The organism is Pseudomonas sp. FSL W7-0098 (assembly GCF_005930585.1).
In the GTDB taxonomy this organism is placed as follows: Bacteria; Pseudomonadota; Gammaproteobacteria; order Pseudomonadales; family Pseudomonadaceae; genus Aquipseudomonas; species Aquipseudomonas bubulae.
Genome location: NZ_RXHW01000003.1, coordinates 1 through 114,335, shown reverse-complemented (window position 1 = coordinate 114,335; position 114,335 = coordinate 1). Strand labels below are relative to the sequence as shown.

109 protein-coding genes and 1 pseudogene (1 of these 110 running past the window's edge) are annotated in these 114,335 nt (G+C 58.4%); 45 read left to right on the top strand and 65 right to left on the bottom strand.

Translation table 11 applies throughout. The annotated features are described in order from the left end of the window. The 12 genes from FHL07_RS06080 to FHL07_RS06020 all read right to left on the bottom strand — a co-directional run. Positions 1-115, bottom strand: partial view of a flagellar protein FliT gene (locus FHL07_RS06080; protein WP_095002618.1) — the beginning only. The gene continues 179 nt to the left of window position 1, outside the view; 115 of the gene's 294 nt are visible here — the first part of the coding sequence; the start codon lies at positions 113-115; its stop codon lies beyond the left edge, outside the window. Between the two features lie 16 nt (positions 116-131). Then, a complete protein-coding gene (gene fliS / locus FHL07_RS06075; RefSeq protein WP_016781581.1) occupies positions 132-521 on the bottom strand; it encodes a flagellar export chaperone FliS in 390 nt (129 codons plus the stop codon). A 96-nt stretch (positions 522-617) separates the two neighbouring features. Then, positions 618-1,979 (bottom strand): flagellar filament capping protein FliD, encoded by a 1,362-nt coding sequence (gene fliD, locus FHL07_RS06070; protein WP_095032011.1) that lies wholly within the window; start codon positions 1,977-1,979, stop codon positions 618-620. Positions 1,980-2,134: 155 nt separating this feature from the next. Then, positions 2,135-3,805, bottom strand: a complete 1,671-nt coding sequence (locus FHL07_RS06065) for a flagellin N-terminal helical domain-containing protein (protein WP_138738207.1) — start codon at positions 3,803-3,805, stop codon at positions 2,135-2,137. A 359-nt stretch (positions 3,806-4,164) separates the two neighbouring features. Then, positions 4,165-5,091, bottom strand: coding sequence for a ketoacyl-ACP synthase III (locus FHL07_RS06055; protein ID WP_138738206.1), 927 nt, complete (start codon positions 5,089-5,091; stop codon positions 4,165-4,167). 334 nt (positions 5,092-5,425) lie between these two features. After that, positions 5,426-7,006 carry a flagellar hook-associated protein 3 gene (locus tag FHL07_RS06050; protein WP_138738205.1) on the bottom strand — a complete coding sequence of 527 codons (1,581 nt, stop codon included), beginning with the start codon at positions 7,004-7,006 and terminating at the stop codon, positions 5,426-5,428. Between the two features lie 14 nt (positions 7,007-7,020). Continuing rightward, positions 7,021-9,045 (bottom strand): flagellar hook-associated protein FlgK, encoded by a 2,025-nt coding sequence (flgK, locus tag FHL07_RS06045; RefSeq protein WP_095002624.1) that lies wholly within the window; start codon positions 9,043-9,045, stop codon positions 7,021-7,023. Between the two features lie 10 nt (positions 9,046-9,055). After that, the gene (gene flgJ, locus FHL07_RS06040) at positions 9,056-10,318 is read right to left on the bottom strand and encodes a flagellar assembly peptidoglycan hydrolase FlgJ (protein ID WP_138738204.1); all 1,263 of its coding nucleotides are present in this window, start codon (positions 10,316-10,318) and stop codon (positions 9,056-9,058) included. A 10-nt stretch (positions 10,319-10,328) separates the two neighbouring features. Then, positions 10,329-11,438, bottom strand: coding sequence for a flagellar basal body P-ring protein FlgI (locus FHL07_RS06035; RefSeq protein ID WP_095002626.1), 1,110 nt, complete (start codon positions 11,436-11,438; stop codon positions 10,329-10,331). A 14-nt stretch (positions 11,439-11,452) separates the two neighbouring features. Then, positions 11,453-12,148, bottom strand: coding sequence for a flagellar basal body L-ring protein FlgH (flgH, locus tag FHL07_RS06030; RefSeq protein WP_095002627.1), 696 nt, complete (start codon positions 12,146-12,148; stop codon positions 11,453-11,455). A 24-nt stretch (positions 12,149-12,172) separates the two neighbouring features. After that, complete coding sequence (flgG, locus tag FHL07_RS06025; protein WP_138738203.1) at positions 12,173-12,958, bottom strand: flagellar basal-body rod protein FlgG; 786 nt, start codon at positions 12,956-12,958, stop codon at positions 12,173-12,175. A 45-nt stretch (positions 12,959-13,003) separates the two neighbouring features. Continuing rightward, on the bottom strand, positions 13,004-13,744 hold the full coding sequence (locus tag FHL07_RS06020; protein WP_095002629.1) for a flagellar basal body rod protein FlgF: 741 nt from the start codon (positions 13,742-13,744) through the stop codon (positions 13,004-13,006). A gap of 342 nt (positions 13,745-14,086) precedes the next feature. Between FHL07_RS06020 and FHL07_RS06015 the strand changes: the two genes are divergently transcribed. Beyond that, positions 14,087-14,290 (top strand): hypothetical protein, encoded by a 204-nt coding sequence (locus tag FHL07_RS06015; protein WP_095024145.1) that lies wholly within the window; start codon positions 14,087-14,089, stop codon positions 14,288-14,290. Positions 14,291-14,303: 13 nt separating this feature from the next. Here FHL07_RS06015 and FHL07_RS06010 read toward each other — a convergent pair whose 3' ends face one another. The 3 genes from FHL07_RS06010 to FHL07_RS06000 all read right to left on the bottom strand — a co-directional run bounded on the left by FHL07_RS06010 (position 14,304) and on the right by FHL07_RS06000 (position 18,148). Further along, on the bottom strand, positions 14,304-14,576 hold the full coding sequence (locus FHL07_RS06010; protein WP_095021118.1) for a colicin immunity domain-containing protein: 273 nt from the start codon (positions 14,574-14,576) through the stop codon (positions 14,304-14,306). Beyond that, positions 14,573-16,186 (bottom strand): S-type pyocin domain-containing protein, encoded by a 1,614-nt coding sequence (locus FHL07_RS06005; protein WP_178084370.1) that lies wholly within the window; start codon positions 16,184-16,186, stop codon positions 14,573-14,575. The genes FHL07_RS06010 and FHL07_RS06005 overlap by 4 nt, the downstream gene beginning before the upstream one ends. A 399-nt stretch (positions 16,187-16,585) precedes the next feature. Next, complete coding sequence (locus FHL07_RS06000; RefSeq protein WP_095018923.1) at positions 16,586-18,148, bottom strand: sigma-54-dependent transcriptional regulator; 1,563 nt, start codon at positions 18,146-18,148, stop codon at positions 16,586-16,588. Positions 18,149-18,483: 335 nt separating this feature from the next. Between FHL07_RS06000 and phhA the strand changes: the two genes are divergently transcribed. The 6 genes from phhA to FHL07_RS05980 all read left to right on the top strand — a co-directional run bounded on the left by phhA (position 18,484) and on the right by FHL07_RS05980 (position 22,670). Continuing rightward, positions 18,484-19,275 (top strand): phenylalanine 4-monooxygenase, encoded by a 792-nt coding sequence (gene phhA, locus FHL07_RS05995; protein ID WP_095002631.1) that lies wholly within the window; start codon positions 18,484-18,486, stop codon positions 19,273-19,275. Between the two features lie 42 nt (positions 19,276-19,317). After that, positions 19,318-19,674, top strand: coding sequence for a 4a-hydroxytetrahydrobiopterin dehydratase (locus FHL07_RS05990; protein WP_016781595.1), 357 nt, complete (start codon positions 19,318-19,320; stop codon positions 19,672-19,674). Next, positions 19,674-20,870 carry an amino acid aminotransferase gene (locus tag FHL07_RS05985; protein WP_138738202.1) on the top strand — a complete coding sequence of 399 codons (1,197 nt, stop codon included), beginning with the start codon at positions 19,674-19,676 and terminating at the stop codon, positions 20,868-20,870. Before FHL07_RS05990 ends, FHL07_RS05985 begins: the two co-directional genes overlap by 1 nt. Positions 20,871-21,057: 187 nt before the next feature. Continuing rightward, complete coding sequence (locus FHL07_RS23910; protein ID WP_254925257.1) at positions 21,058-21,189, top strand: hypothetical protein; 132 nt, start codon at positions 21,058-21,060, stop codon at positions 21,187-21,189. 80 nt (positions 21,190-21,269) lie between these two features. Further along, positions 21,270-21,446, top strand: a complete 177-nt coding sequence (locus FHL07_RS23600; RefSeq protein ID WP_095002633.1) for a hypothetical protein — start codon at positions 21,270-21,272, stop codon at positions 21,444-21,446. A gap of 36 nt (positions 21,447-21,482) precedes the next feature. Next, a complete protein-coding gene (locus tag FHL07_RS05980) occupies positions 21,483-22,670 on the top strand; it encodes an MFS transporter (protein ID WP_138738201.1) in 1,188 nt (395 codons plus the stop codon). A gap of 126 nt (positions 22,671-22,796) precedes the next feature. Here FHL07_RS05980 and arfB read toward each other — a convergent pair whose 3' ends face one another. The 8 genes from arfB to FHL07_RS05930 form a co-directional block, all read right to left on the bottom strand. Further along, positions 22,797-23,210, bottom strand: a complete 414-nt coding sequence (gene arfB / locus FHL07_RS05970; RefSeq protein WP_086799653.1) for an alternative ribosome rescue aminoacyl-tRNA hydrolase ArfB — start codon at positions 23,208-23,210, stop codon at positions 22,797-22,799. A 90-nt stretch (positions 23,211-23,300) separates the two neighbouring features. Next, positions 23,301-24,719 (bottom strand): amino acid permease, encoded by a 1,419-nt coding sequence (locus FHL07_RS05965; RefSeq protein ID WP_095002635.1) that lies wholly within the window; start codon positions 24,717-24,719, stop codon positions 23,301-23,303. A 732-nt stretch (positions 24,720-25,451) separates the two neighbouring features. Further along, positions 25,452-26,648, bottom strand: a complete 1,197-nt coding sequence (gene rluB / locus FHL07_RS05960) for a 23S rRNA pseudouridine(2605) synthase RluB (protein ID WP_088377744.1) — start codon at positions 26,646-26,648, stop codon at positions 25,452-25,454. A gap of 144 nt (positions 26,649-26,792) precedes the next feature. Then, positions 26,793-26,984, bottom strand: coding sequence for a DUF1289 domain-containing protein (locus tag FHL07_RS05955; protein WP_095002636.1), 192 nt, complete (start codon positions 26,982-26,984; stop codon positions 26,793-26,795). Between the two features lie 161 nt (positions 26,985-27,145). After that, positions 27,146-28,084: an SMC-Scp complex subunit ScpB gene (scpB, locus tag FHL07_RS05945; RefSeq protein ID WP_095025655.1), complete on the bottom strand. Its 939-nt coding sequence runs from the start codon at positions 28,082-28,084 to the stop codon at positions 27,146-27,148. A 12-nt stretch (positions 28,085-28,096) separates the two neighbouring features. After that, positions 28,097-28,795 (bottom strand): segregation and condensation protein A, encoded by a 699-nt coding sequence (locus FHL07_RS05940; RefSeq protein WP_170943745.1) that lies wholly within the window; start codon positions 28,793-28,795, stop codon positions 28,097-28,099. A 119-nt stretch (positions 28,796-28,914) separates the two neighbouring features. Continuing rightward, complete coding sequence (locus FHL07_RS05935) at positions 28,915-29,547, bottom strand: L-threonylcarbamoyladenylate synthase (RefSeq protein ID WP_095002639.1); 633 nt, start codon at positions 29,545-29,547, stop codon at positions 28,915-28,917. 13 nt (positions 29,548-29,560) lie between these two features. Further along, positions 29,561-30,424, bottom strand: a complete 864-nt coding sequence (locus FHL07_RS05930) for a PHP domain-containing protein (protein ID WP_095002640.1) — start codon at positions 30,422-30,424, stop codon at positions 29,561-29,563. Positions 30,425-30,508: 84 nt separating this feature from the next. Between FHL07_RS05930 and FHL07_RS05925 the strand changes: the two genes are divergently transcribed. From FHL07_RS05925 to FHL07_RS05905, 5 genes are all read left to right on the top strand, one after another. Beyond that, positions 30,509-31,111 (top strand): septation protein A, encoded by a 603-nt coding sequence (locus tag FHL07_RS05925; RefSeq protein WP_095002641.1) that lies wholly within the window; start codon positions 30,509-30,511, stop codon positions 31,109-31,111. 1 nt (position 31,112) lies between these two features. Then, positions 31,113-31,412, top strand: a complete 300-nt coding sequence (locus tag FHL07_RS05920; RefSeq protein ID WP_095002642.1) for a YciI family protein — start codon at positions 31,113-31,115, stop codon at positions 31,410-31,412. Positions 31,413-31,472: 60 nt separating this feature from the next. Next, positions 31,473-32,150 (top strand): response regulator transcription factor, encoded by a 678-nt coding sequence (locus tag FHL07_RS05915; protein WP_095002643.1) that lies wholly within the window; start codon positions 31,473-31,475, stop codon positions 32,148-32,150. 142 nt (positions 32,151-32,292) lie between these two features. Further along, positions 32,293-32,724 (top strand): Spy/CpxP family protein refolding chaperone, encoded by a 432-nt coding sequence (locus tag FHL07_RS05910; protein ID WP_095002644.1) that lies wholly within the window; start codon positions 32,293-32,295, stop codon positions 32,722-32,724. A 77-nt stretch (positions 32,725-32,801) separates the two neighbouring features. Next, a complete protein-coding gene (locus tag FHL07_RS05905) occupies positions 32,802-34,136 on the top strand; it encodes a sensor histidine kinase (RefSeq protein ID WP_095018929.1) in 1,335 nt (444 codons plus the stop codon). Positions 34,137-34,320: 184 nt separating this feature from the next. Here FHL07_RS05905 and FHL07_RS05900 read toward each other — a convergent pair whose 3' ends face one another. Further along, the gene (locus FHL07_RS05900; RefSeq protein WP_095002646.1) at positions 34,321-34,884 is read right to left on the bottom strand and encodes a nitroreductase family protein; all 564 of its coding nucleotides are present in this window, start codon (positions 34,882-34,884) and stop codon (positions 34,321-34,323) included. Positions 34,885-35,003: 119 nt separating this feature from the next. Here FHL07_RS05900 and FHL07_RS05895 point away from each other — a divergent pair, with 119 nt between their 5' ends. The 3 genes from FHL07_RS05895 (at position 35,004) to FHL07_RS05885 (ending at position 38,207) form a co-directional block, all read left to right on the top strand. Then, the gene (locus FHL07_RS05895; RefSeq protein ID WP_095002647.1) at positions 35,004-36,458 is read left to right on the top strand and encodes a TrkH family potassium uptake protein; all 1,455 of its coding nucleotides are present in this window, start codon (positions 35,004-35,006) and stop codon (positions 36,456-36,458) included. A 19-nt stretch (positions 36,459-36,477) separates the two neighbouring features. Next, the gene (locus tag FHL07_RS05890) at positions 36,478-37,236 is read left to right on the top strand and encodes an AraC family transcriptional regulator (protein ID WP_095021120.1); all 759 of its coding nucleotides are present in this window, start codon (positions 36,478-36,480) and stop codon (positions 37,234-37,236) included. 77 nt (positions 37,237-37,313) lie between these two features. Then, positions 37,314-38,207, top strand: coding sequence for a DMT family transporter (locus FHL07_RS05885; protein ID WP_095002649.1), 894 nt, complete (start codon positions 37,314-37,316; stop codon positions 38,205-38,207). Here the strand turns inward: FHL07_RS05885 and FHL07_RS05880 are convergent. Next, positions 38,201-38,488, bottom strand: a complete 288-nt coding sequence (locus tag FHL07_RS05880) for a SelT/SelW/SelH family protein (RefSeq protein ID WP_095002712.1) — start codon at positions 38,486-38,488, stop codon at positions 38,201-38,203. The genes FHL07_RS05885 and FHL07_RS05880 overlap by 7 nt on opposite strands. Positions 38,489-38,558: 70 nt before the next feature. On the opposite strand from FHL07_RS05880, the gene FHL07_RS05875 reads away from it, so the two are divergent. After that, positions 38,559-40,742, top strand: coding sequence for a patatin-like phospholipase family protein (locus FHL07_RS05875; RefSeq protein WP_095018931.1), 2,184 nt, complete (start codon positions 38,559-38,561; stop codon positions 40,740-40,742). A 121-nt stretch (positions 40,743-40,863) separates the two neighbouring features. Here FHL07_RS05875 and FHL07_RS05870 read toward each other — a convergent pair whose 3' ends face one another. Together FHL07_RS05870 and recQ are read right to left on the bottom strand one after the other, a co-directional pair. Further along, entirely contained in the window at positions 40,864-41,298 is a 435-nt protein-coding gene (locus tag FHL07_RS05870) for a MarR family transcriptional regulator (RefSeq protein WP_095002651.1), read from the bottom strand. Positions 41,299-41,417: 119 nt separating this feature from the next. After that, the gene (gene recQ, locus FHL07_RS05865) at positions 41,418-43,547 is read right to left on the bottom strand and encodes a DNA helicase RecQ (protein ID WP_095002652.1); all 2,130 of its coding nucleotides are present in this window, start codon (positions 43,545-43,547) and stop codon (positions 41,418-41,420) included. A 269-nt stretch (positions 43,548-43,816) separates the two neighbouring features. On the opposite strand from recQ, the gene FHL07_RS05860 reads away from it, so the two are divergent. Then, on the top strand, positions 43,817-44,404 hold the full coding sequence (locus FHL07_RS05860) for a UPF0149 family protein (protein WP_095025660.1): 588 nt from the start codon (positions 43,817-43,819) through the stop codon (positions 44,402-44,404). Between the two features lie 7 nt (positions 44,405-44,411). After that, complete coding sequence (locus FHL07_RS05855; RefSeq protein ID WP_169916488.1) at positions 44,412-44,810, top strand: YbaN family protein; 399 nt, start codon at positions 44,412-44,414, stop codon at positions 44,808-44,810. Between the two features lie 94 nt (positions 44,811-44,904). On the opposite strand, the gene FHL07_RS05850 is transcribed toward FHL07_RS05855, so the two are convergent. Beyond that, positions 44,905-45,510 (bottom strand): tRNA-uridine aminocarboxypropyltransferase, encoded by a 606-nt coding sequence (locus tag FHL07_RS05850; RefSeq protein ID WP_095002654.1) that lies wholly within the window; start codon positions 45,508-45,510, stop codon positions 44,905-44,907. A gap of 17 nt (positions 45,511-45,527) precedes the next feature. Continuing rightward, positions 45,528-46,421, bottom strand: a complete 894-nt coding sequence (locus FHL07_RS05845; protein WP_095002655.1) for a LysR family transcriptional regulator — start codon at positions 46,419-46,421, stop codon at positions 45,528-45,530. Positions 46,422-46,665: 244 nt separating this feature from the next. Between FHL07_RS05845 and speB the strand changes: the two genes are divergently transcribed. From speB to FHL07_RS05830, 3 genes are all read left to right on the top strand, one after another. After that, positions 46,666-47,616 (top strand): agmatinase, encoded by a 951-nt coding sequence (speB, locus tag FHL07_RS05840; RefSeq protein ID WP_095002656.1) that lies wholly within the window; start codon positions 46,666-46,668, stop codon positions 47,614-47,616. A gap of 96 nt (positions 47,617-47,712) precedes the next feature. After that, positions 47,713-49,092 carry a sodium:solute symporter gene (locus FHL07_RS05835; RefSeq protein ID WP_095002657.1) on the top strand — a complete coding sequence of 460 codons (1,380 nt, stop codon included), beginning with the start codon at positions 47,713-47,715 and terminating at the stop codon, positions 49,090-49,092. A 212-nt stretch (positions 49,093-49,304) separates the two neighbouring features. After that, positions 49,305-49,787 carry a hypothetical protein gene (locus FHL07_RS05830; RefSeq protein WP_095002658.1) on the top strand — a complete coding sequence of 161 codons (483 nt, stop codon included), beginning with the start codon at positions 49,305-49,307 and terminating at the stop codon, positions 49,785-49,787. Positions 49,788-49,900: 113 nt separating this feature from the next. Here FHL07_RS05830 and FHL07_RS23905 read toward each other — a convergent pair whose 3' ends face one another. Continuing rightward, positions 49,901-50,026: a PA1414 family protein gene (locus FHL07_RS23905; protein WP_254924894.1), complete on the bottom strand. Its 126-nt coding sequence runs from the start codon at positions 50,024-50,026 to the stop codon at positions 49,901-49,903. Positions 50,027-50,182: 156 nt separating this feature from the next. Beyond that, complete coding sequence (ptrR, locus tag FHL07_RS05825) at positions 50,183-51,058, bottom strand: putrescine utilization regulator PtrR (RefSeq protein ID WP_095002659.1); 876 nt, start codon at positions 51,056-51,058, stop codon at positions 50,183-50,185. 103 nt (positions 51,059-51,161) lie between these two features. Here ptrR and FHL07_RS05820 point away from each other — a divergent pair, with 103 nt between their 5' ends. Next, positions 51,162-52,343, top strand: coding sequence for an MFS transporter (locus FHL07_RS05820; RefSeq protein WP_138738199.1), 1,182 nt, complete (start codon positions 51,162-51,164; stop codon positions 52,341-52,343). Here the strand turns inward: FHL07_RS05820 and FHL07_RS05815 are convergent. From FHL07_RS05815 to FHL07_RS05805, 3 genes are read right to left on the bottom strand one after another with little or no spacing between them, the layout of a single operon-like run. Continuing rightward, on the bottom strand, positions 52,291-53,220 hold the full coding sequence (locus FHL07_RS05815) for a DMT family transporter (protein WP_095002661.1): 930 nt from the start codon (positions 53,218-53,220) through the stop codon (positions 52,291-52,293). The genes FHL07_RS05820 and FHL07_RS05815 overlap by 53 nt on opposite strands. 41 nt (positions 53,221-53,261) lie before the next feature. Further along, the gene (locus FHL07_RS05810; protein WP_095002662.1) at positions 53,262-53,666 is read right to left on the bottom strand and encodes a DUF2177 family protein; all 405 of its coding nucleotides are present in this window, start codon (positions 53,664-53,666) and stop codon (positions 53,262-53,264) included. A 22-nt stretch (positions 53,667-53,688) separates the two neighbouring features. Then, complete coding sequence (locus FHL07_RS05805) at positions 53,689-54,525, bottom strand: CvfB family protein (RefSeq protein ID WP_095002663.1); 837 nt, start codon at positions 54,523-54,525, stop codon at positions 53,689-53,691. Between the two features lie 358 nt (positions 54,526-54,883). Between FHL07_RS05805 and FHL07_RS05800 the strand changes: the two genes are divergently transcribed. Then, positions 54,884-55,063, top strand: a complete 180-nt coding sequence (locus FHL07_RS05800; RefSeq protein WP_016781632.1) for a hypothetical protein — start codon at positions 54,884-54,886, stop codon at positions 55,061-55,063. A 194-nt stretch (positions 55,064-55,257) separates the two neighbouring features. Continuing rightward, positions 55,258-55,980, top strand: coding sequence for a TorF family putative porin (locus tag FHL07_RS05795; RefSeq protein WP_095002664.1), 723 nt, complete (start codon positions 55,258-55,260; stop codon positions 55,978-55,980). Positions 55,981-56,168: 188 nt separating this feature from the next. On the opposite strand, the gene FHL07_RS05790 is transcribed toward FHL07_RS05795, so the two are convergent. Further along, positions 56,169-57,515 carry a DEAD/DEAH box helicase gene (locus tag FHL07_RS05790; protein ID WP_095002665.1) on the bottom strand — a complete coding sequence of 449 codons (1,347 nt, stop codon included), beginning with the start codon at positions 57,513-57,515 and terminating at the stop codon, positions 56,169-56,171. 191 nt (positions 57,516-57,706) lie between these two features. Here FHL07_RS05790 and FHL07_RS05785 point away from each other — a divergent pair, with 191 nt between their 5' ends. Continuing rightward, on the top strand, positions 57,707-58,975 hold the full coding sequence (locus FHL07_RS05785; protein WP_095002666.1) for a mechanosensitive ion channel family protein: 1,269 nt from the start codon (positions 57,707-57,709) through the stop codon (positions 58,973-58,975). 92 nt (positions 58,976-59,067) lie between these two features. Here the strand turns inward: FHL07_RS05785 and FHL07_RS05780 are convergent, their stop codons facing one another. The 4 genes from FHL07_RS05780 to FHL07_RS05765 all read right to left on the bottom strand — a co-directional run bounded on the left by FHL07_RS05780 (position 59,068) and on the right by FHL07_RS05765 (position 67,417). After that, positions 59,068-59,628, bottom strand: coding sequence for an RBBP9/YdeN family alpha/beta hydrolase (locus FHL07_RS05780; RefSeq protein ID WP_095002667.1), 561 nt, complete (start codon positions 59,626-59,628; stop codon positions 59,068-59,070). A gap of 41 nt (positions 59,629-59,669) precedes the next feature. Then, positions 59,670-60,530, bottom strand: a complete 861-nt coding sequence (locus FHL07_RS05775; protein WP_095002668.1) for a carboxylate/amino acid/amine transporter — start codon at positions 60,528-60,530, stop codon at positions 59,670-59,672. A gap of 153 nt (positions 60,531-60,683) precedes the next feature. Then, entirely contained in the window at positions 60,684-66,518 is a 5,835-nt protein-coding gene (locus FHL07_RS05770) for a hypothetical protein (RefSeq protein ID WP_138738198.1), read from the bottom strand. Between the two features lie 299 nt (positions 66,519-66,817). Continuing rightward, on the bottom strand, positions 66,818-67,417 hold the full coding sequence (locus tag FHL07_RS05765; protein ID WP_095002670.1) for an FMN-dependent NADH-azoreductase: 600 nt from the start codon (positions 67,415-67,417) through the stop codon (positions 66,818-66,820). A gap of 154 nt (positions 67,418-67,571) precedes the next feature. On the opposite strand from FHL07_RS05765, the gene FHL07_RS05760 reads away from it, so the two are divergent. From FHL07_RS05760 to aqpZ, 4 genes are all read left to right on the top strand, one after another. Beyond that, a complete protein-coding gene (locus FHL07_RS05760; RefSeq protein ID WP_095002671.1) occupies positions 67,572-68,495 on the top strand; it encodes a LysR family transcriptional regulator in 924 nt (307 codons plus the stop codon). 163 nt (positions 68,496-68,658) lie between these two features. Continuing rightward, positions 68,659-69,222: a peptidylprolyl isomerase gene (locus tag FHL07_RS05755; RefSeq protein WP_095002672.1), complete on the top strand. Its 564-nt coding sequence runs from the start codon at positions 68,659-68,661 to the stop codon at positions 69,220-69,222. 150 nt (positions 69,223-69,372) lie between these two features. After that, a complete protein-coding gene (locus FHL07_RS05750) occupies positions 69,373-71,205 on the top strand; it encodes an ABC transporter ATP-binding protein (RefSeq protein WP_095002673.1) in 1,833 nt (610 codons plus the stop codon). A gap of 201 nt (positions 71,206-71,406) precedes the next feature. Then, the gene (aqpZ, locus tag FHL07_RS05745) at positions 71,407-72,108 is read left to right on the top strand and encodes an aquaporin Z (protein WP_095002674.1); all 702 of its coding nucleotides are present in this window, start codon (positions 71,407-71,409) and stop codon (positions 72,106-72,108) included. Between the two features lie 17 nt (positions 72,109-72,125). Here the strand turns inward: aqpZ and FHL07_RS05740 are convergent, their stop codons facing one another. Beyond that, positions 72,126-73,250, bottom strand: coding sequence for a GNAT family N-acetyltransferase (locus FHL07_RS05740; protein ID WP_095026948.1), 1,125 nt, complete (start codon positions 73,248-73,250; stop codon positions 72,126-72,128). Positions 73,251-73,508: 258 nt separating this feature from the next. Between FHL07_RS05740 and FHL07_RS05735 the strand changes: the two genes are divergently transcribed. After that, complete coding sequence (locus tag FHL07_RS05735) at positions 73,509-74,801, top strand: putative porin (protein ID WP_165446539.1); 1,293 nt, start codon at positions 73,509-73,511, stop codon at positions 74,799-74,801. Between the two features lie 124 nt (positions 74,802-74,925). Here FHL07_RS05735 and FHL07_RS05730 read toward each other — a convergent pair whose 3' ends face one another. From FHL07_RS05730 to hrpA, 4 genes are all read right to left on the bottom strand, one after another. Then, positions 74,926-75,153, bottom strand: a complete 228-nt coding sequence (locus FHL07_RS05730) for an anti-sigma factor family protein (RefSeq protein ID WP_095002677.1) — start codon at positions 75,151-75,153, stop codon at positions 74,926-74,928. Beyond that, on the bottom strand, positions 75,147-75,758 hold the full coding sequence (locus tag FHL07_RS05725; RefSeq protein WP_138738197.1) for an RNA polymerase sigma factor: 612 nt from the start codon (positions 75,756-75,758) through the stop codon (positions 75,147-75,149). Before FHL07_RS05725 ends, FHL07_RS05730 begins: the two co-directional genes overlap by 7 nt. 137 nt (positions 75,759-75,895) lie before the next feature. Next, on the bottom strand, positions 75,896-77,017 hold the full coding sequence (locus FHL07_RS05715) for a beta-ketoacyl-ACP synthase III (protein WP_095002679.1): 1,122 nt from the start codon (positions 77,015-77,017) through the stop codon (positions 75,896-75,898). Positions 77,018-77,234: 217 nt separating this feature from the next. After that, positions 77,235-81,146 (bottom strand): ATP-dependent RNA helicase HrpA, encoded by a 3,912-nt coding sequence (gene hrpA, locus FHL07_RS05710; RefSeq protein WP_095018956.1) that lies wholly within the window; start codon positions 81,144-81,146, stop codon positions 77,235-77,237. A 143-nt stretch (positions 81,147-81,289) separates the two neighbouring features. Here hrpA and FHL07_RS05705 point away from each other — a divergent pair, with 143 nt between their 5' ends. Further along, positions 81,290-82,186, top strand: coding sequence for a DMT family transporter (locus FHL07_RS05705; RefSeq protein WP_095002680.1), 897 nt, complete (start codon positions 81,290-81,292; stop codon positions 82,184-82,186). A gap of 94 nt (positions 82,187-82,280) precedes the next feature. On the opposite strand, the gene FHL07_RS05700 is transcribed toward FHL07_RS05705, so the two are convergent. After that, complete coding sequence (locus FHL07_RS05700; RefSeq protein ID WP_088377780.1) at positions 82,281-83,219, bottom strand: aspartyl/asparaginyl beta-hydroxylase domain-containing protein; 939 nt, start codon at positions 83,217-83,219, stop codon at positions 82,281-82,283. A 221-nt stretch (positions 83,220-83,440) separates the two neighbouring features. Continuing rightward, positions 83,441-84,415 carry a cysteine synthase A gene (gene cysK, locus FHL07_RS05695; protein ID WP_095002681.1) on the bottom strand — a complete coding sequence of 325 codons (975 nt, stop codon included), beginning with the start codon at positions 84,413-84,415 and terminating at the stop codon, positions 83,441-83,443. A 206-nt stretch (positions 84,416-84,621) separates the two neighbouring features. Between cysK and FHL07_RS05690 the strand changes: the two genes are divergently transcribed. Together FHL07_RS05690 and FHL07_RS05685 are read left to right on the top strand one after the other, a co-directional pair. Continuing rightward, positions 84,622-85,467: an AAA family ATPase gene (locus tag FHL07_RS05690; protein ID WP_095021285.1), complete on the top strand. Its 846-nt coding sequence runs from the start codon at positions 84,622-84,624 to the stop codon at positions 85,465-85,467. A 20-nt stretch (positions 85,468-85,487) separates the two neighbouring features. Further along, complete coding sequence (locus FHL07_RS05685; RefSeq protein WP_138738196.1) at positions 85,488-86,666, top strand: vWA domain-containing protein; 1,179 nt, start codon at positions 85,488-85,490, stop codon at positions 86,664-86,666. Between the two features lie 109 nt (positions 86,667-86,775). Here FHL07_RS05685 and FHL07_RS05680 read toward each other — a convergent pair whose 3' ends face one another. The 6 genes from FHL07_RS05680 to FHL07_RS05655 form a co-directional block, all read right to left on the bottom strand. Continuing rightward, a complete protein-coding gene (locus FHL07_RS05680) occupies positions 86,776-87,696 on the bottom strand; it encodes a 5-oxoprolinase subunit C family protein (protein ID WP_138738195.1) in 921 nt (306 codons plus the stop codon). Next, complete coding sequence (locus tag FHL07_RS05675; RefSeq protein WP_095002685.1) at positions 87,693-88,397, bottom strand: 5-oxoprolinase subunit B family protein; 705 nt, start codon at positions 88,395-88,397, stop codon at positions 87,693-87,695. Before FHL07_RS05675 ends, FHL07_RS05680 begins: the two co-directional genes overlap by 4 nt. Continuing rightward, positions 88,394-89,146, bottom strand: a complete 753-nt coding sequence (locus tag FHL07_RS05670) for a 5-oxoprolinase subunit PxpA (protein WP_095026952.1) — start codon at positions 89,144-89,146, stop codon at positions 88,394-88,396. The genes FHL07_RS05675 and FHL07_RS05670 overlap by 4 nt, the downstream gene beginning before the upstream one ends. A 148-nt stretch (positions 89,147-89,294) precedes the next feature. Further along, the gene (locus FHL07_RS05665; RefSeq protein ID WP_095002687.1) at positions 89,295-89,828 is read right to left on the bottom strand and encodes a DUF2937 family protein; all 534 of its coding nucleotides are present in this window, start codon (positions 89,826-89,828) and stop codon (positions 89,295-89,297) included. A 12-nt stretch (positions 89,829-89,840) separates the two neighbouring features. Continuing rightward, on the bottom strand, positions 89,841-90,617 hold the full coding sequence (locus tag FHL07_RS05660) for a class II glutamine amidotransferase (RefSeq protein ID WP_095002688.1): 777 nt from the start codon (positions 90,615-90,617) through the stop codon (positions 89,841-89,843). A 36-nt stretch (positions 90,618-90,653) separates the two neighbouring features. Beyond that, positions 90,654-91,148 (bottom strand): MFS transporter, encoded by a 495-nt coding sequence (locus FHL07_RS05655; RefSeq protein ID WP_095002714.1) that lies wholly within the window; start codon positions 91,146-91,148, stop codon positions 90,654-90,656. Positions 91,149-91,249: 101 nt separating this feature from the next. On the opposite strand from FHL07_RS05655, the gene FHL07_RS05650 reads away from it, so the two are divergent. Next, entirely contained in the window at positions 91,250-93,295 is a 2,046-nt protein-coding gene (locus tag FHL07_RS05650) for a S9 family peptidase (protein WP_138738194.1), read from the top strand. A gap of 131 nt (positions 93,296-93,426) precedes the next feature. Here the strand turns inward: FHL07_RS05650 and FHL07_RS05645 are convergent, their stop codons facing one another. Next, positions 93,427-93,720 (bottom strand): hypothetical protein, encoded by a 294-nt coding sequence (locus FHL07_RS05645; protein ID WP_095026953.1) that lies wholly within the window; start codon positions 93,718-93,720, stop codon positions 93,427-93,429. 82 nt (positions 93,721-93,802) lie between these two features. Here FHL07_RS05645 and FHL07_RS05640 point away from each other — a divergent pair, with 82 nt between their 5' ends. The 3 genes from FHL07_RS05640 (at position 93,803) to FHL07_RS05630 (ending at position 95,582) form a co-directional block, all read left to right on the top strand. Then, positions 93,803-94,489: a spermidine synthase gene (locus FHL07_RS05640; RefSeq protein ID WP_095002691.1), complete on the top strand. Its 687-nt coding sequence runs from the start codon at positions 93,803-93,805 to the stop codon at positions 94,487-94,489. A 52-nt stretch (positions 94,490-94,541) separates the two neighbouring features. After that, entirely contained in the window at positions 94,542-94,916 is a 375-nt protein-coding gene (locus tag FHL07_RS05635; protein ID WP_016781673.1) for a YajD family HNH nuclease, read from the top strand. 195 nt (positions 94,917-95,111) lie between these two features. Next, positions 95,112-95,582 carry an RNA methyltransferase gene (locus tag FHL07_RS05630; protein WP_016781674.1) on the top strand — a complete coding sequence of 157 codons (471 nt, stop codon included), beginning with the start codon at positions 95,112-95,114 and terminating at the stop codon, positions 95,580-95,582. Between the two features lies 1 nt (position 95,583). Here the strand turns inward: FHL07_RS05630 and FHL07_RS05625 are convergent, their stop codons facing one another. From FHL07_RS05625 to FHL07_RS05590, 8 genes are all read right to left on the bottom strand, one after another. After that, on the bottom strand, positions 95,584-96,633 hold the full coding sequence (locus FHL07_RS05625) for an AI-2E family transporter (RefSeq protein WP_095002692.1): 1,050 nt from the start codon (positions 96,631-96,633) through the stop codon (positions 95,584-95,586). A gap of 74 nt (positions 96,634-96,707) precedes the next feature. Continuing rightward, entirely contained in the window at positions 96,708-97,526 is an 819-nt protein-coding gene (locus tag FHL07_RS05620) for a DUF4892 domain-containing protein (protein ID WP_138738193.1), read from the bottom strand. A 145-nt stretch (positions 97,527-97,671) separates the two neighbouring features. Beyond that, a complete protein-coding gene (locus FHL07_RS05615; protein WP_095018948.1) occupies positions 97,672-98,526 on the bottom strand; it encodes an alpha/beta fold hydrolase in 855 nt (284 codons plus the stop codon). Positions 98,527-98,538: 12 nt separating this feature from the next. Then, a complete protein-coding gene (locus FHL07_RS05610) occupies positions 98,539-99,339 on the bottom strand; it encodes an alpha/beta fold hydrolase (protein ID WP_095002695.1) in 801 nt (266 codons plus the stop codon). A 112-nt stretch (positions 99,340-99,451) separates the two neighbouring features. Next, on the bottom strand, positions 99,452-99,895 hold the full coding sequence (locus FHL07_RS05605; RefSeq protein ID WP_095002696.1) for a hotdog fold thioesterase: 444 nt from the start codon (positions 99,893-99,895) through the stop codon (positions 99,452-99,454). Between the two features lie 125 nt (positions 99,896-100,020). After that, entirely contained in the window at positions 100,021-100,470 is a 450-nt protein-coding gene (sixA, locus tag FHL07_RS05600) for a phosphohistidine phosphatase SixA (protein WP_095002697.1), read from the bottom strand. Then, positions 100,467-100,799: a DUF4389 domain-containing protein gene (locus tag FHL07_RS05595; protein WP_095002698.1), complete on the bottom strand. Its 333-nt coding sequence runs from the start codon at positions 100,797-100,799 to the stop codon at positions 100,467-100,469. Before FHL07_RS05595 ends, sixA begins: the two co-directional genes overlap by 4 nt. A gap of 18 nt (positions 100,800-100,817) precedes the next feature. Then, a complete protein-coding gene (locus FHL07_RS05590) occupies positions 100,818-101,843 on the bottom strand; it encodes an NAD(P)H-dependent glycerol-3-phosphate dehydrogenase (RefSeq protein WP_095002699.1) in 1,026 nt (341 codons plus the stop codon). Positions 101,844-102,094: 251 nt separating this feature from the next. On the opposite strand from FHL07_RS05590, the gene FHL07_RS05585 reads away from it, so the two are divergent. The 5 genes from FHL07_RS05585 to FHL07_RS05565 all read left to right on the top strand — a co-directional run bounded on the left by FHL07_RS05585 (position 102,095) and on the right by FHL07_RS05565 (position 107,457). Next, positions 102,095-103,993: a response regulator gene (locus FHL07_RS05585; protein ID WP_095002715.1), complete on the top strand. Its 1,899-nt coding sequence runs from the start codon at positions 102,095-102,097 to the stop codon at positions 103,991-103,993. 248 nt (positions 103,994-104,241) lie between these two features. Further along, positions 104,242-104,757 carry a 3-hydroxyacyl-[acyl-carrier-protein] dehydratase FabA gene (gene fabA, locus FHL07_RS05580; protein ID WP_003210552.1) on the top strand — a complete coding sequence of 172 codons (516 nt, stop codon included), beginning with the start codon at positions 104,242-104,244 and terminating at the stop codon, positions 104,755-104,757. 11 nt (positions 104,758-104,768) lie between these two features. Next, positions 104,769-105,989, top strand: coding sequence for a beta-ketoacyl-ACP synthase I (fabB, locus tag FHL07_RS05575; RefSeq protein WP_095002700.1), 1,221 nt, complete (start codon positions 104,769-104,771; stop codon positions 105,987-105,989). A 127-nt stretch (positions 105,990-106,116) separates the two neighbouring features. Beyond that, entirely contained in the window at positions 106,117-106,533 is a 417-nt protein-coding gene (locus FHL07_RS05570; protein WP_138738192.1) for an OsmC family protein, read from the top strand. A 63-nt stretch (positions 106,534-106,596) separates the two neighbouring features. After that, complete coding sequence (locus FHL07_RS05565; protein ID WP_138738191.1) at positions 106,597-107,457, top strand: pirin family protein; 861 nt, start codon at positions 106,597-106,599, stop codon at positions 107,455-107,457. 10 nt (positions 107,458-107,467) lie between these two features. On the opposite strand, the gene FHL07_RS05560 is transcribed toward FHL07_RS05565, so the two are convergent. Further along, on the bottom strand, positions 107,468-108,787 hold the full coding sequence (locus tag FHL07_RS05560) for a Na+/H+ antiporter family protein (protein ID WP_138738345.1): 1,320 nt from the start codon (positions 108,785-108,787) through the stop codon (positions 107,468-107,470). Between the two features lie 320 nt (positions 108,788-109,107). Between FHL07_RS05560 and FHL07_RS23980 the strand changes: the two are divergent. Both FHL07_RS23980 and FHL07_RS23975 read left to right on the top strand, forming a co-directional pair. Beyond that, positions 109,108-110,397 (top strand): annotated as a pseudogene (locus FHL07_RS23980) (HAMP domain-containing protein); the annotation flags it as partial. Between the two features lie 102 nt (positions 110,398-110,499). Further along, positions 110,500-111,255: a methyl-accepting chemotaxis protein gene (locus FHL07_RS23975; protein WP_370688632.1), complete on the top strand. Its 756-nt coding sequence runs from the start codon at positions 110,500-110,502 to the stop codon at positions 111,253-111,255. A 19-nt stretch (positions 111,256-111,274) separates the two neighbouring features. On the opposite strand, the gene FHL07_RS05550 is transcribed toward FHL07_RS23975, so the two are convergent. From FHL07_RS05550 to FHL07_RS05540, 3 genes are read right to left on the bottom strand one after another with little or no spacing between them, the layout of a single operon-like run. Next, entirely contained in the window at positions 111,275-112,609 is a 1,335-nt protein-coding gene (locus FHL07_RS05550; RefSeq protein ID WP_095021292.1) for an ATP-binding protein, read from the bottom strand. Beyond that, positions 112,606-113,274, bottom strand: coding sequence for a response regulator transcription factor (locus tag FHL07_RS05545; protein ID WP_095002705.1), 669 nt, complete (start codon positions 113,272-113,274; stop codon positions 112,606-112,608). The genes FHL07_RS05550 and FHL07_RS05545 overlap by 4 nt, the downstream gene beginning before the upstream one ends. Beyond that, on the bottom strand, positions 113,274-113,588 hold the full coding sequence (locus tag FHL07_RS05540) for a PepSY domain-containing protein (protein WP_095002706.1): 315 nt from the start codon (positions 113,586-113,588) through the stop codon (positions 113,274-113,276). Before FHL07_RS05540 ends, FHL07_RS05545 begins: the two co-directional genes overlap by 1 nt. Before the next feature lie 203 nt (positions 113,589-113,791). Between FHL07_RS05540 and queD the strand changes: the two genes are divergently transcribed. Beyond that, positions 113,792-114,148, top strand: a complete 357-nt coding sequence (gene queD / locus FHL07_RS05535) for a 6-carboxytetrahydropterin synthase QueD (RefSeq protein WP_019410510.1) — start codon at positions 113,792-113,794, stop codon at positions 114,146-114,148. The last annotated feature ends 187 nt before the right edge of the window (positions 114,149-114,335 follow it).

The following is a 114,335-nucleotide window of genomic DNA, read 5'->3' as shown; positions in this document are numbered from 1 at the left end:
TCTCGACACACACCCGACAGGCCGAATCCAGCTCGCCGATGGCATCCCAGTTGCGCTCGGCCAGGGCATCAATCAGCGCTTCGCGGGTTTCCTGAATACGTTGCAGTTGGCTCATGACGCACTCCTCTGGCTTATTGCGGGGCGATGGCATCCCAACCACTTTTTACAGTGATCAGCAGGCGCGCCACTTCATCGATGATTTCCGGGTCGTTCTTGGCATTGGCCAGGGTCAGGCGCACGGCCATGTACTCGTACAGGCTGTCCAGTTGCTCCAGCGCGGCCTTGTCATCGGTCTTTTCTTCATCCAGGCCCTGACGCAGGCCGGTGATGATATCGATGGCCTTGGTAATCAGCATGGCCTTCTGCGGGATATCACCACGGCTCATCGCGCCCTTGGCCTGGGCCATACGGTCCAGGCCGCCTTCCATGAGCATCTGAATCAGACGATGGGGGCTGGCTTCGGAGATTTGAGCGTGGGAATTAACCTTCTGATACTGACGAAGGGCGCGCATCGGGTTCATGTTTCTACCTCATTACGGTGTCAGGCAAAAATGCTTGGTTCTTGATCTTTTTATCGACTGCAGCGCCCAAAGCTTTAGCGGCCAGGGCGCGGCAAATCAGTCGGATTTAGGGTTATTCAAGGAATTGAGCGTGGTCATGATGCTGGAACTGCTGGCGTTGATCTTGGCGATCAGGGTATCCATTGCGGTGTACTTGGAAGTCAGCGACGTCTTCAGACTGTCCATGCGTCGATCCAGATCCGCTTGCTGAGTGGTCAGGCCCGTGAGCTTGGTATTCAAGTCAGTCACGCGACTGGCCAGCAGCCCGGTCGTACCCACATAGCTATCGGTCGCCTTGGTCATGCGCGCCACCAGGCCGTTATCACCGCTAAACACCTTGGCAATTTCAGTTGCGCCATTGGGCTTGGCGACTGCAGCGTCCCACTGCTTGTCATCCAATGTCAGCAACCCGGTTTTTTGATCGGTACTGATCCCCATCTGGGACAAGCTGCCCATGCTCGACGAGGCAGAGTTTTGCAGCAGCTCGTTGCGAATGCCGCTGACCAGTTGACGCATCGACGCATCGCCAGTCAGAGCGCCCGAGGTAGTGGTTGCCGCATCACCGGTGGCCGTAACCTTGGTCTGGGTATTGATACTGGTCAACAGCGCGTTGTAGGCACTGACAAACGACTGTACCGAGGTTTTCAGCGTTGCGGTATTGGAAGCCACCGTGATAGTGGACGCCTTGGTATCAATCAGCTCCAGGGTCACGCCACTAATGGCCGACGTGACCTTGTTGCTCGACGACTCCATGGCGATGCCATCGATGGTGTATTCCGCATTCACCGGCGGTTTACCGGCGTCATAGCCCGTCGACAGGTCTGAATCACCGCTGATGGTGATATCGGTGCCCTTGCCGGTGGTCTGCGAGCCGATCACCAGCCGCGAGCCGTTGGCGTCGGTCAAGACGTTGGCGCTGATGCCTTTGGATTGCAGTTGTGTGTTAATCGCCTCACGGGTCTGCTGCAGGGTTGCGCCTGCGGGGATCGACACATTGTAGTCAGAGCCGGACTGCGAAATGGTCAGGGTCGCAGGCTCAGTGCCTGAGTTTACGACCGAGGAAGTACCACCCTCAAACACCTTACTGGTGATTTTTGACGAGGTCGCCAACTTGCTCACGTCCAGCGCATAGGTGCCGGTGGAGGCTTTGTCATCAATGGTGACTTTGGAAATTTTTTCGTCTGACGACGTAGCGGCCAGACCATTGAAACTGGAGACGCTGTTGAGCTTGGCAATGGCTGCACGATAGGTTTCGAGCGACGCTTTTACTGTGCCCACAGCGGACAACTGAATGGTGGTGTCTTTTTGTTGCGCGGTAATCTGGCTTTGCTTGGGCGCTTTTTCAGCATCAACCAAGGCTTTCACAATCCCGATAGTGTCAAAGCCCGAGCCGACACCGGTAATCGTAGAACTGGCCATCTGTATTCTCCTTATCCGGTGGCTATCGCTTTATTGACGAAGCTAGTGCCAAGGCAGCAGACAGCTTCACAATTCGTGCCACCTTCAAGTACCAAATGCTGAAAAAACAAAAGGGCACGTAAACGCGCCCTTTTGCTCTCAACCAAACGCCGAAATTACTGAAGCAGTTTCATTACAGCGGATGGCAGCTGGTTAGCCTGGGACAGAATCGCGGTAGCGGCCTGTTGCAGGGTTTGTTGCTTGGTCAGCTCGGCAGCTTCCGATGCGAAGTCAGTGTCCTGAACACGACCACGTGCAGCAGTCGAGTTCTCGGAGATGCTTTGCAGGTTGGAAACGGTGCTGTCGAAACGGTTTTGTACAGCACCCAGTGCGGAACGCTGAGTGTCGATCTGCTGGATGGCGCCGGTCAAGGCCTGGATGGTTTGTTGAGCGCCTTCGGCAGTCAACACGCTCAGGTCAGAGACGGTGGTTTCGACGGTGTTGGCGTTGGTGGTTTTAGCTGTAGTTGCCAGCCCCAAGGAGGCAAGACCAGTGCCTGCGCTACCGTCAGCAATGGTGATATCTTTGGTGGAGAACAGCTTCAGCGTGTTGTCAGCATTTTTGCTGGCAGTTACACCTGTGCTAGCGCTGTTGATCGAAGAAACAATGGTATCGATCGAATCGCCTTTCTTAAATTTCACCTCAACGCCATTAAAAGATGCAGAGGTATCAGCAGTTAATTTGGCTTCAGTACTACCCGCCGTAAGGCCTAGCTTGGAAAGTGAACCTGGACCGGTAGCGCCCACTCCATCAGCCAAGTCAATTGACTGACCTTTCGCCGAAGTCAGCTCCAGACGCCCATCACTAACTGTAGCAGTTACTCCCGTCTTATCTTTCAAAGTAGTAATAGCCGCTGCAGTTTCTACTAAAGACTTTTCAGCTGTTATATCAACCTTTATACCGTTGATCCGGATTTCACCGGCTTCCGCGCCTGCTTTAGGAGCCGCGGCTGTAGCGAAACCCGCTGTCGAGGCTGCAGAACCTGCGGCTGTAAAAGTAATGGCCGAGGACAAGTTTATTTTTTTGCCTGCGGAATCAACGGACGCCGACACACCAGTCTTGGAAGTCTGCTTGTTGATTTCGGCGATGGCGTCTTCGATTTTTGAACCTTTAGCAATCGAAACATCTGCACCATTGATAGTCAGGGTTTCATCAGCCGTGGGCACAACAAAATCAGTGCCAGGGGCCTTGAACTTGGCAACATCGTTTACGCCACCAACAATCTTAGCTGACAATGCACTTGCAGCGCCCGAAGCACTTGCTTCCCCATAAGAACCCTTCAAACCAGTAGCACTGATATCGCTCATACCGAACGAGATGGTCTGGTTGGCATCAGCACCGACCTGGAAAGCCTGGTTCTGGAACGAGCCGTCCAGCAGGTTACGACCACCGAAAGTAGTGGTAGACGAAATACGGGTCAGTTCACCGACTTTCGCTGTGAATTCTTGTTGCAGAGAAGCACGGTCATCAGCGCTTTTATCACCGTTCGCAGACTGCAGGGCCAGCTCACGCAAACGTTGCAGAATGTTGGTCGATTCTTGCATCGCGCCTTCAGCAGTCTGCGCGATCGAGGAGCCGTTGTTGGCGTTGGCAATGGCAACGGTCATGCCTTTAACCTGGGAGGTCAGACGGTTGGCGATCTGCATGCCGGCAGCGTCGTCTTTGGCGCTGTTGATTTTCAGGCCGGAGGACAGACGGGTCATCGAGGTGCTCAACGAGTCGCCGGCTTTGTTCAGGTTCTTCTGAACGGTCTGGGACGTGACGTTAGTGTTTACTGATAAAGCCATGACGAAATCCTCATTGGATGAATACTGCGGCTTCCGGCCCTGGCAACCGCCGGGTGTGGCCTAGAGAACCTTCGTAATGGTTATCGTCGTAAACGCAGGTTGCTTGAGGTTTATTTTGATTTTTTTTGCAGGCAAGGGGGCCATGCCTTGTAATTCAGGGGGTTAGCGGGGCGATGAGCTGCCGGGCACCCCCCAGTGTGGGAGCGGGCTTGCTCGCGATTCGGGCGGCGCGGTGCTTCAGGCAAACCAGGGTGATGCCATCGCGAGCAAGCCCGCTCCCACAGTTTCAATCAGCCCTGCCAGAAAGCAAAACGCCCATGGCTTTAGGGCCACGGGCGTTTTGTGTTTCAACGTAATGCTTACGGGCGATAGATAATCGCCGAGCCCCACGACAGGCCCACGCCAAAACCGCTCAGCGCCACCCGCTTCCAGGTGGCATCCATCACGTGTTTTTCCAGCAGCAGCGGAATGCTCGACGACACGGTGTTGCCGGTCTCGACCATATCCTTGATAAATTTCTCCGGCTCGCCTTCAAAGCGACGGGCCACGGCGTCAACGATGGCCGCACTGCCCTGGTGGATGCAGAATGCGTCAATGTCCTTGGAGGTCAGCTCGGACTCTTCCAGCAACTCGTTCAAGTGCGCAGGCACTTTGAGCAGCGCGAAGTTGAACACCTGGCGGCCATTCATAAAGAACACACCATCACTGACTTTCAGATGCGGCGCACCGGAACCGTCGGTGCCGAACTTGGCCTTGCCCAGCTGCCAGGGAGCGTCTTCGCCCATCCAGGTAGCGGTGGCGGCGTCGCCGAACAGCATGGTGGTGTTGCGGTCTTCCGGGTCAACGATTTTCGAGTACGGGTCGGCCGTCACCAGCAGACCGTTCTTCAGGCCCGCGGCTTCCATAAAGCCTTTCATCGCGTAGATGCCGTAGACATAACCCGAGCAGCCCAGGGAGATGTCAAAGGCGGCAACGCGGGTCGGCAGACCGAGCTTGTCCTGGACAATGGCCGCGGTGTGCGGCAGGCCTTCGGCGTCGCCGTTCTGGGTAACGACGATCAACGCGTCGATGGATTCGCGTTTAAGCTGAGGATTGTTGATAAACAGTGCGTTGACTGCTTCAACACACAGGTCGGAGGTTTCCTGGTCAGCGTCTTTGCGCGGCAGAAACGCCGAACCGATCTTGCCCAGAATGAATTCTTCGTCTTTGGAGAACTTCGCGCCCTGCGCGTAGTTGTCTACACCGCTTGCTGGCACGTAACTGGCGATGCTTTTAATGCCAATCATTGTGGCTTCCCAATACTAAATAGCTGGAGATCACCCGCTCACATAATCGAGGGGCGCTGACAATAAAAGGGCTTGTGTGGGTGCGTAAAAATAAACAAAACAGCCCGAAAAAGGCCCGGCACCCGCCCGTACGTTTCACACGATACAGTGAAGATGCCCGTTATGACTCATAGGTCACGCTATTTTGTGCGGTTTTATACAAAACATTACAGCCAGAAAGGCGATTTTGTGGGAGCGGGCTTGCCCGCGATGGCAGCAACACGGTATTACCGGCATACCGTGTCGCCTGCATCGCGGGCAAGCCCGCTCCCACATCCCCCCCCTGCACCGCTGTTTAGAGCTGGTTGAACAGGCTCAACTGGGAGATTTTCACGAACGCCAGTTGCGAGGCTTCAAGCATGGCTTTCTGGAACGCCAGTTCGATGGACGCCCCCGCCATGTCGGTGTTGCCGATCGCCGCCGTGGTGGAGTCGTTGGCCAGGCCCAGGCTGATATTTTCATCCGCCTGAATATCCACCGCTTTCAGGCGCGCACCAATCGAGCCGCGGGCGCTGTCGACGCCGGCACTGGCGTTTTTCAGGTTGCCGATCGCGGAGTTGATCGCGTCCTTTTGCGTTTGCTGGGCCAGCGGGTCTTTGTCGCTGGGGATCTCCAGCGCCTTGCGTAACTGGCTGATGGTATCCAGCGCGTTCTGGCTCTGGTGGTTGTTGCGGTTGACGACAAACTGGTCGCCCGACTGCGGCGCACCAGCAAAGTCGAACTTGATCCCGAGCGCACCACCGTCAACGGTACCCTGGGCAATTGACTTGCTGTCGGCCGTCAGCGGCTGGGCATAGACTTCGTATTCAGTGGCGCTGGTGAATTTGATCACCGCGCCATTGCTCGGAAAGCTGTCGCCATAGGCCTGGGCGTCGGTCACCGTGGAATTGGTAATCTGTGCCGTCGAACCATTGCTCGGCGTGCGCGAGGTGTTGATCGTGTCTGCCTTGGCCTCCAGGGTAAAGGTACGCCCCGCCACTGCCGCATCGCGATCCGCCGCCGGGATGTCCTTGAGATTGGGGGTGATATCAAAGGATACGCCGCGCAGGCTGATGCTCTGCGAACCGTCCTTGGTCGGGTCGAACACGCCATTGCCCGCCACCTGCGAGGTCAGGTCGTTGCCGTCACGGTCAGTCAGGGTGTACTGGGTGCTGCTGCTGAATTTCAGCGTATAGGGCTGACCTTCGGCAAAACTCTTGTTGAACACCGCGCTTGACGTGACCAGACCGGCAGACACCGAGAGCTTGCCGTCATTGACGGTCGGCTCGCCATTGGCATCCACGCCGGGCACAAAAGTCGCCTGGGTACGGCCGGTATTGGTCGCGCCTTCCATGATGCTTCTGGCCGTGTCGCTGCTGGCCAGGGTCAGGGTGTCGGAAACCTTCAGGTTGAGCTGGGTATCGTCGCCCTGATAGCTGTAGGTGCCATCATTGTTGCGGGTGTAAGGCGGGGTGTCGGTTTTTGAACCCGAGAACATGTAGTTGCCCGCGGCGTCCTTGCTGTTGAGCAGGCTGAACACCTGCTCTTCAATACTGCCCAGTTCGTTGGCAATGGCCAGGCGATCGGCATCGCTTTTACCGCTGCCTGCGCCCAGAGCCAGTTCACTGGCTTTTTGCAATGAGTTATTGATGCTGTCGAGCACCGCTTCCTGGGCACCCAGCGACGACTTGATGCTGTTCATATTGGTGCTGTACTGCGCCAGCATGTCTTTTTGCTGCTGCAATTGCAGCAGGCGCGCCGCACCTACCGGGTCATCGGCAGCGGTCTGGATGCGCACGCCGGAGTCGATCTGGCTCTGGGTCTTGATCACCGACGAGAAGTTGTTCTGGTAGGTGGCACTGGTCGATTCAAAAAACTGCGAAGTTGAAATACGCATCGTCGCGGGCTCCCTTAAAGACTGTTGATCAGCGTGCTGAAGGTTGCTTGCGCCGCTTTGATGATCTGCGACGAGGCGGTGTAGTACTGCTGGAACTTGACCAGGTTGGAGGCTTCTTCGTCCAGATTGACCTGGGATACCGAGTTGCGCACCTCTTTGGCGTAGGCCAAAGCCGCGCCATTGGCGGTGCCGTCGACCGCCGCCTGGCTGGCTTTACCGCCCACCTTGGATACCAACTGACTGTAGGAAGTAGCCATGCTGACGCCGCCAGTGCCGTCCTTGCCTACGCCCACTGTGGCCTTGGTTTGCAGGCCCAGCAGTTCGTTGGCGTTGCGGTTGTCGGCCTTGCCGTCCTTGTTGAACTTGATATCGAAGCTGTCACCCTTGCCCGGCGAACCGCTGATCACCGTGTCGAACCCCACGTTTGTGGTGGTGCCGTCCGCGTTGGTCACGGGCACATTGATCGTGACCTTGTTGTCCTGGCCCGGCACGATGCTGCCCTTGCCGATTTCCTTGCCGGCCTCGTTCAGTACCCGGTAGCTCTGGGTGCCATCCGCGCTGGCTTCGTCAAAGGCAATGCGCACCGGCATGGCGCCTTCAATATCGCTTTGCGCTTTGCCCAGATTGACGCCGCCGTAGATATCCAGCGCTGACGACAGATTGAGGCTACCCACTGCACCCGTACCGGTATTGGAGCTGCCCGGGCCAGCCACCAGCGGCCCGGCAAATGCCAATTTATTGGCATCGCTCATTTGCACGCCGATATTGCCTGCACCACTGCGGGTGGGGCTGACCTTGAACGCGTCGCCAGCGGTCATCGGGCCGCCCTTGAGATCCAGGGTGAAGCCGTCAATGACCTTGGCCGGGGTGTCCGTGGTAGCGAATGCGCCCATATCGGTGCCGTCGGAACGCTTGACCGAGTACTCGGTGGCGCTGGTGAACGTGACCTGGTAGTCGTAGGCGGTCAGCGCGCCGCTGTCAGCGATGCTGACATTGAAGTTGCCTGCGCCAATATTTCCGGTCGCCGCCTGGCTGCGCTGGCTGATGGCCGTGGCACTGTTGATACTGTTGAACAACGACGAGCCGAACTCGCCATTGGCATCCAGGCCCTGGCCCAGCTGCTGGTTGATCGCATCGGCGACCACAATGGCTGTACGGCCCAAATCGTTCATCGCCGGTGCCAGCACATCGTCGCGGTAACGCAGCAGGCCGCCGATCTTGCCGCCACTGATCACCGAGGTCACATCCGAACTCGATTGCTGGAAGTTGACCTGGATGCTGTATTGGCTTTTATCGACCTTGCCTGGCACCGCCGAAATCGTGTTCGAGGTGCTGCCCTGCACCAGCGATTGGCCGGTGCCCAGGGTAATGTCGTAGACGTTGTCGTGCTCCTGAACCGTCACCCCGACCAGCTCGTTGAGGCTGCGCACGGCTTCGTTACGCGCATCCAGCAGGTTGTTCGGCGTATTGCCAGCCGTGGTGGCCTGGGCGATCTGCTTGTTCAGCGAAGCAATGGTGGCTGTGTGCTGGTTGACCATCGAGGTGAGGGTGTCCAGCTGGCTGTTGATGCCCTCGTTCTGCTGGTTGAGCTGGGTCGAAATCGAGTTGAAGCGGTTGCTTAGGGTTTGCGCACTGGTCAGCAACAACTGCCGCGCGGACACATCACCGGGCGCCGCGGCGGCGGTTTGCAACGAGCTGAAAAAGCTGCTCAGGGCTGCCGATACGCCCGTGTTTTTATCCGACAGCAGTTTGTCGACCGTGCCGATCTGGTCGAGATAAGCCTGGGCATCGCCATTGAGCGAGGTGGTGGTTTGCAACTGGGCGTCGAGGTAGGAGTTGTACACGCGGCGCACGTCGGCCAGGGTGGTGCCGGTGCCGATAAACACCCCGCCCACCTGTTGCGACGCGGCGCTGCCCTGGACGATCTGCTGACGCGAATAGCCCGAGGTATTGGCGTTGGCAATGTTGTTGCCGACTGTCGCCAATGCGCCCTGACTGGCATTGAGCCCCGACATCCCGATGTTGATCAAACTCGCCATGGTTCAAACCTTATAAATTCGTGAGAGAACCCGTCGAGGCGTAGCTCTGGTAGGTTTTCATTTGCTTGGCTATCTGCGAAATCTTGCTCGCGTACTCAGGGTCGGTTGCGTAACCGGCCTTCTGCAATTCGCGTACAAACTGCTCCGGTTTATCGGCCGCATTGAGCACTTCTTTATAACGATTGTTGCTCTGCAACAGCGTCACCAGATCATGGAAGCTGTCCTGATAGGAATCGTAGGAACGGAATTCCGCTGTCTCCTTGACCATCTGCCCGCCCCTGAACTCGCTGGTGATGGCCCGCGCCTGGGCGCCCTGCCAACTGCCGGTGGCCTTGATGCCGAACAGGTTGTGGCTGCTGCTGCCATCTTGCTGGCGCATCACCGACTTGCCCCAGCCGGTTTCCAGTGCGGCTTGCGCCACCAGGTACAGCGGATCGACGCCGATGCGGTCGGCGGCCTGTTGCGCCATCGGCAACATGGTGGCGACAAACGCATCCGGCGACTCGAAGGCCTGTTTGGCCGGGGCCAGCGGCGGCTGCGCCACGGCACGACCGTAAACCTGCATGCGCCCGTGCACGCCACTGGCACTGGCACTGAGCATCGGCTGGCGGCTGCCCTTGAGCACGGCATCCAGCCCCGGCGAAGTGCGCCCCGGCACGGCGGCGGTATTGAGCGTGGAACGCACCGGATCGGCCGATGGCACGATCCCGGCCAGCAAGCGGTCAGTCAGCTTGCTCGGCAACGCCAAACGGCGCTGATTGAGCAGGGCCATGTCATTCTGATGGCCGCCGCCGGCTGCCTGCGGCGTAATGGCGACCCGCGAAGCCCACAATGGACGCTGACCACTGGAGCGCACAAAAGGGCTGTCGACGGTGGTGGCGGCCGGGGCTTTGGCTTCGGCAGTCAGCGCCGTGGTCGCCGCAGCCTCCCCCGGCACCGCAGCTTTGTTTTTCGACATCTGGCGCATCAACACATCGGCCAGGCCGATACCACCGCCCTGCCGGGACAGGGTCACGGACAATTGCTGGTCGTACATTTCCTGATACTGCTTGGCCGCCGGGGTGTTGAGCGGGTTGTCCTTGCCCAGCACTTCGTTGGCCGAGCGCATCGACTTGAGCATTTCGTTGAGAAACAGCGACTCGAATTCCTGCGCAACTTTGCGCATATTGCCGTCGCTTTCGCGGTCGCCGACTTTCAGATTGTTCAGCCGATTCAGGTCGGTGAACGCCCCGGAATCGCTGCCACTGACTACTCCACTCTTACGCATATCCATGACGTCGGCCTCAGATCACGATCAGGTCGGCTTGCAGCGCGCCGGCCTGTTTCAGCGCTTCGAGAATCGCCATCAAGTCCCCTGGCGCTGCGCCGACCTGGTTTACCGCCCGCACGATTTCGTCGAGGGTGGTGCCCGGGCCGAACTTGAACATCGGCTTGGCTTCCTGCTGGGCATTCAGTCGCGAACGCGGCACCACGGCGGTCTCGCCGTTGGACAGCGGGCCGGGCTGGCTGACAATCGGGTCTTCGGTGATGGTCACGGTCAGGCTGCCGTGGGTCACTGCGGCGGGCGAAACCTTGACGTTCTGGCCAATCACGATGGTGCCGGTACGCGAGTTGATGATGACTTTGGCCACCGCCTGCCCCGGATCGACTTCGAGGTTTTCCAGGATCGACAGATAGTCGACCCGCTGGCTCGGGTCCAGCGGCGCCGTAACCCGAACCGAGCCGCCATCGATGGCCTGCGCCACACCGGGGCCGAGCAGGTCATTGATCTTGTCGACGATACGCTTGGCGGTGGTGAAGTCCGAGCGGTTGAGGTTCAGGGTCAGGCTGTTGCCCTGGTTGAAACCGCTGGGTACGGCCCGCTCAACCGATGCGCCACCCGGAATACGCCCGGCCGACGGCACGTTGACGGTGATTTTCGAGCCGTCGCGGCCTTCGGCATCGAAACCGCCGACCACCAGATTGCCCTGGGCCACCGCATACACATTGCCATCGATGCCTTTAAGCGGTGTCAGCAGCAGCGTACCGCCGCGCAGGCTTTTGGAGTTGCCGATGGAGGAAACGGTGATATCGATCACCTGCCCCGGTTTGGCGAATGCCGGCAAATCGGCGCTGATGGACACCGCCGCAACGTTTTTCAGCTGCACATTGCCCGAACCCGGCGGTACCTTGATGCCAAACTGCGACAGCATGTTATTGAACGTTTGCAGGGTAAACGGGGTTTGTGTGGTCTGGTCACCCGTACCATTCAAGCCCACCACCAGGCCATAACCAATCAATTGGTTGGAACGCACGCCGGAAATGCTGGCGATGTCTTTCAACCGCTCGGCGTGGGCGCCCAGGGAGGTCGACAACAGCAACACGGCTGCCAGCAGATGCTTGAGGTTGGGCATGGTGAGCTTCATCACTAAAAGGGAAACAGCGGGCTAAGGAAGAAACGGTCAAACCAGCCCGGCTGGCTCGCATCGGCAAACGAGCCGGTGCCCGAGTAGGTGATGCGCGCATCGGCCACACGGGTCGAAGACACGGTGTTGTCGGTGGCAATGTCATCGGCCCGTACCAGGCCAGCAATGCGTACCAGCTCGTCGCCGGTGTTAAGGGTCATCCACTTTTCACCGCGCACGGCGATGATGCCGTTGGGCAGCACGTCGGCGACAGTCACGGTGATCGAACCGGTCAGGCTGTTGCCCTGCCCGGCCTTGCTGTCGCCCTTGGTGGCACGGCTGCCGCTATAACCGGCATTGAGGCTCAGGTCACCCCCGCCCAGCGGGTTGTTGGTGGTCAGGCCGCTGCCGAACAACGAGGTCAGGCCGATGCTGGTGTTGCTGTTTTTACCGATCGCCGAGTTGGCGTTTTTACTCGCCTGGGTCTTCTCATTAAGGGTAATGGTAATGATGTCGCCGATGCGGTACGCCTTGCGGTCGCTGTACAGGTTCTGCTCGAAACCGGCCTGGTAAATCGAGCCGTTGTTGGCGGCAGCCGGCAGCGGCGTACGCGGCAGCACAGGTGCGTAGTACGGGTCGTTGGCCCGCGGTGGCGGGCTGACGCAGCCGGCCAGCAAGGTGATGGCGCCCAGTGCCAGAACAGAAAACAAGCGCTTCATGAGCTCTCCCGCTATTTCACGTAATTACAGGTTTTGCGTAACGAACGACAACATCTGGTCAGCGGTGGAGATCACTTTGGAGTTCATCTCGTAGGCGCGCTGGGTGGTGATCATATTGACCATTTCTTCTACGGTGCTGACGTTCGAGGTCTCGAGCATGCTTTGCATGGTCAGGCCAAAACCGTTCAGGCCCGGGGTGCCGATTTGCGGCGCGCCGCTGGAGGCGGTTTCCAGGAACAGGTTGCCGCCCTGGGACTGCAAGCCGGCCGGGTTGATAAAGTCGGCGGTCTGCACGTTGCCGATCACTTGCGCCGCCGGGTTGCCGGAAATGGTCACCGACACGGTACCGTCCTGGCCAACGGTAAAGGTCTGGGCATCGGCCGGCACCACAATCGCCGGTTCCAGGGCAAAGCCGCTGGCGGTGACGATCTGGCCATTGGAGTTCAGATGGAAAGTACCGTCACGGGTGTAGGCCGTTGTTCCGTCGGGCTGCATGATCTGGAAAAAACCACGGCCGTTGATGGCCATGTCCAGCGGCTGCTCGGTAGTTTGCAGGCTACCGGCAGTGAAGTTCTTTTGCGTGCCGACAATACGTACCCCGGTGCCCACTTGCAGGCCCGATGGCAGTTCGCTGTCCTGGGTGGACTGGGCACCTGGCTGGCGCTTGATCTGGTAGAGCAAGTCCTGGAACTCGGCGCGATCACGCTTGAAGCCGGTGGTCGAGACGTTGGCCAGGTTGTTGGAAATGGTGGTCAGGTTGGTGTCTTGTGCAGCCAAACCCGTTTTTGCAACCCACAGTGCCGGAAGCATGGAGCTCTCCTCGCGCGCCGGTTTTTCGGCGCCACGTTCAAGTAATTAGCTGATGGACAGGACGCGAGTCATGGCCTGGTCGTCTTCTTTGGCGGTGTTCATCATTTTGATATGCAGCTCGAACTGCTTGGACAGAGCCAACACCGAGGTCATTTCATCCACGGCATTGACGTTGCTCGCCTGCAGAAAACCCGAGGTCACCCGCACATTGGCATCGGCCGGGGCCGGCTGACCGTCATTGGTGTGGATCAGGCCGTCGAGGCCCTTGCTCATGGTTTTCAGGTCCGGCTGGACCAGCTTGATCCGGTCCACTTGGGCCATCACCCGCGGGCCTTCGCCCTGGGCGCGGATGCTGATGGTGCCGTCTTCGCCGACTTCGATCTGCTGCTGGGGCGGCACCGCGATCGGCCCGCCGTTGCCCATGATCGGCATGCCGTTGCCGGCACGCAGGATGCCCAGGGCATCCACGTTCATGCTGGCGGTTCGCACATAGGCCTCACTGCCGTCGGGGGCCTGCACCGCCAGCCAGCCGTCGCCGGACACGGCCACATCCAGGTCGCGGCCGGTCTCGACCAGGGCACCTTGGCTGAAATCGGTGGCAGGGCGCTCGGTCAAGGCAAAGGCACGCGCCGGAAAGCTGTCACCAAACACCGGCATCGAGCGGGCCTGTTCCAGGTCACGCTGAAACCCGTTGGTCGAGATGTTCGCCAGATTGTTGGCATGCGCCTTCTGCGCCAGTGCGTTCTGACTGGCGCCGGTCATTGCCACATAAAGGTACTTGTCCACAGTCTTTCCTCTGTCTGACGGACGCTTGCCGCCCACCGCTGTACTGAAGAGGTCATTGCAATTTGCGCACCAACTTTATTTTGACGCGCTGCGGCGCGGGTTTGCGCAGGGATGGGATAGCGTTTGGTGCGAAGAGACGGCGGGGTTCTGCCGGTTGCGGCAAGGGCTGGCCTGGGTAGTGGCCGTCGAGGGCCCTCACCCCAAGCTGATTTCTGGCGTTGCGAAGATCTGCTTTTGCCTTTGGTTCCCTCTCCCTCCAGGACAGGGTTGCCACCTTTTGCAGCACCAACCAACAGGCCAACCCGGGTAGCGACTTCATCCAAAACGGATTCGGGGGCGTAGATGTTCGCAAGCATGTGCAACCTCATTTCTGATGAGGCTGGGCGGCGCCCGATAAGTTTCAAAAATGATGGCAAGAGGCAAAATAAACCCGTTTTGGGCGGGGATTTTCAGGTTTTTTTACGAAATCAAAAAGGGGATGTCGGCAAACAGGCTTTACTGAACGGACTCAAAAAAGCCCAGACGGGCTGGGCTTTTCAAGCCTAACTATTGAGTAGATTCAGGCCAGCTTGAATTTACTCAAGGTTGCTTTGACCTCAGCTCTCAAACCAGCTTCATCTAGCTCACTTTTTCTGCGATCTAGATCAGGGTTGTAGCAGTCTGCCAGGATGAAAATGGTCGATGCACATTCAGAGACGCTTGCATTGTCGTCCTTGAGTTTGTTTGCATCTCGCTCTGCGCTCCACTTAGCGATATATGGATCGGCAAAAGCATTTGCAGACAAGCCGCCGTCAGCGAATTTCTTGGCAAGCTGGATAAGCTCAAGACTCATTGCAGAACTCCTTTCTCAATGTAGTTTTTAAATTGTGGGGTAGCTGGGTCAAGCTTCCAACCCGACACAAATTTACCATCGCCACCAATGATAACGACATTGTTTGTTCTTTTGTTGAAAAAAACAGTTGAGTCTGTTTCTCGCTGATATGTCCCATGGGGAGAGGTATCGACATCAGCAAGATGCTCATTAACAGCATCCCTGAACTTGCTCAGCGTCTCGATGTTTTTACGGGTATCAGTTACCCCAAAACTATTAGCATGCTTGAACTTTTTATCCAATTGTTTGCGTGAGAATTTTCCGGAATCTAGCGATTCGCTGAAAACCGCATAAATTGGAGGCAGACCCGAACCGGCTGGAAAGCAATAGATACAGTCTTGAATATCTAGCTGATCCACTGCCGGTAGTTCTTCCGCCTTAATCTCAAGTGGAGTGAGAGTCACACCAGTGTATACCGGCACGGCCACAGGTTTAGCTGGAGTAGAAGTCGAACTGTTGCCTGGAGTCGCAATAGGAAAGACCAGCGTGCGAGACGGGGTATCAACCGTGGTGAACGTATAGGCGTTCAGGCTGGCGTTAAATGTTAATGCCCGAACAGGCACCTTCGCAGATACACCACCGCTGGATGTGGTCGCTACAACGGAGTACTTATGCTGCTCCCCGTAGACCCGGTACGGCACATCAACACTGCCTCCGGAAGAAGCAACAGCCAACAAGTTCACAGGAAGGCTAGGCGCAATAGATTTAGCGGGAACCGTCATCATCGTTGACGGATGGAGGTCACCGTTGCCCAGTTGAGGTGAATACACCAACAGCCCAATACCGACGCCAGTTACACGGTCTAAAGCTACACTGCCAATTCCCCTCAATGCTTGGATACCAGCTTGAAGGGCTGCATCGAGAGTCATTTTAGAGCCAGCTGTTATTGCAATAGAGCCCGCCGCCACTCCCATTTCAGCTTTATCAGTTAATACTGGAAGCGTGAATGTGTTCGCTTTCTTGATAGCTTCCGTTTGCGCAGCAGCTACCAGGGCTATTTGTTCGGAAAGAAACTTCGCCATTTGATCCATTATCAAGGCTTGATAGTGAGCTTCATGAGACTTTATCCACAACTGGACCATGGCTCCGTAACCACCTTCACCGCGAGCGTAACTGGTGCTATACGCAGGATGGTAGGGTACGTCACGAGTAGTAGGTTCTGCACCGTTGTAAGCCAGCGATAATTTCTTTTCAACATCACGCCGAGCGATTGCCTGATTATAGAGGTGCTGTAGGATAGACTTAACTCGCGCAAAGCTATCAACTGGGTTTTTATTCGGAGCCAACAACTCCGATTCCAAACGAGCTACTTCGTCAGTTACGGTTTTCGGTAAAGCCTGAAGGCTTTTCTCATATGCAGCCACAATGCGTTTTCTGGCATTAGATTCATAACGATGTACCGACGTGAAAGCCTGGCGCTGTGCTGGATCTGGACCTGAAATATGTGCATAAGTGTAACCACTTAGCCAAGACCCCATTCCCATTCCCATTCCACCGCCACCGCCACCGCCACCGCCACCGCCTGGATTCATAGGGCGACCACTTGTCACAACAATATTTTTCTCAGTCACAACGATATCCTTTTCATTCTGAGCTTTATCAATAACTCGGGTAGAAATTACCCATACCTAGCGTTATAAACTTCCCCGAAGCCATCAGTCCTACAAGGGCGTTTGGGTATCAGAGACAGCGGGACAAACACTCATAATACTGTGCATAGATACAGCTTTTATGCCAAGCCATTTTATGCGCTTATGCATAAAATGGCTTGCGCAGTTGTGTAAGCACCCGTAAAAACGCCTGCGTTATGTCTCATGCGGTTCACGACAAGGGGGCCGTCTAACCGCATTTCTACTCACTGTTCGCTGTCACTGCTCAGATATTTGCAGTGTCCACACCAATGTATTTATTGGTCCCTAATGAAGTAGCTTCCTTGCATGCTTTATGTGAGGGGCTTTTGGCGTTAGCCGTTAGTCCTTGCCCGGTTTAATAATGTCGTGCTCGCGCAGTTTGTTGGCGATGGTGGTATGGGACACCCCCAATCGCTTGCCCAGCAATCGGCTACTCGGGTGCTCGGAATACAGCTGTTCCAATACTGCCTTTTCGAACCGCCCGACAATCTGCTCCAGCCCGCCTTCCAGCGAGAACTCGCCCAGGGGCTGACGCACGCCGTAATCCGGCAGGCGGATATGCTCAGCCTTGACCACCCCGCCATCACACAGCGACACCGCCTGAAACAGCACGTTCTCCAACTGGCGCACGTTGCCCGGCCAGTGGTAGTGGCTCAAACGATCCATTGCCGCTGGCGCCAGGCGCGGCAGCGAGCAACCGATCTGGCGACTGGCCTGATCGAGGAAATGCTCCACCAGCGGTTCCAGCCCGTCCAGGCAATCGCGCAGCGGCGGAATATGCAGCGATAGCACGTTGAGCCGGTGATACAGATCCTGGCGAAACTCGCCACGGGCGCACAGCTCGGACAGGTCGACCTGGGTGGCGCACATCACCCGCACATCCAGATACACCTCTTCATCACTGCCAACCCGGCGAAAGCAACCATCCTGCAAGAAGCGCAGCAATTTGACCTGCAAGCGCGGACTCATTTCACCCACGCCATCGAGAAACAACGTACCTCCTGCTGTCAGCTCCAGCAGGCCGAGCTTGCCTTCCGCCCGCGCCCCTTCAAAGGCACCGGGGCCGTAGCCGAACAGTTCGGTTTCAGCCATCGACTCAGGTAAGCCGGCGCAGTTCAGCGCCATCAATGGCGACTGGCCACGAGGGCTGGCCAGATGGCAGGCCCGGGCCAGCAGTTCCTTGCCGGTGCCGGTTTCACCTTCTATTAATAGCGGCGCATCCAGCGGTGCCATTCGCCGCGCTTCGCGCACCACCGCGGCCATGACTTTCGAGCTTTGGAAAATACTGTCGAAGCCGCGCAGCTCCTGCTTGCGCACATTGTAGATTTGCTCGCCCACACGGTCGGCGCGATGCAGGGTCAGCACGGCCCCGGCCATCGCCTCGCTTTCGTCGTGTTCCAGTTGCAGCGGGGCGATATCGGCCAGGTACACCAGGCCCTTGATCTTGACCCGCAAGCCATTGATCCGCGACTTGTTGGCCCGCACCAGTTCGGGCAGGTCGAAGTCTTCGGCGTAGCGTGACAGGGAAATCCCCGGCACTTCATCCACCCGCACCCCGAGCAACTGTGCCGCCGCGCGGTTGGCCGCAACAATGCAACCGCCCATATCGATAGACAGCACCGGAAATTCCAGCGCCCCGAGCAAGGCGTTAAGCTCCATATGCCGGCGCTCGCTGGGCATCAAGCCCACACGCTTGACGCCAAACACCCCGGGGATGGTTTCAAACTTCGGACGCAAGGCCTGAAATTGCAGATTAATCAGATTGGGGCAGTACAGATAAATCGCATTGCCCTGATCACCCCCGACCTCGCCGCGCTTGACGTTGATGCCGTAGGCCACCAGCAGGTTGAGAATGTCGCGAAGGATGCCAATCCGGTTTTGGCAGTGGACTTTGATACGCATGGGCAGGGCTCAGGAATAACTAACAATGGATGTCCTATGTGGGAGCGAGCCTGCTCGCGAAGGCTCAAAGAGCGCCATTCGCGAGCAGGCTCGCTCCCACAGGGAGGTTTTCCGGCTTCAGAGGCATTTCATCGTCACGATTTTGTGACAGTTGTGCTGTCGCACAATCAAGAATGACAGCCTGCCCCTCACATCGTAACGAATACTTTACGAATAAGCGCCATCATCCCAGCATTACTGGCTTTAGGCTAGCTGCACATGACAATCACATGGGGTATCACTAAGGCATCGCAACAACACCGAATAATAAAAACGATTTCCTTGCGGAGAGCCCCATGAAGCAAACGAAATACGTCGCCCGTGAGCCTGATGCCAATGGCTTTATCGACTACACACCTGCCGAGCACGGGGTGTGGAACACGCTGATTACCCGTCAGCTGAAACTGCTGGAAGGCCGAGCCTGCCCCGAGTACATGCAAGGCATCGAAAAGCTGGGCCTGCCCCACGACCGCATCCCGCAACTCGATGAGATCAATCAGGTACTGGGCGCTACCACAGGCTGGCAAGTTGCCCGGGTACCCGCACTGATCCCCTTCCAGACCTTCTTCGAGTTGCTGGCCAACAAGCAGTTTCCAGTGGCCACCTTTATTCGTACTCCCGAAGAACTCGATTACCTGCAAGAGCCGGATATTTTCCATGAGATTTTCGGCCACTGCCCGCTGCTGACCAACCCGTGGTTCGCCGAATTCACCCACACCTACGGCAAGCTGGGCCTGCAGGCGAGCAAAGAACAACGGGTGTATCTGGCACGCCTGTACTGGATGACCATCGAGTTCGGCCTGGTCGACACGCCGGAAGGCAAACGCATTTACGGTGGCGGGATTCTGTCGTCGCCGAAAGAAACGGTTTACAGCCTGTCTTCAGAGCCGGAACATCAGGCTTTCGATCCGCTGGAAGCCATGCGCACGCCTTATCGCATCGATATTCTGCAGCCGCTGTATTTTGTCCTGCCGGACTTGAAGCGACTGTTTGACCTGGCCCATGAAGACATCATGGGCATGGTCGAAAAAGGCATGACAATGGGCCTGCACGCGCCGAAGTTCACGCCCAAGCCGAAAGCGGCTTAACCTTTTTTAGTCATCAATAAAAACTGATTTCAGGAATCCACCATGAACGCACTGAACCAAGCCCACTGCGAAGCCTGCCGCGCCGATGCTCCACAGGTCAGCGACGAAGAACTGCCGATCCTGATCAAACAGATCCCGGACTGGAACATCGAAGTTCGCGACGGCATCATGCAGTTGGAAAAGGTCTTTCTGTTCAAGAACTTCAAATTCGCCCTGGCCTTTACCAATGCCGTGGGCGAGATCGCCGAAGCCGAAGGCCATCACCCGGGCCTGCTGACCGAATGGGGCTCGGTCACCGTGACCTGGTGGAGCCACTCGATCAAGGGCCTGCACCGCAACGACTTCATCATGGCCGCACGCACTGATGAAGTCGCCAAAACTGCCGAAGGTCGCAAGTAATGCACTTTGCCGATATTGGTCGGGTACCGGGCGACCCGATTCTCGGTTTGATGGACGCCTATCAACAGGATACCAATCCGGACAAGTTCGACCTGGGCGTGGGCGTCTATAAAGACGCCAATGGCCTGACGCCGATCCTGCAATCGGTAAAGTTGGCCGAGCAGCGCCTGGTCGATCAGCAACAGACCAAAACCTATATCGGCGGTCATGGTGACAGCCGATTCGGACAACTGATCAGCGAACTGGTGCTGGGCGAAGACTCGCCCCTGCTGGCCAGCAAGCGTGCTGCAGCGACCCAGACCCCGGGCGGTACCGGGGCCTTGCGCCTGAGCGCCGATTTTATCGCGCAATGCTTGCCGGGCCGTGGCATCTGGCTGAGCGATCCAACCTGGCCGATCCACGAAACCATCTTTGCCGCAGCCGGGCTAAAGATCAGTCACTACCCTTACGTGGGCAGCGACAACAAGCTCAATGTCGCGGCCATGCTCGAAGCCCTGGAACACGCGCCAAAAGGCGATGTGGTGCTGCTGCACGCCTGCTGCCACAACCCGACCGGCTTTGACCTGTCCCAGGCGGACTGGCTGCAGGTGCTGGACGTGGTCCGTCGTCATGAATTGCTGCCTTTGATCGATTTTGCCTACCAGGGTTTTGGCGACGGAATGCAGGAAGACGCCTGGTCGACCCGCCTGTTCACCCGTGAACTGCCGGAAGTGCTGATCACCAGCTCGTGCTCGAAGAACTTCGGCCTGTACCGCGAACGCGTCGGTGCATTGATTGTGTGTGCCAATGACGCCGAAAAGCTGACCGACATCCGCAGCCAGTTGGCCTATATTGCGCGAAACTTGTGGTCCAACCCGCCGGATCACGGCGCGGCGGTGGTAGCGACCATCCTCGGCGATGCCCAGCTGAAAAGCGTGTGGATCGCAGAAGTGGAAGCCATGCGCAGCCGTATCGCGCAATTGCGTAGCGGTTTGGTGGAAGCCCTGGTCCCGTTCGGGCTGGCGGAGCACTTTGCCCATATTAATGAGCAACGCGGGATGTTTTCGTACACTGGCCTGACCCAAGAGCAAGTCCAGCTGTTGCGCGAGAAACACAGCGTGTACATGGTTGGTTCGGGACGCGCCAATATGGCCGGGGTCGACGGCACGCGCCTGAGCCTGCTGGCCAAGGCGATTGCGCAGGTGTGTACACACTAGCCCCCCACCCTGTAGCAGCTGCCGAAGGAACGAGGCAGCTGCTACAGGGCTCTGCCTTTTGCAGCGACAGCTGCAATATGAAAAGTTCGATACAAATCCCCACAGACGCAATAAAAAGACAAATTGTCACACTCCCTCCTGTATCCTTAGCAAGCTACTTAAAACACACCTTACGAGGAGCGCGACGATGCACGAGATCCCAAACCTCCCCTTCCCAAGCCTGCACGAAACCGAGCAGCCAACCCCGCAACACACCAGTGGCGAAAACCCCGCACTGGACGAGGCTTCTGAAAGCCTGCAGGCCGAAAGCGAAGACTGACGGCGCACAATCAGACGGTGCGAAAAGCATTCAGTTTTTCACACCGTCTGACACAATCGCCCCTTATTGCGGAATCAAGCGTGACTGACACCTTCAGCGATACCCAGGCCAGCGTTCTGATCGGCACCGCCGAGAAAATGATCGACCTCTGGGAGCGCCTCAGCCCCGAAAAACAAGCCCTCCTGCTTAAACGGTTCGGCACCCAGGAAAATGCACTGGCCGCTTTAATCGCGACGCAACTGGTTACACCACTATAATCTGCACCAACCCGCTCCCCGCAGGACCCCTACCCCATGCCTGAAACACAGCGCCCCATGGCAATCACGCTGCAAGTGGTTTCCATCGTCCTGTTTACCTTTATCGGCTATTTGAACATTGGCATTCCGCTGGCCGTACTGCCGGGTTACGTGCATAACCATCTCGGTTACGGCACGGTGATCGCCGGGCTGGTGATCAGCGTGCAATATTTGGCTACGCTGCTGAGCCGGCCTTACGCCAGCCGCTACATCGATACCCGGGGCAGCAAGCGCGCCGTGATGGTTGGCCTGGCCGGCTGCGGCCTGAGTGGCGTGTTTATGCTGGTGTCCAGCTGGCTGACGAGCATGCCGGCCTGGAGCCTGGCCAGCCTGTTGATCGGCAGGCTGGTGCTGGGCAGCGCGGAAAGCCTGGTGGGCTCCGGCTCCATCGGGTGGGGCATAGGCCGGGTCGGCGCGCAGAACACGGCCAAGGTGATTTCCTGGAATGGCATCGCCAGCTACGGCGCCATTGCCATTGGCGCACCTCTGGGCGTGGTCATGGTCGGCCACCTGGGCATGTGGAGCCTGGGCGTAAGCATTATTACCCTGGGAGCGCTGGGCGTACTGCTGGCCTGGCCAAAACTGGCGGCCCCCATTGTCAGCGGCGTGCGCCTGCCGTTTCTGCATGTACTGGGACGCGTGTTGCCCCACGGCACCGGGCTGGCCCTGGGCTCGATCGGCTTTGGCACCATCGCCACCTTTATCACCTTGTATTACGCGACCAACCACTGGGAAAACGCAGCGCTGTGCCTGAGCCTGTTTGGCGCCAGCTTTATCAGTGCGCGTTTGCTGTTTGGCAACCTGATCAACCGTATCGGCGGTTTTCGCGTGGCGATTGCCTGCCTGAGCGTCGAGACGCTGGGCCTGCTGTTGCTGTGGCTGGCACCCAACCCGGAGTTGGCCCTGGCGGGCGCGGCCTTGAGCGGCTTTGGCTTTTCGCTGGTGTTCCCGGCGCTGGGGGTTGAGGCGGTCAACCTGGTGCCGGCCTCCAGCCGGGGGGCTGCGGTGGGTGCGTATTCGCTGTTTATCGACCTGTCGCTGGGCATCACCGGGCCGCTGGTGGGTGCCGTGGCGGCAGGGTTCGGCTTTGCTTCGATCTTTCTGTTTGCGGCGCTGGCGGCGCTTGGCGGGTTGATGCTGAGTGTTTATCTGTATCGCCAGGCGCAGAACGCAAGAGCGTCCTAGCTCGCGCTCAGGGTGATTAAACCTGTGGGAGCGGGCTTGCCCGCGATGCAGACGGAGTGGTGTGCCAGGTAAAGCACGGTGATGCCATCGCGAGCAAGCCCGCTCCCACAGGACTGCTGCTGCCCTTTAGAAATCCACCCTGCCCCGCCCCGCCTTGATGTTGCCGCGCTTGGTTTTGGATTCCAGCCGACGTTTTTTTGAGCCCAGGGTCGGCTTGGTCGGGCGGCGCTTTTTCTCCACCTTGGTGGCGCTGACGATCAACTCCGCCAGACGCTCCAGCGCATCAGCCCGATTCTGCTCCTGGGTGCGGTATTGCTGGGCTTTGATAATCAGCACGCCATCACTGGTGATGCGGCTGTCACGCAGCGCCAGCAGCCGCTCCTTGTAAAAATCCGGCAACGACGAATTGGGAATATCAAAGCGCAGGTGCATGGCGCTCGAAACCTTGTTGACGTTCTGCCCGCCCGCACCCTGGGCGCGAATGGCCGTCAGTTCGATCTCGGCATCAGGGATATGCACGTTGTTGGAAATCACCAGCATCAAAAAAGGGTCCTTGTTCAGAGCATCAAGGATACCCCACAAACAACAAACCCGGCGCAATGGCCGGGTTTGCAGGGTTAAACACAGCGTTTATTTGGCAGAGCTGTAAGCCGCTGCCTGCGCCTGTACCGCGCGCTTGTTCTTGATCACGAAGCACAGCCACATAAAGGCCACCCACACCGGAATCGCGTACACCGACACGCGAATCCCCGGGATCAACAGCATGATCACCAGGATGAACGCTACAAACGCCAGGCAGATGTAGTTGCCGTACGGATACCACAGCGCCTTGAACAGCGGGACTTGGGCGGTCTTGTCCATATGCTGGCGGAACTTGAAGTGCGAGTAGCTGATCATCGCCCAGTTGATCACCAGGGTCGCCACTACCAGGGACATCAGCAGCTCCAGCGCATCATGGGGCATCAGGTAGTTGAGCAGCACTGCAATGACCGTCACCGCCGCCGAGGCCAGGATCGAGTTGACCGGCACGCCGCGCTTGTCGATTTTGGCCAGCACTTTCGGCGCATCGCCCTGCTGCGCCATACCCAGCAACATGCGGCTGTTGCAGTAGGTGCCGCTGTTGTACACCGACAATGCTGCGGTCAAGACCACGAAGTTGAGGATGTGCGCAGCGGTGTTGCTGCCCAGCATCGAGAACACTTGCACGAACGGGCTGCTACTGTAGCTGTCGCCACCGGCATTCAGGGTTTCAAGCAGCGAGTCCCACGGAGTCAACGACAGCAGAACTACCAGGGCACCGATATAGAAAATCAGGATGCGGTAGATCACCTGGTTGATCGCTTTCGGGATCACGGTGCGTGGTTTGTCGGCTTCAGCTGCGGTGAAACCGAGCATTTCCAGGCCGCCGAAGGAAAACATGATAAAGGCCATGGCCATGATCAGGCCGGTCGTCCCGTTCGGGAAGAAACCACCGTGTTCCCACAGGTTGCTGACCGAAGCCTGAGGACCGCCACTGCCGCTGACCAGCAGGTAGCTGCCCAGGGCGATCATGCCGACAATTGCCACGACCTTGATGATCGCGAACCAGAACTCGGCTTCGCCGAACACTTTGACGTTGGTCAGGTTGATCAGGTTGATCAGCACGAAGAAGGCCGCTGCCGAGGCCCAGGTGGGGATCTCCGGCCACCAGTAGTGCACATATTTGCCGACGGCGGTCAGCTCCGACATGCCCACCAGGATGTACAGCACCCAGCAGTTCCAGCCCGACATAAAACCGGCGAAACCGCCCCAGTATTTATGGGCAAAGTGGCTGAAAGAACCGGCAACCGGCTCTTCGACGATCATTTCACCGAGCTGGCGCATGATCATGAACGCGATAAAGCCGCAGATCGCATAGCCCAGAATCATCGATGGACCGGCCGACTTGAGCACCCCGGCCGAACCGAGAAACAGGCCAGTACCAATCGCGCCACCGAGGGCTATCAGCTGGATATGACGATTTTTCAGGCCGCGTTTAAGCTCGCCCGAATGCGAGGTATTTCCACTCATTGCAAAGGTCCCACACAAGGTTTGATGTGATTCAGTGCGTTGTAACTTGAGCACCAGAGGCAGTGATCGAAGGGTCTACAACACAAATCAAACCCCAGCGCAGACGCCAGGAATCCAAGGTTGTTTCACGAGTCATGCGTCACCTGTTTGTTTTTATCTGTGACGGAATCGAACCCGCAACGCTTGTGGCATTGCGGAATTATCAAGGCGGATAGCCTTGAGGTTTTGGCCGTTCGGTGTAACGCCGAGCGGCGCAAAATGCGCGGGTACGCAATTGAGTCACAGTTAAAACGCGGCGCATTGTACACCCGCACGAAGGCAAGATCCCATCACACAGCCGATTGCAATACGAAACAAGCCGCAATTTATGTAGGAACTGTCCTAATTCTGTAAATCTCGGAAGGTTTTCATTACAAAGGGATGATTTCAGCGGTTTAGGGTCGGTAAGTGGCTGAATTCGTATAGGTTTATTGACATGGTGTAACGATTATTTGCCACGCGAATTACGACCCGTAGCAGCTGCCGAAGGAACGAGGCTGCGTTCGGTTGCACAGCAACCGTAAATCCTGAATACCGTATTGGCCTGGCACACCACAGCGCCTGTTTTTACGACGACTGCGTCGCCGCACGCAGCCTCGTTCCCTGGCAGCTGCTACGCAACCATCAGCATTTCGCAGACATAAAAAAACGCCAACCCCTGGGGGTTGGCGTTTTTTGTACCGCGCTTACCGCTTACTGCGGCTTGCGACGACCGAAGCCCGGGCGCTGGCCCGAACCTGCCGGGGCACCACGACGCTTGCCCGACGGCGCATCGTCAACCAGCTTTGGCCCGTTACGGGTTGGCTTGGTTGGACGCTTGTTGATTTCGCTCGGACGCTCGGCAACTGGCGCACCACGACCTGCTGGCACACGATCAGTACGGCCGGCAGGCTTGCGCGCCGGACGAGCCGATTCATCACGAGCCGGACGGCCCGGACGCTCGCCTTCGATATGCGGCTGGCGTGCCGGACGCGGCGCAACAGGTGCACCTTCAGCCGGGCGCAGCACGCGGGCAACACGGTCACCACGGGCCACAGGGCGCGAGGATTTGCGCTGCATGCGCTCAAGCTTGTCTTTGCTCTTGGCGTTCATCTCAGGCATGGCAACCGGCGTGAGGCCGACTTCAGCGCTGAGAATGTCCACTTCGAACTGGCTCATTTCGCGCCAGCGACCCATCGGCAGATCGGAGTTGAGGAACACCGGACCGAAACGTACGCGCTTCAGGCGGCTGACCACCAGGCCCTGGGATTCCCACAGACGACGCACTTCACGGTTACGGCCTTCCATCACTACGCAGTGGTACCAATGGTTGAAGCCTTCGCCGCCTGGCGCCTGCTTGATGTCGGTGAAACGCGCCGGACCGTCTTCCAGCACAACGCCGGCCTTGAGGCGGGCAATCATGTCGTCATCCACTTCGCCACGCACACGTACCGCGTATTCACGGTCCATTTCGTACGAAGGGTGCATCAAGCGGTTGGCCAACTCACCGTCAGTGGTGAACATCAGCAAGCCGGTGGTGTTGATGTCCAGACGACCGATATTGATCCAACGGCCTTCTTTTGGACGCGGCAGTTTGTCGAACACGGTCGGACGGCCTTCAGGGTCGTCACGGGTGCAGATTTCGCCGTCGGGTTTGTTGTACATGATCACGCGGCGAACCGATTCGGCTGCCTCTTCACGCTTGATCACCTTGCCATCGATGGTGATGGCGTCGTGCAGGTCTACGCGCAGACCCAGGGTTGCATCCTTGCCATTGACCTTGATCCGGCCCTGGCTGATCCAGCTCTCTACGTCGCGACGCGAGCCAACGCCAATACGGGCGAGGACTTTTTGCAGTTTTTCGCCTGCAGGGCCAATTTCCTGGCCGTCTTTAGGGTCGAGATCTTTCATCTGGGCACCTCCCGGTGTGTCAATTCAGGCGAGCGCCTGAAGTGTTAAAAATGGGCCTTGGGGCTCTGCTGAGCCCCAGAGGGTCGCGAATCATACGCGGATATTGGCCATTGCGCATCAAAGGCTAGTCACGAAGTGCGTGGCTCACTTGGTTTTCCGCCGGCCGGTGGCCTCAAGCGCCAGTAAACGCAGGGCGGATTCGGCCAGCACCGCACGTTTTTCGTCTTTGTCGAGTTTCTTCCAAGCCTTGATTTCACGCTTGGTCCGCCCGCAGCCCAGGCAAATGTCGTCGGTGAACTTGCAGACACCGATGCAGGGGTCTTTGGTTGCAGTCATGGCAGCCCTCCGAAAATTGTGTGGGAGCGGGCTTGCTCGCGATGGCATCGCTGCGGTGTGCCTGACAGTCCGCGTCGTCTGCATCGCAGGCAAGCCAGCTCCCACGGGTCATGCATTGCCCGCAGAATCCGCGGCTTGCCAGGATCCTTAATGGGAGTGCATCAGTCTTCCTGCTCGCGGCGTTCCTGTTCGATGGCTTCGGCCAGGGCCTGAGCCTCAAGCTCTTCGTCGCTCAAGGCAGATCGCTGCTCAAGTGCAGCAACCGCAGCGCGCAATCGCTCGCGGGCCAACTCGGCCGCAGAGGGTTGCTGCGGTTGTGGTTGGGCTTCTATTTCCGGCTCGGGCTCGGGCTCAGGCTCAGGCTCTAGAGCTTCAACTGGCGCAACGTCGCGCAGCAAATCATCAAAGTCAGTTTTAAGACCCTCCTCCATCGAGTCCAGTTCCGTCAGCAGGGTGCGGAAGCTGGTTTCGTCTTTCGGCTCTTCCGGCTCGGCGCTTTCGTCGGCCAGCGCCTGAAGATGCGCAGGCACCGGGGCATCGTCAAAATCGAGGATCGGATCCGGCTCCAGCTCGCGCAGCTCGGCCAGTGGCGGCAATTCATCGAGGCTCTTGAGGTTGAAGTGGTCAAGAAAGCCCTTGGTGGTGGCAAACATCGCGGGCTTGCCCGGCACGTCACGATAACCCACCACGCGAATCCACTCGCGCTCCAGCAGTGTCTTGACGATATGGCTGTTGACCGCCACACCGCGCACATCTTCGATCTCGCCACGGGTAATGGGCTGGCGATAAGCGATCAGCGCCATGGTCTCCAGCATGGCTCGCGAGTAACGTTGCGGGCGTTCTTCCCACAGACGTCCGACCCAGGGCGAGTACTTTTCGCGGATCTGCAGGCGATAGCCGGAGGCAACTTCTTTCAGTTCAAAGGCGCGGCCGTCGCAGGATTTGCGCAGCAGTTCCAGGGCCTTCTTGAAGACCGGCGGTTCCGGGCGCTCGCCCTCTTCAAACAGTTCGAACAGGCGCTCAAGGCTCTGCGGCTTTCCCGAGGCCAGCAGAAAGGCCTCAAGCAAGGGGGCCAGCTCGCGGGGTTCAGTCAAATTCATGGTTTCAGCTCTTTATTCGGCTCTTGCCCGCACATGGATCGGCGCGAAGGGTTCATTTTGTACCAACTCGATCAGCGACTCTTTGACCAGTTCAAGAATGGCCATAAAGGTCACGACTACACCCAACTTGCCTTCCTCGGCGGTAAACAGCTCGACAAAGGGTACAAAGCCACCCCCCTTGAGACGCTCAAGTACGTCGCTCATGCGTTCGCGGGTCGACAGGGCCTCACGGCTGACCTGATGACTTTCAAACATGTCGGTGCGGCGCAGCACTTCGGCCATCGACATCAGCAGCTCTTCGAGCGCCACATCCGGTACCAGTTTGCGCGCCCGTGCTTCGGGGGCATCGAGCTTGGGCACATAGATCTCGCGCCCTACCCGGCTGAGCCCCTCAATGCCTTCAGCGGCAGCCTTGAAGCGCTCGTATTGCTGCAGGCGGCGAATCAGCTCGGCACGGGGGTCACCCTCGTCCTCCTCGATTTCGGCCGAACGCGGCAACAGCATCCGCGACTTGATCTCGGCCAGCATCGCGGCCATGACCAGATACTCGGCCGCCAGCTCCAGGCGCACGGTTTTCATGAGCTCGACATAACCCATGTACTGGCGGGTAATTTCCGCCACCGGAATGTCGAGAATGTCGATATTTTGCTTGCGGATCAGGTACAGCAGCAGGTCGAGCGGGCCTTCAAAAGCATCAAGAAACACCTCCAGTGCATCCGGGGGGATATACAGGTCTTGCGGCATTTCGATGACCGCCTGGCCATAGACCATGGCCAGAGACAGTTCTTGCTGGGCACCGGCCCGGGCCTCAGGTGCTTCTACGTCAGACATCAGGCCTCGACCATAAAGGGTTGAGGATCACCGCAGCCCACCCGCACGATCTCGGGGTCACCACTGTCCACCAGGCTGATGACAGTGGAGGCCTTGTTGCCGCCAAAACCGCCGTCAATGATCAGGTCGACCTGTTTTTCCAGGGCATCACGGATTTCATACGGGTCTTCCATCGGCTCGCTCTCGCCCGGCAGGATCAGGGTCACGCTCATCAGCGGTTCGCCCAGTTCTTCAAGCAATGCCAGCGCAATCGGATGGCTCGGTACGCGCAGGCCAATGGTACGGCGTTTAGGGTGCAGCAGCAGGCGCGGCACTTCGCGGGTGGCGTTGAGGATAAAGGTGTACGGCCCCGGCGTATGCGCCTTGAGCAGACGGAAGACCCCAGTATCCACCTTGGCAAACAGCCCCAGCTGCGACAGGTCACAGCACATCAGGGTGAAGTTGTGCTTGTCGTCCAGGTTGCGCAGGCGCTTGATCCGCTCAATCGCACCCTTGTCGCCCATCTGGCAACCCACGGCGTAGGACGAGTCGGTGGGATAAATCACTACCCCACCCTTCTTGATGATTTCAACGGCCTGTTTGATCAGACGCGGTTGTGGGTTTTCCGGATGAATCTGGAAAAATTGACTCACAGTGTTTACCTGTTCAGACGTTGGCAGTGGGTTTGTCATATTTGAATCGACACCACAATGGCGGCAAGTCTTCCGGAAGCGGACGGTATTCGCCGATCTCGGACCACCCTCCTGGACCATGAAAATCACTGCCGGCACTGACCAGCAGACCGAACTCACGCGCAAGGATCGCCAGGCTGCCAACCTGATCGGCCGGCTGGTACCCGTTGACCACTTCAATCGCGTGACCCCCAGCTTGAATATAGTCGCCAATCAGCCGTCGGCGCTTGCTGCGGGTAAAATCGTAGTGCGAGGGGTGCGCCAGACTGACCCAGGCGCCTGCTGCGCGCAGGGTGGCGACGGTGTCTTCCAGGGTCGGCCAGTGCAGCTTGACGTCCCCCAGCTTGCCGGCCCCCAGCCATTTGCGGAAGGCTTCGGCGCGATCCTTGACGTAACCGGCCTCGACCAGAAAATCGGCAAAATGCGGACGGGCCGGGGCGTTGCCGCTGTCACCCAGGGCTTGCTGGATAGCCCGTGCGCCTTCAAGCGCACCAGGCATACCCTTGAGCGCCAGCTTGCGACTGATCTCTTCGGCGCGCAGCCAGCGGCCATCGTGCAATTTGGCAATGGCCTCGACCAGCGCCGGGGCGTTGACATCGAAACCGTAGCCGAGCACATGAATCGTCGCCCCGCCCCAGGTGCAGGACAACTCCACGCCGTTGACCAATGTCATGCCCAGCGCCTGCGCCGCCGCGCGGGCTTCGTCGAGGCCTTCAAGTGTATCGTGATCGGTCAGGGCCAGGACTCGCACACCTTTCTCGAACGCACGCGCGACCAGTACCGCAGGCGCCAGGGCGCCATCGGATGCCGTGCTATGGCAATGCAAGTCAATTTCCACGGGGATTTAATAACCTCTAGCTGACGCTTTCGCTGTCATTGATGTTTGTTATTATGCCGCCACATCCTGCTTCTGGCTGCCACTGTGAAACAATTCATCGACTTCATCCCGCTGTTACTGTTTTTCATCGTTTACAAAATCGAACCGCGCATCGTCGAAATCGGCGGGCACAGCCTGTCGGTCGGCGGTATCTACAGCGCTACCGCCATGCTGATAATCAGTTCGCTGGTGGTGTATGGCGCGCTGTTTATCAAGCAACGCAAACTCGAAAAAAGCCAATGGCTGACCCTGATCGCCTGCCTGGTATTCGGCAGCCTGACCCTGGCCTTCCACAGCGAAACCTTCCTTAAATGGAAAGCCCCGGTGGTCAACTGGCTGTTTGCCCTGGCGTTTGCCGGCAGCCACTTTATCGGCGACAAGGTCCTGATCAAGCGCATGATGGGCCACGCCCTGAGCCTGCCAGATGCCATCTGGACCCGCCTGAACGTGGCCTGGATCGGGTTTTTCCTGTTCTGCGGCGCGGCCAACCTGTTCGTGGCATTCACTTACCAAAGCATCTGGGTCGACTTCAAAGTGTTCGGCAGCCTGGGCATGACTGTGTTGTTCCTGATCGCCCAGGGCATTTACCTGTCGCGCCATCTGCATGACACCGACCCGACTGATACCACCCCCAAGACCAAGGACTGACATGCTCTACGCCATCATTGCAACAGACGTCGCCAATTCCCTCGAAGCTCGCCTGGCTGCCCGCCCTGCGCACCTTGAGCGCTTGCAACAACTGAAAGCCGAAGGCCGCATCGTACTGGCCGGCCCGCACCCGGCCATCGACAGCAATGACCCTGGCGCTGCCGGTTTTAGCGGCAGCCTGATCGTGGCCGAGTTCGAATCCCTGAACGCTGCCCAGGCCTGGGCCGAAGCCGACCCTTACGTTGCCGCTGGCGTATATGCCAATGTCAGCGTCAAGCCGTTCAAGCAAGTCCTGCCGTAACCTGTATCTTTACCGGCAGCCGGCGCAAACAGCACCGGCACCGGTCAAATCGAGTAAGTCATGAGCGACCTGTTACTGATAGATGATGACCAGGAGCTGTGTGAGCTGCTGGTCAGTTGGCTGAGCCAGGAAGGCTTTCAGGTTCGCGCATGCCACGACGGTGCCAGCGCCCGCAAGGCGCTGGCAGAGTCCAGCCCCGATGCCGTGGTGCTGGATGTCATGCTCCCCGACGGCAGCGGCCTTGAGCTGCTCAAGCAATTGCGCAACGACCACCCTGATCTGCCGGTGCTGATGCTTTCGGCCCGAGGCGAACCGCTGGACCGCATCCTGGGCCTGGAGCTGGGCGCCGATGACTACCTGGCCAAGCCTTGCGACCCTCGCGAGCTGACAGCCCGCCTGCGCGCCGTATTGCGCCGCAGCCACCCGGCGGCGGTGTCCAGCCAGATGGAGCTGGGCGACCTGTGTTTCAGCCCGATGCGCGGCGTGGTCACCATCGACCAGCGCGACATTACCCTGACCGTGTCTGAAAGCCGCATCCTTGAAGCCCTGCTGCGCCAACCGGGTGAGCCGCTGGACAAACAGGAACTGGCGCAGATCGCCCTGGGCCGCAAGCTGACCCTGTACGACCGCAGCCTGGACATGCATATCAGCAACCTGCGCAAAAAGATCGGCCCGCACCCGGATGGCAGCCCGCGCATCGTGGCACTGCGCAGCCGCGGGTATTTCTACAGCGTCTGAGAAAAGCGCCCTCACCCTGTGTAAATCCCCGGCAAAACCGTCTTTACCAAAGCTTTACCCACGGTTGACAGCGATTGACCTTGATCTCCCTAAACTGGGCGCATCCGGAACAACCGGAATCCAAATTCAAAGGAGACACACCATGCGTAAGACTCTAATTGCTTTGATGTTTGCTGCAGCACTGCCAACCGTCGCAATGGCCATGCCTGGTGGTGACGGCCAGATGGGCCCTCGTCACGGCGGCGAGCACCACGGTCGCGGCGACGCCCCTTACAGCCAGCTGGACCTCACCCGCGAGCAGCGCCAGCAGATCGGCAAGCTGATGGGCGAGCAAATGCATGATCGCAAGCAACTGGTCGAGAAGTACCTGGAAAAACTGCCAGCCGCCGACCAGAAAGCCCTGAAAGACGAGATGAAGGCCAAGCACGACAAAACCCAGAGCGATATTCGCGCCTTGCTCAAGCCTGATCAGCAAAAACGCTTCGACGAGATGCAAAAGAAACGCGCCGAGCGTCAAGCCGAGATGAAAGAGTTTAAGGACTGGAAAGCACAGCAAGCGCCAAAAGCGCAATAATCTGTCTGCCCACCAAGCCCAACGGCTCACGCCGTTGGGCTTTGGTCGTTTCAATCAATGACTTGTGAGGAATTACCGTGCGATCACTGTTTTGGCGCATTCTGGCCAGCTTCTGGCTGGCGATTGCCCTGGTCGCAGGGTTGTCGATCCTGCTGGGGCATATGCTCAATCAGGACGCATGGATTCTCAGCCGTCATCCCGGGATCGCCAATCTGGCGCAACAGTGGACCGAGCGTTACGAAACTCAGGGCGCCGATGCGGCGCAGGATTTCCTTGAACGGCGCAAGCGCCGTTATCACATCGACGTGCAAGTGCTCAACGAAAGTGGCGACCCGCTGGTACGTGGCACCTTCCCGCGTCGGGCAGCCGCCTGGGAAGCCCGCCAGAATCCGGGCACAGAACAGTTGCCATGGCGTCGTCTGACCGTCGAATACACCAGCCCGAAAACCGCCGAAACCTATTTGCTGATTTACCGCATTCCGCACCCGGAACTGGATGCCTGGCACCGCCAGAGCCTGATCTGGCCCCTGAGCGCACTGGGGATTGCGCTGGTGGTGCTGACGCTGTTCAGCCTGATGGTGACGCTCTCGATTACCCGCCCGCTCAAGCGTCTGCGCGTTGCCGTGCATGACCTTGGGCAAACCACTTACCAACAGAACAGCCTGGCGCAGTTGGCGTCGCGACGTGATGAATTTGGCGTGCTGGCCACCGACTTCAACCGCATGGGTGCCCGCCTGCAAAGCCTGATTGGCAGCCAGCGCCAACTGCTGCGTGATGTGTCCCACGAGCTGCGCTCGCCCCTGGCCCGACTCAAGATCGCTCTGGCCCTGGCTGAACGCGCCGGGCCTGAAGAACGTGAAAAACTGTGGCCACGCCTGACCCGCGAGTGCGACCGGCTGGAATCGTTGATCAGCGAGATTCTGACCCTGGCCCGGGTCGATGCCGATCAGGCCAGCGCCGAGCAGGTCGACCTCAATGCACTGCTCAACACCGTGCAAAAAGACGCCTCGATGCTGGCCCCCGAGCAGCCCGTACTGCTGCAAGCCGAACAGGGGTTGGGCCTCAACGGCTGGCCAACGATGATCGAGCGCGCCGTGGATAACCTGTTGCGCAACGCGCAGCGCTTCAACCCGCCTGGCCAGCCGATTGAACTGAGCGCGGAGCGCGAAGGCGAACACATCACCATCAAGGTTCGCGACCATGGCCCGGGGGTCGCTGAAGAGTACCTGGCGCAATTGGGTGAGCCGTTTTTCCGCGCACCGGGCCAGACAGCGGCCGGCCACGGGCTGGGATTGGCCATTGCGCGACGGGCGGCGGAACGCCATGGCGGGCGGCTGATGCTGGGCAATCACCCGGATGGCGGATTTGTTGCCACCCTGGAGTTACCGCTGAAACCGGACGGTAACCTGTAAAGGTTTCGCAGCAATTTGATCGCGTAGCAGCTGCCGAAGGAACGAGGCTGCGTCCGATTGCAAAGCAATCGTAAAATCAGAATCCGCGGTTTAACTGAATAATCGCGTGCGCTGATTTTGCGGTGGCTACACCGCCGAACGCAGCCTCGTTCCTTCGGCAGCTGCTACGGATATTGCTACAGGGCTACTTAACCGACCACGCCTGCACAAACTCGGCGCTGTCCACCTTGGGCGCAACGCGCAACTCGTTCTGCGGCGTGCCCAAATACAGGAACGCCACCACTTCCTCGCCCTCACCCAGCCCCAAACCCTTGGCCACATGCGGTGCATACGACAACTCGCCGGTGCGCCATACCGCGCCAATGCCCTGGGCATAAGCTGCCAGCTCAATGGCATGGGCCGCACAGCCCGCGGTAATCAGCTGTTCAGCCTTCGGCACCTTGAAGTGATCCTGCAAACGGGCAATCACTACCACCACCAAAGGGGCGCGCAAAGGCATGGCGCGAGCCTTGTCCAGGGCGGCCTGGGTCACTTCGCCACCTTGGGCCAGCACGGCCTCGGCGAGGATTTCACCCAGTTGATTGCGCGCAGCGCCTTCAACCGTCAAAAACCGGTAAGGACGCAACTGACCGTGGTCCGGCGCACGCAAGGCGGCGGCGAAAAGTACTTCACGTTGCTCAGCCGTTGGCGCCGGATCGAGCAGGCGCGGGGCAGAAACACGGTTGAGCAAAGCGTCGAGAGCCTCCATTGGCCACCTCCTGAAGAAAATGTGCAGCTATTCTAACGGTATCTCCCGAAGGCTTGGCGGTTTACATAGCCCGGACCACAGGTAGAATGGCGCCCCTCTTTCATCCCCGAGCTGACTTCATGGCGTTGCCGACATTACGCATCATCGGTTTCATTATCGGCATCTTCCTGATTACGCTCGCGATCAGCATGGCCGTGCCCATGCTGACCCTGGTGATTTACGACCACCTGGGCGACTTGCCATCCTTTTTGTGGGCCAGCCTGATTACCTTCATTGCCGGCCTGGCGCTGGTCATACCGGGCCGCCCCGAGCAGGTGCATCTGCGCCCCCGGGACATGTATCTGCTGACTGTGTCCAGCTGGGTGGTGGTGTGCATCTTCGCCGCACTGCCGTTTTTGCTGACGCAGCACATCAGCTATACCGATTCTTTTTTTGAAAGCATGTCCGGCATTACCGCCACCGGCTCCACCGTGCTGAGCGGCCTGGACACCATGTCCCCCGGCATTCTGATGTGGCGCTCGATGCTGCACTGGCTGGGCGGCATCGGCTTTATCGGTATGGCGGTAGCCATCTTGCCCCTGCTGCGCATCGGTGGCATGCGCCTGTTCCAGACCGAGTCCTCTGACCGCTCCGAAAAGGTCATGCCGCGCTCGCACATGGTGGCCCGCCTGATTGTCGCCACTTACGTCGGCATCACCATTCTGGGCAGCCTGGCATTCTGGTGGGCGGGCATGAGCGTGTTTGATGCGATCAACCACGCCATGTCGGCCATTTCCACCGGTGGTTTTTCGACCTCCGACCAGTCACTGGCCAAGTGGTCGCAACCGGCGGTGCACTGGGTCGCCATTGCCGTGATGATCATGGGTAGCTTGCCGTTTACCTTGTATGTGGCCACCCTGCGCGGTCATCGCAAGGCCCTGATCAAGGATCAGCAGGTACAAGGCTTGCTCGGCTTGCTGGTCGTGACCTGGTTCGTGCTCAGCATCTGGTTGTGGTGGACTACCAACATGCCGTGGTGGGACGCCTTCCGCCATGTCGCGCTCAACGTGACCTCGGTAGTAACGACCACGGGCTTTGCTCTGGGTGACTACAGCCTGTGGGGCAATTTCTCGCTGATGCTGTTCTTCTACCTGGGCTTTATCGGCGGTTGCTCGGGCTCGACTGCAGGCGGGATCAAGATTTTCCGCTTTCAGGTCGCCTATATCCTGCTCAAGGCCAACCTTAATCAACTGATCCACCCTCGAGCGGTGATCAAGCAGAAGTACAACGGCCACCGCCTCGACGAAGAAATCGTACGCTCGATCCTGACCTTTTCGTTTTTCTTCGCCATCACCATCTGCGTGATCGCGCTGGCCCTGTCGCTGCTGGGACTGGACTGGATGACCGCCCTGACCGGCGCCGCCAGCACGGTGTCGGGCGTAGGGCCAGGGCTGGGCGAGATCATCGGGCCGTCCGGCAACTTCGCCAGCCTGCCGGATGCGGCCAAATGGATTTTGTCGTTGGGCATGTTGCTTGGGCGACTGGAGATCATTACCGTGTTTGTATTGTGCATTCCGGCATTTTGGCGGCACTGATCCACAGAAGAGACCTGTCATGGACCAAATCCTGTCACTGCGCCATTACCGCCACGACCTGATTGCCCATAGCCATGAACATGCGCAGGTGGTGATCAGCTTGTCGGGCAAGCTGGATTTCGAAGTCGAGGGCCGGCCCAGCCTGCTGCGCCAGCAACAGCTGATGGTCGTGCCTGCGGGCGCCCACCACACCTGTGGCAGCTCGCAAGGCAGCCACTGCCTGGTGCTGGACGTGCCTGGTGACAACTGGCTGGGCCAGTCCCTGGGTGGGCACGCCGATGCCAGCCGCCGATTGCTCGACAACCCCGCACAGCTGCCTCTCGACCCGAAACAGCATCAACTGGTCGACTGGCTCGCCACCAGCCCGATAAACGACCCGTTGATTGCCCGCCAGGGTGCGATTCTGCTGCTCGCCAGCCTGGCTAACCTTGCCGGCGAACGGGCGCAACCCAAACGCCTGCCCTACGCGGCCATGGATGCCTATATTGAGCAGAATACTGCCTACCCGTTACAGGTTGCGGATCTGGCTCAAATTGCAGGCTTGTCCTGCGCCCGCTTGCACAGCCGCTTTGCCAGCGAGTGCGGGCAAACGCCAATGGACTACATCCGCCAGCGACGCCTGCGCAGTGCCCTGACGCTGCTGCGCCAAAGCGCCCTGGCCATAGGCGAAATAGCCAGCCGCGTTGGCTACAACTCGCAAAGCGCGTTCGCCGCCGCCATGCTGCGCGAATTCGGCGCCTCGCCTTCGGTGCTGAGACGCGAGTCTGGCGACAACTGACGCCAGTGTCGCGACAGACAGCTCCCTGCCCTGCCCCGTAGACTGCACGCCTTGCCTGTATTGAACCAAGGATTGCAATGACTCCGCGTACTGCCCTGGGCGCCCTGCATATCGGCGCTTTGATGTTTGGCCTGACTGGCGTGTTCGGCAAACTTGCCGCTGCATCGGCTTCGATCATCGTATTTGGCCGCGCCGCTTTCGCAGTGCTGGCATTGCTGTGCTTCACCGCGCTGGCCAAACGCAGCGCCTGGTACCGACTGACCCTGCGCGACGCCCGCAGTTTGCTGCTGAGCGGTGTGCTGCTGGCCGGGCACTGGATAAGCTTTTTTGTCTCGGTAAAAATCGCCGGGGTCGCGATTGCAACCCTGGGCTTTGCCAGTTTCCCGGCGTTCACGGTGATTCTGGAAGGACTGATTTTTCGCGAACGCATTCGTCCCAACGAAATAGTTCTGGTGGCGCTGGTCAGCATCGGGCTGATCCTGGTCACGCCAAGCTTTGACCTGGCCAGCCAGGCCACCGAAGGGCTGCTGTGGGCCGTCGCTTCCGGGTTGCTGTTTTCACTGCTGTCGCTGAACAACCGCGCCAACTCGGGGCGGATGCCCGCCGTGCAGGCCGCCATGTGGCAAAACGCGGTGGTCGCGTTGTGCCTGCTGCCCTTTGCCGGCCCGGGATTGAGCGAAGTCCGCCCGCTGGACTGGCTATGGATCGGTCTGCTCGGGGTGTTTTGCACCGGCGTGGCACACAGCCTGTTCGTCGCCAGCCTGGCAGTAATCAAGGCGCGCACTGCCGCCGTGGTCTTTGCCATGGAACCGGTCTATGGCATCACCCTGGCATGGTTGCTGTTCCACGAAACACCCTCGCTGCGCATGTTGCTGGGCGGTGTACTGATAATCGTCGCCATCGTGGTGTCGAGCCGCATGCGCAGCGGCCCCGCACCAGATAAGGCAGGGCTGGACGCCGCCGCTCACTGAGCCCGGTCGTTGTGCCCCAGGTCGCGCTGCGGGTCAATTTGGTCACGCACTCGCTGCTTGAGCACCTTGGCTTCGGGAAAGCCGCCGTCAGCCTTGCGTTCCCAGATCTGCACACCGTCGCAGGTGATGCGAAACACCCCACCGGTGCCAGGCTCCAGCACGACCCGGCCCAGGTCTTCGGCAAAGGTGCTGAGCAACTCTTGAGCCAGCCAGGCGGCACGCAGCAGCCACTGGCATTGGGTGCAGTAGGTAATGACAATTTCGGGTTTATTGATCGACATGATTTCAAAGGCTCTTGAAAGGAAGGCGCCGCTATAATAGCCGCCTTTCTCGCTTGCCCAGAGACTCATGATGCGCCGCCTGCTCTGTTGTTTGTTCCTGTGTCTTTGCCCTTTGGTGCTGTTTGCCGCCGAAGCCGCCAAACCCAAAGTCGGCCTTGTGCTGTCCGGCGGCGCGGCCCGTGGCCTGGCCCACGTTGGCGTATTAAAGGCCCTGGAAGAACAGGGCATTCATATCGATGCCATCGCGGGCACCAGCATGGGCGCAGTGATTGGCGGTCTGTATGCCTCCGGCTACAAAATCGATGAGCTGGAAAAACTCGCGCTGAGCATCGACTGGCAAGAGGCCCTGTCCGATGCGCCGGAGCGCGAAGACATACCTTTTCGGCGCAAGCAGGATGACCGCGACTTTCTGGTCAAGCAACAACTCAGTTTCCGCGACGATGGCAGCCTGGGCCTGCCATTGGGCGTGATTCAGGGCCAGAACCTGGCATTGCTGCTCGAAAGCCTGCTGGCCCACAGCAGTGATGTGCGCGACTTCGACAAACTGCCAATCCCGTTCCGCGCCGTGGCCACTGATATCGTCAATGGCGAAAAAGTGGTGTTTCGCAAAGGGCATCTGCCCCAGGTGATCCGCGCCAGCATGTCAATCCCGGCGGTATTCGCCCCGGTCGAGATCAACGGCCAGCTGTTGGTCGATGGCGGCATGGTCGACAATATCCCGGTGGATGTGGCCCGGGAGATGGGCGTGGACATGGTCATTGTGGTGGATATCGGCACCCCGTTGCGGGGGCGCAAACAACTCAACACCGTGTTCGACATCCTCAACCAGTCGATCACCCTGATGACCCGAAGCAATTCAGAAGTGCAGCTGGCATCATTGAAGCCTGACGATATTTTGATTCAGCCCGCCCTGGCCAGCTATGGCGCCACTGATTTTGGCCGCTCACTTGACATCATCAATGCAGGCTACAGGGCCACGCAGGTGCTTGAGAAACGCCTCGCCAGCCTGCGTCAACCTACGGACGTGCAACTGGCTGAAGCCCGCACCCCCGAAGAACGCACTCCGGTGATTACCGCGATCAAGATCGAAAACGACTCGAAAATCGGCGATTCGGTAATCCGCTACTATATTCGCCAGCCCATCGGCGAGCCCCTGGACCTGGGCCGCCTGCAACGTGACATGGGCACGTTGTACGGGCTCGATTACTTCGACCAGGTGCAATACCGCGTGGTGCACAAGGGCAAGGAGCGCACCCTGGTCATCAGCGCCAAAGGCAAGCGCAGCGGTACTGACTACCTGCGCCTGGGGCTGAACCTGTCGGACGACATGCGCGGTGACAGCGCCTTCAATATTGGTGCCAGCTACCGAGTGAACGGCATCAACCGGCTGGGTGCCGAATGGCTGACGCGGGTGCAGATTGGCGACAAGCAAGAGCTGTACAGCGAATTTTACCAGCCCCTGGATGCCGGCTCGCGCTACTTTGTCGCCCCCTATATCCGCGCCCAGTCACAAAACGTGGAAATCATCGACGAGAACGACCCTATTGCCGAGTACCGGCTGGAGCGCTATGGCTTTGGTCTTAACTTTGGTCGCCAAATCGGTAACAGCGGTGAAATTCGCCTGGGCATCGGTGAGGCATGGGGCAAGGCTGACGTACGCATCGGTGAGCGCGACATGCCGAGCCTCAACTTCAAAGAGGGATCCTATGATTTGAAGTACTCATTCGACTCACTGGATAACGTGTACTTCCCCCATTCAGGAGAAGACATCAGCCTGAGCCTGCGCCAGTTCGACCCGAGCCTTGGCTCGGATGAGCGCTATCGACAGTGGGAATTCAAACTGGACAAAGCCATGAGTTCAGGCCCCAATACCTGGATATTGGGCGGGCGTTACGGACGTACTCTGGACAAGACTGAAATTGTCACCTCGAGCTTCTTGCTCGGCGGGGCACGACAACTCTCGGGTTTCAGGGAAGATGCGATTTCGGCGCAGAATATAAGCCTGATGCGCGCCGTTTATTATCGTCGCCTCACGCCCCGCTCGTATTTGCCGTTTGATTTTCCGTTGTATGCCGGCGCTTCTCTGGAGCGCGGACGGGCCTGGAACAACGACAACGAGTACAACAGCGGCTATATCAATGCGGCGAGCATTTTTATCGGCTTTGACACGCCGCTGGGTCCGCTGAACTTCAGCTACGGCTTCAACGATGATGACCAGAAAGCGCTGTATCTGAACCTGGGGCAGACGTTCTGACGGCTGAAAACAGACTACTGTGGGAGCGAGCCTGCTCGCGATGCTGGCAGCGTGGTCTTTTAGACAGGCCGCAGTGATGCCATCGCGAGCAGGCTCGCTCCCACAACAGGGATGTGTGAGATCAGTTCTTTTCGAGGTTATCCAGAATCCGCTTGTGCACACGCAGGCAAATGCGCGCTTCTTCTTCATCAATACCCACGAACAGCTCCTGACGCAACGCCGTGGCAATGGCTTCGATCTGTTCGATCAGCGGGCGGGCAGAATCACTCAAGACGATTTTTTTCGCACGGCGGTCTTCAACCACCGCGTGACGCTGCACCAGCCCCTGCGCCTCGAGGCTGTCAAGCAGACGAGCCAGTGTCGGACCTTCAACGCCAACGCTCTGGGCCAGCTCGCGCTGCGTGGGCGCCTCGTCAAAACGGGCCAGATGCAAAAGCACCAGCCAGCGTGCCTGGGACAGGCCCAGGCCAGCGAGACGACGATCCAGCTCGGCACGCCAACCACGGGACATTTGGGCCAGTTGCATACCAAAACGGTGTTGATCGGTTAACGGCATAAAAAACTCAATGTTTAGACTGAAAATAGAGTGAAACTAATTATTAGTCAGCTAAGCATGCCGTTTGCTCATAGGCAAGGCCTATAAGTCAATCAATCGTTACATAATCCCCGTAATAGCTAGATTTCAAACTCCGATTGCAGGGCTGCACGCACGCAATACAGCACGCCCTCAGGTACCCGCCCCTTGAACTGCTCGGCGATGCTGGCCACACTCGGCAGCTCGCCTTCACCATCGAGGAATGCATCCTGCACTTCCTCCATCAGCTCTTCAGGCAAGTCCAGTGCCTGCTCCAGCGACAGCTCCTGACGACCTATGGCTTCGGCCAGCATGGTGTAAACGTTCTTTTCCGAGCACTGCAATTGCCCGCTGATCTGCAGCGGAGTCATGCCGGCGCGGGCCAGGCTGATCAATTCGTGGCGGATATCGGCCACCACCTTCGGTGTTTCGCCCTGCCCGCCCAGCACTTCGAGGAATGCCTCGCCATAACGCTCCAGCTTGCGTGCACCGACGCCGCTGACCCTGGCCATCTCGGACATCGAGGTGGGCTGGCTGCGCAGCATTTCGAGCAGCGTGGAGTCGGGGAAGATGACATAGGGCGGTACGCCGTGCTCCTCGGCCAGTTTGCGCCGCAGGGCACGCAGGGCTTCCCACTGTTCGCGCTCTTCGCCACGCACCAGCTGGCTGGCCGGGCTGGCAGAGCTGCTCTTGACCGAGGTTTGCGGCTTGAGCTCGCGACGCAGCTCCAGGGTCACTTCGCCACGCAGCAACGGCCGGCAGCTGTCGCTCAGGCGCAGGCCGCCGTAGCCTTCAATATCGATGTCAGCCAGACCACGGGCCACCAGCTGGCGGAAAAGCGTGCGCCACTCGCCTTCGGCGCGGGCTTTGCCCACACCAAAAACAGACAGATGTTGATGGCCAAAGCTGCGGACTTTTTCGTTTTCGCGACCCAGCAACACGTCGATCAAGTGTCCGGTACCATAACGTTGGCCCGTGCGATAAATCGCTGACAGCGCCTGACGCGCTGGCTCGGTGGCATCCCAGGTCTGCACGCCGTCCACGCAGTTGTCGCAATGCCCGCAGGGTTGTGGCATTTCTTCATCAAAGTAAGCGAGCAGGGTCTGACGGCGGCAGCGGGTTTCTTCGCACAGCGACAGCATGGCGTCGAGTTTGTGGTGCTCCAGACGCTTGTGTCGCTCGTCGCCTTCGGAGTTTTGCAGCATCTGCTTGAGCATCACCACGTCTTGCAGGCCGTAGGCCATCCAGGCATCCGCCGGCAGACCATCACGGCCTGCGCGGCCGGTTTCCTGGTAATACGCCTCTAGCGACTTGGGCAAGTCCAGATGCGCAACGAAACGCACGTTGGACTTGTCGATGCCCATACCGAACGCAATGGTGGCTACCATGATCAGCCCTTCCTCGTTGAGGAAGCGCTTCTGGTTGGCAGCCCGGGTGTCGCTGGGCAAGCCGGCGTGATACGGCAAGGCCGGGAACCCCTGATCGCAGAGGAACTGCGCGACTTCATCGACTTTTTTACGGGACAGGCAGTAGACGATGCCCGCATCGCTGCGACGCTCCGACAAGAACGCCAGCAACTGCTTGCGCGGCTGCTCTTTGGGCACGATGCGATAGAAAATATTGGGACGGTCGAAGCTCGACAAAAAGCGTTCGGCATTCTGCAAATGCAGGCGAGTGACGATCTCTTCGCGGGTGCGCTTGTCGGCCGTGGCCGTCAGGGCAATTCGCGGCACATTGGGAAACACTTCAGCCAGTTGGCCCAGCTGCAGGTATTCAGGGCGGAAGTCGTGACCCCATTGCGATACGCAGTGAGCTTCGTCGATGGCAAACAAGGCGATGTCCAGGCTCTGCAAAAACGCCATCATGCGCGGCTGCACCAGACGCTCCGGCGCAAGATAGAGCATCTTGACTTCGCCGCGCTTGATACGGTTGGCCAGCTCGCGCTGCTGCTCGGCACTCAGGGTCGAATTCAAGGACGCCGCGGCCACCCCGAGTTCCTCAAGGGTCGCGACCTGGTCGTCCATCAAGGCAATCAGCGGCGATACCACCACGGCCAGGCCATCGCGCAGCAAGGCCGGCACCTGGAAGCACAGGGACTTGCCGCCGCCGGTGGGCATCAGCACCAGGGCGTCGCCACCATTGGCCACGCGCTCAATAATGTCACCCTGGCGGCCACGGAAACTGTCGTAGCCGAAGATGTCTTTGAGTACGCGTTGAGCCTGTTCGAGCATAGAAACTCCAGAAATCGCCGAAACACCCCTGCGCCAGCACGATCCGCTACGCCCGCAAGCCTCTAAAAGGCTCGGACCCAGGCCACCGGTACGCGACATTTAACGCAGGGCATCACAAAACGCGGCAGTATACCCGAGCACTCCCCCGCTGCGGGGGGTGTAATTGCAACACCGATAACCGGGAACTGATGGCAAATGTGCCCTGCGACTGGCTTGGAAGCTCAAGAAAGCCTAGAATTCACTATCGTTTATTTACTAGGTAACACTTAATGTCCTTCGCTGAGCAACTAACCCGCCTGCAAGCCTTCCTCGACGCCGACGAGCTGCATGACGAGGCGCTGGACTACGTGGCCACCCACGGCTATCTGACTGCCCTGTCCATCTGTTCCGAGGAAGTGCCAGAGCGCGAATGGATCGACGCGATCTTCTCCGAAGCCCCGCACTACAAGGACGACGCCCAGCGCACCGAAATCGAAGGCACGCTGATCCAGCTCAAGGCTCACATCGCCCGTCAACTGGCGTCCGATGAAGAGTTCGAACTGCCATGCGACCTGGATCTGGGCGACGAGCCGGATGATTCCGACCTGCGCGGCTGGTGTGTAGGCTTTATGGAAGGCGTATTCATGCGCGAAGCCGCCTGGTTCGAAACCGCCGAAGAAGAAGTCAGCGAAATGCTGCTGCCAATCATGGTGGGCTCGGGCCTGTTCGATGATCAGCCAGAATTCGAAGACATCGCCAAAGATGCCAACCTGATGGACGACATGATCGTTCAGATTCCGGAAGCGCTGACCGCCCTGTACCTGCTGTGCCAGGCGCCAGACGAAAAGCCGGCGATCCTCAAACCGCGCCACCACTGATCCTTTAGTGGTTCAGCCCCCACTCGGCAACCGCCCGCGGTTGCTGCGCTACGCTTTGTTTGCCATCGGCTGGCTGAGCGTAGCCCTGGGGGTGATCGGCATATTTCTGCCGGTACTGCCTACAACCCCCTTTCTGCTATTGGCTGCCGCATGCTTTGCGCGCAGTTCGCCGCGTTTTTATCAATGGCTGGTCGAGCACCCACGGCTCGGGCCATGGATCCGCGACTACCTGGACGGTAATGGCATCCCGCTCAAGGGCAAGGTCTACGCCATTGGCCTGATGTGGCTGAGCATTGGCCTGTCCTGCTACCTGGTACCCTTGCCATGGGCCCGGGGCTTTATGCTGACCAGTGCCGTGCTGGTGAGCATCTACATCCTGCGACAAAAAACCCTCGAAAAACCCTGAAACCCTGTGGGAGCGGGCTTGCTCGCGATCGCCCCAACTCGGTTTCCCTGACATACCCCGCAACCTGCATCGCGAGCAAGCCCGCGCCCACAGATTACGACTTGTGCCCGTGATTTTTCAGATAGGTATCGGCGCCCATCGCTTCGATCTGGCCTTCAATCAGCGCCTCGAACGGGCGCAGCAACGGCGTGAACGAGGTGGCCGGCTCCAGAATTTCCAGCGCCTGCACAATCGCTTCCAAAGTAGACAGGGCACCCGGCCCCGGCGCCTTGCGCAACCGGTAACGTGACACAGCGCCCTCGGGCAACGTCACCCGCGGCAATTGCGCCAGCAGCGGATTAAGGTGCAGCAACTTGCGCGCTTTGCGCCAGGTGCCATCGGGTACCACCAACAGCAACGGCAGGTCTTGCTCGCCGACAACATCGGCCACGATCAGTTGCGCATCGTCACCGGGGAACAATAACCGCGCCCGATACCCCGGCGGGTTGAGCAAGGTTGCCAAATCTTCGAACACCTCGCCAACCACCAATTGTGCGTTGGTCAGCCCCAAGGCTGCCAGTCGGGCGGTGTTCAGTGCGTGATTGACCTCACTGGGGTGCTGCAACAGCAACACGCGGGTACGGCTTGCCAGTTGTGGAATAAGTTCGCACAGGCAGTGGGACTGCGGGCGCATACAGCGCGGGCATTGGGCTCGGGACATAGAGTAAACGGGCTCGTTCAAGGTTTATGAAGCTGGGCTTTGAGCAGGTCGCGAAACGTCTGGATCAAGGGTTCGCGGCTGCGACCACGGCGCACGATCATCGAGAACGGCGCCTGATAGCCAAAGGTCGCGGGGAGCAGCACGCGCAGGTCACCCTTCTCCACCCAGGGCTCGGCATAGTGTTCGGGCAGGTAACCGATGTAGGCGCCCGAGAGCACCAGAATCAGCTGTGCCTCCATGCTGTCCACCGTCGCGGCGCTGTGCTTGAAGCCGTGGCGCGCCAGTTCAGCCTGGCTCCAGTAGCCGCGCCCGACCATCCGCTGCTGGGTAATCACCGGCCCGGGGATACGCCGTTCACTGAACAGAGGGTGTCGCGTGCTGCAGTACAGCCAGTGCTGCTCGCGGTACAACGGCTGGTAGACCAGCCCGCTCATGCGCGTGGAAAACGCTCCGATGGCCAGGTCCAGGCGATTGTCCTGAACCCCGAGCTGCAATTCATACGGGCTCATCACCGATAAATGCAGGTGCACCGCTGGATGCTCCTGGCTATAGGCACCAATGGCCTCGGCAAAGGGCAAGGCCTTGTCGTTGACCGTCGAGTCGATCACACCCAGGTTCAGGGTACCGCGCAACTCACCCTTGAGCGCTGCCGCGTATTGCTCGAAACCTTCCAGTTCGCCCAGCAGGCGCAGGGTTTCCTGATGGAACAACTCGCCCTTGCTGGTCAGGCTGAACCCGCCACGACCGCGATGGCACAGCACCAGCCCCAGATTGGTTTCAAGCTGGCTCATATAAGTGCTGATGGCAGACGTCGAGAGGTTGAGCGCCTGCTGGGCATTGGCGAACCCCTGGTGCCTGACCACGCTGGCAAAAATTCGCAATAGTTTCAGATCGGGTAAAGCGTTGGCCATCAGTAACTCACTTTCCACCGTGGGAGCGGGCTTGCCCGCGATACAGGCGCCCGGGTTTCAGCCTGCTCTGTGGTGATGCATTCGCGAGCAAGCCCGCCCCCACAGGCAATGATGAATGATCAAAGTCTACCGCTATCAGTTTAGAAAAACCTGAACTAAGTATTTGTTCGCAGCGATTCTTCCCGCCTCGTACCTTTCGCAGAATCGAGCGCCATAACTCCTACAAAACGACGAGGCCTTACCCGTGGACAAAATTCTTCATCAACCACTGGGCGGTAATGAAATGCCGCGCTTCGCCGGCATCGCCACCATGATGCGCCTGCCCCACCTGCAATCGGCCGCCGGCCTTGACGCTGCTTTTGTCGGTGTGCCCCTGGATATCGGCACTTCGCTGCGCGCCGGCACCCGCTTCGGCCCCCGCGAAATCCGCGCCGAATCGGTAATGATCCGCCCGTACAACATGGCCACCGGCGCCGCCCCCTTTGATTCATTGTCGGTTGCCGATATCGGCGATGTGGCGATCAACACCTTCAACCTGCTGGACGCCGTGCGCATCATCGAAGAAGCCTACGACGAAATCCTTGAACACGATGTCATCCCCATGACCCTGGGCGGTGATCACACCATCACCCTGCCCATCCTGCGGGCCATCCATAAAAAGCACGGCAAGGTTGGCCTGGTGCATATCGATGCCCATGCCGATGTAAACGATCACATGTTTGGCGAGAAAATCGCCCACGGCACCACCTTCCGCCGCGCCGTGGAAGAAGGTCTGCTGGACTGTGACCGCGTGGTGCAGATCGGCCTGCGTGCCCAGGGCTATACCGCTGAGGACTTCAACTGGAGCCGCAAACAAGGGTTCCGCGTGGTGCAGGCCGAAGAGTGCTGGCATAAATCCCTGACGCCATTGATGGCCGAAGTGCGCGAGAAAGTCGGTAACGGCCCGGTGTACCTGAGCTTTGATATCGACGGCATCGACCCGGCCTGGGCGCCGGGCACCGGCACCCCGGAAATCGGCGGCCTGACCACCATCCAGGCAATGGAGGTGATCCGCGGTTGCCAGGGCCTCGACCTGGTCGGCTGCGATCTGGTAGAAGTCTCGCCGCCGTACGACACCACCGGCAACACTTCATTACTGGGCGCCAACCTGCTCTACGAAATGCTCTGCGTGCTGCCCGGCGTAGTACATCGATAAGGACATCTCTGCGGTGCCAGCAAGCCTTCCGCTTATGGCACCAAGCCACCGTGCTTTAGCTGCATCCATAAAAAAAATAATCGGAGATTCGCCATCATGGCTCTAGATCTACTGGTCGTCCTTATCTACGCAGCGGCAATGCTGGTGCTCGGTTACTACGGCATGCGCAAGGCCAAAACCCACGAAGACTATCTGGTTGCCGGACGAAATCTGGGGCCCACGCTGTATATGGGCACGATGGCCGCCACCGTTTTGGGCGGTGCCTCTACCGTCGGCACCGTGCGCCTGGGCTATGTACACGGGATTTCCGGCTTCTGGCTATGTGCCGCTCTGGGTTGCGGGATCATCGCGCTGAACCTGTTTTTGGCCAAGCCGCTGCTCAAACTGAAAATTTTTACCGTCACCCAGGTGCTGGAAAAACGCTACAACCCGATGGCCCGCCAGGCCAGTGCAGTGATCATGCTGGCCTACGCACTGATGATCGGTGTGACCTCAATCCTGGCCATCGGCACCGTTCTGGAAGTGCTGTTCGGCCTGCCTTTCTGGATCTCGGTATTGATCGGTGGTGGCGTGGTGGTGATCTACTCCACCGTGGGCGGCATGTGGTCGCTGACCCTGACCGACATCGTCCAGTTCGTGATCAAGACGGTCGGCCTGATGTTCGTGCTGCTGCCCATCTGCCTGTACCGCGTCGGCGGCTGGGACGAACTGGTGAGCAAGTTGCCAGCCTCGAACTTCAGTTTCACCAGCATCGGCTGGGACACGATCATCACCTACTTCATGATTTATTTTTTCGGCATCCTGATCGGCCAGGACATCTGGCAACGGGTGTTCACCGCCAAAACTGCCAAAGTGGCCAAGTATGCCGGCACATTCGCCGGGTTCTACTGCATCCTCTATGGCCTGACCTGTGCACTGATCGGCATGGCCGCACACGTGCTGATTCCCGATCTGGATAACGTCAACAACGCCTTTGCCGCCATCGTCAAAGTGTCGCTGCCAGACGGTATTCGCGGGTTGGTGATTGCAGCAGCACTGGCGGCCATGATGTCCACCGCCAGCGCCGGTTTGCTGGCAGCCTCCACCGTACTGACCGAAGACCTGTTGCCAAGGCTGCGCGGCGGCAAGCAGTCGAGCCTGCGGATCAACCGCCTGTTTACCCTGCTGACGGGCATTGCCGTACTGGGTATCGCGCTGGTGGTGTCTGATGTGATCAGCGCCCTGACCCTGGCCTACAACCTGCTGGTGGGCGGCATGCTGGTGCCATTGATCGGCGCGATTTTCTGGAAACGCGCCACTACAGCGGGCGCCATCTCCAGCATGAGCCTGGGTTTTATCACCGCATTGATATTCATGATCAAGGACGGCCTGGACGCCAACACCCCGATCTACTACAGCCTGGCCGTGGCACTGGCAAGCTTTGTGCTGGTCAGCCTGATAGATCGGCGCCCTGTGGCGGTGGCCAGCGTCGCCTGAGAAGGTCTTTCTTGAGCGGGTCCGACGTTCCTGTTCGTACCCGTTTTTCTGCCGATCTCATTTCATACAACCGCAAACACCAATACCCCGCTCACGCAGCGCCTTGTCGCTGCCAGCCCATTAGTCAGTCCAACTACGCTTGAAAAGCGGCTACAGGGGATGTAGCCGCTCAACTTCAAACTACCTGTGATTGATTAAATGGACTTAACACCATGACCCACTTCAAGACGTACCTGGCTATTGCCGTGGTGGCCACCACCACGATGCTCACCGGCATGAATGCTCAAGCCGATGTCACCACACTGACATTCGAGATCATCAACAACACCTCCGGGCCGCTCAAACTCAATCGTTCAAACTGGAACCTGTCGCTGGTCGAACCTGGCTACTTTGATGTCGATCCGTTAAGCGAGCATTCGATTGCAGTCAGCTATAAAACCAGCTTCGGCTACCCGCGCAAAACCCCTGCGATACTTCGCGAAGTCTTTTCATACGCCAATGGCAATCGGGAATGCACCTTTAACACAGCACTGCGGGTTACCCAGTCATTTGGCGTATTCAAACCCACACTGAGCTCTACACGATCTGCCAGTGCAACCTCGACGGGTATGGATGATGCGAAATGTGAAGCGCGAATAACGGAGAAAACAGACCAGGCGCCGCTAAACTACAGCGTGCGTTTTACCATGGGCTGACAAGCCCTGATGGATGGGGGCAGTTCACACTGCCCTTGTGTTGCCTGCAGCCCTTCACCCCTCTCACCGGCAATCACCGGGAGCCGTGAACAGCACGCGACGCAAACGCAACTTTAGCGGCGACGTTGCGGACGACGACGCGGATCCTCGACAGGGATAGGCACAGGTTGCATTGGCGGCTCGATCAGGCCGAGGGCCACGCCCAGGTCATGGAGCCAGGTTTGCAGTTTGTCTTTCATATATCCCCCTTGGGGTCACTCGAGCGACGGGAATTCAGTGGTCGCTTCGTACAGATAATAGTCCTAAGTACTACAAGATGCTTGCTTAAGGTCAATGAACTTTAGGCTAAGTCGCCCCATACATCGGATTCAGGCCAGCACTTGAAGTTGCAGCGATTAATCATGAACTGGCAGCGAACGGGCCTGTTGCAGCTGTATCCAGGCATTCAGGTTTGCCCCCGTCATGCCTTTTCGCCACATCAGCCAGGTCGTGGCGCATGCAAAAGGTTGTTTCAAAGGGTGTACACGGACATTTTCACGCCCCGGCAAGCTGGCCAGCATCGAAGCCGGCATCAATGCGACCCCCGACCCCGCCGCCACGCACGCCAGCATGCCTTGATAGGATTCAATCTCCATTACCCGGCCCATGGCTGCGCGATCACTGGCGTACCAGGCTTCAAGCCGGGCCCGATAAGAACAGCCCTGGCGAAAAGTAAACACTTCGCGCCCCTGCACATCCTTGGCGTGGGTGATCTGCGGATGATCCAGATCACTGATCAGTACCAGGCGCTCGTCACAAAACTCCACCCCGTCCAGGCCTGCCAACTCCAGCGGGCCATCCACCAAGGCGGCATCCAGGCGCCCGCCCAGCAGCCCTTCGAGCAACTCGCCGCTGGGTGCCGATTGCACATGCAGATTCACCGCCGGGTAGGTGCGATGGTAGTGCGCCAGCAGGTTCGGCAAATGGATTGCCGCAGTGCTGTACATGGTGCCCAGGGTGAACTTGCCCGAAGGCACGCCACCCTGCACCGCGCTCAGCGCTTCATCGTGCAGGGCAAACAAACGTGCGGTGTAGTCCAGCAGCACCTGCCCTGCCGGAGATAACTGCAAGCGCTGACGCTCACGCATAAACAGTTCGACCCCCATCTGCTCTTCCAGTTGCTTGAGCCGGGTCGACAGGTTGGAAGGCACTCGGTGCAGACGCTCAGCCGCACGGGTGATCGACCCTTCTTCAGCCACGGCCTGAAAAATACGTAATTGGCTGAACTCCACACGATTCTCCAAAACAGAATAAGTAGATCACTATTATTCATTTTTAGAGAAAGTCAAATGCCACTAGCCTGACGGTCATTGTTCACTATCGGGAAATCCCAGCATGTCACCCCTGATTCGCCTGCTCGCCAGCCTTGTTGCACTCATGATGGCCATGGGCATTGGCCGTTTTTCCCTGACGCCTCAACTGCCGCACCTGATCAGCGAAGGCCAGATCGACCTGACCGGCGCAGGACTGATTGCCGCCGCCAACTACCTGGGTTACCTGCTCGGCGCCCTGGATGCCATGCGCGCCAGGCGCCCCGACCAGGTGCGTAATCGATTGCATACAGGCCTGTGGCTGTGCGTTGGGCTGACGCTGGCGTCGTACTGGGCCCAGGGGTTTTGGGCGCATCTGTTATTACGATTCGGCTCCGGGATCGCCAGTGCCTGGGTGATGGTGATGATCACCGCACTGAGTCAGCACATCGCTATCACCGCCAATCGACCGCGTCTGGGCGCTCTGGTTTTTGCCGGGCCCGGTCTCGGGGTGATGCTGACCGGACTGCTGGCCCTGGCCGCCAATTTAACCGGGCAAGACTCGGCCGCGCTCTGGATGATTTATGCCCTGGCGGCACTGCTGATGTTGCTGGTGATTTTGCCCGCGCTACCGCAACCCGCTGCACTTGCCGCCCGGCCTCAAACGATGCAGCCCGATAACCGGCAACCCGGGATCGCCCGTCTGGGAGCAATTTATGGGCTCTATGGCCTGGGCTATATCATCCCGGCGACATTTTTATCCCAGATGGCCAATGCCCGGTTTCATGGCCAGTGGCAAGCCGATCTGTTCTGGCCAGCATTCGGGCTATGTGCTGCCATTGGCGTGACACTGATCAGCTTTCGTCGGCCGCGCCCTGCTACCACGCGCTTCTGGCTGATGGGCGGGTTATGGATTCAAGCGCTTGGTGTGCTGGCGTGCCTGCTTCCGAGCAGCGCGGGGCTGGCACTTGGTGTAATCCTCTGCGGCACGCCGTTTCTGGCCTGCATGCCGCTGGTGATGCAGTGCTCACGGGATCTGGCGCCCAATGCCACAGCGCGCAATGCGGCCATGCTGACCGCCTGTTTCGCCGTGGGCCAACTGTGCGGGCCATTGCTGGCTGCACTGAGCAGCCATTTCAGCGGCGGCTTGCAACCGGCACTGATCATCGCGGCCAGCGGGCTGCTGCTAGCGGGCACTCTGGCCTGGCAGTCGGTCAGCCCCCCAGCAGAGCACGCACTTTGCGACGCACCCACTGCTCGGCGCTGACAAACGTAATACCGCACAGCACCAGCACTGCGCCCACCACAAAGTTGACGCTCAGAGGCTCATGCAGCACCAGCACACCGAATGTCACTCCGAACAGCGGGGTCATGAAGGAGAACACCGCCAAGTTGGAAGCCATATAACGCTTGAGTAACCAGAACCACACCAGATAACTGAAGAACGACACGACCAGCCCTTGAAACAGCACACTGGCCACCGCCACGGTGGTCAGGCTGACGTGGCTGATCTGGCCGCTGAAAGCGGCAATCACCAGCAGGCCGAAAAAACCGACAATCAACTGATAGAACAGGGTCAGGGTCACAGGTGCCTCCGACAACCGCGAGCCGCGCACCACCACCGTGGTCGCGCCCCAGGCCATGCCCGCCAGAATGGCGTAGGCATCGCCCAGCAGCACGTTGCGGTCCATGTCAGCAAACGACATACCGCCCGCGAATGAGAAGGCAATCCCGGCAAACGCAAGCAATATCCCCAGCCATTGCAAAGGCCGCAAGCGCTCGCTGGGCAACAGCCAGTTAATCCCGAGTGCGGTGAAAATGGGCGCGGTATAGAGAAATACCGACATATGCGCGGCACTGGTCAGTTGCAGGCCTTCGGAAATAAAGAAGAACTCCAGGCCGAACAAGCTGCCTGCCAGTAAACCGCCACGCCAGGTGGCAGGCACCTGGCTCCAGCCACCCTTCCAGCAGATCAGCAGCCCAACCAGCAGTGCTGAAATACCGGAGCGCATGGCGGCCTGCATCACGGGTGCGATATCGGGTGCCGCCAGCTTGATGATGACCTGTTGCACACCCCAGATCAGGCACAATCCCAGCATCACTTGCAGTGCGAAAGCATCCGTTGCTCGCCGCGAAACACTCATAGTTCACCCGAAAAAAGCCACACCTAAAAAGGTCGAAACAATCAGGACGCCAGCTTGCGTGCCGCCCAATAACCCGACAGGGCTGCAAGACAGGTCAGTAACCCGCCCCAGGCCATGTCCATCAATGCCAACTGGGGCGACCAGCCTTGCAGCGTGGCCCAGTTCGTCATGTCATAGGTGCCATAAGCCACCAGCCCGAAAAACGCACCTGCCAGAGCAGCCCTGCGCGCACTGGCCCGGGCAAGGGCCGGCAACACCACAAAGAACACCACGCCCAGCACATACAGCAGGTAAAACACGATGGCCGGGCCCCACTTGGGTTGAGCCAGCATCAACGAACCCAACAGCTCTTTATAGGTAGAGCTCATAAGCAGGCCCAGCCACAGGCCGTCAAGCACCAGAAAAGCCAGTAACGCACCAATATACGCCCACACTGCCTTGCTCATGTCGCCAGCCCCTCGTGTTGGATCAGATCAGTTCGATACGGTCCGGGTGGATCGCAATCTTGCCTTCCTTGTAGAGCGCACCAATGGCTTTCTTGAAGTTGCCCTTGCTGACGCCAAAATGAGTACTGATGACTTCAGGGGCACTTTTGTCGCTCACGGCGAGCACACCGTTGTTGTCGCGCAACTTGCTGAGGATCTTCGAATTCAGGCTGCTGGCTGCTTCCTGGCCAACCGGTTGCAGACTCAGGCTGATCTTGCCGTCCGCACGGACTTCCTTGATGTAGCCCTTTTCCTGCTTGCCCGCACGCATGAACTTGAAGATTTCATTCTTGTGGATCAAACCCCAGTGCTTGTTGTTGATCACGGCTTTAAAGCCCATGTCCGTGGCCTCGGCCACCAACAGATCAACTTCCTGGCCGACCTGATAATTGGCCGGGGTTTTGTCCAGGTAGCGGTCCAGACGGGCAGTCGCGGTGATACGACGCGTGTGCTTGTCGAGGTAGACGTGCACCACGACATATTCGCCGGCGGTCATCTGGCGCTTTTCTTCGGAATACGGCAACAGCAAATCTTTTGGTAAACCCCAATCGAGGAATACGCCGATGCTGTTAACTTCAACCACTTTCAAGCTGGCAAATTCACCGACTTGAACTTTTGGTTTTTCAGTGGTGGCAATTAACTTGTCAGCGCTGTCCAAATAAACAAAGACGTTGAGCCAGTCTTCATCTTCGCTGGGAATATCTTTTGGAATATAACGATTGGGCAACAGGATTTCGCCGTCAGCCCCACCATCCAGATACAAACCGAAGTTTGTATGTTTAACCACTTGCAAACTGTTGTAGCGACCGATTAAAGCCATGTCCAATACCCTCATTACGTAGGCGGCATTCTACCCGAGTTTAGGGGGGCAAATTGGAGTGCCGCAGCCCGCCATCCAAAAAATCTGCGAAAGGTTTGATTTATCAGGTTTTTCCAACGCGCCTTGGACGCCACTCGTCAGCCTGGCGGATGCTCAAAGGCCATCTGCGCACGGCCGGACACGTATACAAAACCTCCCACGTTATGAATTAAAACAGCGAGTTAGCCGACAATTATGCAGTCGTTCATGCTGACTCATACTGCACCGATATTATTTTACGAAGATATTTAACAAGCAATTGTCAAGTATTTCAGGTACTATCGCTGGCCAAGTTATTTTCTACAGGTCAATAGCCGCCATGCGTGTAAAAGCATCCGCCAGCAAAGCAAAGCCAGCTCCCGCTGTTGAAACCAGTGATTCCATCAATGCTCAAATCGAAGCATTCCTGAAATCCGGCGGCGAGATTCAGCAAATCAGCAAAGGCGTCAGCGGCCAAACTTTCGGCCCGTCCAAGCAAATCACGCTCGGCAAGAAGTAATACCCCCTCGCTTCATCTGGTCCTTATGCGCTTTGCCCTTCAAGGCGCTAGGACTCTCGATTTATCCCCTTTGTTCCCCTGCCCCGCCCCCGATTCGCATCGATAAATCGACGAACGGCACTTTGTTGCCGATATTCCTGCGTATGCTCCGAAGGCTCTGAATCAAGCCTTTGAGTCCAAATAGGGAGCCGATCATGCTGACACGGACGGTGTTGCTGGCCAGCACGCTGCTGACCAGCACCATTGCAGACGCACAGGTGTTTTCCCGCGAGCTGGGCGACTTCGACCTGAAGCTGGCCACCCAGCCCAGCCGCAGCATGGCCCAGGGCCTGGTCAAGCCCACCAGCCCCGGCTCGACCTTTCATGGCGGCCTGGACCTGACCCACGACAGCGGCTGGTATGTCGGGCAATGGGCGCCCACCATGGGCATCAAGCCTGGCAGCAACCTGGAAGTGGATTCGTATCTGGGTTACAAGCGCCCCTTTGACCAGACCCTGAGCTATGAGCTGGGGGTGATCCATTACAGCTACCCCAAAGTCGACTCACTGGACAGCCAGCAGATCTTTGCAGGCCTCACCGTGCTGGGCACGCGCTTTGGCGCCGCCTTCAGCAATGATCCGGGGCGCCGCGACAGTACATTGTTTGCCGATCTGGGGGTCAACCAGCCCTTTGGCATCGGCGTAAGCATGAAATACACCACCCACCAACTGGGCTCACCGGTGTCCATTGCCGACGGTGGCAGCGTACGCGCATTCAATGACTGGTCGATCAAACTCTCGCGCCCCTGGATGGGCATTGACCTCAACGTGATCTACAGCGATTCCAGCCTGGACGGCAGCGACTGCTCTGCCTACTCAGGGCAGAACACCCAGTGTGATGGCTTACTGACATTTAAGGCCGAGCGGACGTTCTACTGAAACGCCCGGGTTTTGTCGGAGCGGGCTAGCTCGCGATGCAGACGGCGCGGTTTCCCAGTCACCCCACGATGACACCATCGCAGGCAAGCCAGCTCCTGCAGACATTGCGGCGTTCACAAAATCTGCGGCGTTTCAGGCAACAAAAAACCCGGCGCAGGCCGGGTTTTTTTGTGAGCCATGCCAGCGATTTACTCAGCCGCTGGTGCTTCTGGCTTGCGGCGCTTGAGCGGCGCCATGCCGTCCTTGCTGACCAACGAAAGAGCGTCGGTCTTCGGGCGGTTGGCGATCTTGCGCTTGGTCGGTGCCTTGGCGCCCGACTTCTTCTTGACGCCCTTGGCGTCGGTCTTTTTCTTCTTCACACCAACAGCCTTACCCGAAGCCTTGACGTTTTTCGGGCCGCCGTAGACGCCTTTGACTTCCTTGATGGTACGGCGCTCGAAGCTTTGCTTCAGGTAGCGCTCAATGCTGGACATCAGGTTCCAGTCACCATGGCAGATCAGCGAGATCGCCAGGCCATCATTGCCCGCACGGCCAGTACGACCAATACGGTGAACGTACTCGTCGCCGCTGCGAGGCATATCGAAGTTGATCACCAGATCCAGGCCTTCAACGTCCAGACCACGGGCCGCCACGTCGGTAGCCACCAGAATCTTGACGCCGCCCTGCTTCAGGCGATCGATGGCCAGCTTGCGGTCTTTCTGGTCTTTTTCACCGTGCAAGACGAACGCCTTGTACTCCTGAGCCACCAGGCGACCGTAGATGCGGTCAGCCATGGCACGGGTGTTGGTGAAAACGATGGCTTTTTGATAAGTCTCGTTAGCCAGCAGCCAGTTAACAATTTGCTCTTTGTGCTGGTTGTGGTCTGCCGTGATGATCTGCTGACGCGTGGTGGCGTTCAACTGGCTGACCTGGTTGAGCTGCAAGTGCTCAGGGTTGTTCAGTACCTTGCCGATCATCTCACGCAGGCCCGAACCACCGGTGGTGGCCGAGAACAGCATGGTTTGCTGACGGTTCGGGCACTCATCGACCAGACGTTGCACGTCTTCGGAGAAACCCATGTCGAGCATGCGGTCGGCTTCGTCGAGTACCAGAACTTCAACTTCTTTCAAGTCAAGGTTGCCGGCATTCAGTTGCTCGAGCAAACGGCCAGGGGTGCCGATCAGGATATCCGGCACCTTGCGCAGCATGGCCGCCTGAACCTTGAAGTCCTCACCGCCGGTGATCAGACCGGACTTGATGAACGTGAACTGCGAAAAACGCTCAACTTCTTTTAGCGTTTGCTGTGCCAGCTCGCGGGTCGGCAGCAAAATCAACGCTTTGATACTGACGCGGATTTTGGCAGGACCAATCAGACGATTCAGAATCGGCAGTACGAAAGCGGCGGTTTTGCCACTCCCGGTTTGAGCTGTAACCCGCAGGTCACGCCCTTCGAGCGCGAGCGGGATGGCCGCTGCTTGCACAGGCGTAGGCTCGACAAATTTAAGCTCGGCCACAGCTTTAAGCAGGCGTTCGTGCAGGGCGAAATCGGAAAACACGGGTGCTACCTCGAAGAAATACAAAAAATCAGCGGCATAGAGTAACGGTTTCGAGCGCCAAGGCCGAGTTACTTTGCACGAACGGCGTGAAACAAATGGTTTTTTAGGGTCTTTAGTCCAATCAGGGCCCACAAATCGCCCTGAAGTGCTCTAATCCCATGGCCATTTATTACCGGATATCGTTTTAGCTTATGGATACTCAAGCACTCTGGAGCCAAATCCAGGACCTGTGGGCCAATCTGGATCAACATCCCTGGGTTTCGGCCATACTGGGCCTGATCGTTCTCGTGGGCGTCGCCCTGCTGGCCGGTCATATCGCACGCATTATTATCCTGCGCGTGACCAAAATGCTCGGCCGCCAACCGGCCCTGCACTGGATCAATGATTTACGCGAACACAAGGTGTTCCATCGCCTGGCGCAACTGACTCCCTCGCTGATAGTGCAGTTCGGGCGCAATCTGGTGCCGGACATGAGCGACAACGGTCGCCACTTCCTTGGCAACCTGGCGCTGGCCATCACCATCTTCGTACTGACGCGGGTTATCAGTTCACTGCTGGACGCCTTGCTCGACATCTATTCGCGCACCAACTACGCCAAGACCCGCCCGATCAAGGGCTACATTCAGCTGACCAAAATGTTGCTGTATGTGTTCTCGGCCATCATCATTGTCGCGACCCTGATCGACCGCTCGCCAATGCTGCTGCTTTCCGGGCTGGGGGCAATGTCTGCGGTTATCCTGCTGGTCTACAAGGATACCCTGCTGTCGTTCGTGGCCAGCGTACAGTTAACCAGCAACGACTTGCTGCGGGTTGGCGACTGGATCGAAATGCCTCAGGTCGGGGCCGATGGTGATGTGATCGATATCACCCTGCATACCGTCAAGGTTCAGAATTTCGACAAGACCATTGTCTCGATACCCACCTGGCGCCTGATGTCCGAGTCGTTCAAGAACTGGCGCGGCATGCAGCAGTCCGGCGGCCGGCGGATCAAGCGCAGCCTGTTTATTGACGCAAGCGATGTTGCGTTCCTGACCGATGAGCAGGAGCAACGTCTGGAGGGAGTGCGCCTGCTGAGCGACTACCTGCATCGCAAGAAAGCCGAACTCAAAAGCTGGAATGAAGCCCAGGGCAACGTGGCAGCCATGTCAGCCAACCGTCGACGCATGACCAATATCGGTACTTTCCGCGCCTATGCCCTTGCCTATCTGAAAAGCCATGCCGATATCCAGCCGAACATGACCTGCATGGTGCGCCAACTGCAAACCACGCCTCAAGGCGTACCCCTGGAGGTGTACTGCTTTACCCGAACCACTGTGTGGGACGAATACGAACGCATTCAGGGCGATATCTTCGACTATCTGCTGTCAGTACTGCCCGAGTTCGGTTTAAGCGTGTACCAGCAACCAAGCGGCAATGACCTGCGCAAGGGGCTGTTGACCAGAATACCGATCGAAGAGTGATGTGTAGCCGCTGAGGAGTACAGAGAGGCTGCGAGAATCTGAAAGCCCTGCGGGGCTTGTCGCAGCCTCTTGTCTCGTCAGCGGCTACATGTTCAGGCGTGCTTGAACTGCGGGTCGCCAGTGAGTTTGAACAACAACTCGATGCCCTGCGGCCAGGTGCCATAGCCACCTTCGCCATTGATATGCCCGGCATTCTCCAACCATACCAGTTCACTCCCCCAGGCCTGGCTGAAGGCCTCGGCCCGCTCGCGGGTGACATAGGGGTCGTTGGTACTGGCTACGGTGATGGCATCAAAAGGCAGGGTATTGAGCGGCATGGGGCTAAAGCCTGAGGTCCCGGCCGGGTAGCTGTCGGCCTCGGTATCACTGGGTGCCACCAGCAACGCCCCGCGCACCCGCCTTGCCTCCTTGGGGTGCTGCTGGGCCCAGCGGGCTATCAGCGTACACGCCAGGCTGTGACCCACCAGCACTACGGGGCGCTCGCTCTTGGTGATTTTTTTATGCAGGTTCTGCACCCAGTCAACACAGGCGGGGGTTTCCCAATTGTCCTGTTTGACCCGATGCAAACCGCTGTAGCGCTGCTCCCAGTGAGATTGCCAATGCTCTGTTCCTGAATTGAACAGGCCCGGCAAGATCAACACCCTGACTGTCATTCCGACTCTCCCTTAAGGCGATAGATGGACTGAGATTGACCTTAGACCGTCACAGCCCTGCGGTCTAGCCGGCTTATCCAGACGGCAATCAATATCACCAGCCCGCCCAGGAACAACCGCCCCAGAGGCTCGTGTTGATTCCAGATCAACAGGCTGAAAAACAGACCCACCGGCACATGCACGTTGTTCATGACCGCCAGGGTCGCGCCACTGACCATGCACGCGCCCTTGTTCCACCAATACAGGCCAAGTGCAGTGGAGACCAGCCCCAGAAACACCAGCACTCCCCACTGCAAGGGGGCTTCAGGCCAGAAATCGGCTTTGCCGAACAACACAAAAGCAGGCAGTACCACAGCCAGCGCACCCAGATAGAAGTAACCGAAGCGCCGGTAATGCGGCAAATCGCTCGGGTAGCGTGCGACCAGATGCCGGTACATCACCTGACCGGCGGCATAAGTGAAGTTGCCCAGTTGCAGGAGCAGGAAGCCCTTGAAAAATTCGGGGCTGATGGTGTCAAAACGAATGACCGCAGCCCCCATAACGGCGACCAGTGCCGCAACAAGCGCCCACGGGTTGAAACGGCGGTTGATTGCATCCTCGATTAGGGTCACGTGCAGGGGGGTCAGGATGGTGAATAACAACACCTCCGGAACCGTAAGCACTCGAAAACTCAAGTACAGACAGACGTAGGTGACACCGAACTGCAGCGCCCCGATCAACAGCATGCCGCGCATGAAACCGGGTTCGACCTGACGCCAGCGTGTGAGCGGAATAAATACCAGCCCCGCCAGTACCACACGCACCAGTACCGCAAAGTAACTGTCGACGTGCCCCGCCAGATACTCGCCAATCAGGCTGAATGAAAACGCCTGAATCAGGGTAACAATTAACAGATAGCCCATGAATCTCTCGCTCAAAAACCGTAGTTGCCTGTTCGTTTACGCCGTGGCGAATTCGAAAGAATGGGCGACCTTAGCGGGTTTGCCGGGGAAGTAAAATGCTGGCTTGCCAATCTCATCCGCTCCAGGGCAATTGAGACCTCAGGGCGCACAGCACTAGAAACCGGTCAGCCGCTTCCATTCCTGCAGGGCGTCCGGGCCCAGCGGCCTGAACAACGCCGGATCGTGAAAGAGTGCCTGCTGGATCTCAACCAGGTTCATGGTTGCGCTTTGACTCATAAACGGCACCAGTTGCCCGTGCCACAGGGCTCCGTCCGCGGTGAAATAGCCGCTTTTGTAGGGCCGTCCGGGATAAATCTGCGAGTAGATTTTTTCCGCGAAATAATCCACCACACTTTCATCATAATTGACCCCCTCCCCGGAAATGACCTGCAAACCGGCTCTGCGATGAGAGGCCGCATGGACATACTCATGCACTACCGTGGAGCGCACCTTGTCGGAGTCCACCAGACCGTTTACCACATAATCCGGATGATCCGTGGCGATATGGATCTTGCCTTGCGGGGAGGTCCAGGCGACAGGGCTGGCTTTCGCAGAGGCCGCGTCGTAGGGGATATCCATCCTGACCGCCAAATCACTGGCCGTTGTCGAAATGACTTCAACGCCCTCCAGTTCAACATTGAACCGGGTGCGGATTTCCTGCTCAATTCGCTTGAAGTCGATGCCGCTCTCAACCTGCCAGGGGGTACTCGCCGGCAGCTTGTTCAGGTTGCGGTAAAGCTGCGGCCCGTCCGGCTCCGGGGTGAACAGAATCTCGGGGGCGGTCTCCCATTTCGATCTTGGCTTGGGTTGCAGAGTAATCTGCGGAGCCAGGTCCCAGACACCTGAGGTCTGGCCCTGAGCTGGCCTATACACAACAAAGGGGCCAGCCTGTTCACCATCCGTATGCAACTGCCAGAGTCTGTTTCTGACCCGCACCACCTCATAAGCCTCGGGTGGATCTCCAACCGCGATATAGGATCTATTGTTGAAGGTATGGACACCTGTTGTCGTATCGGGCTGCCGCCCTTTCAATGAAACGTCGCTGCGCCGGAATGTGGTCATGTCCCCCAATGAGGCCAGCCCGTTATCGTCCTGCAGTCTCCAGGTATGCAAACTGGCGGTCTCTGGCACTTCATCTCCCCCGCCCTTGATCCCTCTTCTTTTCCATTGCCCCGCAGCTCCCGCTTCAGGCTTGGCAATTACCCCGCTGCTGAGCAGTTGCGAGGGATTGTCAGGACTTCTGACTCGCAGCAAGTAATAACCATCGGGAAGATCAGGGCTGGCAGAAACAAAGAATTTTTGCTGGCCGAAATGTACTGACCGGGCGCCTGAGGCCAAGCGCGGCCCATAGGGAAGACTGGATACAGGATCAATCAGGCGGTAATCACTGGTCGTGACGCTGCCCGTGTTGCGAACCTGCACGTTTTTAACATCACTGACCGTACGCAGCTCATCGCCCTGAGCCACAGGCTTCCAGGCCCCGGGATCCGCGATCGTTACCAGCCCCTGTTTAATGTCGTAACGCGCCACGCTTGAAAGGCTGGTCACTTGCCTGAAGTGCCCGAGACCTTTCTCAGCCAGACAAGCACCACCCTCAAGCAGTTTGACACCGCTCCACTTGAGCAAACGGGGCAAGCCATCCAGGGGGGTCAGCTCCTGAGCCAGAGACACCAGCAGGGTTCTGGCGAGCTTGCCCATCCGGGGCAACACGGCCTTGAAGCCGATCTTTCCAGCCAGGTTGATCACCCGCACTGCCCCCCCGGCAAATCTTACGACGGGGACCAAAAACAGCAGGTCCAGGAGCATCCCGAATGCCCCCGAAGCTCTGCGTTTCTGATCATCCGAAAGCAGATCCTCGATGCCCCCCCAAAATGGCGTAATCACCTTTAGCAATGACAGGGCAGGATGTGCCTGGTCAAAAGCCGTCACTCCCCGGGCAGCCGCACGAGCTTGCCCCTTGTCGATATAGAGCGGAATCAGCCTGGCAATCTGTTTGCTGCGCAAGGAGTTGAACGTATCGGGCAGATGACTGCTCGTCTCGTCTCCCGCTGGCACGCTACCAAGCTCCTCAATAATCAGCCTGGATCGGGAGGTCTCATGGGGCATGGGTTTGTGCCCGGTCCGATAGGCATTTTCGTCAATATTCAAAACCGTGCCATGCCGAAAAGTGTGGACCCAGGTGTGAATACCGATTTTCTTTGGAGCGATTACGCCTCCTACCAGCAATGGCTTGAGCCTTGGACTCTCTTGTATGTGCAGCGCCCTTGGGAAAATCTCGTAGAGATCACAGGTTTCTTTTTTGCACACTTCGAGAATAAACCCCTGACGCAACATCAGTGAGTCCGTGATTTCGGGGCTGTCCTCACTGACACTGCCGGTACTTTCAGCTCTGACACGCAATACCCTGACATGGCTGTATTCAATGTCCTGACGCTGCCGCGGGGGCAGGCTGTCCAGTAAAAACCTGACAACCGCCTGTTGTGCTGCCACAAGCGCCGCCTCATAGGCATTGTACTGCCGGTTGAATTCCAGCTCGATATTCACCGGCAACTTCTTGAGCCGTGAGAAGCGCTCGGCACTTGCGCGAACCTCCTCGGCACTCGGTATGGTGGCTGAAGTGTAGGGCGGAAAATCCAGCTCCAGATGCTTGCCGGCAGCGTAAAGCTCAAACAGCGGCATTCTGCCCCTGGCAGCCGTGAACTCGCTGAAATAGGGATTCAGGCCGCGCCGTGCCAGCTCTTTTTTTGCAATTTCAAACCTGTTGGGGGCAGGTTTGAACAGGTCATTGGTTGCTTTGAAAATCGCGTGTTCATACGCATCCAGCGCTTGTACTGCGCGCTGCATCTCCACGCTGGAATAAGCAGCCAGGGGCATTTTAGGTACAACGCCATGCAGGGCCGCCCAGGCCATCAGTGGAGGCAGGCGCAAGGCAAGAATGGCTGAAGACTTCTCGCGGAGCAGAACCTGTTCCTGCTCGTTTGCTTTGGCGGAAAAAACGAGCCCCTGCCCCTGCTTGCCAGGCAACAGGATGACTTCCTGAAATGTCATGCGCAGTGTCGAGCCTGGCTCGATGGCATGCGCCAGTTCGGCACCATGGCGCAAGTTGACCCAACTGGGCGAACCGTAAGTCAGTTCGCCAGGAATATCGCGGACACTGAAATCCGGTGGCATGGCCGTTCGCAACAACCGCGCCAGCAACGCGGCAAACGCCGAGGATGCAGCTTGTCGCGAAGTAAGCAAAAAGGTCTCAAAATCGCTGCGGATCCACGCATAGGTCCTGCCCCATAGACGATCCGAGTGCAAATCGTAACCGGCCACTTCACCAGCCTGCGAGTATCGAAGCACAAGAGTCTTCCAAACCAGTTGGGTACATAGCGTCACCGGGCTGGTCTCACCATCGCGTGCGCCATGCCACCCCAGGACCTTGAGCAATTCGCGACCGAGACACTGACCGCATTCTGAAGTCAGCAGCTGTTGCAGCGCGACTGCAGGCCTGGTGTGAGCGAACCGGGCAGGGTCAAAATCAGGCAGGTAATGTGCCAGCAATTCCAGCGGCGGCAGAGCGTTAACACCTTGTGAAGGCTGCCGGGACGATATAAAACCCTTGACGGCATTCAGCAGCTTTCGCTCCTGATCCGCAGTGAGAAGGCAGTCAATCAGGGGCGTGCCCCGCTCCATACCCATACACCGAACTGCATACTGCTCTTCAAGATCGTTCAGTGCCTGCAGCCTGGCAGGAGCCGTAGTTGGGCCAGCCGGAATGACACGGTAGTACTCGAGCATTTCCGGCAGAGTTACAGACTCACCGTAATCAAAAAGATAGGTTTGCCCGTCACCCTGCAGGTAGGTCTCCAGATGCCCGCGCAGTCTGACCGGCAGTGTTTCTGCAAGCGGCAGGCGCTGGTACAGCACCTGTATAGCCTCGCCACGCAAGTCATCCTTGAACAACTGAAACTGGCGAATTACCTCACTGATGGCGCACTGCAGCTCTGAATGCATGACTGGACGCAGCCTGCGCGAAGACGGTACAGCAGACTGCTTGAGCATTTCGGACATAGCCTGCAAGTCCGCCAAGGTAGCGTCTGCCTGCTGTTTGAACGTGTTTATCGGTTCATCTGGCACCGCCTCGGGTGCTACAGGCAATTGGTACTCGACAGCGATGTACCTCAATGGGCGAACAAGAGCCTGTATGCTTTCACGAAACTCCTGCGCTGCCATTTCGATGCAATTGTCACCTGCACAGATAAAGAAAAGATCTGCTTGGGCAAAAACGTTGAATGCCTCGAGATTGGCAACCATTTCACGTAGCACATCGCCGAGCGGACTGGTACTGACAAGCTGCAAATGCTCTGGATTTATCCTCCCGGCTGACAGATCTGTGACTTTGCTGTCATCGCGGTAACCCTTGAGATTCAGACTGTCCATATCGAATGGTGAAACCAGTGGCTGGATCAGGGGGAATGCCTGCACCAACCCGTCATTCAGGGCGGTGTTCCTGAACGCTTGCGCGATGTGCTTTCCCTGTCGGGCTGACTCGCACACCTGCAGCGCATGCCCGACACGAAACCTGGCCCTGAGATCAATTGCCTGCTCCAGATAAAGGGGCTCCACCGAGCCAGAACGGATCAGATGCGTACAACTGTCCTGCTGCCAGCTCAGCAGTGTTGTCAGGCAGTGGGCAAAGGCATCGCCGCCGGGTACACCCGGATAGTCCACAAGCGCACGTGGACGATGGGCAAAAACAGCGTCCCGGTGGCCCAACGCAACCCCGGCTCGCAACCAGGGATGGTTTTGTGGTTGATCCAGCCAGAGCGTCATGCAGTCACTGAACTCACTGCCCGAGGAAAACTCGATCAGTCCCTGACCTGCAATCAACAGGATGACACCCGCAGGACTGTAGATAGGCAGATCCCGCGGACTGCTGGTAAGAACCAGACATCCGGCAACCCGGGCCTCGATTTCAGGCACCCGCAGAAACAGCTCATACACGCCGGGGCTGTGCAGATCCATCGCATCGCGCACGCCGCCGGTTATCCCCTTGATCATGGCCGCCCCTTCAGCCGTCAAGGTGCCGTCGCGCAAACGCAGATTGGCTTCAGCAGCCCTTTGCCTGGCCATTCTTTGTGCCAGCCAGGCCTTGAGAGGCTCGTTCATCGGCAGGTCACGGGCATAGCGATTATCGGCGTCCTGCAGAAGTTTAAGCAGAACCCCAGGCTTCTCCAGACCGGAGTGACTGCGATAAAAATGGCCCGCACTGGCCGCAGGGTATGTCCAGGCAGTCATTTGGCCGTCCGTGCTCATGCCGTCCGGATGCGCAGCCAACTCGCCGCTCTCCCTGTAGGCCGCGAACAGCTGGACAATGCTGCGGCTCTCCCATTCATGGCCGGATACCCCCAGGACGCCGAAGACAAGTCGCTGCGGATCGACACCTGCCAGCTCATGGGGCGAGGCAACAGCCATGGCCGACTTGAGCCCGTCCAGCGGTGTACCGCTATAAAAAGCCGCTACCTGTTGCTGGTAGTTCAAGCAGGCCCGGACACCTGCATCCTGCAACATGGCCACGAGCTCACTGCCGGTATTGTCACCGCCAACAATGCGCGCCCCCAGATCCCCATAGACTCCCGCCTTGTCGAAGATACCGACCAACCCCTGAAAAACCGGCAGCTCACGGCTCGCCAGATATCGACTCAGTTCCTCACCCAGAGTCCGGGAAGTGGCGGGACTGGCAACCTGCTCGGTCTGATCCTGATTCCACACAAGCCGATAATCAGTGACATGCATTGCATCCAGGTCAAATGCTTGTGACACAAACGCAAAGCGCCGGTGCAACGTTGTGCGAAACGAATCTCTGGCGGCCGCAAGAAAAGTGGGCTGTCGGGATAGGTGGCCGGCAATGGCCAGCGCTTCTCTTTGGAGTTGCGCCTCTGGGCGGGACGAAAGCATGGACATGGCACACAGCCCTTAATCAGTGATGTTTTGCCATCCGATAAGGATCCCGGGCAAAACAATTAAAGGGCAAAGCTAACAGAGCATGGACCTGTAAAAAGATAGATACATAGCGCACTTGAAAGGCGTGAACATGCTTGTACGCAACAAATGCTCCAGACAAAAAAAGCCCGATCCAGCGCAAAGGCTGATCGGGCACGGGCACTCAATAAAGTGCAAAGGGAGGTTCGATGCGCGAACCGCATGCTTGAAGGAGCAATGAAACAATTAAGCCATCGGGCGATTATCTGTCGATTAACAGACTACGCGATGGCAGACAACCTGGCCTTGGCCTGATTCAAACCTTTCTCCTGGAAGTCACCGCCCAGGTTCATCCCTTCGGCATGGATAAAGGTCACATCGTGAATGCCGACAAAGGCCATGACCTGACGCAGATATGGTTCCTGATGGTCCGAGGTGCTACCCGCATATAGCCCGCCGCGAGCCGTCAACACGTATGCTTTCTTGCCGGTCAAAAGCCCCTGTGGACCGGTTTCGGTGTACTTGAAGGTCACCCCGGCGCGCAATACGTGGTCCAGCCAGGCCTTGAGCGTGCTCGGTATCGCAAAGTTGTACATGGGCGCCGCCAGCACCAGTACATCAGCGGCCAGCAACTCGTCGGTCAACTCATCGGAGCGCTTGAGGGAGGCGTGCTCGTCTGCACTGCGTTGTGCTTCGGGCTTCATCCAGCCACCCAACAGGTTGGCATCAAGGTGCGGTACCGGGTGCAGGGCAAGGTCGCGAACGGTGACCTGATCGGTCGGATGGGCTGCTTGCCACTGGCTGATGAACTGCTGGGTCAACTGACGGGAAAACGAGCCTTGCTGGCGGGCGCTACTTTCAATGATCAGAACATTGGACATGGCGGACAAGCTCCATCTGTAAATGCTGTAAGAATGGAGCCAAGATTAGGGGTCATTGATTCGATAAAAAAGCGCAATTACCTGCTACAACCTATCTATAAATCTGTTTGTTTAACGGTATCCTGTAACCACTTCAAAATCAGAGGAATTCATTGTGAAAGCGCCCCGCGTGACCCTTGATCAATGGCGCACCTTGCAGGCTGTGGTCGACCACGGAGGCTTCGCACAAGCCGCTGAAGTTCTCCACCGCTCACAGTCGTCTGTCAGCTATACCGTGGCCCGCATGCAGGACCAGCTCGGCGTGCCGCTGCTGCGCATCGACGGACGCAAGGCGGTGCTGACAGAAGCCGGTGGCGTGTTGCTGCGTCGCTCCCGGCAACTGGTCAAGCAGGCCAGCCAGCTCGAAGACCTTGCCCATCATATGGAGCAAGGCTGGGAAGCCGAGGTGCGCCTGGTCGTCGACGCAGCCTACCCCAATGCCCGGTTGGTGCGCGCCCTGACCGCCTTTATGCCGCAAAGCCGGGGCTGTCGCGTACGTCTGCGTGAAGAGGTTCTTTCCGGCGTCGAGGAAGTGCTGCTCGAAGGCGTGGCTGACCTGGCCATCAGCAGCTTCAATATTCCCGGCTACCTGGGTACCGAGTTGAGCACCGTGGAGTTTGTCGCCGTGGCCCATCCCGACCACCCGTTGCATCGCCTGCAACGCGAGTTGCATTTCCAGGACCTCGAAAGCCAGTTACAAGTGGTGATTCGTGACTCCGGGCGCCAGCAACCACGCGACGTGGGCTGGCTGGGCTCCGAGCAGCGCTGGACCGTCGGCAGCCTGGCCACGGCGGCTGCCTTTGTGGGCAGCGGGCTGGGGTTTGCCTGGTTGCCACGGCACATGATCGAGCGCGAGCTCAAGGAAGGTCTCCTCAAGCCGTTGCCGCTCAACCAGGGCGGCAATCGTCACCCGGTGTTTTTCCTGTACGCCAACAAGGACAAACCCCTGGGCCCGGCAACTCAAATCCTTGTCGAATTGTTGCGAACTTTCGACACGGCACCGCTCGAGGCACCTTTCGCCGCACCGCAGCAAGCGTGATGAGCAGTGGGCAGGAACCTGATTCGAGAATATCCTGTCCAACACCCGCCGCCCGTGAACATCTGCCATTGCAAGATGTGGCACGGGCACTGGTTCAATGCCCCCCAACTTCACTGACGGTGCGGCATAGAACGGTCACCCAACTTTTCAGGATCACTGAACCATGCTTAAAAAAATTGCTCTTGCCGCTGGCGCCCTGCTGTTCGCTGCCAACCTTATGGCGGCTGAAACTGCCAAAGCGCCTCACGTGGTACTGGATACCAGCTTTGGCAAGATCGAAATCGAACTGGACCCGGTCAAGGCTCCGATCAGCACTGACAACTTCCTCAAGTATGTCGACAGCGGCTTTTACAACAACACCATTTTTCACCGCGTGATCCCGGGTTTCATGGTGCAAGGTGGTGGTTTTACGTCGCAGATGGTGCAAAAACAGACCCGCGACCCGATCAAGAACGAAGCCAGCAACGGCTTGCATAACGTTCGCGGGACCCTGTCGATGGCACGCACGTCGAATCCGAACTCGGCCACCAGTCAATTCTTCATCAACGTGGCAGACAATGCGTTTCTGGACCCGGGCCGTGATGCCGGTTACGCCGTTTTTGCCAAGGTGGTAAATGGCATGGACGTTGTTGACCAGATCGTCAACTCGCAAACCACCACCAAACAAGGCATGCAAAATGTGCCCATCGATCCGGTACTGATCAAGTCGGCCAAGCGTATCGACTGACAGGCGCTATCACGCAGGAAGCGCTGACTGGAAACAATACACGGTCGCTGCTGCCGCAGACGGCTATGCTGCCTTCGCCTGCAGCGACCGTGTTTTGCTCTGCCGGTCACACCACTATAAGGAGAGCCCGCGCTGCGGGCGTCAGTGCCAATGCTCTATCGTCGCTTCGAACAACTGATCGATATTTTTCGCGAAGCCCCCACTCCGGCTCCGCCCAGCACTGTCTGGGCATTTTATCTCTACTACCTGCGCCAGGTCTGGCCCGTGTTTGCCGCCTTGCTGGTGGTCGGGCTGATCGCGGCACTGATCGAAGTATCGCTTTTCAGCTACTTGAGCACGCTGATCGACCTGACCCAGGGCACGCCCAATACTGACTTTTTCAAGGTCCACAGCGGTGAGCTGATCTGGATGGCCGTGGTCGCACTGATCATCCGCCCGGTGTTCTTCGGCCTGCATGACCTGCTGGTGCACCAGACCCTGAGCCCCAGCATGACCAGCATGATCCGCTGGCAAAACCACAGTTATGTGCTCAAGCAAAGCCTCAACTTTTTCCAGAACGATTTTGCCGGGCGCATCGCCCAGCGCATCATGCAAACCGGCAACTCCCTGCGTGATTCGGCGGTACAGGCCGTCGATGCGCTGTGGCACGTCCTGATCTATGCCATCAGCTCGCTGGTGCTGTTTGCCGAAGCCGACTGGCGCCTGATGATCCCCCTGCTGACCTGGATCCTGTGCTATGTCGGGGCCTTGTATTACTTCGTACCACGGGTCAAGGAACGCTCGGTGGTATCTTCTGATGCACGCTCCAAACTGATGGGCCGCATCGTCGACGGCTATACCAACATCACCACCCTCAAATTGTTCGCCCACACAAACTTTGAGCAGCAGTACGCGCGCGAAGCCATTATCGAGCAAACCGAAAAAACCCGACTGGCCAGTCGCGTGGTCACCAGCATGGACGTGGCAATCACCAGCCTGAATGGCCTGCTGATCGTCAGCACCAGCGGCCTGGCGCTGTGGCTGTGGAGCCAGTCGCTGATCAGCGTCGGCGCAATTGCCCTGGCCACCGGCCTGGTGATTCGTATCGTCAACATGTCCGGCTGGATCATGTGGGTGGTCAACGGCATTTTTGAAAATATCGGCATGGTTCAGGACGGCCTGGAGACCATCGCCCAACCTGTCGCCGTGACTGACCGCGACCAGGCTCCACGCTTGATCGTCAACCGTGGCGAAGTGCGTTTTGAACACGTTGACTTCCACTACGGCAAGCGCAGCGGGATCATCAGCGACCTCAACCTGGTAATTAAACCCGGTGAAAAAATCGGCCTGATCGGCCCTTCCGGTGCCGGCAAGTCAACCCTGGTGAACCTGTTGTTGCGCTTGTATGACCTACAAGGCGGTCGCATCCTGATCGACGATCAAAACATCGCCGAAGTGACGCAGGAAAGCTTACGCGAACAGATCGGAATGATTACCCAGGACACCTCGCTGCTGCATCGTTCGATCCGCGACAATTTGCTGTACGGCAAGCCGGACGCCACCGACGAGGAGCTGTGGGAAGCCGTGCGCAAAGCCCGGGCCGATGAGTTTATCCCGCTGCTATCCGATGCCCAGGGCCGCACCGGTTTTGACGCTCATGTGGGCGAGCGCGGCGTCAAGCTGTCCGGCGGCCAGCGCCAGCGTATCGCCATTGCCCGCGTGCTGCTCAAGAACGCTCCGATCCTGATCATGGACGAGGCCACCTCGGCACTGGACTCCGAAGTCGAAGCCGCGATCCAGGAAAGCCTGGAAACCCTGATGCAAGGCAAAACCGTGATTGCCATCGCCCACCGCCTCTCCACCATTGCACGGATGGACCGTCTGGTGGTCCTGGAAAACGGCCGTATCGCTGAATCCGGAACCCACAGCGAGCTGCTCGCCAAAGGTGGCTTGTACTCGCGTTTGTGGCAACACCAGACCGGTGGTTTTGTCGGCATCGACTGAACCAAAAAAGCGCTAGCTGCAAAGCGCGTGGAGCACAACGCCAGCCCCCGATTTCAAAGGGGGCTGGCGTTTTTTATGGCACTGGAAAAAAAACCGGCGAGTGCTGTAATTAGTAAAGGATTCGGGAGAATCCTGTAGTAAATCGCAGGAGGCAACGCCGCTTCAATTGCTCGATGGATTTATCCATCCGGGATCTCCTCCATGACCTTGTTCAAACGTTCCGTCACTGAGTTGCTGGGTACTTTCTGGTTGGTATTGGGCGGTTGCGGCAGTGCTGTGCTCGCAGCCGCGTTTCCTGATGTCGGCATCGGCCTGCTGGGGGTGGCTCTGGCATTTGGCTTGACCGTGGTGACCATGGCCTTTGCCATCGGCCATATAAGTGGTTGCCATCTCAACCCGGCCGTGTCTTTCGGCTTGTGGGTTGGTGGACGCTTTCCTGCAAAAGAACTGCCTGCCTACATCATTGCCCAGATCCTCGGCGGTGTGATTGCTGCCGGGCTCCTGTACATGATTGCCAGTGGCAAACCCGGCTTTGATCTGGCTGCCAGCGGGCTCGCAGCCAATGGCTATGGCGACCACTCACCCGGTGGCTACTCCATGGTGTCGGGGCTCATCTGTGAAATCACCATGACCGCCATGTTTATCCTGATCATCATGGGCGCCACTGACAAACGGGTATCCGCGGGGCACGCCCCTCTGGCCATCGGCCTGGCGCTGACGCTGATCCACCTGATTTCGATCCCGGTGACCAACACGTCGGTCAACCCGGCGCGCAGCACAGGCCCGGCGCTGATCGTGGGCGGCTGGGCGCTTCAGCAGTTATGGATGTTCTGGTTGGCGCCGATGCTCGGTGCGGCCATTGGCGCACTGGTCTATCGCTGGCTGGGCAAGGAAGGCAGCTAAACGGCCGGACGCGAGGGTCAGGCCTGCCGATATGGCAGCGCCGACCTCGCCTCTTCAGCATACGCCAGCACACCGACCCGCTCACGCTGCAAAAAGTCACTTACGGCCGCCTTCAAGCCCTGATGGCGCAGGTAATGCCATGAGTGTGTGATCACCGGTTCAAAGCCGCGAATCAGCTTGTGCTCGCCCTGAGCACCAGCATCAAAACGCCTGATACCGTGGGCGATAGCGTAATCCATGCCCTGGTAGAAACACGTCTCGAAATGCAGGCGGTCAAACTCGCCAAGACATCCCCAGTAGCGACCATAGAGACTGTCGCCGCCGATCAGGCTGAACGCCATCGCAACCGGGGTCGAACCCTGTTTGGCCAGCACCACGCGAATCGATTCGGGCATGCGCTCGGCCAGCAGGCTGAAGAAATCCCGGGTCAGATACGGCGTTTGCCGTCGCACAGCATAGGTGTTGGCGTAGCAGGCGTAGACAAAATCCCATTGCGCTTCACTCACCTGCTGGCCTTCCAGCCACTCAAACTCAAACCCCTGCCCTGCCACTTGCTCACGCTCTTTGCGCATCTGTTTGCGCTTGCGTGAGCTCAGGGCATCGAGAAAATCCTGAAAGTCCCGGTACCCGCGGTTCTGCCAGTGAAACTGACAACCCAGCCGTTGCATCCAGCCGGGTTGTTGCGCCAGCGCCGTATCGGCCAGCAGGTCGGTGAAATTGATATGGGCGCTGGACAACCCTTCGATCTGCAGATAACCGGGCAAGGCCGCCAGCAGCTCAAGCCCGTCCTCGGCACGGGCGGCCAACAACCGGGGGCCGCTGACCGGACTGAACGGTACTGCCGCAAGCAGCTTGGGGTAGTACTCGATACCTGCCCGCTCACAGGCTTGCGCCCACTCGTGATCGAACACGTACTCACCGTAGGAATGCCATTTTCGATAACTGGGCAACGCCGCCTGCAACTGCCCATTTTCATAATGCAGTAAATGCTCGGGCTGCCAGCCTGAATGCGGGCCCAGGCTGGCACTGTCTTCCAGGGTACTGAGAAAGGCATGGCGCAAAAAAGGCTGGGCCACCGGCACCAGCGCATCCCATTCATGGGCGGGGATGGTGGACAGGCTGTCGAGTCGTTGAAGCGGCATTAATAGTCCTCAAGGCGCGGCGTAGACGCGATGGTATCACCCAACCACTGAATCGCTTCACTGTCACAGACTTGCTATCAGTCTGCCACTTTTCTGTCATATCCACCCGCGATACTGACGCCGCTTCTTAGAACACGGGGTTATGAGCGACCTGTTTGCCAACACGCTCATGACACGCCAAGCCTCGTTAACGTGAGCCCGTAAAGGGCCGATTTTTCTTGGGGTGGCTAGGGCCATCTCAGCACTGGGAGATTCATAATGCGTCTTGTATCTACACGGGTTGCTGCGGGACTGTGTGGTGGCCTGGTATTGGCCATGAGCGTTCCGGCCAGCGCTGCGGTCGATGCCAAACTGCTCGAAATGCTAAAAGCCAACGGCTCTATTTCGCCTGCACAGTACTCCGAGCTGCAAACTGAACTCGCCAGTGAGAATCAAGCCAAGCAAGAAGCTGCCGCCGATCAGGTGAAAAAATCCGATCTCAGTGCCTTCGAACAGAAAGTCGCCTGGGCCGCCAAAACCGAACTCAAGGGGGATGTACGGGTTCGTCAGGAAACCGTCAAGATCGACGGCGAATCCGATGGCAAGAACAAGGACCGCCAACGCATTCGTGCTCGCCTGGGCGCCTATACCGAAATCAACCCGCAGGTGAATACCGGTATCCGTATTGCCACTGGCGGCGGTGATGATGCACGTTCCACCAACCAGGATCTGGACAACTACTTCGACAAGAAGCAACTGTGGCTGGACATGGCGTTCATCGACTACCACCCGACCGCCGTCAAGGACCTGCACCTGATTGCCGGCAAGATGCCACAGCCGTGGGTCAATATGGGCGATGTAATCTGGGATAGCGATATCAACCCGGAAGGTCTGGCCGCCACTTACAAACACAACCTGGGCAACAGCGGCGTCGAAATGTTTGGTAGCGCCGGTTACTACACCCTCAAGGACAACGTTGACGGCGAAGGCGTGCAATTCAAGCACGACCTGAGCCTGTACGCCGGCCAGCTGGGTGCTCGCTTCGCCCCTACCGACAGCCTGAAAGTGACCTTGGGCGGCAGCGTTTACAGCTACAACAACGACAAGGACAGCAAGTGCCCGACCACCGGGACCAAGACCACCCCATGTGCACTCGGCGTCAACGGTAACAGCACTGACGAGTTCCGCCTGTACGAAGGCTTCGGTCAGGTCGATATCGCCAACCTGCCCGTGCCGCTGTCGCTGTACGGCCAATACGTGCATAACGCTGCCACCGACAGCGATCAGGATGATGCCTGGTTGGTGGGCTTCAAATCCAAGCTCAACGCCTTCAGCCTGGACTACAACTACCGCGATATTCAGCGTAACGCCGTGGTCGGCGCTTTCACCGATTCTGACTTCGCCAACGGTACTACCGGTTCCCGCGGTCACAAGTTCAAAGTGGGTTATGAAATCGACAAGAACTTCGGTGTCGGCGTGACCTACTTCCTGACCAAGGCCGACTACGCGACCTCCACCCAGAAAGATGCCAAGGCCAACACCTTGCAGCTGGACCTGGAAGCCAAGTTCTAAAAGAAAGGTTTACTCAATAGACAAAACGCTGAAGTCATTCAGCGTTTTGTGCCGTAAAAGCAGAGCGAGGATGCCGTCGGCCCCCATCACATCCACCGACAGTGTTCTCGTTCATGCCCCGCCATCAGCGCGACTGCTCGCGCATCATTCGCTCAACCGTCTGCTCCAGATCCTCCGGTGGCGGTTCGGGAAGTTTTTGCAACGTGCCCCTCAACAAACGCATTTGCCTGATAAAACGCCTGCAGTTCGGACAGAACAGCAAATGATGGCGTACCAACAACCGCTGACGAAAACTCAGCTGACCATCCAGATAGTCACTTGAGACCGCTACTTGCTGTTTGCAGGTCAACATTCGCCAGTTTCCTCGAAATGTTCCACGGTCGCGAAGACTTTGAGTCGGGCGCGATGTATCAACACCCGGACATTAGAGAGCGATATCTCAAGAATATTACAAATTTCTTCGAGCTCGAGCCCCTGGCGCTCGCGCAACACCAGCACACTGCTCTGCAACTGCGGCAGACTGAGGAGCGTTTGCTCAAGACATTCGCGCAACTCATCTTCGCTGAGCAATGCGTCAGGGCTGTCCTGATGCCAGGAATAAGGGGCAAGCAACCAGTGGCCATCGCTGGAAAACCGCTCATCGTCGACAGTACCGTGGGGCGAAGGCAAATCGTCGAGCAGCACTTCACGACGATTTTGCTTGTAGCGTTGTTTCGCCGCATTGGCCGTGATGGTCAGCAGCCAGGTTTTCAGGCTCGAACGGCCTTCGAACCCGGACAGGTTGCGCACCACTGACAGCCAGGCGTCCTGAACGATTTCGTCAGCATGGCGATTGCCGACGATCGCATGGGCCACAGCGCGCATGGCACCTTGATAGGTAGTGACCAGCTCGCGGAAGGCCTGTTGCTCGCCGTTAAGCAGACGTTTGAGCAGGTCAGCGTCGTCAACAGTTTCCATGCAGGTCTCCGCAACCGGAAAGTGATTTTTCTGTGTGGGAGCGGGCTTGCTCGCGATAGCATCACCGCAGTTTGCCTGTCAGACCGCGCTGCCTGTATCGCGAGCAAGCCCGCTCCCACCACAAACCAGCTGTGACCTTAGCGTTTACGCAGAATCACGCTGCCAATCGAGTAGCCGGCACCGAACGAGCTGAGCACCGCCAGCGAACCGCTTGGCAAGTCGTCCTGGTACTTGTGGAAGGCAATCACCGAACCGGCCGAACTGGTGTTGGCATAGGTGTCGAGAATCACCGGAGCTTCTTCGACCGAAGCTTCGCGGCCCAACAGCTTGCGCACGATCAGGTGGTTCATGCTCAGGTTGGCCTGATGCAACCAGAAACGTTTGACTTGCGCCACGTCCAGCTGATTTTCCTGCAGATGCTGGCCGATCAGTTCAGCCACCATCGGGCAGACATCGCGGAAGACCTTGCGCCCTTCTTGCACGAACAGTTTGTCCGGGCTGTCAGCTGGCTCGTCGGATGCACGGTTGAGGAAGCCGAAATTGTTGCGAATATTGTTCGAATACGTAGTCAGCAGTTTAGTGCTGACGATGTCGAACTGGTGTTCGGACGTTGCCAGGTCGGCACGCTCGACCACTATCGCGGTCGCGGCATCGCCAAAGATAAAGTGGCTGTCACGGTCACGGAAGTTCAAGTGGCCGGTGCATACTTCAGGGCTGATAAGCAGTACCGCGCGAGCCTGGCCCAACTGGACGCTGTTGCTGGCGGTCTGGATACCGAACGTTGCGGAAGAACAGGCCACGTTCATGTCAAAACCAAAACCCTGAATACCCAGTGCATGTTGCACTTCGATGGCAATGGCCGGGTACGGGCGCTGCAGGTTGGAGCAGGCCACGATCACGCCGTCGATGTCAGCGGCGGTTTTACCCGCGCGTTCCAGTGCTTGTTTGGCAGCGCCAACGGCCATTTCGCAGAGTACCGACATTTCGTCGTTGGAGCGCTCCGGCAAATGCGGGCGCATGCGCTGCGGGTCAAGGATGCCGTCCTTGTCCATCACAAAGCGGCTTTTTATGCCCGAAGCCTTTTCGATAAAGGCGGCGCTGGACTCGGCCAGAGGCTGGATTTCACCGGCCTCGATAGCCACGGCGTGGTCCGCGTTGAACTGTTGTACATAGGTATTGAAAGACTGCACCAGCTCTTCGTTGGAGATGCTGTTGGCCGGGGTGTACAGGCCGGTGCCGCTGATGACGACGTTATGCACGATCGTTCCTCTATTCTGTTCAAGCAGAAGATATTGAAATCGTTTCAGGTACGGATAGCCGCGAAGTTTGCCATAAATGCCAGCATTTGGCGTTATTTACGGATCTTGCAGTAATCCCCCGCGGGAGCTGGCCTGCTCTCGATTGCAGCAACACGGTGCAAATGCATGACCGCGTCGCCTGCATCGCGAGCAAGCCCGCTCCCACAGGACTGCAGGCTCAAGCCTCCACCAAACTCCACTGCTTACTCAGGCGCTTGTCCGAAATCGGCACCTTGGTCCCCAGTTGCTGGCCGAATAACGACACCCGATATTCTTCCAGCCACCAGCGGTACAACTCAAGTTGCGGATCGCGCTTGCCCTCCTGCGCATGCTTGGTCGCACGCGCCTGGTACTGCGCCCACAAACCACTCAGCTCACCACTCCAGACCCGGTCTTTTTGCACCTGGCCCGGCAGTTTTTCAAGACGCATTTCTATCGCCTTGAGGTAGCGCGGCAACTCTTTAAGCCACAAAGCCGGGGTTTCGCGCACAAAACCCGGGTACACCAGATGGCTCAGCTGCTGCTTTATGTCATTCAACGCCACCGCCTGGGCCAGATCGATCTTGCCCTTGAAGCGTTTTTGCAGACCATGCCACAGTTTGAGGATTTCCAGCGTCAGTCTGGCCAGCTTTTCCGCATGTTCGGTCCAGGCTCCGCGCTTGCGCTCGGCAAGCGATGCCAGCCCCGCGCCATCACGGGGTAATACCGCCTCGCCTTCCAGGATGCAGCTGTCGAGGCTGGCCAGCAGAATGTCCTCCACCAGGCTCTCGACCCGACCCAATTCGCGGTACAAAAGGCCAAGCTCAGTCAACCCTGGCAGCTTGCCACGCAAAAATTTCGCCGGTTCCGCCAGTTGTTGCATCAGCAAACGCTGCAACGCACGGCGATGCTGGAACTCAGCCTCGGCCGGGGTAGAAAAGCGCCCTTCCTTGACCGTATTGCCCTCTTCCACCAGCGCCGGGTAAACCGTCATCGACAGCCCGGCGATCTTCTGCTGGGTTTTCTCCGCCACCGGGGCAAACACCTTGGCCTCGACCGGCTGCTGATTTTTCGCGGTTTGCGGTACGGCCAGTGCTGCCTGACTGGCCTGGGCAAAGCGGGCCGTCAATTCGGCCAGATCACGACCCTCGCCGAGAAACTTGCCGTCGGCGTCGACCACTTCGATATTCATCTTCAGATGATTTTCAACTTGCTGCGCGGCTTGCGCCCAGGCCTCGTCGCTCACCCGAGCGCCGGTCATGCGCAGCAATTCGCGGCCCAGGGTTTGTGGCAATGATCCCTCAGCAAATTCCATGCGCTGCAACGCGGCCTTGACGAAGTCCGGCACCGGCACGAAGTTTTTGCGCAATGCCTTGGGCAAACTGCGCACCAGAGCGATGCATTTGGCTTCTATCATGCCGGGCACCAGCCACTCCATACGTTCCGGCGGCAAAACCGGGAGCAGCGGCGCTGGCACCTTGACCGTCACGCCATCGCGGGGGTGGTTGGGTTCAAAGTGATAGCTGAGCTCCAGGGTCAAATCCCCCAGATGCAAAGTGTCAGGGTAATGCATGGCCGTGATTTCGGTGGCTTCGCGGGCCAGCACGTCTTCTTCGCGCATGATCAGCAACTGTGGATCTTTCTGGCTGTTGACCCGATACCAGCTGTCAAATGTCGCGGTCTGATGAATCTCGGCAGGCAGGCGAGCGTCGTAAAACGCGTAGAGGGTTTCTTCATCCGCCAGAATGTCACGGCGCCGGGCCTTGGCCTCCAGTTCGTCGAGTTGTTCAAGCAACTGCGCGTTGGCCGTCAGGCATTTGGCCCGCGACTGAATTTCGCCACGCACCAGCCCTTCACGGATAAACAGCTCGCGGGACAGCACCGGGTCAATCGGCCCGTAATGCACGGCACGGCGACCGACCACGATCAGGCCGAACAGGGTGATCTGCTCATAGGCCACCACCTGCCCGCGCTTCTTCTCCCAATGGGGCTCGAAATAGTTCTTTTTCACCAGATGCCCGGCCAGCGGTTCGATCCAGTCCGGCTCGATCTTGGCCACCATCCGCGCATACAATTTGGTCGTTTCTACCAGCTCGGCAGTCATCAGCCACTGCGGACGCTTTTTACCCAGCCCCGAAGACGGATGGATCCAGAACCGCCGCTGGCGCGCCCCGAGGTAATCTCCGTCCTCGGTTTTTTGCCCGATCTGGCTCAGCAACCCCGACAGCACCGCCTTGTGCAGTTTTGCATAATCGGCCGGTTCCTGATTGACCGTGAGCTGCATATCGCGACAGATCAGGCTCAATTGACGGTGGGAATCACGCCACTCGCGCAACCGCAGGTAGTTGAGGAAGTTCTTGCGACACCAGTTGCGCAGCGGGCTGGCCGTCAGCGCCTGGCGCTGCTCCTCAAAACCGCGCCATACGTTGATCAGACCGGCAAAGTCAGAGTCGACATCTTTCCATTGCGCGTGGGCCTGATCAGCCGCTTGTTGACGTTCCGGCGGACGTTCACGCGGGTCTTGCACCGACATCGCACTGGCGACGATCAATACTTCCTGCAAACTGCCGAGCTTGGCGGCTTCGAGCAACATACGGCCCATGCGCGGGTCTACCGGCAGGCGGGCCAACTGACGGCCCAGCGGTGTGAGCTGATTTTCGCGGTTAACCGCCGACAGTTCTTGCAGCAGATTGAAACCGTCGGTGATTGCCTTGCCGTCCGGCGGCTCAATAAACGGAAACGCGGTGATTTCGCCCAGGCGCAGGTGCAGCATTTGCAGGATGACTGCCGCAAGGTTGGTACGAAGAATCTCGGGGTCGGTAAACTCCGGGCGACCGTTAAAGTCTTCTTCGGCATACAGGCGCACGCAGATACCCGGCTCGACCCGGCCACAACGGCCCTTGCGCTGGTTGGCGCTGGCCTGGGAAATCGCTTCTATCGGCAGGCGCTGGACCTTGGCCCGGTAGCTGTATCGGCTGATGCGCGCCGTGCCGCTGTCAATCACGTAACGGATGCCCGGCACAGTCAATGACGTTTCCGCTACGTTGGTGGCCAGCACCACACGGCGGCCCGGGTGCGACTGGAAAATCCGCTGCTGTTCGGCAGGCGACAACCGCGCATACAACGGCAGGATCTCGGTGTGCTTGAGTTGCGCCTTGCGCAGCATGTCGGCGGCATCGCGGATTTCCCGCTCGCCTGGTAAAAATACCAGCACATCGCCGGGGCTTTTACGCTCACTGCGCTCGAACGCGGCAATCTCGTCCAGGGTGGCAATAATGGCCTGGTCGACGCTCAGGTCTTCTTCAACGTTGTTGCCCTCTTCGTCCTGCTGGGAGGTCAACGGGCGATACCAGGTCTCGACCGGAAAGGTACGGCCCGACACTTCGACAATGGGCGCGTCATTGAAGTGTTTGGAGAAACGCTCAAGATCGATGGTTGCCGAGGTGATGATGACCTTCAAATCGGGACGACGGGGCAGCAGGATCTTCAGATAACCGAGCAAAAAGTCGATGTTCAGGCTGCGCTCGTGGGCTTCGTCGACGATGATCGTGTCATAGCGTTCGAGATAGCGGTCGTGCTGGGTTTCGGCCAGCAGGATACCGTCGGTCATCAGCTTGATCAGGGTATTGGAATCGCTCTGATCCTCAAACCGCACCTGATAGCCGACCAGCGCACCCAGCGGCGTGCCCAGCTCTTCAGCCACCCGGCTGGCCACACTGCGGGCGGCGATGCGCCGCGGTTGGGTATGGCCGATCAGGCCGTGCTGCCCACGGCCGATTTCAAGGCAGATCTTCGGTAACTGGGTGGTTTTGCCCGAGCCGGTTTCACCGGCCAGGATCAGCACCTGATGCTTGAGCAGCGCGGCCTTGATCTCGTCCCGCTTGGCCGCGATCGGCAGATTTTCGTCATAGCGAACCTGCGGCACACTGGCCGCCCGCGCTGCCACCTGCGCGCACGACGCCTGCACCCGCTCGGCCCAGGCGGCCAGCTTGGCGTCGTCAGGCTTTTTGCGCAGCTCATGCAATTGCCGGCGCAGCTTGTGGCGGTCGGCAATCATGGCTTGATCGAGGTTTTTCAACAGTTGGTCGATAGCAGGCGATTCGTCAGTCATCAGGTGCGCAGAATTCTTCGTAAATGCAGGGGGCGGATTGTCGCAGATTTGGACGCTCATGCACGAATCTGTAGGAATTAGCGCGTTGTCTTGTCCGCTGCATCCCCTACACTGCCCGCCTTGAAACTTGTAAGGAAAATCCCGTGAGACTTGTCGATTTGCTGCGCATGCTGTCGCTGGCAGGCATTTGGGGCGCCAGCTTTCTGTTTATGCGGATCATTGCACCGGTACTCGGGACCATCCCGACAGCTTTTTTCCGGGTTTCCATCGCAGCAACCGGTCTGGTAGTGATTCTGGCGCTGATGCGCGTGCGCTGGGATTTCGGCGGCAAACTCAAGGTAATCCTGATACTGGGGGTTATCAACTCCGGGGTACCGGCCACACTGTATTCGGTGGCGGCCCAGGTGTTGCCTGCCGGTTACTCATCGATTTTCAACGCCACCACACCGTTGATGGGCGTATTGATCGGCGGTCTGTTTTTCAGCGAAAAATTGACCCTGACCAAAATGGCCGGGGTGTTTCTGGGCTTGCTCGGTGTAGGCATTTTGACCCGTGCCGGGCCGGTTGCTTTCAATCTGGACTTGCTGATGGGCGCCCTCGCCTGTCTGCTGGCCACCACCTTTTATGGATTTGCCGGCTTTTTGGCACGCCGCTGGCTGGATCAGCAAGGCGGTCTCGACCCTCGTCTTTCGGCACTGGGCAGTATGCTCGGGGCTACTTTGTTCCTGCTGCCGCTGTTCGGGCTGAGTGTGATCAATCAGCCACCGGTCAGTTGGGGCGGGACGAGTGTCTGGTTATCGTTGCTGGGTCTGGGGCTGGTGTGTACGGCGTTTGCCTATATCCTGTACTTCCGCTTGCTGACCAGCATTGGCCCGGTCAAATCCATGACCGTGACCTTTATGATCCCGCCGTTTGGCGTGCTGTGGGGCGCGCTGTTTCTGGGCGAGCCGCTGTCGATGGCGCACCTGTACGGAGGTCTGCTGATCGCCGTGGCGCTGTGGCTGGTGCTCAAGCCCGGGGCAATGGCAGCGTCCAAATAATCACATGCCGTGGTGGGGTTTTGGCGGGCAATTGACTTAAAAAAAATCCAAAAAAAACCGCTCTCGAGAGAGCGGTTTTTTGTGTCTGATGCAATCAGCCAAACAACCAGCGCCACAGCAGTATCAGTACCAGCACCGCCAATATCGGCCGGGCGATACGATAAAGCTTGGGATTGCGGCGCTTCCACTGTTTGACCACGCCACTGAAGCGGTCACTGAAGGTTTTGCTCCAGGCGTAGGCCTTGTTGATCCCGCCAACGCGTTCGTCGTCCAGGTTCTGCGGCGCAGTCGCCTTACCCAGTTGCGCGCTGACCCAACGGTTGATACGGGTCATCAGCGGGCTGGTCAATGGCCGCTCGATATCGCAAAACAGAATGACGCGGGTGATATCGGTTTCGTTCTTGACCCAGTGCACGTAAGTCTCGTCGAACATCACGTCTTCACCATCACGCCAGGCGTATTCCTCGCCATCGACAAAGATGCGGCAAGCGTCGGAGTTGGGGGTCGACAGGCCCAGGTGATAACGCAGTGATCCGGCAAACGGGTCGCGGTGCGGGTTGAGGTGGCTACCGCCCGGCAACAGGGCAAACATCGCACCTTTGACGTTGGGGATGCTGTTGACCAATTCAACGGTTTTGGGGCACAGCAATTCAGCCGATGGCAGCGCCTTGTCGTACCACTTGAGGTAAAAGCGCTTCCAGCCCTTTTTGAAGAACGAACCGAAGCCTGCGTCGTTGTTCTTCTCGGCGGCGCGTATATAGCCCTCATCGAACAAGTGCATGGCTTCTTCGCGGATCGCTTGCCAGTTGTCCTTGAGCACATCCAGCTCGGGGAACTTGCTGCGGTCCAGGTACGGCTTGGACGGTACCCCGGAGAACAGGTACATCAGGGCGTTGTAGGGCGCAAAGAACGCGGAGTGGTTGACGAATTGGCGCAACACCGGCAACCGTGCCTTGCCGCGCAGGTGCACGTAAAGAATGCTGCCGACAAATAACAGTATGAGCCCTGCCTTAATGGCGAAGGATAAGGTCATGCAACAACTCCTCAAAAATACCGTGCAGCATCAATAGCCCGATGTAGCAGCAGGCCATGATAAACACTACAGGCGTAGGACAAAACCCACGAATCCAAATAATCAGTATTAAGTCTTACGCAACAGCAGGCTGATTATTCAGAAACTTGGGCATTAGCCACTTGATTTGAGTCAGTTGCACAAACTCTGCGGGGAACGGGCGCGCCACCCCCCGCACAATGTTACGGGTGCAATTCCTGCTCGCTGAACAGGTCGCTGAACAGGAAGCTCGACAGATAACGCTCGCCCGAATCGGGGAGGATCACAACGATGGTCTTGCCTTGCATTTCCGGGGTTTCCGCCAGTCGCACCGCCACGGCCATCGCTGCACCGCAGGAGATGCCGCACAAGATGCCCTCTTCCTGCATCAGGCGCAGGGCCATGGCCTTGGATTCGTCATCGCTGACCAGTTCGACCTTATCGACGATCGACAGATCAAGGTTTTTGGGGACGAAACCGGCACCGATGCCCTGGATCTTGTGCGGTGACGGCTTGATTTCTTCTCCGGCCAACGCCTGGGTGATCACCGGCGAGGTGATGGGCTCGACGGCCACCGACAGAATCGGCTTGCCCTGGGTGTGCTTGATGTAGCGTGAAACCCCGGTGATCGTGCCGCCGGTGCCGACGCCAGAAACCAGTACATCAACGCCGCCATCGGTGTCGTTCCAGATTTCCGGGCCGGTGGTTTTTTCGTGGATCGCGGGGTTGGCCGGGTTCTCAAACTGCTGCGGCATAAAATACCTGGCCGGGTCGCTGGCCTGAATTTCTGCGGCTTTGTCGATCGCGCCCTTCATGCCCTTGGCCGGCTCGGTCAAGACCAGCTCGGCACCCAGCGCCTTGAGTACCTTGCGCCGCTCGATGCTCATCGATGACGGCATGGTCAGCATCAATTTGTAACCACGCGCCGCTGCGACAAACGCCAGGCCGATCCCCGTGTTCCCCGACGTAGGCTCGATGATGGTCATGCCCGGCTTGAGTACGCCACGGCTTTCGGCATCCCAGATCATGTTGGCGCCAATCCGGCATTTAACTGAATAACCGGGGTTGCGGCCTTCGATCTTGGCCAGGATGGTCACGCCGCGCGGCGCAATGCTGTTGATCTGGACTAAAGGCGTGTTGCCGATGGATTGGGCGTTGTCTGCATAAATGCGGCTCATGGCGGGGTCCTTGTGCACCTTTTGGGAAGATCCCAAGGGTAGGCCTCACGCTGACATGCGTCCAGTCATGGCGTGACGCCTCATTCAGGGACTGAATGGCGCGTCTGCGTTCACCTCAGGCGGGCAGCGCGTTATAGTCGGACACACTTTTCAGTTCTCCCGCCCTGCCCCTTGCAGGACCCGGGTCATGGTTTGAGGAATTGCAGATGAAGTTTGAAGGCACACGCGCCTATGTGGCCACCGATGACCTGAAACTGGCGGTCAACGCGGCCATTACCCTGGAGCGGCCGCTGCTGGTCAAGGGCGAGCCCGGCACCGGTAAAACCATGCTTGCCGAGCAACTGGCTGAATCCTTTGGCTGCAAGCTGATCACCTGGCACATCAAGTCAACCACCAAGGCCCACCAGGGCCTCTATGAGTACGACGCAGTCAGTCGCCTGCGTGACTCGCAACTGGGTGTCGACAAGGTTCACGATGTGCGCAACTACCTTAAAAAGGGCAAGTTGTGGGAAGCCTTCGAGGCCGAAGAACGCGTCATCCTGCTGATCGACGAAATCGACAAGGCAGACATCGAGTTCCCCAATGACCTGCTGCAAGAACTCGACAAGATGGAGTTCTACGTTTACGAGACGGACGAGACGATCAAGGCCAAGGTGCGCCCGATCATCATCATTACCTCCAATAACGAAAAAGAACTGCCGGACGCCTTCCTGCGCCGCTGCTTCTTCCACTACATCAGTTTCCCGGACCGCACCACGCTGCAGAAAATCGTCGACGTGCACTTCCCCAACATCAAGAAAGAGCTGGTCAGCGAAGCGCTTGATGTGTTTTTCGATGTGCGCAAGGTCCCGGGCTTAAAGAAAAAACCTTCAACCTCCGAGCTGGTCGACTGGCTCAAGCTGCTGATGGCCGACAATATCGGCGAGGCGGTGTTGCGCGAACGTGATCCGACCAAAGCCATTCCGCCACTGGCCGGTGCCCTGGTGAAAAACGAGCAGGATGTGCAATTGCTTGAGCGCCTGGCGTTTATGAGCCGCCGCCCCAATCGCTGATTTCCGAGAAGGCGAAAAGCATGCTGCTTAATCTGTTCAATGAAATGCGTGCGGCCAAGGTGCCGGTTTCAGTGCGTGAGCTGCTGGACCTGATCAACGCCCTGAAAAACCGGGTGACCTTCGCCGATATGGACGAGTTCTATTATCTGGCCCGTACGATCCTGGTGAAGGACGAGCGCCATTTCGACAAGTTCGACCGCGCATTTGGCGCCTATTTCAATGGTCTGCAAAACCTCAATGAACACCTGGAGGCACTGATCCCCGAAGACTGGCTGCGCAAGGAGTTCGAACGCTCGCTGAGCGACGAAGATCGCGCCCAGCTGCAGTCACTGGGCGGGCTGGACAAGCTGATCGAGGCGTTCAAGCAGCGTCTGGAAGAGCAAAAGGAACGCCATGCCGGTGGCAACAAATGGATCGGCACCGGTGGCACCAGTCCGTTCGGCTCGGGCGGTTATCACCCCGAAGGCATCCGCGTGGGCGATGCTGGCGCACGTCAGGGCAAGGCGGCCAAGGTCTGGGAACAGCGCGAGTACAAGAACCTGGATGATCAGGTCGAGCTGGGCACGCGCAATATCAAGGTCGCGCTGCGTCGGCTACGTAAATTCGCCCGCCAGGGCGCAGCGGATGAGCTGGATATCGATGACACCATCGACCACACCGCCCGCGATGCCGGGTTGCTGAATATTCAGATGCGCCCGGAGCGGCGCAACAATATCAAACTGCTGTTGCTGTTCGATATCGGCGGTTCGATGGACGCCCATATCAAAATTTGTGAAGAGCTGTTTTCCGCGTGCAGAACCGAGTTCAAACATCTGGAGTACTACTACTTTCACAACTTTATCTATGAATCGGTGTGGAAGAACAACCAGCGTCGTCAGGTTGAGCGCATCTCGACCCAGGACCTGCTGAACAAATATGGCGCGGATTACAAAGTGATCTTTATCGGTGACGCGACGATGGGGCCCTATGAGATCACCCATGCCGGGGGCAGTGTCGAGCACTGGAATGAAGAGCCGGGCTACAAGTGGATGCAGCGTTTTATGGAGAAATACAAAAAGCTGGTGTGGATTAACCCGTATCCCAAGGACACATGGCATTACACGGCTTCGATCGGGATCGTACGTGATCTGATCGAAGACCGCATGTATCCGCTCACCCTTGAAGGGCTGGAAGAAGGGATGCGGTTTTTGGCCAAATAATTCAGCGCGGTGAGTGTGGCAGCGGGCTTGCTCGCGATTGTTCGACGCGGTGTTCCTGCTTTACCGCGCCGCCTGAATCGCGAGCAAGCCCGCTCCCACATAAATGGCGCTAAGCCACAAACCGCCGCATAAACACCACATGCTGGCGTTGCGCCGCCTCCTGCGTGGTCGGACGCATATGCACGCCCTCCCCCGGCAAGCACTGGGCCAGTCGCGCCAGCGCCAAAGGCGTCAAGGCGCCAAGTCGCGGGTAACCGCCAATGGTCTGGCGGTCATTGAGCAGCACGATCGGCTGGCCATCCGGCGGCACTTGAATGGCGCCCAGCGGTATCCCTTCCGAGATCATCGGTGCGCCCTGATACACCAACGCAGGCCCCAGCAAACGGATGCCCATGCGATCGGCGCGAGTGTCCAGCGTCCAGGCGCTGTTGAAAGCATCGAAGGTACTTTGCCCGCTGAAAGCACCCATTTGCGCGCCCATTACCACGTCCAGCGCCGGATTGGCGCTGAATACCGGTTGCAGTTCGCACGACAACTCTCGCAATTGCCCGGCATGCCCGGCGTACGTCAATTCATCACCTGCCACCAGCCCGCGACCAAAACCATCCGGCCCACCGAGCTGCTCACGGGCGACAGTCGAGCAACTGCCCAGCACCTGCGGCGCGACAAACCCCGCGGGCGCTGCCAGATAAGCCCGGGCACCGCTCAGCGGCCGGGTAAATACAAGGGTCTGGCCTTGCTTCAGGACAAAACTGCGCCAGGGCTTGAGCGGCTGCCCGTCAATGGTGGCCGCCAGGTCCGCGCCCGCCAATGCCAGAGTGCAATCGGCCTTGGCAACAAGGGTCAGGCCGCCCAGGGTGATTTCAATCACCGCTGCATCCGGCGAATTGCCCAGCAGCCAGTTGGCCCAGGCCATCGACAGCCAGTCTGCGGCGCCGCCCTGGGTTACGCCCAAATGCCGCACGCCAAAACGCCCCGCGTCTTGCAGCAGGCACAATGGAGTGCTGGCCTGAATCAATAAGTGGCTCATGCCAAGGCCTCCTGAGGCGTATCGTCACCGCCCAGGCGGATAAATTCAGCATGGGACACGGGTGCAAACTGCACCCTGTCACCGGGTTGCATCAGGCTGTAGCCATCACGTTCGCGATCAAACAGCGCGCTCGGCGTACGCCCGACCAGGTTCCAGCCCCCCGGGGATTGCGCCGGGTAGGCTGCCGTCTGTCGCTCGGCAATGCCCACGCTGCCACTGGCCACACGCTTGCGCGGGGTGTTCAGGCGTGGCGCGGCCAGAGCCTCTTCAACCAGCCCCATAAAGGCAAAACCTGGAGCAAAACCCAGGGCAAACACCTGGTATTCGTGTTCACTGTGCCGGCGAATCACTTCGCTTACCGAGCAGCCGGCGCGCTGGGCCAGCAACGTCAGTTCCGGGCCCACGCTCACGTCGTACCACACGGGCAGCACATGACACTGGCCAAGGTTGCGGGTTTCCGGGCGCAGGTCGGTCAAGGCCTGGGCGATCAATTCACGGGCCTGGGCCGGGGTCAGCGCCAGCCCGTCGTAATGCACCATCATTGTGGTGTAGGACGGCACCAGATCGATCAGATGCACCGCAAAGCAGGTGCGGATCCGCTCGCTGGCAGCCAGTATCCAGGGCATGTTGCTTTCGGCAATTTCATCAAACAGGCGCAGCATCAGGCAATCGATGGCGACCACTTCGATACGCGGCTTCATGCCCGCGCCTGCTGCTCAAGGGCTTCGCGAATACGCTGCACAGCAGCAATCGAGCTAATGTTGTCGCCATGCACACACAGGGTATCAGCGTGCAAATGCAGGGCACTGCCGTCACTGGCAAGCAGGGCCTTGCCCGCTGCAATGGTCAGGGCCTGCTGCACGATGACATCCGCATCGTGGTGGACTGCCCCCGGTAGTTGTCGCGAGACCAGCCGCCCGGCGTTGTCGTAGGCGCGGTCGGCAAAGGCTTCAAACCACAGTGTTACCCCAAACTCGTCGCCGATTGCCTGGGCGGCACTGTTGTCTCGCGTGGCCATCAGCATGAGCGGCAAGCTGGAATCGTAAGCGGCCACAGCCTGAACCACTGCCCGCAGCTGTACCGGGTTGGCCATCATGTCGTTGTACATCGCGCCGTGGGGTTTGACATAGCTGACCTGCACACCCTGTGCGCGGCAAATACCGTCCAGTGCACCGATCTGATAATGCAGCAGATCCTGCACTTCCTGCGCCGAATAGCTCATGGATCGGCGCCCAAAGCCCGCCAGATCCTGATACGCCGGATGAGCACCGATCTTCACATTATGCGCCACAGCCAGGGCCACGGTTTTGCGCATGATGCCCGGGTCGCCGGCATGAAAGCCGCAGGCAATGTTGGCGCAATCGATAAACGGCATGACTTCGGCATCCAGGCCCATGGTCCAGCTGCCAAAACTCTCACCAATGTCACAATTCAATAACAGGCGGCTCACGATGATGCTCCTGTGGTCTTTTTATAGATTAGGTAGGAGCATTTTTCGACAGGCGCGGGCCATTCGTCCAACTAATAAAAGCCGGGCTCGGGCATAAGAAAAATTTGATTGCTTAACATTTCTTGTGAAAGGGGATATTCCCCCGGGGTCAGTAGCTGCGCTCGCGGCGGGCAATGCGCTCACGCTGGCGTTTGCCGCCGAGCACGACCCAGTCCACCAGCCGCAGGAAACCTTCGATAATGAAGGAGAACAGCAAGGCACCCGCCATCGCCCAACCAATGGCGCTCGGCGACAACAACACCTGGTAGGTGTAGGCGTTCAGGGTTTCTTCGCGAATGGCCGGATCAGCCGCATAGGCCACTTGCAGGGCGCGCATGTACCACGGGCCCTGCATGGCCTGGAACTGCTCATCAAGCAGGCGTTGACGGTTGAGCAAGGTGCCGAGGCTGCCGGCATCACTGCGAAAAACCGGGTCATCGCTGGCCTGGTAATGGGCCACCAGCGCTTGCAGGTCACCCTTGAAAAACTGGTTGGCGGTGTTCTGGAACCCCGCCAACCCGGTCTGGGCCTCGATCAGATGAGCTTCAACACGGTTGGCGTAATCATTGATAAACCCCGGCACTTGCACACCGATCAGCAGGCCAAGGGTAAACAATACCAACCGCAGGTAGCTCAGGAACATACACACCCATCCTTATTCGGTTATGCCCTGGCTGACGCATTCACCGCGTCGCCACAGACTCCATTGGCCCGGTTCGTAGCGTGTCCAGGTTTCGTTTTCAGTCAGTGGCTCGGTGGCAATCACGGTGACTACATCGTTGGGCGTGGTCTCTGCCTGAAAATCGACGATAACATCGACATCTTTCAGGCGCGCCGGGCCAAACGGGGCTCGCCGGGTAATTTGCGCCAGCTTGGTCGAGCAATAGCAGAAAAGCCAGTCGCCATCACTGAGCAGGCAATTGAACACGCCTTTGCTGCGAAACTCGGCGCAGGCCTCAACCAGCACCGGCAGGATGCGTTCGACGTCGACCGGCTCCGGGAAGGCTTCACGGACCCGGTTGAGCAGGTCACAGAACGCCGCTTCACTGTCGGTATCACCAATAGGGCGGTAAAAACTCGTACTCGGAGAAAAGTCGGCCAACTGGCCATTGTGCGCAAAACACCAGTTGCGTCCCCACAGCTCGCGAACAAACGGGTGGGTATTGGACAGGCACACCTTGCCCACGTTGGCCTGGCGGATATGGCCAATCACCACTTCGCTTTTGATCGGGTAACGCTGTACCAGCAGGGCGACTTCGGAGTCGCAACTGGCGGCAGGGTCCTGGAACAAGCGCAGGCCCCGGCCTTCATAGAAGGCAATGCCCCAGCCATCACGATGCGGGCCAGTACGCCCGCCGCGCTGCATCAGGCCGGTAAAGCTGAACACAATATCAGTCGGGACGTTGGCGCTCATGCCCAATAATTCACACACGCTCGCACTCTCGCATTCAGGCTGGACGAAACAAAATTACAACCGCGGCTCAACCCGTGACGGGCCCGATGCACGCGGCGCACTCTTTGGAACATGACGGTCATCGCCGGCCGGGCCAAAAGGCTGGTCGTCTTCAGGATCGGCCTGACGGGCTTTGGCGGCCGCGGCGGCTTGCGCCTTGCGGGCTTTGCCGGAGCGCTCGATCGGCCAGCGGATCAGCACAAATATAGCGTAAACGCACAGTGCAATTATGGCGTACATCAGCAGGTCAGAGACCGCGCGCCAGGCGTTGTCGCCCACTTTAAAGGCCAGATCCAGAGCAGCAATCGCCACTGCAGGGGCAAATTTTTCCTTGACCGGGTCAATGATGGTCGGGCTGAACAGCAACACGGCCATTAATACCCGCAACGGTTCGCGCAACCAGCGCCACATAAAGCGGGTCATGCGGCACCATACGAGCAGGCAGCCCAAAGCAGCAAAGGCGTAAAGGCCCCAGGCGATCAGATAGTCGTTCTCGGTCATGGTATCCATGGTCGGCAGGCAATGAGAGGCTATGATAACGGCTTTTAGGCAGTGCGGCTGCAACGCCGTCAGCGTCACTTATTTTTCATGCAGATTTCAGAGCACACTCAATGACCCAATCAGCCTCCCCAATCAGCGCTCCTATCGCACATAAGATCGAGGGCTCAGACCCTTACTCGTGGCTGCAAAACCGCGACAGTGACGAGGTTTTGGACTGCCTGAAAGCCGAAAACAGTTATCAGGAGGCGCAGTTGGCCGACCAGGCTGAATTGCGGGAGACGCTGTTTCAAGAGATCAAGGGACGGATTCGCGAGACTGATCTGTCGCTGCCCTCCCCCTGGGGCCCGTATCTGTATTACACGCGCACCAACGCCGGCGATGAATACGCCCGCCACTACCGTTGCCCGCGCCCGGCCGATGACAGCCAGCAGGTGGACGAGAACGCCGAACATTTGTTGCTGGACCCCAATGCATTGGCCGATGGTGGCTTTATTTCTCTGGGGGCGTTCACTATCAGCCCCGATCACCAGCGCCTGGCCTACAGCCTGGACACTAGCGGCGAAGAAACCTACCGCCTGTTTGTAAAAGAGCTGGGCAGCGGCACGGTCACCGAGCTGCCGTTTGAAGACTGCGATGGCAGCATGACTTGGGCGAATGACAGCCAGACCCTGTTTTTCGCCGGGCTGGACGACACCCATCGTCCGCACAAGTTGTTTCGCCACACCCTCGGCGAAACAGCTGCCCATGAAGTATTCCATGAAGCGGACGGGAGGTTTTTCCTGCACTGCTACCGCTCTAGTTCTGAACAGCAACTGATTTTGTTGCTTAACAGTAAAACCACCAGCGAAACCTGGGTGCTGGACGCCAACCTGCCGCGCCAGCCCTTCAGCTGTCTGGCACTACGGGTTGAAAACCACGACTACAGCGTCGATCACGGCCTGTTTGAAGGCCAGTGGGCGTGGTTTATCCGCACCAATCAGGACGGCATCAACTTTGCCCTGTATTACGCCTTCGGCGAGGTGCCGTCACGCAATGACTGGCAGCCACTGATTGCCCATAGTGACAGCGTGATGCTGGAAGGCATGACCCTCAACGCCCAAGCCTTGTGCCTGAGCCTGCGCGAGGGCGGCTTGCCCATTATCGAAATCCGCCCCGACGGCCTGACGCCATATCGCGTGCAATTGCCGGACGCGGCCTACAGCCTGTATGTGCAAGACAGCCTGGAATTTGACAGCAAGTACATTCGCCTTCGCTACGAGGCGCTGAATCGCCCGGCACAAGTGCGCCAGTTGACCCTTGCCACAGGCGAGCAAAGCGTTCTCAAGGAAACCCCTGTGCTGGGGCCATTCAACGCCGATGATTACGTCAGCCACCGTTTATGGGCCACCGCCCCCGATGGTACTCAGGTGCCGATCAGCCTGGTGGTCAAACGCGATGTGCTGGGCAAACCTGTGCCGCTCTACCTGTATGGCTACGGGGCCTATGGCGAATGCCTTGACCCGTGGTTTTCCCATGCCCGTCTAAGCCTGCTTGATCGTGGCGTGGCCTTTGCCATTGCCCATGTGCGTGGCGGCGGCGAGTTGGGCGAGGCCTGGTATCGCGCGGGCAAGCAGGAACACAAACACAACACCTTCACCGACTTTATCGCCTGCGCCGAACACCTGATCGACCAAGGGCTGACCCGCAGCGAACAACTGGTCATCAGTGGCGGCAGCGCCGGTGGCCTGTTGATCGGTGCCGTACTCAATCAGCGCCCGGAACTGTTCAAGGCAGCGATTGCCGAAGTGCCGTTTGTGGATGTGCTCAACACCATGCTCGACCCGGAACTGCCGCTGACCGTCACCGAATACGACGAATGGGGCAACCCGCAAGACCCCGAGGTCTATGAACGGATCAAGGCTTACGCGCCCTATGAAAACGTTACCGCGCAGGCTTACCCGTCAATGCTGGTGATTGCCGGGTACAACGACAGTCGCGTGCAGTACTGGGAAGCGGCCAAATGGGTGGCCAAGCTGCGCGCCAGCAAGACCGACAACAACCTGCTGTTGCTCAAGACTGAACTGGAGGCGGGCCATGGCGGCATGAGCGGGCGTTATCAGGGCTTGCGCGACGTGGCGCTGGAATATGCATTTGTGTTCAAGGTGCTGGGGATTTGACAGCCCCGCCGATCACACCCCTCTTCAACCGTTAGAGATACTGTAACCGTGGGAGCGAGCCTGCTCGCGAAGATCGTTCGCGAGCAGGCTCGCTCCCACAAAGGCAAAGCATCAGCTCGGTGGATGCACGGTCAATCCTGTGGGCTTTTGCCCTTCGGGTCTTTAAGCTCCAGCCCCGGCAGTGGCTGATCCTTGGGCGGCTGCGGCAGGTCGATCGGTGGCAGCGGTATCAGGCTGCCACTACCGGCCACAGGCTTGGGCACGGCGCGCGGGGTGATTTGCGGGTACGGGGTTGGCGTGGCGGTGCCCGGCGAACCCGGCGCGGCTGTCACGGGGGTAATCGGTACTGTGGTCAATTCCGCTGCCTGGGCCGCACTTATCAAGAGCGCGCACCCTGCAATGGCCGTTAGAATAGTGCGTTTCATCAATCACTCCGTTGCCAGACCGGCTTGTCTGCCCTCAGGCTACTCGTAACCTGCGGTTTTTGCCCCCCTCAATGAGATTTCCATGAAACGTTTTGTTTTGCTCGACACCACTCCGATCCCCGAAAACGGCGGCGCCTTGTGCCTGTTCGAGTATGGCGAAGACTTCGTGATCAAGATTCAGGGTGGTGATGGCGGCCAGCTGATGAACACCCGCATGCACGGCTCCGAAGACGCACTGGCCGAAATACCTTGCCGCAAAGTCGCAGGGCGCCAGCAATCGCGGGTACTGATCGGCGGGCTGGGCATGGGCTTTACCCTGGCTTCGGCACTCAAACATCTGGGTAAAACGGCTGAAGTGGTGGTTGCCGAACTGGTGCCCGGCGTTGTGGAATGGAACCGCGGCCCGCTGGGCGAAAAATCGGGCAACCCGTTGCAAGACCCACGCACCGTGATTCGCATGGAAGACGTGGCCAAGGTGCTGCAAGCCGAACCCAACGGTTTTGACGCAATCATGCTCGACGTCGACAACGGCCCCGAAGGCCTGACCCAAAAAGCCAATAGCTGGCTGTATTCGGCCGGCGGCCTGAGTGCCTGCGCCAAGGCCTTGCGCCCCAAAGGCATACTGGCGGTATGGTCTGCCAGTGCCGACAAACAATTTTCGGACAAACTGCGCAAAGCCGGTTTCAAGGCTGAGGAAGTCCAGGTGTTTGCCCACGGCAACAAGGGCACCCGACACACCATCTGGATTGCAGAAAAAATCAAAGGCTGATCAACAGCTAAACTTAACGACATAACCGTCATTAGTCTTACAAGGTGAACCCATGAGTTCGGCGAATCCACCCTCCCACACCGCCAAGCTGGATCGCATCCTGGCCGATGCCCAGCGTGACCGCGAAATGGGCTATCGCGACAAGGCCCTGAAAATGTACCCCCACGTGTGCGGCCGCTGCGCCCGTGAATTTGCCGGCAAGCGCCTGAGCGAGCTGACTGTTCACCACCGCGACCACAACCACGACAACAACCCGCAGGACGGCTCCAACTGGGAGCTGTTGTGCCTGTACTGCCACGACAACGAACACTCGCGCTACACCGACCAGCAGTATTTTTCGGACAGTTCCACCAGCAGCCCGAAAATTGCCAAGGCCACCCACAACCCGTTCGCCGCGCTGGCCGGGCTGATGAAAAAAGACGAGTAGCCTGTTTTCGTTGCAACTGCCGAAACTGCGTCCGATTGCGCAGCGATCGTAAAACCAGAGCCCGCGACTTCACGAGCAGACCGCAAGGCTCGGGCTTTACGACGACTCCGTCGCCGGACGCAGCCTGCGGCAGCTGCTACGGAGTTTGGGACAACACAGGTATACTCGCGTCTTTTTTCGCAAGGGCTCGGGCACGTGGCAAACAAACGGTACAGCTGCATTGGTTTGTATAACCCCAAATCACCGGAAAACGTCGGCTCGGTGATGCGTGCGGCTGGTTGCTACAACGTGGCGTCGGTGTTTTATACCGGCAAGCGCTATGAACGCGCCCGCGACTTCATCACCGATACCAAGAAAGTCCATCAGGATATCCCGCTGATCGGTATCGATGACCTGAAAAAAATCATCCCCCTGGGCTGTATCCCCGTCGCCGTAGAAATGGTCGAGGGCGCGCGCCCATTGCCCGAGTACACCCACCCGGATCGGGCGATTTATATCTTTGGCCCGGAAGACGGATCCCTCGGCAAGGATGTGCTGGAATGGTGTGAGGACGTGATTTACATCCCCACCACCGGCTGCATGAACCTGGCTGCAACAGTCAACGTGGTGCTCTACGACCGCTTGGCCAAGGGCAACAATACCCGTTCCGGGCCCAAGTTCGGCTAGGTCAGACCTTGCCTCTGTTCTGCTGGCTGGCACTCCAGTCCACCAGCAGGCTGTAGGCGATGGCGAGCAAGGTGGGGCCGATGAAAAGGCCGATAAAGCCGAAAGCTATCAAGCCGCCAAACACGCCCAGCAGCACGATCACCAGTGGCAGGTTGCCGCCCCGACTGATCAGATAAGGCTTGAGCACGTTATCGACACCGCTGATGATCAGCGTGCCCCAGATGCCGAGAAAGATCGCCATCCCGTAGTCACCCTTCCAGACCAGCCAGGCCGTGGCAGGTACCCAGATCAGCGGCGGCCCCATCGGAATCAGGCTGAGCAGGAACGTAGCCAGCCCAAGTACCAGCGCCCCCGGCACGCCGGCAATCAAGAAGCCGATCAATGCCAGCAATGCCTGCGCCGCTGCGGTGCCGATCACACCGTTGACCACGCGCTGCACGGTACCGGCCACCAGCTCCTGATAATAATCCGCGCGCTCACCGATCAGGCGCTCCAGCAAACCGTGTACAAAACTCGCCAGGCGCGGCCCGTCACGATAGAAAAAGAACACAAAGACAATACTCAGCGTCAGTTCCAGAATACCGCTGCCGATCTGTGCACTGCGCGCCAGCAACCAGTTACCGACCTGCCCCAGGTAAGGCTTGATGGCCACCAGCATTGCCGCACCCTGCTCGTCGATGGTGTTCCAGATGCCCACCAGACGCTCCCCCACCAGCGGCAGACCGGCCAGCCAGGCCGGCGCTTCAGGCAAACCTTCAAGCTGCACATCCTTGACGAAGGTGGTGGCATCGCGAACATGATCTGCCAGGTTCAACCCCAGCCACACCAGAGGCCCGGCCACCAACAGCATCCAGCCCAGGGTAAGGATGCCGGCAGCGAGCGACTCGCGCCCACCGAGCAAGCGTGTCAGCAGGCGCATCAGGGGCCAGCTGGCAAATGCCAGTACCGCGCCCCAGAACAAGGCCGACCAGAAAGGGGCCATCACCCACAGGCTGGCACCGAACAACACCAGGAGCAGAATCTGCACCAGCAGGCGATCGTTATTGAGCATGTGTGTTCCACAGAAAATTCAGAAATCAAAGAAGGACGACGACTACGTAGAGTGTAGTCGTCGTTTACACAGGCTTAACGCAAGAGTTCGATGCGCAACCCTTTGGCCTGACCGCCACCCAGTTCCAGGCGCGACGCCCGTACACCGTTAGCGATCAGCGCATCGCGCCAGCCGCCAGCCTTGGCACCGGTTAAACTGACCCTGGAGGTTGCATCCAGGTTCAATGCCCTTGAAATTAACGTCAGCCACTGAGTATCCGGGTCGCCCGCAAGCTTGGGAAAATCCAGCTCGCCCGTGCTTTTAAGCTGGCGTTGCAGGGTGGCCGAGGTAGGCAACAGTTCTCCCAGGTCGGCACTCGCCTGCATCTGCTCAACGTGCAGATAGGCCTTGCGATTGCCTCGATTGATCCCGTACAGGGCAACCAGCTGGTTCTGAGCGGGGGCCGCACGGCGCAGCAGCAAGTAAGACTGCTGCTCGTCGGAGCCCACCAGCTTGGAATTGCCGAACACTTCATTGGCCCACAGGCTGCTTTCGCCACAGTCACGAGCCTGACACCAGAACAACAACTCGGCGCCCTGCTTTTGCAACGCCTCGCGTGCAGCGGTAAAGGCTTCGGTGGCCGAGTGCTCGGCAGGCAGCTCGTAGGTGACGGCCGTTATCTGACCACGGGCATTGACCTGCCCTTCGAATCGCAGGCGGCCGCTGATCTTGCGGATCGAGCCCATCGGGTAGATACGTTCGACATCGGGCCGCACGCTGTAATCGACAATCTGCGCGTCCGCGAGGCGCGGCACATCCGGCAAATCACTGCTGCCGGGCACATCGCTGGCCCAAAGTAACGGGCTCAAACAGCCCAGGCCCAGAGCCAGGATAAATCGGCTGGGTATTTTCATCGGCGCACATCACCGGGTGATGACGTGTGGCTGAGCATCCTCACGATAGAGACCGGGTGGCCTTTCGGGGTCGCAGCGGTGTACAGATCTATCATGGTTGTCTCCCATTTCAACCCGCCAAGCCTCGACAGTTGCTAGCCGCAAGTCAAGGAACAGCGAAGAAGCGATTGAAACAGTCTGCAACAAGGATCGCTCCCGCCTCGTCATTCAGGTGCAAATGATGGCCACCCGGCAACCGTTCCAGGTTGAAGGGTAGCCGATCCAGTAGCTCGGGGTGGCTGGCCAGCATGCCCTGCTGCGCCACCACCAGGGTGGTCGGGCAACTCACCCGTCGTACAAAGGACATCGCCTGCTCGTCACTCAGGCGCAAGGGCGATGGCAAGGTGAGTCGGCTGTCGCTGCGCCAGCTGTAGCCGCCGGGCACGGGCATCAGCCCGCGCTGGGCGAGCAGCTCGGCGGCCTCGCGGCTGACGGCTACCAGGCCTTTCATCCGCGCTTCGACAGCCCGGTCGAGTGTCGGATGCACCGACTTGCGCTTGTGCTCCAGATCGAGCTGCGCCTGCAGAGCCTGGCCCATGCGCTCGGCGGCATCACCCTCGGGGCCGCTGCGCGCGACAATGCCATCAATCAGCCCCATGCGGGTCACGCGCTCCGGGAACGAACCGGCAATGACCACAGACACAATGGCACCCAGTGAGTGCCCAAGCAGAGCAAAGCGCTCCCAGCCCAGTTGCTCGGCCACGCACAGCACATCAAAGGCATAGTCCGCCAGCGCATAGCCGGCGCCACGGGGACGGTGATCGGAATGGCCATGCCCGGCAAAATCCAGGGCCACGATACGCAAGCCCGTCAGCTTTGGCGCCAGCCGGGCAAAGCTGTTGGCGTTATCCAGCCAGCCATGCAGGGCGATAACAGGCAAGCCATCCTCGGGGCCGAATATATGTGCAGCCAGCTCGATATGCGGCAGGCTCAGACGAATTTCTTCAACCACAGGGCTCATGCGAAATGCTCGTTAAAGGCCGGGATGACGGAGTTCCCAGCGGGCAAAAATCTGTTTCAGCAGGCTGGCGGTATCCTGCGGCTGCTCAAGCGGGAACATGTGCCCGCCCGGCACGCTCAACGCCTCGCCGTTGGGCATGCGCGCCACCGCCCTGGCATGATGGTTCATGACCACGCGGCTGTCGCGACCACGCACCACGGTCAGCGGCACCTGCAGCTTGAAGGCCTGCCCGGGGCTGGTATGCGGAACGCTGCGATAGATATCGATTTCGGTGGCAGGGTCAAAGCGCAACCGCAAACACTCATCCACAGGTTGCAAGCCGTGCTCCAGATAGGCCTCGAAGCAATCGGGGTCAAAGCTGCGAAACAGTGATTTGCCGGCAAAGTAAGCGCGTGCCGCTTCACGGTCGGCAAACTCTTCACGCCGCCCTAGCGTGCGACCGGCGGGGGTCAGGCGATCAATCAGGCCAAAGCGCTTGGCCGCGCGAATCACCCATTGATCAGTGCGCGTCAACACCGGCGAATCCAGCATGACGACGCCCCGGTAAAGCTGCGGGCAGCGGATTGCGGCATGCAAATGCAACATCCCGCCCAGCGAGTGACCCACGCCCAGTACGGGCCCGGCTTGCTGGCGAAGATGATATATCAGCTCATCGACCAGGTTATGCCAGTTGTTGTCCACCGGGTAACGCGGGTCATGCCCGTGCTGTGACAAATGCGTCACGCAAAAATCCGGCGCCAGGGCATTGAACAACTTCCCGTACGTGGCTGAAGGGAAGCCGTTGGCATGGGCGAAAAAAATCTGCCGAGACATACAAGGCATCCAGATGTAGGAAGAATGCCGTATTGTCTGCAGGAATATTCTTCATATCAATGACCGTATGCGCCATGAGTGACGACACTACGGCCATTGACTGACCGTTTGATCACCGCGCTGGGGGTGTTTCACCCAGGGGCACAACGGCGATGGTCAGGCGCGAGATGCAGTTTATTTTACCGCTGTCGTCGCTCAGGCGGATATCCCACACATGGGTGGTGCGACCGATATGGACCGGGCGTGCGATTGCACTCACCCGGCCGCTGCGCACGCCACGCAAGTGGTTGGCATTGACCTCAAGGCCCACACAATAGAATTTTTGCGTATCGATGCACATGTAGCTGGCCATCGAGCCGAGTGTTTCTGCCAGCACCACCGACGCACCGCCATGCAGCAAGCCGAAGGGCTGGTGGGTACGATGGTCCACTACCATGCTTGCGGTGATGGAGTTGTCGTCAAACGCATCGAACGTGATGTCCAGCACATCGCAAATGGTGTTTTTGCGCATTTCATTGAGGCGTGCCAGATCTGGCTGGGTCGTCCACAAGCTCATGTGGTCATTCCTTGGTCAGTGAGTGTTGGTGACGGAGCCACTGGCCCTCGACGCAAGCGTCAAATGCCATTAACCCGCCTCCAACTATCTTGCACTACGACCGTACTGTGCAACCGCTGCAATGCTCAGGGGTGATATGCGCTGAGCAATGTCATGCTGCCCGCCAGCGGCCACTCACCTTCAAGCTCCACCAGGCTGGCCGTGTGCATGGGCTGCGGTTGCCGCATGTGCCCGTGCAGCATCAGGCTGATCAATTCACCTACAAACGGCTGATGACTGACCAACAGCACATTGCCGCTGTCCGGCAGTTTGCCGAGCGCATACTTGGGTTCACTTTCGGGCGTCAGCCAGGGCACGGTGACGGGTGGTGATGAAAAGCCCAGGGCCTGGCAAACCAACGCGGCGGTTTGCTGGGCGCGCACATAAGGACTGACCAGAATGCAGTCCAGCGGCTGGCCAATCAAATGAGCGGCGCTGCCCAGCACCTGCTCACGCCCGTGGGGGGTCAGCTCACGCTCGGCATCACGGCGGGCATGGGGCTCGGCTTCGCCATGACGCAGAATCCAGACTTTCATGGCTTGGTCCCTTCACCATTGGCGCCTGGCGTGTAGGGCGCTTCGCCTTCAGGTGCCCGCGGCACTGGCCAGTCGGCGAACGGCCAGGGTTTTTGTTCGGTGTGAAAACTGCCGAAACGACCGATCTGCGCCAGGTAAAGGCTCAGGCTGTCACCAAAGTTCATCAAGCCGCCATTGGGCGCACCGTAGACCACACGGTAAATCAACTGCACCAGCACCAGCCCGCCAAGAACCAGTTGTGCCACCTGCCAGACCAGCAGGAAAACCAGCATCCACAGCACGCGCAAAACAAGCGACTCGTACTTGGGTGCGTTTTTAGTGTCGTTCATGTGCTGCTCCTGTGGTGCTCAGTTAAAACCGCTGGTGGAGATAAAGTCGACATCGGTCTTGGGCTCGCCACGCATCAATTGCCCGATCACCTGCTCCAGGGTGTAGCCCTCGAACAGGATTGCGTGCAACCCGGCAACCAATGGCATGTAAACGTTCAGTTCCTGCGCCTTGGCCTTGAGTACCTTAAGGGTATTCACGCCTTCGGCCACTTCACCCAGGCGGGTAACGGCATCTTCAAGGCTCAGCCCCTGCCCCAGGGCAAAGCCGACCTGATAGTTGCGGCTTTTAGGCGATGAGCAGGTAACGATCAAGTCGCCTACTCCTGCCAGCCCGAGAAAGGTCATGGGGTTGGCACCCTGGCTGACGGCGAAGCGAGTCATTTCTGCCAAGGCACGGGTAATCAGCATGCTTTTGGTGTTCTCGCCCATACCCAGCGCCACGGCCATGCCGGCGATGATCGCGTAAACGTTTTTCAGGGCCCCGCCCAGCTCCACGCCAAAGCGGTCGGCACTGGCGTAGACACGGAACGTGCGGCCATGCAGTGCAGCCTGCACGCGGGTGCAGAGTTCTTCGTCGGCGCTGGCGACCACGGTGGCAGTCAGCGCATGTTCGGCCACCTCGCGGGCGAGGTTGGGCCCGGAAAGCACACCGATGCGTGCCTGCGGGGCGATTTCTTCAAGGATCTCGCTCATCAGCTTGAAGCTGTGGGCTTCAATCCCCTTGGTCAGGCTGACCAGCATCTTGCCGCTCAGGCGCCCGGCATGCTCCGCCAGCACACTGCGCAAGGCGCTGGACGGCAAAGCCACGAAGCACAACTGGCAGGCATCGAGTGTGGCCTGCAAGTCAGTGACCGGCTCGACCCCGGGATGAATCTTGATACCTTTAAGGTAACGAGGGTTTTCACGATTGAGGCGAATGGCCTCGGCTTGCTCGGGGTCGCGCATCCACTGATGCACTCGATGACCGTTTTCTGCCAGCAAGTTGGCCACGGCGGTGCCAAAGCTTCCGCCTCCCAAGACCGCAATAGCGTGCTGTTCAGTCATATGCAATCCCGTTATCCATCTAGCAGTGGCAATGACGGCATTATACGGAGCACATCCCCCGCGACCAGCCCCACAGCATATAGATGGCCATGACTGAAAAAGAACAGGACCTCGGTTACCATGCGGTTCCGGTACTCACACCCAGAGGCAGCATTGCTGCACTTCAAAATGAACACGCGCAGGTCAAGGATGACAATGGACAGTGGAAATGGACTGACGCACTGGCGACTGACCGACGGAGCCGCGTTCCCATGATGACTCGCAGCCGGTGGGACATCCACACCCGCACGCAGATGATGAGTCTGGGCCCGGCCCTGCTATTGACGCTGTTGCTGATCAGCTTTTTTACCTTCGTACGAATCCAGGATTTGCGCCAGGAACTCAAGCACACCGGCCAATTGATCGCCAACCAGCTGGCACCCGCCACCGAGTACGGGATCATGTCGGGGAACAACGATGTGCTGGAAACCCTGATCAACGCCTCGCTGAACATTCCCCATGTTCAATTCGTGCAGGTACAGAACCGGGCCAACGACATACTGGCCCACGCCGAGCATCCCGCGCCCAATGCTGACAAGAGCTCGCAGGTTGAAGTGTTTCAGGCGCCGGTCAGAGTGCAGAAGAGCCCCTCCGGCGGTTATTTACTGCTCGGCAATCGACAGGCTGCGGACCTGACAGAAGATTATCTGGGCCGGGTACTGGTCGGCATGTCCGGCGAAGCGTTCAGCACGCGCCAGCAGGAAATCCTGCTCAAGGCCGTGATTCTTGCCTTGTTTGCCCTGGGCTTCACTTATCTGCTGGCCAAGCGCCTGGCGTCCAACCTGTCCAGGCCCATCAGTGACATGAGCAAGGCGGTCAAGGCCATCCAGTACGGCGACTATAAAACCCCCTTGCCCGTGGTCGACGACGGCGAGCTGGGCACATTGGCCCAACACATCAATAACCTGGCCACAGGCCTTGAGCAAGCCAGCCGCGAGCAACAATCTGCCATTGCGCAATTGATCCAGACACGTGAAGAAGCCGAGCGTGCCAACCGTGCGAAAACCGACTTCCTGGCCATGATGAGTCACGAACTGCGCACCCCCATGAACGGCGTACTGGGCATGCTGCAACTGCTGGAAACCACGCAGATGACCGAAGAGCAGGCCGAATATGCCGCCCTGGCATCGGAATCCACCGAGCACTTGCTCAAGGTCATCAACGATATCCTCGATTTCTCCCGAATCGAACGCTCAGCGCTGGAGCTGGAGCGTATCCCCTTCAACCTCGCCGAAATGGTCAGCAACTGCGCCCAGGCATTCCAGCACAACGCCGTGCAACGTGGCCTGCACTTGCAACTGAACATTCCTGAAGGGCTGCAGGACTTGCCTGTACTGGGCGATCCGACCCGGATCCGGCAAATCCTGGTCAACCTGATCGGTAATGCCCTGAAGTTCACTGAACGGGGTCAGGTCATTATCGAACCGCTCTGGCAACAACTGGATCACGAACTGATCTGGTTTACCTGCGCCGTACGTGACAGCGGTATCGGGATCAACAGCGAAAAACTGGACGCCATGTTCACCGCCTTCCAGCAGGCCGACAGCTCTATTTCCCGACGTTATGGTGGCACCGGGCTGGGCCTGCCCATCGCCCGCACACTGGCGGAGCGAATGGGCGGCACGCTGCACGCCATGAGCGAAGAGGCCCAAGGCTCGGTGTTCACCCTCGAAATCCCGCTGCAACTGCATCAACCCGTCACGCTCAGCCAGAGACCGTTGCTGGAGCCTGGGGCCATCTGTGCACCCGGGCGCAAAGTGCTGCTGGTGGAAGACAACCAGGTTAACCAGACCGTCATTGAGGCCATGCTAAGCAGCCTGGGGTATGAAGTGACTATGGTCAGTGACGGTGCACAGGCCATTCACTTTGCCAACAGCGAGCGCTTCGCCGCGATCTTGATGGACTGCCGGCTGCCGATCATCAACGGCTATGAAGCCACCCGGCAAATCCGCCAGTTGCCCGGTTGCCGGGCCCTGCCCATCATCGCCCTGACCGCCAATGCCCTGCAGGGCGACCGGGAGACCTGCCTGCAGGCCGGAATGAACGATTACCTGGCAAAGCCGTTCAAACGCGCTGACCTGGAACAAATTCTGCAGCGCTGGGTCCAGTAACTTATGGCTAAAAGGCCACCTGCGACTGGCGTAAAAGACAAAAGTGCGGCAGTCTTAGGCACCCGAATGGGCCACTGAACCGGCCCGATTTAAATTTTCAGTGCACAAGTGTACATTCTTGTCCTTTGCGCTGTGACTTTCACTACAACGCAATAGTCTATGTGTAGGCTGGCGAACTGAAACACCTGTGTTTCAGTTGGTCGGGAAGATTTGCCCCACCCGCCGCATGGGATTATTGAGGAGCTCGCATGACCAAACAAAACGCCTTTACTCGGGAAGATCTGCTGCGCTGTAGCCGCGGCGAACTGTTCGGCCCGGGTAACGCGCAACTGCCCGCCCCTAACATGCTGATGGTAGATCGCATCACCCATATCAGCGAAGAGGGTGGCAAGTACGGCAAAGGTGAATTGGTCGCCGAGCTGGATATCACCCCGGACCTGTGGTTCTTCGCCTGCCATTTCGAAGGCGATCCGGTGATGCCGGGCTGCCTGGGCCTTGATGCCATGTGGCAGCTGGTCGGCTTCTACCTGGGCTGGCAGGGCCTGCCGGGCCGCGGTCGTGCCCTGGGTTCGGGCGAAGTGAAGTTCTTTGGCCAGGTCTTGCCGACCGCCAAGAAAGTCACCTACAACATTCAAATCAAGCGCGTCCTCAAGGGCAAGCTGAACCTGGCCATTGCCGATGGTTCGGTAACTGTCGACGGTCGCGAGATTTATACTGCCGAAGGCCTTCGGGTCGGCGTATTTACTTCCACTGACAACTTTTAAGGGTTATCCGCATGCGCCGCGTCGTTATCACTGGTCTGGGCATCGTTTCGTGCCTGGGCAATGACAAAGAGACCGTCTCCGCTAACCTGCGTGCAAGTCGCCCTGGCATCCGATTCAACCCGGAATATGCCGAAATGGGTCTGCGTAGCCAGGTTTCCGGCTCCATTGACCTGCCTCTCGAAGAGCTGATCGATCGCAAGATCTATCGCTTCGTCGGCCACGCAGCGGCTTACGCCTACCTGGCCATGAAAGACGCCATCACTGATTCGGGCCTGACCGAGGAGCAAGTCTCCAACCCGCGTACCGGCCTGATCGCCGGCTCCGGCGGCGCGTCGACCCTGAATCAGATGGAAGCACTCGACATCCTGCGTGAAAAAGGCGTCAAGCGTGTTGGCCCGTACCGCGTTACGCGGACCATGGGCAGCACCGTTTCCGCCTGCCTGGCCACCCCCTTCAAAATCAAGGGCGTGAACTACTCGATCTCCTCTGCCTGCGCCACCAGCGCCCATTGCATCGGCACTGCAGTCGAGCAGATCCAGCTGGGCAAGCAGGACATCGTATTTGCCGGCGGCGGCGAAGAAGAACATTGGAGCCAGTCGTTCCTGTTCGACGCCATGGGCGCCCTGTCCACCCAGTACAACGACACGCCTGAAAAAGCGTCCCGTGCCTACGACAAAAACCGCGACGGCTTCGTCATCGCCGGTGGCGGCGGCATGGTTGTTGTTGAAGAACTGGAACACGCCCTGGCCCGTGGCGCCAAGATCTACGCTGAAATCGTCGGCTACGGCGCAACATCCGACGGCTACGACATGGTTGCCCCAAGCGGTGAAGGCGCCATCCGCTGCATGCAGATGGCAATGGCCACCGTTGACGGCCCGATCGACTACCTCAACACCCACGGCACCTCTACTCCGGTAGGCGACGCCAAGGAAATGGAAGGTGTGCGCGCGGTATTCGGCGACAAGGCCCCGGCCATCAGCTCGACCAAAAGCCTGTCGGGTCACTCCCTGGGCGCCGCAGGCGTTCATGAAGCGATCTACTGCCTGCTGATGATGGAAGGCAATTTCATCGCTGGCTCGGCCAACATCGAAGAGATCGATCCTGTCGTTGCCGACATGCCGATCCTGACCAAGACCCGCGAGAACGTCACGCTCAACAACGTGATGAGCAACAGCTTCGGCTTCGGTGGCACCAACGCCACTCTGGTCCTCAAGCGCTGGGCTGGCAAATAAGCCACCCGCTCGCGACGTAAAAAATGCCCCGACTGGTTCGGGGCATTTTTTTGTCCGAGGGAACGTACAGCCGCCAGCATGCTCTATAAAGATCAGGACGTTTAATCACTCCACGCTGAGGTTTGCCATGACTGTTACCGTTAATACCGTGTCACACGAAGGTTTTCGTCACAGCATCAAGATCGACGATTACGAAGTGTTCACCGATCTGCCCAAAGCAATGGGCGGCGAAGGCAGCGCCCCTACCCCCCATGATTATTTCGATGCCGCCCTTGGCGCCTGCAAAGCGCTGACGCTCAAGCTATACGCACAGAGAAAAGAGATCCCGCTCACCGGAGTCACGGTTGAAGTCAAACACGACGCCAGCGAAGAACTTAAGGGCAAATATGCCCTGCACGTCAAACTGACCCTCAAGGGCGTACTGACCGACGCTCAGCGCGAGGAACTGCACAATGTGGCCGACAAGTGCCCGGTGCATAAACTGATGACCACCGCCGAGGTCACCATCGAAACCCACCTGTCTGAAGGCGCTTTCAGCCAGTAACGGCCTGCCGCCCGGATAAGCGCTGGGTTATGCTCAGCGCTTATCCATTGCCGGGCCAGCACCATGCGCGCACTCACAGTGATCCGACCTCGGGCCGAGGACGTAGAAGGCCAACCGATTTTGCGCCCCCTGCCCTCGGCAAAATGCCGCAGCGTCGGGCCATTCGTATTTTTCGACCACATGCTGCTAACCCATTACCCTGCCGGTAGCGGCATGAATATCCGACAGCACCCGCATATTGGTCTGTCTACGCTGACTTATCTGTTTGAAGGCCAGATTCAGCACAAGGACAGCCTGGGATCTGACCAACTGGTGGGTCCCGGCGATGTCAGCTGGATGACCGCCGGTGCAGCCATTACCCATATCGAACGCACGCCGGTATCATTGCTAGAGCAGGGTTCACATTTGCACGGCCTGCAGGTGTGGCTGGCATCACCCAAAACCCACGAGCAAGGTGCAAGCCACTACAGTCATCACCCCGCCGACAGCCTGCCCGTAAGCGACAACCTCGGGGTACGGATTCGCCTGATAGCCGGAACAGGCTTTTGCCTGACTTCGCCGGTACCGGTGCTCTCGCCTACCCTTTACGCAGACGTGCATATGCAAACGGCCACCACCTTGCTGATCCCGGCCGACTACCCGGAACGCGCGCTTTATATGCTTGAAGGTGACGTGCAACTGGATGGCCAGGCACTGGAGCCCCACAGCCTTGTGCTGCTGGAAGCAGGCGAAGAGATGACCCTGAGTGCCGACAGCGACTGCCACCTGGTGCTGATCGGCGGCGCACCGCTGGATGGCCCGCGGCGTATGAACTGGAACTTCGTCGCCAGCGACCCGGCCCTTATCGAAAAGGCCAGAGCGCGCTGGGCGGCAGGCGACTGGCCGACCGTTCCCGGAGAAATCGGCCGGATCGAACTGCCGTAAAACCCGTGCCTTACAAGACCATTGCCGCAACCCAGCCAAAGGCCAGCAGTGGCAAGTTGTAATGCAGGAAGGTGGGCACCACGGTGTCCCAGATGTGGTGATGCTGACCGTCAATATTCAGACCGGAAGTCGGGCCCAGGGTGGAGTCCGACGCTGGCGAACCGGCATCGCCCAGAGCGCCCGCCGTACCGACGATACACACGATGGCCATGGGGCTGAAGCCCAGTTGCACACACAGCGGCACAAAAATGGCCGCCAGGATAGGCACCGTTGAAAAGGACGAGCCGATGCCCATGGTCACCAGCAAACCCACCAGCAACATCAGCAGTGCACCTACCCCCTTGCTGTGGTTGATCCAGCCGGCAGACGCTTCAACCAGCGACTTGACCTCCCCCGTGGCTTTGAGCACTTCGGCGAAACCCGAAGCGGCGATCATGATGAAACCAATCATGGCCATCATTTTCATGCCTTCGGTAAACAGATCGTCGGTCTCACGCCAGCGCACGATCCCCGAGGCCGAGAAAATCAGAAAGCCTGCCAGCGCACCAATGATCATGGAGCCCAGCCACAGCTGAATGATAAACGCCGCTGCAATGGCCACCCCAGCCATCAGCAATGTGCGCGGGTTATAACTAATGGCCACCTGCTCGACCTGCTCGATCTTGCCCAGATCATAATCGCGCTTTTTGCGGTAGCTGATAAATACCGCCACCAGCAAGCCGAACAACATGCCCAAAGCCGGGATTGCCATGGCGTGGGTCACGTTGACAGCGCTGATATCCACGCCACTTTTGCTGACGTTGGCGAGCAGTATCTGGTTAAGGAAGATGTTGCCAAATCCCACCGGCAAGAACATGTAGGGCGTGATCAAACCAAAGGTCATGACACAGGCGATCAGGCGTCGATCGATTTTCAGTTTGGTCAGCACATACAACAACGGCGGAACCAAGAGCGGGATAAAGGCGATATGAATAGGAAGAATATTCTGCGATGAAATAGCCACCACCAGCAGCAAGCCGATCAATAGCCATTTGACCCGATTGCCACCCACGGCTTGCTGCTTGTTGACCATGCGCAGCGCTTTATCGGCCATGGCATGGGCCAGGCCAGACTTGGCAATGGCTACTGCGAAAGCGCCCAGCATCGCATAGGACAAAGCGACCTGAGCACCGCCACCCAAGCCGCCATTAAACGCATTGAGCGTAGCCTCGATACCCAGCCCGCCGACCAGGCCGCCCACAAGGGCACCCACAATCAGTGCGATAACCACATGCACACGGGACAGACTGAGCACCAGCATGATGCCGACCGCGGCAATTACTGCATTCATCATTACAACCTCATAGCGCGCACCACGATAAAAACACCGTGAAGCGGAAAATTTCGGGCAAAAGAAGACTGTTCCAATCGCCGGATCTGGAAGTGTGGGTGTATTTGGGGGCGCACACTTTGCAGCACCATCAGCGTCATGTCAAAGCGCATGCCGATAGCGGCCCCACAATCGTCCACAATCGGCCTTAACCCTAGTATTTGCAGGGCCAAATCGTACTTTTAAAGGGAGGGTCACATACTAAAAAAACGGGGTTTGGCATAAAGAAATACCACCTGCGGCCGCTAACAGACAAAGCCTCTTTTAGTCAGGATGTCTCCATGTCGCTCAGACAGCTTTCCATCCAATGGAAAATCACCCTTCTCGCCGGGCTCAGCCTGCTGGGTGTTGTTACCCTGCTGGTGGGGCTTTCGCTCTATCGCATGGACCACACTGCCGATCTGGTGGAGGCATCCAGCTCGCAGATGCTCAATGAGGCGGCACAGGCCCGCATTGAAGCGCAGGGTGAAGCCCAGGCACTGGCAATCAGCCGCCAGTTTATGGACGCCTACCAGTACGGCAACGGCTTCGCCCGCCAAGTCCTGTTTTTGCGTGAGCAATCGGAAAAACGCTTTCTGGATGCCTTCGACCTGCGTGAAGACCTGACCCGTCAGGTCAAAGCCGCCCTGCAGGCCAACCCGGACTTGCTGGGGCTCTCGCTGGTTTTCGAAGCCAACGCACTGGATGGCAAGGATCAGCTGTTCGATCATCAAAAAGAACTGGGCAGTAACGACAAGGGCCGCTTTGCCCTGTACTGGTCGCAACCGACGCCGGGCAAGCTGACCTCGATGGCACTGCCCGAATCAGACATGGCCGATACCAGCACCGGGCCCAGCGGCCAGGCCAACAACGCATGGTTTACCTGCCCGCGCACCACACGCAAACCGTGCATCATCGAGCCTTACTTTTATACAATCGACGGGCAAAGCGTACTGCTGACCAGTATCGTTTTCCCATTGATCGTGGACGGTAAAGTCATCGCTTCGCTGTCGGTGGATATCAACCTCAACAGCTTGCAAGCCCTCAGCCTGCAAGCCAGCCAGCGACTGTACGACGGGGAAACCCGGGTGGGCATCATCAGTTCGGCAGGCATCCTGGCCGGTTTCAGTGCTGATGCCAGCAAACTTGCCCAACGCCTCGACCAGGTCGACAGCAACGATGGCACGGCCCTGATCCGAATGATGGCCAGCGGTGATCAGGTACAAAGCATTCGCAGCCAGCAACGCCTGAAGGTGCTCACACCCTTCCTGCCGATTCCGGGCAGCAAGCCGTGGGGCGTGTTGCTCGACGTACCCGAGAAAGTTCTGATCGGCCCGGCCCAGGCGTTGCAGGCCGAACTGGACGAACGTAATAAAGCCGGAGCTTTGATCGAGCTGGCCTGGGGCTCACTGGCGGCCATTATCGGGCTCTTGCTGGTGTGGCTGATGGCCCTTAGCGTGACCCGGCCAATCCTCGGCGTGGCCCATATGCTGGAAGATATTGCCAGCGGTGAGGGAGACCTGACCCGTCGCCTGGCCTACGATAAAAAAGATGAATTGGGGCAACTGGCCAGCTGGTTCAACCGCTTTCTCGACAAACTGCAACCGACCATCGCCGAGGTCAAACGCTCGGTGCAGGATGCCCGCAGTACGGCCGATCAGTCAGCGGCGATTGCCACCCAGACCAGCGCAGGCATGGAGCAGCAATACCGTCAGGTCGATCAGGCAGCCACTGCTTCCCATGAGATGAGCGCTACCGCACAGGATGTGGCACGCAGCGCAGCGCAAGCGGCCCAGGCCGCCCGTGATGCCGACCAGGCCACACGACAGGGCTTGACCATCATCGATCGCACCACCGCCAGTATCGATCATCTGGCCGCCGACATGAGCGTAGCCATGACCCAGGTTGAAGGGCTGGCTGCCGATAGCGAGAAAATCGGATCGGTACTGGAAGTTATTCGTGCAATTGCCGAACAGACCAACCTCCTCGCCTTGAACGCAGCGATCGAAGCGGCACGAGCAGGCGAAGCCGGACGCGGGTTTGCCGTGGTGGCCGACGAGGTACGCAACCTGGCACGCCGGACCCAGGAATCGGTTGAGGAAACCCGCCAGGTCATCGAACAACTGCAAGCCGGCACCCAGGAAGTGGTGAGCTCCATGAGCAACAGCCATCGCCAGGCCCAGGGCAGTGTCGAGCAGGTGGGTCAAGCCGTGACCGCTCTGCAACAGATCGGCGATGCCGTGACCGTGATTACCGACATGAACTTGCAGATTGCCAGTGCGGCAGAAGAACAAAGTGCCGTGGCGGAAGAGATCAACAACAACGTTGCTACCATTCGCGATGTTACCGAGTCATTGTCTGAGCAAGCCAATGAATCTGCACGGGTCAGCCAGTCGCTTAACTCACTGGCCAACCAGCAGCAAAAACTGATGGATCAGTTTCGCGTCTGACCCTTTGGCGATGACGGCTTTAAGCCGTCGTCGCCTTTTGCTTACGCGCCGGTAGCTTGATGCTCACCAGCAACCCGCCTATCTCAGCCGTTCCAAGCTGCAGTTTGCCACCCCACGCTTCAACAATATCCCGCACTATGCCAAGCCCCAGGCCGTGACCACTGGCTTGCTCGTCAAGGCGCATACCACGACTGAACACCTGATCACGCTCAGTCTCGGGAATGCCCGGGCCATCGTCCTGTACTTCAATGACAAACCCGTCGCCAGTTTGGCTGATGCTCAGTTCGACTTGGGAGTCCGCCCATTTGCAGGCGTTATCCAGAAGATTGCCGAGCAATTCGAGCATGTCTTCCCGATCCCAGGGCAACAGCAACCCCGGCGCAACGTTGTGCGTCAGTTGCAGATGCTCGCCGTGGATCATCCCGAGGGTCGACAGCAGCCCCGGCAACTCTGCATCCGCATCGAATTGCGCACCCGGCAAGGCATCGCCCGCAAGACGCGCACGGTTAAGCTCACGGCTCATGCGCTGCTGTATCTGCTCCAACTGTTCACACAATGTATTTTGTATCTGCGGATAAGCCGCAAGCCGCGGATCGTTGGCCAGGCTGATCAACACCGCCAACGGAGTTTTGAGTGCATGCCCCAGGTTGCCCAGCGCATTGCGCGAGCGTTTGAGGGTGTCTTCGGTATGAGCCAGCAAATGGTTAATCTGCGTGACCAGTGGCTCAAGCTCAAGGGGCACCCGGGCATCCAGCTGAGAGCGCTGCCCCGACTGAAGCTGAGAAATTTGCTGGCGTGCTGTTTCCAACGGCCGCAGGGCACGGCGAACCGTGACGCGCTGCAGCAGCAAAATCACAATAAGGGCCAAGACCCCCATACCAAGACCGATCCGTTGAACTTGACGCAAGCTATCGCGTATCGGCGTGTAGTCCTGAGCCACCGTGATCGATACCGCCTGGCCAAGGCGCTGATAGTCGCTGCGCAAGACCAGTAACATCTGCCCTTCCGGGCCAGGCTGTAGTTCACGACTCAGGCCCGGTCGGTCGGGGCGCGGCAATTGAGCATCCCACAGCGAGCGTGAACGCCAGTGAGTCTCCCCGAATTCAATACTGAAATAGTGCCCGGAAAATGGCCGCTGATACGCCGGCGACAAACGCCGCTCATCCAGTTGCAAGCCCTGGGGGCCACGACTCAAGGCAATCAGCAAGTTCTCGCTGTCGTTTTGCAGGCCTGACTCCAGATAACGCTGAAGGCCATTTTCAAACAACCACAGACTGACCTGGCCTACTACCAGACCGGCAATCAAGAGCACACTGATCAAACCCAGGCTCAAGCGCCTTTGCATGGACTTCACTGACTGGCCGTACCGAACATATACCCCTGACCACGACGGGTTTCGATGACTGTACGCCCAAGCTTACGACGCAGATGGTTCACATGAACCTCAAGCACATTGGAATCACGCTCGGTCTCACCGTCATAGAGATGCTCGGCCAGATGGCTTTTCGAGAGGATCTGTTGCGGGTGCAACATGAAATAGCGCAAAAGCCGAAACTCGGCGGCAGTCAACTGCACCTCGGTTCCATCATGGATAACACATTGACGGGCCTCATCCAGTTGCAGCCCGGCAGAACTCAATAAAGGCTGATTCGGTTGCCCGTGGGAGCGGCGCAACAACGCTTGTACCCGTAACTGCAGTTCTTCAGGATGAAAGGGCTTGGTCACGTAATCATCAGCACCGGCCTTTAGCCCGTCGATGCGCTCGGACCATGAACTCCGGGCAGTCAGAATAAGCACAGGTGTGGCCAGGCCTTTGGCACGCCACTGCTTGAGAACATCGATACCGGACATCCCGGGCAAGCCCAGATCAAGGATAATCAGGTCATAGGGTTCGCTCTGCCCCTGATAAAGAGCATCACGGCCATCAGCCAACCAATCAACGGCATAGCCCAAACGGGCCAAACCGGCCATCAGTTCATCAGCCAAGGGGACGTGATCTTCAACCAGCAGCAACCGCATTAATCATCTACCTCGTCTTTGAGCAATTGACCATTACTGGCGTTCAGCTTGATCTCGCGCACTACGCCACTGGTGGTAAGCAGTTCAACCTCGTAAACATAAATATCGTCATCCTCCTCCAGCTCTACCTCCAGCAACTTTGCGCCCGGGTGCCGCTCCAGAGCTTTTTGCAGCAGTTGCTCCAGGGGCTGAATAAGCCCTTGCTCACGCAAACGCAATGCCTCGTCTTGCCCCAGGTCACGTGCAATGGCCAAGGAGCAGAAAGCACAGAGCACAAGTACGACAAGTCCGCCAACTCGCAGGTTCACTGTCATCACTGACCTCCAGGGCCTCCCTTAGCGTCATTCTTACGATATTAAAGGGTCGAAGCATAACGCCACGAGCTTAATTGAAACTGAATCGGCCGCCCTGATACCGCATGGCTGGAGGTATGCACCTGCTGCGGGCGTTAACTGTTAAACTGCTGCCCTGTATTTATCGCTCAGGCGATAGTCACCTCTTCAGAGCTATAACTATTGTGGAAATTTTCAAAGAGTTTACCTTCGAATCTGCGCACCGCCTGCCTTACGTTCCTGAAGGCCATAAATGCGGACGGTTGCACGGTCACTCCTTCAAGGTTGCTATCCATCTAAGCGGCGACATTGACCCGGCAACTGGCTGGATCCGTGATTTTTCTGAAATCAAAGCGATTTTCAAACCGCTTTATGAGCTGCTAGATCACAACTACCTCAACGACATCCCTGGCCTGGAAAACCCGACCAGCGAAGTTCTGGCCAAGTGGATCTGGCAACAGCTCAAACCCTTGCTGCCAGAGCTGTCGGCAATACGCATTCATGAAACCTGCACCAGTGGCTGTATTTACTACGGCGACTGAGTCACAGGCTCGAAAAAACCACCTTGCGAGGTGGTTTTTTTTGCTCTGAAAAACGCATGGGGCAGCGAAAAAGTGAGCACAGGTTGCGCCGAAACTTTTCTCGGCGCAAAAACAAACCCCCTGTCTGCGTGAGCAGACAGGGGGTTTGGAATTTAATCTTGACGATGACCTACTCTCACATGGGGAA

Bases quoted from the DNA above. Each gene is read 5' to 3' on its own strand.
- fliS (WP_016781581.1), bottom strand. From the start codon at position 521: ATGAACCCGATGCGCGCCCTTCGTCAGTATCAGAAGGTTAATTCCCAC.
- fliD (WP_095032011.1), bottom strand. From the start codon at position 1,979: ATGGCCAGTTCTACGATTACCGGTGTCGGCTCGGGCTTTGACACTATC.
- FHL07_RS06065 (WP_138738207.1), bottom strand. From the start codon at position 3,805: ATGGCTTTATCAGTAAACACTAACGTCACGTCCCAGACCGTTCAGAAG.
- FHL07_RS06055 (WP_138738206.1), bottom strand. From the start codon at position 5,091: ATGATTGGCATTAAAAGCATCGCCAGTTACGTGCCAGCAAGCGGTGTA.
- FHL07_RS06050 (WP_138738205.1), bottom strand. From the start codon at position 7,006: ATGCGTATTTCAACTTCGCAGTTTTTTGAATCGACCAGTGCCACCTAC.
- flgK (WP_095002624.1), bottom strand. From the start codon at position 9,045: ATGGCGAGTTTGATCAACATCGGGATGTCGGGGCTCAATGCCAGTCAG.
- flgJ (WP_138738204.1), bottom strand. From the start codon at position 10,318: ATGGATATGCGTAAGAGTGGAGTAGTCAGTGGCAGCGATTCCGGGGCG.
- FHL07_RS06035 (WP_095002626.1), bottom strand. From the start codon at position 11,438: ATGCCCAACCTCAAGCATCTGCTGGCAGCCGTGTTGCTGTTGTCGACC.
- flgH (WP_095002627.1), bottom strand. From the start codon at position 12,148: ATGAAGCGCTTGTTTTCTGTTCTGGCACTGGGCGCCATCACCTTGCTG.
- flgG (WP_138738203.1), bottom strand. From the start codon at position 12,958: ATGCTTCCGGCACTGTGGGTTGCAAAAACGGGTTTGGCTGCACAAGAC.
- FHL07_RS06015 (WP_095024145.1), top strand. From the start codon at position 14,087: ATGTTCGCAAGCATGTGCAACCTCATTTCTGATGAGGCTGGGCGGCGC.
- FHL07_RS06010 (WP_095021118.1), bottom strand. From the start codon at position 14,576: ATGAGTCTTGAGCTTATCCAGCTTGCCAAGAAATTCGCTGACGGCGGC.
- FHL07_RS06000 (WP_095018923.1), bottom strand. From the start codon at position 18,148: ATGCGTATCAAAGTCCACTGCCAAAACCGGATTGGCATCCTTCGCGAC.
- phhA (WP_095002631.1), top strand. From the start codon at position 18,484: ATGAAGCAAACGAAATACGTCGCCCGTGAGCCTGATGCCAATGGCTTT.
- FHL07_RS05990 (WP_016781595.1), top strand. From the start codon at position 19,318: ATGAACGCACTGAACCAAGCCCACTGCGAAGCCTGCCGCGCCGATGCT.
- FHL07_RS05985 (WP_138738202.1), top strand. From the start codon at position 19,674: ATGCACTTTGCCGATATTGGTCGGGTACCGGGCGACCCGATTCTCGGT.
- FHL07_RS23910 (WP_254925257.1), top strand. From the start codon at position 21,058: ATGCACGAGATCCCAAACCTCCCCTTCCCAAGCCTGCACGAAACCGAG.
- FHL07_RS05980 (WP_138738201.1), top strand. From the start codon at position 21,483: ATGCCTGAAACACAGCGCCCCATGGCAATCACGCTGCAAGTGGTTTCC.
- arfB (WP_086799653.1), bottom strand. From the start codon at position 23,210: ATGCTGGTGATTTCCAACAACGTGCATATCCCTGATGCCGAGATCGAA.
- FHL07_RS05965 (WP_095002635.1), bottom strand. From the start codon at position 24,719: ATGAGTGGAAATACCTCGCATTCGGGCGAGCTTAAACGCGGCCTGAAA.
- rluB (WP_088377744.1), bottom strand. From the start codon at position 26,648: ATGAAAGATCTCGACCCTAAAGACGGCCAGGAAATTGGCCCTGCAGGC.
- FHL07_RS05955 (WP_095002636.1), bottom strand. From the start codon at position 26,984: ATGACTGCAACCAAAGACCCCTGCATCGGTGTCTGCAAGTTCACCGAC.
- scpB (WP_095025655.1), bottom strand. From the start codon at position 28,084: ATGAATTTGACTGAACCCCGCGAGCTGGCCCCCTTGCTTGAGGCCTTT.
- FHL07_RS05920 (WP_095002642.1), top strand. From the start codon at position 31,113: ATGCTCTACGCCATCATTGCAACAGACGTCGCCAATTCCCTCGAAGCT.
- FHL07_RS05915 (WP_095002643.1), top strand. From the start codon at position 31,473: ATGAGCGACCTGTTACTGATAGATGATGACCAGGAGCTGTGTGAGCTG.
- FHL07_RS05910 (WP_095002644.1), top strand. From the start codon at position 32,293: ATGCGTAAGACTCTAATTGCTTTGATGTTTGCTGCAGCACTGCCAACC.
- FHL07_RS05900 (WP_095002646.1), bottom strand. From the start codon at position 34,884: ATGGAGGCTCTCGACGCTTTGCTCAACCGTGTTTCTGCCCCGCGCCTG.
- FHL07_RS05895 (WP_095002647.1), top strand. From the start codon at position 35,004: ATGGCGTTGCCGACATTACGCATCATCGGTTTCATTATCGGCATCTTC.
- FHL07_RS05890 (WP_095021120.1), top strand. From the start codon at position 36,478: ATGGACCAAATCCTGTCACTGCGCCATTACCGCCACGACCTGATTGCC.
- FHL07_RS05885 (WP_095002649.1), top strand. From the start codon at position 37,314: ATGACTCCGCGTACTGCCCTGGGCGCCCTGCATATCGGCGCTTTGATG.
- FHL07_RS05880 (WP_095002712.1), bottom strand. From the start codon at position 38,488: ATGTCGATCAATAAACCCGAAATTGTCATTACCTACTGCACCCAATGC.
- FHL07_RS05875 (WP_095018931.1), top strand. From the start codon at position 38,559: ATGCGCCGCCTGCTCTGTTGTTTGTTCCTGTGTCTTTGCCCTTTGGTG.
- FHL07_RS05870 (WP_095002651.1), bottom strand. From the start codon at position 41,298: ATGCCGTTAACCGATCAACACCGTTTTGGTATGCAACTGGCCCAAATG.
- recQ (WP_095002652.1), bottom strand. From the start codon at position 43,547: ATGCTCGAACAGGCTCAACGCGTACTCAAAGACATCTTCGGCTACGAC.
- FHL07_RS05860 (WP_095025660.1), top strand. From the start codon at position 43,817: ATGTCCTTCGCTGAGCAACTAACCCGCCTGCAAGCCTTCCTCGACGCC.
- FHL07_RS05850 (WP_095002654.1), bottom strand. From the start codon at position 45,510: ATGTCCCGAGCCCAATGCCCGCGCTGTATGCGCCCGCAGTCCCACTGC.
- FHL07_RS05845 (WP_095002655.1), bottom strand. From the start codon at position 46,421: ATGGCCAACGCTTTACCCGATCTGAAACTATTGCGAATTTTTGCCAGC.
- FHL07_RS05835 (WP_095002657.1), top strand. From the start codon at position 47,713: ATGGCTCTAGATCTACTGGTCGTCCTTATCTACGCAGCGGCAATGCTG.
- FHL07_RS05830 (WP_095002658.1), top strand. From the start codon at position 49,305: ATGACCCACTTCAAGACGTACCTGGCTATTGCCGTGGTGGCCACCACC.
- FHL07_RS23905 (WP_254924894.1), bottom strand. From the start codon at position 50,026: ATGAAAGACAAACTGCAAACCTGGCTCCATGACCTGGGCGTGGCCCTC.
- FHL07_RS05820 (WP_138738199.1), top strand. From the start codon at position 51,162: ATGTCACCCCTGATTCGCCTGCTCGCCAGCCTTGTTGCACTCATGATG.
- FHL07_RS05815 (WP_095002661.1), bottom strand. From the start codon at position 53,220: ATGAGTGTTTCGCGGCGAGCAACGGATGCTTTCGCACTGCAAGTGATG.
- FHL07_RS05810 (WP_095002662.1), bottom strand. From the start codon at position 53,666: ATGAGCAAGGCAGTGTGGGCGTATATTGGTGCGTTACTGGCTTTTCTG.
- FHL07_RS05805 (WP_095002663.1), bottom strand. From the start codon at position 54,525: ATGGCTTTAATCGGTCGCTACAACAGTTTGCAAGTGGTTAAACATACA.
- FHL07_RS05800 (WP_016781632.1), top strand. From the start codon at position 54,884: ATGCGTGTAAAAGCATCCGCCAGCAAAGCAAAGCCAGCTCCCGCTGTT.
- FHL07_RS05795 (WP_095002664.1), top strand. From the start codon at position 55,258: ATGCTGACACGGACGGTGTTGCTGGCCAGCACGCTGCTGACCAGCACC.
- FHL07_RS05785 (WP_095002666.1), top strand. From the start codon at position 57,707: ATGGATACTCAAGCACTCTGGAGCCAAATCCAGGACCTGTGGGCCAAT.
- FHL07_RS05780 (WP_095002667.1), bottom strand. From the start codon at position 59,628: ATGACAGTCAGGGTGTTGATCTTGCCGGGCCTGTTCAATTCAGGAACA.
- FHL07_RS05775 (WP_095002668.1), bottom strand. From the start codon at position 60,530: ATGGGCTATCTGTTAATTGTTACCCTGATTCAGGCGTTTTCATTCAGC.
- FHL07_RS05770 (WP_138738198.1), bottom strand. From the start codon at position 66,518: ATGTCCATGCTTTCGTCCCGCCCAGAGGCGCAACTCCAAAGAGAAGCG.
- FHL07_RS05765 (WP_095002670.1), bottom strand. From the start codon at position 67,417: ATGTCCAATGTTCTGATCATTGAAAGTAGCGCCCGCCAGCAAGGCTCG.
- FHL07_RS05755 (WP_095002672.1), top strand. From the start codon at position 68,659: ATGCTTAAAAAAATTGCTCTTGCCGCTGGCGCCCTGCTGTTCGCTGCC.
- FHL07_RS05750 (WP_095002673.1), top strand. From the start codon at position 69,373: ATGCTCTATCGTCGCTTCGAACAACTGATCGATATTTTTCGCGAAGCC.
- aqpZ (WP_095002674.1), top strand. From the start codon at position 71,407: ATGACCTTGTTCAAACGTTCCGTCACTGAGTTGCTGGGTACTTTCTGG.
- FHL07_RS05740 (WP_095026948.1), bottom strand. From the start codon at position 73,250: ATGCCGCTTCAACGACTCGACAGCCTGTCCACCATCCCCGCCCATGAA.
- FHL07_RS05735 (WP_165446539.1), top strand. From the start codon at position 73,509: ATGCGTCTTGTATCTACACGGGTTGCTGCGGGACTGTGTGGTGGCCTG.
- FHL07_RS05730 (WP_095002677.1), bottom strand. From the start codon at position 75,153: ATGTTGACCTGCAAACAGCAAGTAGCGGTCTCAAGTGACTATCTGGAT.
- FHL07_RS05725 (WP_138738197.1), bottom strand. From the start codon at position 75,758: ATGGAAACTGTTGACGACGCTGACCTGCTCAAACGTCTGCTTAACGGC.
- hrpA (WP_095018956.1), bottom strand. From the start codon at position 81,146: ATGACTGACGAATCGCCTGCTATCGACCAACTGTTGAAAAACCTCGAT.
- FHL07_RS05700 (WP_088377780.1), bottom strand. From the start codon at position 83,219: ATGACCTTATCCTTCGCCATTAAGGCAGGGCTCATACTGTTATTTGTC.
- cysK (WP_095002681.1), bottom strand. From the start codon at position 84,415: ATGAGCCGCATTTATGCAGACAACGCCCAATCCATCGGCAACACGCCT.
- FHL07_RS05690 (WP_095021285.1), top strand. From the start codon at position 84,622: ATGAAGTTTGAAGGCACACGCGCCTATGTGGCCACCGATGACCTGAAA.
- FHL07_RS05685 (WP_138738196.1), top strand. From the start codon at position 85,488: ATGCTGCTTAATCTGTTCAATGAAATGCGTGCGGCCAAGGTGCCGGTT.
- FHL07_RS05680 (WP_138738195.1), bottom strand. From the start codon at position 87,696: ATGAGCCACTTATTGATTCAGGCCAGCACTCCATTGTGCCTGCTGCAA.
- FHL07_RS05675 (WP_095002685.1), bottom strand. From the start codon at position 88,397: ATGAAGCCGCGTATCGAAGTGGTCGCCATCGATTGCCTGATGCTGCGC.
- FHL07_RS05665 (WP_095002687.1), bottom strand. From the start codon at position 89,828: ATGTTCCTGAGCTACCTGCGGTTGGTATTGTTTACCCTTGGCCTGCTG.
- FHL07_RS05655 (WP_095002714.1), bottom strand. From the start codon at position 91,148: ATGGATACCATGACCGAGAACGACTATCTGATCGCCTGGGGCCTTTAC.
- FHL07_RS05650 (WP_138738194.1), top strand. From the start codon at position 91,250: ATGACCCAATCAGCCTCCCCAATCAGCGCTCCTATCGCACATAAGATC.
- FHL07_RS05645 (WP_095026953.1), bottom strand. From the start codon at position 93,720: ATGAAACGCACTATTCTAACGGCCATTGCAGGGTGCGCGCTCTTGATA.
- FHL07_RS05640 (WP_095002691.1), top strand. From the start codon at position 93,803: ATGAAACGTTTTGTTTTGCTCGACACCACTCCGATCCCCGAAAACGGC.
- FHL07_RS05635 (WP_016781673.1), top strand. From the start codon at position 94,542: ATGAGTTCGGCGAATCCACCCTCCCACACCGCCAAGCTGGATCGCATC.
- FHL07_RS05625 (WP_095002692.1), bottom strand. From the start codon at position 96,633: ATGCTCAATAACGATCGCCTGCTGGTGCAGATTCTGCTCCTGGTGTTG.
- FHL07_RS05620 (WP_138738193.1), bottom strand. From the start codon at position 97,526: ATGAAAATACCCAGCCGATTTATCCTGGCTCTGGGCCTGGGCTGTTTG.
- FHL07_RS05615 (WP_095018948.1), bottom strand. From the start codon at position 98,526: ATGAGCCCTGTGGTTGAAGAAATTCGTCTGAGCCTGCCGCATATCGAG.
- FHL07_RS05610 (WP_095002695.1), bottom strand. From the start codon at position 99,339: ATGTCTCGGCAGATTTTTTTCGCCCATGCCAACGGCTTCCCTTCAGCC.
- FHL07_RS05605 (WP_095002696.1), bottom strand. From the start codon at position 99,895: ATGAGCTTGTGGACGACCCAGCCAGATCTGGCACGCCTCAATGAAATG.
- sixA (WP_095002697.1), bottom strand. From the start codon at position 100,470: ATGAAAGTCTGGATTCTGCGTCATGGCGAAGCCGAGCCCCATGCCCGC.
- FHL07_RS05595 (WP_095002698.1), bottom strand. From the start codon at position 100,799: ATGAACGACACTAAAAACGCACCCAAGTACGAGTCGCTTGTTTTGCGC.
- FHL07_RS05590 (WP_095002699.1), bottom strand. From the start codon at position 101,843: ATGACTGAACAGCACGCTATTGCGGTCTTGGGAGGCGGAAGCTTTGGC.
- FHL07_RS05585 (WP_095002715.1), top strand. From the start codon at position 102,095: ATGATGACTCGCAGCCGGTGGGACATCCACACCCGCACGCAGATGATG.
- fabA (WP_003210552.1), top strand. From the start codon at position 104,242: ATGACCAAACAAAACGCCTTTACTCGGGAAGATCTGCTGCGCTGTAGC.
- fabB (WP_095002700.1), top strand. From the start codon at position 104,769: ATGCGCCGCGTCGTTATCACTGGTCTGGGCATCGTTTCGTGCCTGGGC.
- FHL07_RS05570 (WP_138738192.1), top strand. From the start codon at position 106,117: ATGACTGTTACCGTTAATACCGTGTCACACGAAGGTTTTCGTCACAGC.
- FHL07_RS05565 (WP_138738191.1), top strand. From the start codon at position 106,597: ATGCGCGCACTCACAGTGATCCGACCTCGGGCCGAGGACGTAGAAGGC.
- FHL07_RS05560 (WP_138738345.1), bottom strand. From the start codon at position 108,787: ATGAATGCAGTAATTGCCGCGGTCGGCATCATGCTGGTGCTCAGTCTG.
- FHL07_RS23975 (WP_370688632.1), top strand. From the start codon at position 110,500: ATGGAGCAGCAATACCGTCAGGTCGATCAGGCAGCCACTGCTTCCCAT.
- FHL07_RS05545 (WP_095002705.1), bottom strand. From the start codon at position 113,274: ATGCGGTTGCTGCTGGTTGAAGATCACGTCCCCTTGGCTGATGAACTG.
- FHL07_RS05540 (WP_095002706.1), bottom strand. From the start codon at position 113,588: ATGACAGTGAACCTGCGAGTTGGCGGACTTGTCGTACTTGTGCTCTGT.